This is a genomic window from Bradyrhizobium sp. 179, from assembly GCF_023073535.1.
Lineage (GTDB): Bacteria > Pseudomonadota > Alphaproteobacteria > Rhizobiales > Xanthobacteraceae > Bradyrhizobium.
Map to the genome: position 1 here is coordinate 55688 of NZ_JADPJR010000136.1, position 115343 is coordinate 171030.

The 115343-nt window shown below is 62.6% G+C and carries 96 protein-coding genes, 1 tRNA gene and 1 pseudogene (2 of these 98 running past the window's edge); 58 read left to right on the forward strand and 40 right to left on the reverse strand.

The features are described from left to right. A protein-coding gene (locus tag IVB12_RS31315; protein ID WP_247305074.1) for an adenylate/guanylate cyclase domain-containing protein crosses the window boundary here: on the forward strand, positions 1-205 show its 3' portion. The gene continues 593 nt to the left of window position 1, outside the view; 205 of the gene's 798 nt are visible here — the last part of the coding sequence; its start codon lies off the left edge, out of view; it ends in the stop codon at positions 203-205. A gap of 310 nt (positions 206-515) precedes the next feature. On the opposite strand, the gene IVB12_RS31320 is transcribed toward IVB12_RS31315, so the two are convergent. Further along, the gene (locus tag IVB12_RS31320; protein ID WP_247305078.1) at positions 516-1928 is read right to left on the reverse strand and encodes an OpgC domain-containing protein; all 1413 of its coding nucleotides are present in this window, start codon (positions 1926-1928) and stop codon (positions 516-518) included. A gap of 547 nt (positions 1929-2475) precedes the next feature. On the opposite strand from IVB12_RS31320, the gene IVB12_RS31325 reads away from it, so the two are divergent. Then, a complete protein-coding gene (locus IVB12_RS31325) occupies positions 2476-3138 on the forward strand; it encodes a response regulator transcription factor (RefSeq protein ID WP_247280805.1) in 663 nt (220 codons plus the stop codon). Here IVB12_RS31325 and IVB12_RS31330 read toward each other — a convergent pair. After that, on the reverse strand, positions 3133-5253 hold the full coding sequence (locus tag IVB12_RS31330; RefSeq protein ID WP_247305081.1) for an MASE1 domain-containing protein: 2121 nt from the start codon (positions 5251-5253) through the stop codon (positions 3133-3135). The genes IVB12_RS31325 and IVB12_RS31330 overlap by 6 nt on opposite strands. A gap of 1602 nt (positions 5254-6855) precedes the next feature. Further along, a complete protein-coding gene (locus IVB12_RS31335) occupies positions 6856-7146 on the reverse strand; it encodes a PDZ domain-containing protein (protein WP_247305084.1) in 291 nt (96 codons plus the stop codon). Positions 7147-7434: 288 nt separating this feature from the next. On the opposite strand from IVB12_RS31335, the gene IVB12_RS31340 reads away from it, so the two are divergent. After that, a complete protein-coding gene (locus IVB12_RS31340; protein WP_247305085.1) occupies positions 7435-8619 on the forward strand; it encodes an MFS transporter in 1185 nt (394 codons plus the stop codon). A 335-nt stretch (positions 8620-8954) separates the two neighbouring features. Next, positions 8955-9311, forward strand: coding sequence for an Hsp20 family protein (locus IVB12_RS31345; protein WP_247305088.1), 357 nt, complete (start codon positions 8955-8957; stop codon positions 9309-9311). Positions 9312-9391: 80 nt separating this feature from the next. On the opposite strand, the gene IVB12_RS31350 is transcribed toward IVB12_RS31345, so the two are convergent. From IVB12_RS31350 to IVB12_RS31360, 3 genes and pseudogenes are all read right to left on the reverse strand, one after another. After that, complete coding sequence (locus IVB12_RS31350; RefSeq protein ID WP_247305093.1) at positions 9392-9760, reverse strand: hypothetical protein; 369 nt, start codon at positions 9758-9760, stop codon at positions 9392-9394. Positions 9761-10060: 300 nt separating this feature from the next. After that, on the reverse strand, positions 10061-12052 hold the full coding sequence (locus tag IVB12_RS31355) for a protein-L-isoaspartate(D-aspartate) O-methyltransferase (protein WP_247305637.1): 1992 nt from the start codon (positions 12050-12052) through the stop codon (positions 10061-10063). Between the two features lie 112 nt (positions 12053-12164). Continuing rightward, a pseudogene (locus tag IVB12_RS31360) lies at positions 12165-12376 on the reverse strand (hypothetical protein). A gap of 342 nt (positions 12377-12718) precedes the next feature. On the opposite strand from IVB12_RS31360, the gene IVB12_RS31365 reads away from it, so the two are divergent. Next, on the forward strand, positions 12719-13210 hold the full coding sequence (locus tag IVB12_RS31365) for a metallophosphoesterase family protein (protein WP_247305095.1): 492 nt from the start codon (positions 12719-12721) through the stop codon (positions 13208-13210). A gap of 1295 nt (positions 13211-14505) precedes the next feature. On the opposite strand, the gene IVB12_RS31370 is transcribed toward IVB12_RS31365, so the two are convergent. Together IVB12_RS31370 and IVB12_RS31375 are read right to left on the reverse strand one after the other, a co-directional pair. Next, positions 14506-15435, reverse strand: coding sequence for a response regulator (locus IVB12_RS31370; protein WP_247305097.1), 930 nt, complete (start codon positions 15433-15435; stop codon positions 14506-14508). After that, positions 15425-18796, reverse strand: a complete 3372-nt coding sequence (locus tag IVB12_RS31375) for an ATP-binding protein (protein ID WP_247305100.1) — start codon at positions 18794-18796, stop codon at positions 15425-15427. The genes IVB12_RS31370 and IVB12_RS31375 overlap by 11 nt, the downstream gene beginning before the upstream one ends. Positions 18797-18964: 168 nt before the next feature. Between IVB12_RS31375 and urtA the strand changes: the two genes are divergently transcribed. From urtA to IVB12_RS31480, 21 genes are all read left to right on the forward strand, one after another. Beyond that, positions 18965-20224, forward strand: a complete 1260-nt coding sequence (urtA, locus tag IVB12_RS31380) for an urea ABC transporter substrate-binding protein (protein WP_247305102.1) — start codon at positions 18965-18967, stop codon at positions 20222-20224. Positions 20225-20351: 127 nt separating this feature from the next. Continuing rightward, on the forward strand, positions 20352-21278 hold the full coding sequence (gene urtB / locus IVB12_RS31385; protein WP_247305107.1) for an urea ABC transporter permease subunit UrtB: 927 nt from the start codon (positions 20352-20354) through the stop codon (positions 21276-21278). A 16-nt stretch (positions 21279-21294) separates the two neighbouring features. After that, entirely contained in the window at positions 21295-22437 is a 1143-nt protein-coding gene (gene urtC, locus IVB12_RS31390; RefSeq protein ID WP_247305109.1) for an urea ABC transporter permease subunit UrtC, read from the forward strand. A 10-nt stretch (positions 22438-22447) separates the two neighbouring features. After that, positions 22448-23203, forward strand: coding sequence for an urea ABC transporter ATP-binding protein UrtD (gene urtD, locus IVB12_RS31395; RefSeq protein WP_247305112.1), 756 nt, complete (start codon positions 22448-22450; stop codon positions 23201-23203). A gap of 11 nt (positions 23204-23214) precedes the next feature. Then, positions 23215-23904 carry an urea ABC transporter ATP-binding subunit UrtE gene (gene urtE, locus IVB12_RS31400; RefSeq protein WP_247305114.1) on the forward strand — a complete coding sequence of 230 codons (690 nt, stop codon included), beginning with the start codon at positions 23215-23217 and terminating at the stop codon, positions 23902-23904. A gap of 27 nt (positions 23905-23931) precedes the next feature. Then, positions 23932-25161, forward strand: a complete 1230-nt coding sequence (gene fmdA / locus IVB12_RS31405) for a formamidase (protein ID WP_247305117.1) — start codon at positions 23932-23934, stop codon at positions 25159-25161. Between the two features lie 90 nt (positions 25162-25251). Continuing rightward, entirely contained in the window at positions 25252-25599 is a 348-nt protein-coding gene (locus IVB12_RS31410) for an FmdB family zinc ribbon protein (RefSeq protein WP_247305121.1), read from the forward strand. Between the two features lie 58 nt (positions 25600-25657). Beyond that, positions 25658-26698 (forward strand): aliphatic amidase, encoded by a 1041-nt coding sequence (locus tag IVB12_RS31415; RefSeq protein ID WP_247305125.1) that lies wholly within the window; start codon positions 25658-25660, stop codon positions 26696-26698. 597 nt (positions 26699-27295) lie between these two features. Continuing rightward, positions 27296-28180: an AraC family transcriptional regulator gene (locus tag IVB12_RS31420; protein WP_247305128.1), complete on the forward strand. Its 885-nt coding sequence runs from the start codon at positions 27296-27298 to the stop codon at positions 28178-28180. A gap of 209 nt (positions 28181-28389) precedes the next feature. After that, positions 28390-29460, forward strand: a complete 1071-nt coding sequence (locus IVB12_RS31425) for a sugar ABC transporter substrate-binding protein (RefSeq protein WP_247305131.1) — start codon at positions 28390-28392, stop codon at positions 29458-29460. Positions 29461-29520: 60 nt separating this feature from the next. Then, a complete protein-coding gene (locus IVB12_RS31430) occupies positions 29521-30345 on the forward strand; it encodes an ATP-binding cassette domain-containing protein (protein ID WP_247305134.1) in 825 nt (274 codons plus the stop codon). Further along, positions 30342-31598, forward strand: coding sequence for a sugar ABC transporter permease (locus IVB12_RS31435; RefSeq protein ID WP_247305138.1), 1257 nt, complete (start codon positions 30342-30344; stop codon positions 31596-31598). Before IVB12_RS31430 ends, IVB12_RS31435 begins: the two co-directional genes overlap by 4 nt. 25 nt (positions 31599-31623) lie before the next feature. Continuing rightward, positions 31624-32352, forward strand: coding sequence for an SDR family oxidoreductase (locus IVB12_RS31440; protein WP_247305141.1), 729 nt, complete (start codon positions 31624-31626; stop codon positions 32350-32352). A 20-nt stretch (positions 32353-32372) separates the two neighbouring features. After that, positions 32373-33998, forward strand: coding sequence for an FGGY-family carbohydrate kinase (locus IVB12_RS31445; RefSeq protein ID WP_247305144.1), 1626 nt, complete (start codon positions 32373-32375; stop codon positions 33996-33998). A 163-nt stretch (positions 33999-34161) separates the two neighbouring features. Further along, entirely contained in the window at positions 34162-35493 is a 1332-nt protein-coding gene (locus tag IVB12_RS31450; RefSeq protein WP_247305147.1) for an extracellular solute-binding protein, read from the forward strand. Positions 35494-35678: 185 nt separating this feature from the next. Then, positions 35679-36527 (forward strand): ABC transporter permease subunit, encoded by an 849-nt coding sequence (locus IVB12_RS31455; protein WP_247305639.1) that lies wholly within the window; start codon positions 35679-35681, stop codon positions 36525-36527. 4 nt (positions 36528-36531) lie between these two features. Beyond that, on the forward strand, positions 36532-37452 hold the full coding sequence (locus tag IVB12_RS31460) for an ABC transporter permease subunit (RefSeq protein WP_247305150.1): 921 nt from the start codon (positions 36532-36534) through the stop codon (positions 37450-37452). 9 nt (positions 37453-37461) lie between these two features. Continuing rightward, positions 37462-38223, forward strand: coding sequence for a glycerophosphodiester phosphodiesterase family protein (locus IVB12_RS31465; protein WP_247305153.1), 762 nt, complete (start codon positions 37462-37464; stop codon positions 38221-38223). Next, the gene (locus IVB12_RS31470) at positions 38220-39749 is read left to right on the forward strand and encodes an alkaline phosphatase D family protein (RefSeq protein WP_247305156.1); all 1530 of its coding nucleotides are present in this window, start codon (positions 38220-38222) and stop codon (positions 39747-39749) included. Before IVB12_RS31465 ends, IVB12_RS31470 begins: the two co-directional genes overlap by 4 nt. Positions 39750-39846: 97 nt before the next feature. After that, the gene (locus IVB12_RS31475) at positions 39847-40794 is read left to right on the forward strand and encodes a sugar-binding transcriptional regulator (RefSeq protein ID WP_247305158.1); all 948 of its coding nucleotides are present in this window, start codon (positions 39847-39849) and stop codon (positions 40792-40794) included. A 116-nt stretch (positions 40795-40910) separates the two neighbouring features. After that, positions 40911-41966 carry an alcohol dehydrogenase catalytic domain-containing protein gene (locus tag IVB12_RS31480; RefSeq protein WP_247305161.1) on the forward strand — a complete coding sequence of 352 codons (1056 nt, stop codon included), beginning with the start codon at positions 40911-40913 and terminating at the stop codon, positions 41964-41966. 231 nt (positions 41967-42197) lie between these two features. Here IVB12_RS31480 and IVB12_RS38520 read toward each other — a convergent pair whose 3' ends face one another. The 7 genes from IVB12_RS38520 to IVB12_RS31515 all read right to left on the reverse strand — a co-directional run bounded on the left by IVB12_RS38520 (position 42198) and on the right by IVB12_RS31515 (position 48089). After that, positions 42198-43193: a HupE/UreJ family protein gene (locus IVB12_RS38520; protein WP_247305163.1), complete on the reverse strand. Its 996-nt coding sequence runs from the start codon at positions 43191-43193 to the stop codon at positions 42198-42200. 56 nt (positions 43194-43249) lie between these two features. Beyond that, positions 43250-43771, reverse strand: a complete 522-nt coding sequence (locus tag IVB12_RS31490) for a DUF4340 domain-containing protein (RefSeq protein ID WP_247305165.1) — start codon at positions 43769-43771, stop codon at positions 43250-43252. Next, positions 43768-45252 carry a Gldg family protein gene (locus IVB12_RS31495; RefSeq protein WP_247305167.1) on the reverse strand — a complete coding sequence of 495 codons (1485 nt, stop codon included), beginning with the start codon at positions 45250-45252 and terminating at the stop codon, positions 43768-43770. Before IVB12_RS31495 ends, IVB12_RS31490 begins: the two co-directional genes overlap by 4 nt. Continuing rightward, a complete protein-coding gene (locus IVB12_RS31500; protein ID WP_247305169.1) occupies positions 45249-45950 on the reverse strand; it encodes an ABC transporter permease subunit in 702 nt (233 codons plus the stop codon). Before IVB12_RS31500 ends, IVB12_RS31495 begins: the two co-directional genes overlap by 4 nt. Further along, positions 45947-46690, reverse strand: a complete 744-nt coding sequence (locus IVB12_RS31505; protein WP_247305170.1) for an ABC transporter ATP-binding protein — start codon at positions 46688-46690, stop codon at positions 45947-45949. Before IVB12_RS31505 ends, IVB12_RS31500 begins: the two co-directional genes overlap by 4 nt. Before the next feature lie 65 nt (positions 46691-46755). Continuing rightward, a complete protein-coding gene (locus IVB12_RS31510; protein ID WP_247305172.1) occupies positions 46756-47619 on the reverse strand; it encodes an N-acyl homoserine lactonase family protein in 864 nt (287 codons plus the stop codon). 284 nt (positions 47620-47903) lie between these two features. Then, positions 47904-48089, reverse strand: coding sequence for a hypothetical protein (locus tag IVB12_RS31515; RefSeq protein WP_247305174.1), 186 nt, complete (start codon positions 48087-48089; stop codon positions 47904-47906). Between the two features lie 253 nt (positions 48090-48342). Here IVB12_RS31515 and IVB12_RS31520 point away from each other — a divergent pair, with 253 nt between their 5' ends. The 3 genes from IVB12_RS31520 to IVB12_RS31530 all read left to right on the forward strand — a co-directional run bounded on the left by IVB12_RS31520 (position 48343) and on the right by IVB12_RS31530 (position 52217). Beyond that, positions 48343-49848, forward strand: coding sequence for a serine hydrolase (locus tag IVB12_RS31520; RefSeq protein ID WP_247305176.1), 1506 nt, complete (start codon positions 48343-48345; stop codon positions 49846-49848). 787 nt (positions 49849-50635) lie between these two features. Beyond that, a complete protein-coding gene (locus IVB12_RS31525; protein ID WP_247305178.1) occupies positions 50636-51220 on the forward strand; it encodes a hypothetical protein in 585 nt (194 codons plus the stop codon). A 214-nt stretch (positions 51221-51434) separates the two neighbouring features. Then, complete coding sequence (locus tag IVB12_RS31530; RefSeq protein ID WP_247305180.1) at positions 51435-52217, forward strand: response regulator transcription factor; 783 nt, start codon at positions 51435-51437, stop codon at positions 52215-52217. Here the strand turns inward: IVB12_RS31530 and IVB12_RS31535 are convergent. From IVB12_RS31535 to IVB12_RS31550, 4 genes are all read right to left on the reverse strand, one after another. After that, entirely contained in the window at positions 52214-53632 is a 1419-nt protein-coding gene (locus IVB12_RS31535) for an HlyD family type I secretion periplasmic adaptor subunit (RefSeq protein WP_247305183.1), read from the reverse strand. The genes IVB12_RS31530 and IVB12_RS31535 overlap by 4 nt on opposite strands. 50 nt (positions 53633-53682) lie before the next feature. Then, positions 53683-55419, reverse strand: a complete 1737-nt coding sequence (locus tag IVB12_RS31540; RefSeq protein WP_247305186.1) for an ATP-binding cassette domain-containing protein — start codon at positions 55417-55419, stop codon at positions 53683-53685. Positions 55420-55560: 141 nt separating this feature from the next. Further along, positions 55561-56019 carry a hypothetical protein gene (locus IVB12_RS31545; protein ID WP_247305189.1) on the reverse strand — a complete coding sequence of 153 codons (459 nt, stop codon included), beginning with the start codon at positions 56017-56019 and terminating at the stop codon, positions 55561-55563. A 266-nt stretch (positions 56020-56285) separates the two neighbouring features. Further along, positions 56286-57728, reverse strand: a complete 1443-nt coding sequence (locus tag IVB12_RS31550) for a hypothetical protein (protein ID WP_247305192.1) — start codon at positions 57726-57728, stop codon at positions 56286-56288. A gap of 601 nt (positions 57729-58329) precedes the next feature. Between IVB12_RS31550 and IVB12_RS31555 the strand changes: the two genes are divergently transcribed. Further along, the gene (locus IVB12_RS31555) at positions 58330-58881 is read left to right on the forward strand and encodes a hypothetical protein (protein WP_247305195.1); all 552 of its coding nucleotides are present in this window, start codon (positions 58330-58332) and stop codon (positions 58879-58881) included. A gap of 120 nt (positions 58882-59001) precedes the next feature. On the opposite strand, the gene IVB12_RS31560 is transcribed toward IVB12_RS31555, so the two are convergent. Both IVB12_RS31560 and IVB12_RS31565 read right to left on the reverse strand, forming a co-directional pair. Continuing rightward, positions 59002-59077: transfer RNA gene (locus IVB12_RS31560), tRNA-Ile, on the reverse strand. A 351-nt stretch (positions 59078-59428) separates the two neighbouring features. Further along, the gene (locus tag IVB12_RS31565; RefSeq protein WP_247305198.1) at positions 59429-60403 is read right to left on the reverse strand and encodes a tripartite tricarboxylate transporter substrate binding protein; all 975 of its coding nucleotides are present in this window, start codon (positions 60401-60403) and stop codon (positions 59429-59431) included. A 106-nt stretch (positions 60404-60509) separates the two neighbouring features. Between IVB12_RS31565 and IVB12_RS31570 the strand changes: the two genes are divergently transcribed. Beyond that, entirely contained in the window at positions 60510-61475 is a 966-nt protein-coding gene (locus tag IVB12_RS31570; protein ID WP_247305200.1) for a TAXI family TRAP transporter solute-binding subunit, read from the forward strand. Between the two features lie 69 nt (positions 61476-61544). Here IVB12_RS31570 and IVB12_RS31575 read toward each other — a convergent pair whose 3' ends face one another. Beyond that, positions 61545-62774: an ABC transporter substrate-binding protein gene (locus IVB12_RS31575; RefSeq protein ID WP_247305203.1), complete on the reverse strand. Its 1230-nt coding sequence runs from the start codon at positions 62772-62774 to the stop codon at positions 61545-61547. A gap of 370 nt (positions 62775-63144) precedes the next feature. On the opposite strand from IVB12_RS31575, the gene IVB12_RS31580 reads away from it, so the two are divergent. The 3 genes from IVB12_RS31580 to IVB12_RS31590 are packed head-to-tail and all read left to right on the forward strand — an operon-like array spanning position 63145 to position 67102. Continuing rightward, complete coding sequence (locus tag IVB12_RS31580; RefSeq protein WP_247305207.1) at positions 63145-63978, forward strand: substrate-binding domain-containing protein; 834 nt, start codon at positions 63145-63147, stop codon at positions 63976-63978. A 54-nt stretch (positions 63979-64032) separates the two neighbouring features. Further along, positions 64033-65139, forward strand: coding sequence for a molybdopterin-binding protein (locus tag IVB12_RS31585; protein ID WP_247305210.1), 1107 nt, complete (start codon positions 64033-64035; stop codon positions 65137-65139). A gap of 13 nt (positions 65140-65152) precedes the next feature. After that, entirely contained in the window at positions 65153-67102 is a 1950-nt protein-coding gene (locus IVB12_RS31590; RefSeq protein WP_247305213.1) for a molybdopterin biosynthesis protein, read from the forward strand. A gap of 32 nt (positions 67103-67134) precedes the next feature. On the opposite strand, the gene mobA is transcribed toward IVB12_RS31590, so the two are convergent. Continuing rightward, positions 67135-67827: a molybdenum cofactor guanylyltransferase MobA gene (mobA, locus tag IVB12_RS31595; RefSeq protein ID WP_247305217.1), complete on the reverse strand. Its 693-nt coding sequence runs from the start codon at positions 67825-67827 to the stop codon at positions 67135-67137. After that, positions 67772-68662: a formate dehydrogenase accessory sulfurtransferase FdhD gene (gene fdhD, locus IVB12_RS31600; protein ID WP_247305641.1), complete on the reverse strand. Its 891-nt coding sequence runs from the start codon at positions 68660-68662 to the stop codon at positions 67772-67774. The genes mobA and fdhD overlap by 56 nt, the downstream gene beginning before the upstream one ends. Positions 68663-68764: 102 nt before the next feature. Between fdhD and mobB the strand changes: the two genes are divergently transcribed. The 7 genes from mobB to ybaK all read left to right on the forward strand — a co-directional run bounded on the left by mobB (position 68765) and on the right by ybaK (position 78056). Next, the gene (gene mobB, locus IVB12_RS31605) at positions 68765-69292 is read left to right on the forward strand and encodes a molybdopterin-guanine dinucleotide biosynthesis protein B (protein ID WP_247305222.1); all 528 of its coding nucleotides are present in this window, start codon (positions 68765-68767) and stop codon (positions 69290-69292) included. 9 nt (positions 69293-69301) lie between these two features. Next, positions 69302-70558 carry a gephyrin-like molybdotransferase Glp gene (gene glp, locus IVB12_RS31610; RefSeq protein WP_247305224.1) on the forward strand — a complete coding sequence of 419 codons (1257 nt, stop codon included), beginning with the start codon at positions 69302-69304 and terminating at the stop codon, positions 70556-70558. A 46-nt stretch (positions 70559-70604) separates the two neighbouring features. Beyond that, a complete protein-coding gene (locus tag IVB12_RS31615) occupies positions 70605-70868 on the forward strand; it encodes a sulfurtransferase TusA family protein (protein ID WP_247280786.1) in 264 nt (87 codons plus the stop codon). 314 nt (positions 70869-71182) lie between these two features. Next, the gene (locus tag IVB12_RS31620; protein WP_247305227.1) at positions 71183-72835 is read left to right on the forward strand and encodes an OFA family MFS transporter; all 1653 of its coding nucleotides are present in this window, start codon (positions 71183-71185) and stop codon (positions 72833-72835) included. 151 nt (positions 72836-72986) lie between these two features. Further along, the gene (locus tag IVB12_RS31625; RefSeq protein ID WP_247305234.1) at positions 72987-74690 is read left to right on the forward strand and encodes an NADH-ubiquinone oxidoreductase-F iron-sulfur binding region domain-containing protein; all 1704 of its coding nucleotides are present in this window, start codon (positions 72987-72989) and stop codon (positions 74688-74690) included. Then, positions 74687-77455 (forward strand): formate dehydrogenase subunit alpha, encoded by a 2769-nt coding sequence (gene fdhF / locus IVB12_RS31630; RefSeq protein ID WP_247305236.1) that lies wholly within the window; start codon positions 74687-74689, stop codon positions 77453-77455. The genes IVB12_RS31625 and fdhF overlap by 4 nt, the downstream gene beginning before the upstream one ends. Positions 77456-77582: 127 nt before the next feature. Then, positions 77583-78056: a Cys-tRNA(Pro) deacylase gene (ybaK, locus tag IVB12_RS31635; RefSeq protein ID WP_247305239.1), complete on the forward strand. Its 474-nt coding sequence runs from the start codon at positions 77583-77585 to the stop codon at positions 78054-78056. Positions 78057-78068: 12 nt separating this feature from the next. Here ybaK and IVB12_RS31640 read toward each other — a convergent pair whose 3' ends face one another. Beyond that, positions 78069-78752, reverse strand: coding sequence for a GntR family transcriptional regulator (locus IVB12_RS31640; RefSeq protein WP_247305240.1), 684 nt, complete (start codon positions 78750-78752; stop codon positions 78069-78071). A gap of 157 nt (positions 78753-78909) precedes the next feature. Between IVB12_RS31640 and tcuA the strand changes: the two genes are divergently transcribed. Beyond that, complete coding sequence (gene tcuA / locus IVB12_RS31645; RefSeq protein ID WP_247305242.1) at positions 78910-80301, forward strand: FAD-dependent tricarballylate dehydrogenase TcuA; 1392 nt, start codon at positions 78910-78912, stop codon at positions 80299-80301. Then, entirely contained in the window at positions 80288-81394 is a 1107-nt protein-coding gene (gene tcuB / locus IVB12_RS31650; RefSeq protein ID WP_247305244.1) for a tricarballylate utilization 4Fe-4S protein TcuB, read from the forward strand. The genes tcuA and tcuB overlap by 14 nt, the downstream gene beginning before the upstream one ends. 21 nt (positions 81395-81415) lie before the next feature. Here the strand turns inward: tcuB and IVB12_RS31655 are convergent, their stop codons facing one another. Then, complete coding sequence (locus IVB12_RS31655; protein WP_247305246.1) at positions 81416-84820, reverse strand: acyl-[ACP]--phospholipid O-acyltransferase; 3405 nt, start codon at positions 84818-84820, stop codon at positions 81416-81418. A 357-nt stretch (positions 84821-85177) separates the two neighbouring features. Next, positions 85178-85444: a hypothetical protein gene (locus tag IVB12_RS31660; protein ID WP_247305248.1), complete on the reverse strand. Its 267-nt coding sequence runs from the start codon at positions 85442-85444 to the stop codon at positions 85178-85180. A 51-nt stretch (positions 85445-85495) separates the two neighbouring features. On the opposite strand from IVB12_RS31660, the gene IVB12_RS31665 reads away from it, so the two are divergent. Beyond that, on the forward strand, positions 85496-86116 hold the full coding sequence (locus IVB12_RS31665) for a TetR/AcrR family transcriptional regulator (protein WP_247305250.1): 621 nt from the start codon (positions 85496-85498) through the stop codon (positions 86114-86116). Positions 86117-86130: 14 nt separating this feature from the next. Here the strand turns inward: IVB12_RS31665 and IVB12_RS31670 are convergent, their stop codons facing one another. From IVB12_RS31670 to IVB12_RS31690, 5 genes are all read right to left on the reverse strand, one after another. Then, positions 86131-87438: a GGDEF domain-containing protein gene (locus IVB12_RS31670; protein ID WP_247305253.1), complete on the reverse strand. Its 1308-nt coding sequence runs from the start codon at positions 87436-87438 to the stop codon at positions 86131-86133. Positions 87439-87682: 244 nt separating this feature from the next. Next, positions 87683-88987, reverse strand: a complete 1305-nt coding sequence (gene pncB, locus IVB12_RS31675; protein ID WP_247305255.1) for a nicotinate phosphoribosyltransferase — start codon at positions 88985-88987, stop codon at positions 87683-87685. Positions 88988-89265: 278 nt separating this feature from the next. Then, the gene (locus tag IVB12_RS31680; RefSeq protein WP_247305257.1) at positions 89266-89871 is read right to left on the reverse strand and encodes an NYN domain-containing protein; all 606 of its coding nucleotides are present in this window, start codon (positions 89869-89871) and stop codon (positions 89266-89268) included. Between the two features lie 344 nt (positions 89872-90215). Continuing rightward, positions 90216-92366, reverse strand: a complete 2151-nt coding sequence (locus tag IVB12_RS31685; RefSeq protein ID WP_247305259.1) for an adenylate/guanylate cyclase domain-containing protein — start codon at positions 92364-92366, stop codon at positions 90216-90218. A 20-nt stretch (positions 92367-92386) separates the two neighbouring features. Next, complete coding sequence (locus IVB12_RS31690) at positions 92387-93055, reverse strand: hypothetical protein (RefSeq protein WP_247305260.1); 669 nt, start codon at positions 93053-93055, stop codon at positions 92387-92389. 332 nt (positions 93056-93387) lie between these two features. Here IVB12_RS31690 and IVB12_RS31695 point away from each other — a divergent pair, with 332 nt between their 5' ends. The 3 genes from IVB12_RS31695 (at position 93388) to IVB12_RS31705 (ending at position 94860) form a co-directional block, all read left to right on the forward strand. After that, positions 93388-93831, forward strand: a complete 444-nt coding sequence (locus tag IVB12_RS31695) for a hypothetical protein (protein ID WP_247305262.1) — start codon at positions 93388-93390, stop codon at positions 93829-93831. Positions 93832-93994: 163 nt separating this feature from the next. After that, a complete protein-coding gene (locus tag IVB12_RS31700; RefSeq protein ID WP_249817593.1) occupies positions 93995-94279 on the forward strand; it encodes a hypothetical protein in 285 nt (94 codons plus the stop codon). A gap of 134 nt (positions 94280-94413) precedes the next feature. Continuing rightward, entirely contained in the window at positions 94414-94860 is a 447-nt protein-coding gene (locus IVB12_RS31705; protein ID WP_247305265.1) for a CHRD domain-containing protein, read from the forward strand. 51 nt (positions 94861-94911) lie between these two features. Here the strand turns inward: IVB12_RS31705 and IVB12_RS31710 are convergent, their stop codons facing one another. The 3 genes from IVB12_RS31710 to IVB12_RS31720 form a co-directional block, all read right to left on the reverse strand. Further along, the gene (locus tag IVB12_RS31710) at positions 94912-95277 is read right to left on the reverse strand and encodes a VanZ family protein (RefSeq protein WP_247305267.1); all 366 of its coding nucleotides are present in this window, start codon (positions 95275-95277) and stop codon (positions 94912-94914) included. A gap of 72 nt (positions 95278-95349) precedes the next feature. Continuing rightward, positions 95350-96942, reverse strand: a complete 1593-nt coding sequence (locus IVB12_RS31715) for an EAL domain-containing protein (RefSeq protein WP_247305269.1) — start codon at positions 96940-96942, stop codon at positions 95350-95352. Between the two features lie 916 nt (positions 96943-97858). Then, a complete protein-coding gene (locus IVB12_RS31720; protein WP_247305272.1) occupies positions 97859-98032 on the reverse strand; it encodes a hypothetical protein in 174 nt (57 codons plus the stop codon). 1177 nt (positions 98033-99209) lie between these two features. On the opposite strand from IVB12_RS31720, the gene IVB12_RS31725 reads away from it, so the two are divergent. The 3 genes from IVB12_RS31725 (at position 99210) to IVB12_RS31735 (ending at position 100386) form a co-directional block, all read left to right on the forward strand. Then, positions 99210-99347, forward strand: a complete 138-nt coding sequence (locus IVB12_RS31725; RefSeq protein ID WP_247305274.1) for a hypothetical protein — start codon at positions 99210-99212, stop codon at positions 99345-99347. A 40-nt stretch (positions 99348-99387) separates the two neighbouring features. Next, positions 99388-99804, forward strand: a complete 417-nt coding sequence (locus IVB12_RS31730; RefSeq protein ID WP_247305279.1) for a hypothetical protein — start codon at positions 99388-99390, stop codon at positions 99802-99804. 303 nt (positions 99805-100107) lie between these two features. Then, complete coding sequence (locus IVB12_RS31735; protein ID WP_247305282.1) at positions 100108-100386, forward strand: hypothetical protein; 279 nt, start codon at positions 100108-100110, stop codon at positions 100384-100386. A gap of 10 nt (positions 100387-100396) precedes the next feature. Here the strand turns inward: IVB12_RS31735 and IVB12_RS31740 are convergent, their stop codons facing one another. Beyond that, entirely contained in the window at positions 100397-101485 is a 1089-nt protein-coding gene (locus IVB12_RS31740) for a hypothetical protein (RefSeq protein WP_247305285.1), read from the reverse strand. A 1640-nt stretch (positions 101486-103125) separates the two neighbouring features. Here IVB12_RS31740 and IVB12_RS31745 point away from each other — a divergent pair. Next, entirely contained in the window at positions 103126-103455 is a 330-nt protein-coding gene (locus IVB12_RS31745) for a hypothetical protein (RefSeq protein ID WP_247305288.1), read from the forward strand. A gap of 52 nt (positions 103456-103507) precedes the next feature. On the opposite strand, the gene IVB12_RS31750 is transcribed toward IVB12_RS31745, so the two are convergent. Both IVB12_RS31750 and IVB12_RS31755 read right to left on the reverse strand, forming a co-directional pair. Continuing rightward, on the reverse strand, positions 103508-104101 hold the full coding sequence (locus IVB12_RS31750; RefSeq protein WP_247305290.1) for a hypothetical protein: 594 nt from the start codon (positions 104099-104101) through the stop codon (positions 103508-103510). A 128-nt stretch (positions 104102-104229) separates the two neighbouring features. Continuing rightward, positions 104230-104967 carry a metallophosphoesterase family protein gene (locus IVB12_RS31755; protein ID WP_247305293.1) on the reverse strand — a complete coding sequence of 246 codons (738 nt, stop codon included), beginning with the start codon at positions 104965-104967 and terminating at the stop codon, positions 104230-104232. A 194-nt stretch (positions 104968-105161) separates the two neighbouring features. Between IVB12_RS31755 and IVB12_RS31760 the strand changes: the two genes are divergently transcribed. After that, complete coding sequence (locus tag IVB12_RS31760) at positions 105162-105788, forward strand: transglutaminase-like cysteine peptidase (protein WP_247305295.1); 627 nt, start codon at positions 105162-105164, stop codon at positions 105786-105788. An 11-nt stretch (positions 105789-105799) separates the two neighbouring features. Here the strand turns inward: IVB12_RS31760 and IVB12_RS31765 are convergent, their stop codons facing one another. Next, positions 105800-106981, reverse strand: a complete 1182-nt coding sequence (locus IVB12_RS31765; RefSeq protein WP_247305298.1) for a hypothetical protein — start codon at positions 106979-106981, stop codon at positions 105800-105802. A 231-nt stretch (positions 106982-107212) separates the two neighbouring features. Next, positions 107213-107491, reverse strand: coding sequence for a hypothetical protein (locus IVB12_RS31770; RefSeq protein ID WP_247305302.1), 279 nt, complete (start codon positions 107489-107491; stop codon positions 107213-107215). 689 nt (positions 107492-108180) lie between these two features. Here IVB12_RS31770 and IVB12_RS31775 point away from each other — a divergent pair. The 6 genes from IVB12_RS31775 to IVB12_RS31800 all read left to right on the forward strand — a co-directional run. Beyond that, positions 108181-109383, forward strand: coding sequence for a polysaccharide biosynthesis/export family protein (locus tag IVB12_RS31775; protein ID WP_247305304.1), 1203 nt, complete (start codon positions 108181-108183; stop codon positions 109381-109383). Between the two features lie 169 nt (positions 109384-109552). After that, positions 109553-110134, forward strand: a complete 582-nt coding sequence (locus IVB12_RS31780) for a hypothetical protein (protein ID WP_247305307.1) — start codon at positions 109553-109555, stop codon at positions 110132-110134. An 81-nt stretch (positions 110135-110215) separates the two neighbouring features. After that, a complete protein-coding gene (locus IVB12_RS31785) occupies positions 110216-111664 on the forward strand; it encodes an O-antigen ligase family protein (protein ID WP_247305310.1) in 1449 nt (482 codons plus the stop codon). A 141-nt stretch (positions 111665-111805) separates the two neighbouring features. Further along, complete coding sequence (locus IVB12_RS31790) at positions 111806-112432, forward strand: hypothetical protein (RefSeq protein WP_247305313.1); 627 nt, start codon at positions 111806-111808, stop codon at positions 112430-112432. 271 nt (positions 112433-112703) lie between these two features. Beyond that, entirely contained in the window at positions 112704-114959 is a 2256-nt protein-coding gene (locus IVB12_RS31795; protein ID WP_247305316.1) for a polysaccharide biosynthesis tyrosine autokinase, read from the forward strand. A gap of 109 nt (positions 114960-115068) precedes the next feature. After that, positions 115069-115343, forward strand: the 5' portion of a protein-coding gene (locus IVB12_RS31800; protein WP_247305319.1) for a hypothetical protein. 349 nt of this gene lie beyond the right edge of the window; 275 of the gene's 624 nt are visible here — the first part of the coding sequence; its start codon is at positions 115069-115071; the stop codon falls past the right edge of the window.

Consider the following 115343-nt stretch of genomic DNA (forward strand, 5'->3'; position numbering starts at 1 on the left):
CACCATCAGCGGCGGCGAGATGGTCGGCCTCGCCTTCCACATCGGCACCCGCGTCGCCGCCAAGGCGCGCGCCGGGGAGGTTTTGGTGTCGAGCGCGGTGAAGGAGCTGATGAAGACGCAATCTGCGATCAGCTTGAAGGATCACGGCGTGCACCGGCTGAAGGGTGTACCGGAAAGGTGGAGGCTGTGGCGGGTGGAGGGGTGAAGGGACGTCTCGGCGGGGAGGCAGTTCGGCACTGTCACTGTAATTGCCGCTCGAGCGATAGAAATCAGGTCAGACGGATACGGAAGAGCACTGACTTGGTGGGCACCGAAATGCGAAACGGGCGACCAAGCGTGCGCTTTTGGTGGAGTGGCTCGGCGAGCACCGACAAGCTCATAATTTGGGTGATAGGCGCGGCGGGACCCGCCCCGGCAACCAGACCGTTATGAGCGGCCGGACGTGGGAGCGCGCAAAGGCCGAGCGCCGCGAGCGGGCGCCCGGCTAACGACCGTCGGACATGAGGAATGATCGCTCAGACTGGAATCGTCGCGGTTGCATTCTTGGCTGCCATGGCTGCAGGTCTCGCCACCGCCGCGATGGCATCCGCATTGAGCCGTACCAATTCGCCTGCGAGACGCGGCCCGTGGTCGGATTGCCGCTTCGCGACCTGGCAATCGCTGAGGCGATTCCGCCCGCCGGCCCATCCGAACCCGCGCAGTCCTCGGCGAAACGCCTCCAGGGTGCGCCAGCCAACGGTGCCCCAGGCATCCTGAGGGGCGCGCACACTCATTGGCAGTGCAATGATCGGCAGCGACCTGGGTTTGATCTTGATCAAGTTCAGCAGCGTCGCCGCCACGATCATCGTTAGGACGCCGCCGACGCTGAGCGTGATCTGCATCGCAAGCCCCTCCGATATGTCGAGCAAAGCCAGGAGACTGACGAGCGTAAGCAGAACGCCGAGGCAGAAGATTGGCAACGAGTTCTTGCCACAAAGGATGGCGCCGCGCATCACCGCAGTCCTCAATGCTTGTCGATTGGGTGGCACGAGCCATACCGCTACAACCGCAAGCGCCAAGAAATGCAATAGACGCAGCGGATCGAGATTCGATTTGTCGACCGGATAAGCCAACTTCGTCAGCCCCTGCGGTATCAACGCTTCCAGCGGCTTGATTCTCCAGCTCAATGCGATGACGAGGCTGAAGACCAGATAGAGAATGGCAGGCGCAAGCGCCATGCGTGACGTTAGCCAGGGGCGCACTCTTTCGCCTTCGATTATCACCCAGGCGCCAAGCACCACCAGCAGCTGCCACGCCAGTGGATTGAAAGCCCAGTGGCCGTTCGGCCACGCCGGCAAGGACCAGCCGAACATATGCACCAGCGCATAAAGCGCCAGCGAGGCGCCAAGCGTCACGTTCGGCAGTCGGAGCAGCAACCACAACAACGGCGCGAACAAGAGGTGGAGAAGCACGAAGATCGGCAACACGTCGGTATTGACCGGGCGGTATTGCAGAATCGCCGCGTGCGCGAGCGTCGCGCCCGGCTGGTCCAGCAGAATGCGCGTATTGCTCTCGTCAGCAAGGCGTTCCACGCCAGCGATGTGGACTAGGATGGCGCAGGCGAGCGTGAGCAGCAGAAATGCGATATAAATGTCCCAGCTTCGCCGCAGCGTGCGGCGGATCACGCTGGTCCATCCCTCGCAGCTCCATACCTTGCCGTAGGCCAGTGCGCAGGTGACGCCCGAGACGAACATGAACACTTCCGCGGCATCGCTAAAGCCGTAGTTCCGCAGGGTCAGCCAGCTTCCAATGTTGTGGGGGACATGATCAAGAAAGATGCACCAGAGTGCGATGCCGCGGCAGGCGTCAATGCGCAGGTCGCGGCCGTTGGCTTTCAGTTCCGGCAGCGCGGCCGCCGATGGCTTCGGGGTGGCGGTTCGGTCATGCATCGGCTTGCCTCGTCCAGCGTGCGCGCACGCTTCAAGAGGAACGATCGACAGGAATCGAATCTGACAAAAAAGCGGCCTGCGGCGGGTTCGTGAAAGCGCAGCAGTCCCGCGTTGCTTCACACCGACCGGGCCACGACAGCAATTGAGACAATGGCCGCGCTGAGTAAAAAGCTGGTGGAGAAGCTGACTGTCGACATCATCGTTCAAGTGGCGCAGTGTGTAAACCGGTCGGAGGTCGGTACAGAGAGGTGCCTAGGTCCTATGACCAAGGTACCGGGCCGCGGCATCATTTGACGCCGGTCGGAATCGTGATGAGCAATTCATCGCTCGCGTGGACGAAGGCACCAGCGAACTTCGCGCTTCGCGGAGTCCGCTCTCCTTCGTTAGGATGTGTGCCGATTGCAACCATAGCACACAGCAGCCCTACGGCGCCTACTTTGAGTGCTGACGGCGAACCGCTGGACCAGAGATAGCAGATGGACGGTTTCGTAGCTGGGTGTATGATTTTTCATTGATCTCCGGGCGTCAGAAGACGGAGAGCATTTTTATGAAGGTACTTATTGTTGACGATCACACATTGATTCGCGAGGCGTTGCACGCTGTCCTGAAGGAATTGAAGCGAGAAGCCGTGATATTGGAAGCATCGAGCAGTCGAGAGGCCATGCACATCGTCGAAGAGCATCCCGATATCAGCCTCATTTTGCTCGATATCAATTTGCCTGACCGCGACGGCTTCTCTGTTCTCTGCGAACTGCGCCAGCGCTATGCGACGATTGCCATCGTCATTCTCTCGTCCTCCGATGATCAGGATACGGTCAGGCGCGCTTTCAAACTTGGCGCGCTGGGTTTCATCCCGAAGACCACGGAACGTGAAGTGATGCTCAACGCAATTGAGTTGGTGTTCTCCGGCGGAGTCTACATCCCCTCGAAGATTCTGGAGGAAACAGCGGGTCCGCGGTTCGCAGATAAACCCTTGGCTCGCGACTCGCTCAAGGGGCTCGGGTTGACCGACCGTCAGATCGACGTACTGGCGCTCCTGATGAAAGGAAAAAGCAACAAGGTCATTGCCAGGACGCTCAATATGGCGGTGCCGACGGTGAAGAATCACATCACGTTCGTTCTCAAGGCACTCGGCGTGGCGACGCGCACCGAGGCCGTCATAAAAGTCGGAAAAATGGGCTGGGAATGGCCGCCGAAATCCGAATCATGAAACTGCCCCGGTGCCTCTTTCACCATCATGATTCCTAAGGAGCTCATGCATGACAGCGCGGAGCCGCATAGGGTCGACGGGCTTGTGCAACAAAATGTATCCTCTGTCCCTAGCGTCCCGCAGAGGTTCAGCTGCGGTATCGCCGCTGATGAGAATGGCGGGAATTGACGAGCCAAACGCTGCATTGATTTGTTCAATAGCCCGGATTCCGGTCTTCCCGCTTGCGAGATGATAGTCCGAGATTATGAGATCGGGGCGTTGTTCGCGCTCGGCAAGCCGGACCAGTGCAGCTTCGTCGGATCCGGCGGCAAGAACCGAATATCCCCATTTGCTAAGCAATCCGCCCGTTCCCTCCTGCACGATCGGAGTATCGGCAATCACAAGAATTGCCTTGCCGTCGGCCGCCAAGGCGCCGGGGTAGGGTAAGTCGGCGGGCGCCGCGGACCTGACGCATTGATCGACTCTCGGAACCAGGATCGCAAATCGCGAACCTCGGCCCACCGTCGAAGCCAGCTCGATTTGATGGTTGAGAAGCAGGCGAAGCTTGTCGACAATCGCGAGGCCGAGGCCGAGTCCGCCGGACCGGTTCTGTTCTGAGCTAGGAACTTGAAAGAACTCGCCGAAGATATTCTGCTGTTGATCCTCGGGAATGCCGGGACCGGTGTCGCATACTTCGATACGCAACATCTCACCGCGCCGACGACATCCGACCAGGATCCCGCCCTGCAACGTATAGCGCACCGCATTTGATACAAGATTCAGCATAATGCGTTCGAGCAGCATCGCGTCGCTTCGCACCCAGGCGTCACTTGGCCTGACGCGTAGCCGCAGACCTTTCTTTTGCGTCGCCTGGTCAAACGCCGTCTCGATTTTTTGCAACAGGCGCCCGATCGGGAACTCGGTGATTTTGGGGGTAAGCATCCCGGCATCGAGCCTGGAAATGTCCAGGAGCGAACTGAACATTTCATCCATTTCCTTGCGGGTTGCGTCGACCCGTTCGATCGTTCTTGTCCTTTCCTCCGGCTTGAGCGGCGTGCGCAGCTGGGCGACGAACAAGCCCAACGCATGTAAAGGCTGCCGCAAATCATGGCTTGCCATGGCCAGAAAGCGCGATTTCGCTGCGTTGGCGAGCTCCAGTTCCTGCGTGCGCTCTGCGACCTTCTGCTCGAGTTCGACATGCGCGCGGCGCAGGTTTCCTTCCGCTTTCTTGCGGACTTCGACATCCGCGCTCAGCAGCAAGCTTGGAACGGTAATACTGATCAAGAACATCAACACCAGCAGGAATGACGCATTGCGATCTGGCGTCGCGAAGGGGCCGCCGCCCGTATGCGTTGCCCAAATCGTAATGCCCGCAAGCACGAGGGCAACCGTTGCGGTATCGCGTGGACCGCGACGCAGGGCCGCCCATAACATGGGCAGGATCGCTAGAAAACCGAGTGGATCTCGGCCGGGCGTCTGCTCGATCAGGGGGCTGAAAGCAATGAGGCCAACAGCCGCCGCTGTCGCGAGGACCCCGGCCGTTTCCAAAAAATCGTGCCGGTTGAAGGCATGATGTTGGTTTGATGCCCACAAAACGATAACGGGGGTAATGACCAGTGCGCCGGTCACGTCTCCCAGCCACCAGGTGATCCACGCGTCCGCGAAATTCTTCGGCGCGATGTACCCGAAGAGTGCCAGGCTGCTCAGTCCAATGCTGGCGCTGATCGGTGTCGCGATCACGACGCAGATCAGGGTAAACTTTGCAACAGAATCAGGCGTTGAAAACGTCTCACACCCGCCTGACCACCGCTTGATGAGATACGCGCCGGCAACCGCCTCGAGCGAGTTGCCTGTTGCAATCGCAAATGCGGTGGCAACGGAGCCGGCCGTCGTCGCATTGGCGATCATCGCCGCCGCAAAAATTGCGGGCCAAATTCGATATCCCCACAACAGCACCGCCGCCAGCGCGACACCTGTCGGCGGCCAAATTGGCGTTGCGCTGGGATGGATAGAGGCGAGGGCAAGGCCGCCCTTCGCCGAGACGAGATAGATCGCTCCGATCACGACCAGACCGCCGACATAGCTGAGGCCGCGGTATGCATCCATGTCGAAAGCTACTGATCGTTGATCGGACATGGTCGGCGTCCGGACTAGGCAATTGGATCGTTCACATGACTGACTGTTGATCTCTTGGCCGAAAATCAAAGATCGCCCGCTCGATACGGCAGATGCGCTCAGATCGAAATGATCACCGCACTCTGCTGGCGACCCAAGAGACGGCGCGTGCGATGGAGGAGCATCCGGCCGACTTGCGGTCAATCCGTGCGGATCGCCTCACTACTAATGGGAGACGAACAGCCGCCGTTGCGCCCGGAGAAGTTCGCGCCGTCTTTTGTTCGCCCGAGCTTTCGGGGGACGCATCGTACGACGAAGACAGGCTCTCCGAAAGGCCTGGATTTGGACCCGGACAAAGTCGCTGTGTGCGACCAGGGCCTATCTCTCGTTGGAGTCTCGGGGCCAAACCACTTGCACGATAGGTGCTGTGGCGGACGGGAAGCGCACGGAATAGAAGCATCACCATGACCGATGAGATGCTGAGTCCGTTTGCGTCGGCGATGGCGTTTGCGATGAGCGGCGCAATTCTCCGTGATCGAACGATCGCCAACTCGAACTCGTCTTTGAGGCGATCGTGTCCGCACCGTTGTAGTTCCTGGCGACCGGGGACTACACCATACGGCGGCGCTTACAGCGGTACGGAAGGGACAACGTTGTCGGCCGTTCGACGCAACAGACTTTCAACGTTGTTGCCCCGGTTCGTGCGATAGAGCCGCAGGTCTACACTCAAGAAGGAGAGCCCGCGCCGGATCCGGATCTGGAGCGGTAGTGGTCGCCGTTGTTCAAGCGGGGTGGGCGACTTCTATCGGCACCACGGGACCTGCTCGCAGACCTTCCGCAAGTATTACAATCGCTATCTGCAGAGCGGAGATGAAGCGGACCTGCTGCCGCGGCGGCTGCATCGGTGAAGCGAAATGGCGATCGCTCCAATGGAGCCAGCGGCGACGGCGTTGCGGGCGAGACCGATAGCATTGCTTGCCGCCGACGCTCCCGCAGCGAGCGATCGTCGAGGAGGCAGAGAGCGACCAAGAGCGAAGATCCAAATGTCGCGAGGAGGGCAAACTCTGGCGAAAGCTTTTGGACGGTGAGCGACAGTGTTGCGGAGAGTGCGGCGAGGCTGCACGCGCCTTGGAGGACAGTGCAGATGGTGATGCTAAGAACCGAGAGACCATGCCGTCGATGAATCGTGAAGGCAAGGATACTAAGTGCCATCGGAAAGGCTATGACAGTCCGGACCAGCTCGGACCGAGCCAACCTGATCGAGCAGCAATAGAGGCAACGAGCAGTCCTGCAAGCGCTGCTCGGAGCAGAACCGATTTGAGGCTCTCTTCACTTCGACCGCCAGAGGTTTCGATTTGGAATTCCCTAGCGATCCTGCGCCCGATGGCGTCCGCGTGGTTGGATAGCAGTTCGTCGATTGCAATTCGACAAACGGGGAGAATAGCTAATCGTTGTCATGGTGTTTAGGTCGCGGTAGTCGCTTTCGTGCCGCTGGAGCAGTCCGGCGGGTACGAGCACAAATGTTCTTTCCAACATCAGGCCGTGACGCGCGACCTGTCTCCGGACAGGCGTCCGCGCCGGCTCGCGGTCCCGCTTTCGGCGTCAGAGAATGCTAGTCCTGGTTCAGGAGACCGCGACAAAAAGAGACTGGCCGTCGCGCTTGACGTGCAGGAGCACCGGCCTGTTCTCCCGCCGCGCGTTCGTCCACGCCTCGGCCATATCGGAGGGTTGATGGACCTCGCGGTTGTTGACCGTGGTGACCACGTCCCCCGGCTGGATCCCGCTCTCGGCAGCCGGGCTACCAGGCTCCACCTCTTCGACCATCAAGCCAGCCCCCAGCCGCTGCCGTGCCGCTTCTGGGATCGGCGCCAGATTCAATCCGAGTCGTTTGCCTGTCTTATCCGATTGCTGCAAATCGCTCGTTCCGCTCCGTCGCTCGCCTTGAGGCTGACCGACTGCGACCGTGAGTTCCTGCGTGTTGCCGTTTCGGACAACGGTAGCGCCATCCGTGACCCCGGGGGGCTGGTCGGGAGCGAGATGCTGTTCGCGCCTTTGGATCGAGGAGGCCGATCCAGCGTTTTTGGACAGCGATGATCCGTTCGACCCCGAACTGCTGGTGGCAAGTGGGTGCGCGATTGGTTCGATGTGACCCAACCTGCGCCAGCGATACCAGTCGAGCCTTTAGAATTCAGGCGTAAAGGCGTGCGCGAAGCTAGGCCGCTTGCTTATGTCGTGTTGTATGTTGCGCTATACGCAGCATTCGGCGCGGCATCACCGTTCTGGCCAAAGTTCTTCGAAACAAAGACCGTGAGTGCCCAGCAGATTGGCGAACTGCTGGCTGCCGCGATGCTGGTGCGCCTCGTCTCCGGTCCAGTCGTTGCAGCCTTGGCCGACCTTCTCGGATCGTTGCGCCTTGTGCTCGCAGGCTGTGCGATCGTGGCCGGCGCAGCCTCCGCTGCCTTGCTCCGGGCGGATACTTTCGTGCTGTTGCTCCTTGCCGCGCTGGTTCAGGCGGCGGCTCTTGCTCCTACTACCGCAATTGCTGATGCGTTGTCGGTTAACGCCGCGCCGCAGCAGAGAGCGGGGAGGGCTTTTGAATACGGCTGGATACGAGGCGCTGGCTCGGCGTCGTTTGTGCTGGGCACATTGGCAGTTGGCCAGCTCATAACTTCTACGGATCTTGCGCCAGTCCTCTGGGTGAATGCGATCCTCCTGATCGCGGCCGCCGGCGCGACGGTATGGGTTCCCCCTCCGGCCACTCAAGCCGCATCGATGGGCGGGATCCGCTCTGCTGCGGACAAAGTGTTCGCGGTTCTCAAGATTGCGGGGTTTCGATCGGTGATCGCGGTTTCAGCCTTGGTCTACGGCAGCCACGCAATGCACGACGCCTTCGCGGTCATACGGTGGAGCGATTCTGGCTTGCCCGCGTCGACAATCAGCTTCCTATGGTCCGAAGCGGTCCTGGCAGAGGTATTCGTTTTTTTGTTCATTGGTCCGGTAATGCTTGACCGGCTTGGCGCGCGTGGCGCCGCTATCGTGGCGGCAGCTGCGGGCGTCGTGCGTTGGTCCGTTGCGGGCCTGACGACATCAGTTTTGCTGCTCTCACTGATACAGCCGTTGCACGGACTAACTTTTGCGCTGCTTCATCTCGCTTGTATGCGCCTCGTGCGGGCGGTAATCCCCATAAGCATCGCCGCGACAGCTCAGGCTCTGTATGCGTTCGGCTCCGGACTGGTGACCGCGCTGCTAACGCTCGTGTCGGGCGCCATATATGCGAGATACGCCGGAGCAGCCTTTCTTCCAATGGCAGGTCTTTGTGTCGTTGCCTTCCCATTCGCCTGGTTCGGGTTTGCGCGCCGGACGGTCCGGTCTGGAACCTTCGGCTGAGAACAGACCGAGCGCCCGATCGGCACTCCGAAGTCAGACCCTGCCGTGGAGAACGCTCGCGTTGCCGCTAAGCACGTGTCGTCCTCGTTCCAGGAGGAAAGAATCGTTGGGTTGTCTGGGTAACCAATGAGGCGTCGCGACCGAACGCCCGATGCCACCGACACGCCATTCGTCACAGGCACACGGGTCGCAGCCGGGTTCCGCCGCTGTGCCCGCCTCCAGTCATTGCTGCCGCCAGCAGCACACGCCATTACTTCGAAAATTCCGCAGACAAAGCGGTCGCCTCTCTTGAACTCGAAAACAGTACTTCTAATTGGTTGCTTGCCACCGATGTGGTGCCGGACGCGTTCTACGGTTCGGCAGATACCGCCGGAACATCCCGGCGTCGCTTTTATCCATGTTGCACGATCACTGCAGAGCAATCCAAGCTTACGGTGGAGGGCCGCAAGGCCGACAAAGGTGATCACAACTTCCTGTTCCAGGGCATCTCCATGCGGCCGTTCCGCCGCGTGTTCAACCTGGCCGACTACGTCCAGGTGAAGAATGCGAGCTTCGAGAACGGCATGCTGAAGATCGATCTGGTCCGGGAGGTGCCGGAATCGATGAAGCCGATCGCCGGCACGCTGGTGGCGCTGATAGCTGCTGTTCGGATCTGGTACGCGCATGGTGGCCATCCGCAGGCGACAGCGTGAGGCCCGGTCGAACTGGTGGAGGGGGGCCGGCGTACTTCTGGCCTCCCGCCATCCAACTGACCCATTAGCTGCGGCCAGCCTTACTTTTCATTCAGCGCAAGGAATGCATTCCAGGCGGCGGTTGCCAAAATCTGCGACGGACGGCGGCGGCAAGCCTTCTCGAGTTCAGCCGCCATCAAGCCAGTATCAACAATCGACTGCTTCTGGCCGCTTGCCGCGGCCACGTAATTTAGACCGCTCCAGAACCCTTCAACCCATTTCATCACGTCGTCCTTACTGACGCGTCCGGTGTGCATGACATCGCACCCTTCGGTCCCCAGGCCCGCGATGTTGACGCGGACGCGAGCACTTTCTGAGTGGCAGGGCAGGGCAAACAGAACAATCAGCGCGAGCATCGCGGCCGAGACGCGCCGCCAACAAAACCTAACCGAACAACCAAAGCCTGTCATCGATGATCTCTGGCAGGACAGCGCTCTACCGCGTCGCGCCCGGGTTGCAATCTTTCCAATGAACTCAGGTGGAGCTGAATCGATCCAAACGCGTCTCCGCCGCTACACGTCTTTGGAGGATCGTCGTCCGGCAGCAGTTGCGCCTGGTCGGCTCAGAGCCGCCGCTCCGAGCATGTAGGTTGCGGAAAACGCCACGAATGCACCGATCGTCGTGTCGATCGCTCTGCGCCCGTGGCGAACTCGCCAACGGTAACAGCACAAGATCTGGAGCTTCGATGGGTTGCTCCGCGCGACGTCGCTTCACAGGCCGAACGGATAGGTGTCGGGGACGCCGGCACGCCGATGTTCAGGTCCCAGCGACCGGACGGCATGAGTCTCATCGAACCACAAGAACGCATCAAACTGCTGAGGCAGGGAGGCTTCCGCGTAATGGCTTTGCAGTTCGGTGTCCGGACGATAGATAACCCCGATAAACCGTTCGAGGCGCGGGTCGAGCAAGCGACGGCGAAGGCTCTCATCGCGGCGGAACTCGAGCAGTCCGCGCGCCCCACCGGCCTCGTGAAACTGGCGCTCGTAGCTATCACCTCGAGAGGCTCGCACCTGCATCACTTCCATCTCGCCGTCCCAGTGCGATGCGGCAGCCACGGTACCGGTGTGGGTGCCAAGTCCGATCAGGCACGCTGCGGTCGCAAACTTCATTCGGCTAAGCTGACCGATGTTGAGCTCCTCGCGGACCGCGCCCATCTCAGTGAAGCGGGCATCGCCGATATGAGAGTTGTGCGCCCAGACCACGGCCTTTGATTGAGGACCCTGTGCGTCGAGGATATGCTCCAGGGTTTCAAACATGTGCGTATCGCGCAGGTTCCATGATTCCGCGCCTCCGTAATACATGATCCGGTAGTAGCGCTCGGCGGAGGCGACAAGACGCGCGTTCTGCGCGGCATCCAGGAAGCTGTCGGGGTCGGTCGCAGCGTAGTCGAGTTGCTTTCCGAGGATGTCCTGGCACTGTCGGACCACCTCCGCCTCGCATTTTTGATAGCCTTCGGTCAGGACGGCACGACCATAGGTCGATGGTTCGCGCTGCCAAGGGGTCAGGCATCCATAACGCTCGCGAGCAACCGCTGCTGCTGCAGGATCTACCCTGTCGAGATAGGCGAGGACGGCCGCGATGGAGCTGCGCATGTTGTAGATGTCGAGACCGAAGAATGCGGCCCGGTCGCCTGCAGGCTTGCTTTCGTTGTGTTCGCGCATCCATTCGACGAAAGCGGCCACATCGGTGTTGCGCCACATCCAGGTCGGGAAGCGCTCGAACGGACTTTCGCTCGAGCTGCGGGACGCCCGCAGACGAACGTATCGGTCGATCGCGGCGGCGTCAGGCCAATCTGCTTCGACTGCAACGGCCGTAAAGCCGTGCTTCTCGATCAGGCGGCGCGTGATCGCGGCTCGCGCCTGGTAGAATTCAGACGTGCCGTGGCTGGCTTCGCCCAGCAACACGATTCGAGAGGACGCAAAGCGGTCGAACGACGCGCCGAAAGCGGGATCGTCGAAAGCCGGCAAGGGTTCGACGGCGGCACGGATCATCTCCGGGAGCGAGCGGAATTGGGTATGTCCGGGGACGTGATTGCTGGCAGAGCGCGTGCCGTCCTCGGCCCATCCGTGTTCCCCAATCAGAGGCACGAAACGGACTGCTCCGAAAGTTTCTTCCTCGAATTCGACGTCGCTCCGGCGAGTGAGCCGCAGCAATGATTGTTCATGTTCGAAGTCGCCGATGGGGATGACGAGGCGCCCGCCGATCGCCAATTGCCGCTTGAGCGGCTCCGGTACCGTCGGTCCGCCGGCAGCGACCAGGATAGCGTCGAATGGCGCCTCCTCGGGCAGACCTCGTGTGCCGTCGGCCGTATGAACGCAGCAGTTGGTATATCCCAGGGCCGAAAGACGGTCGGCGGCGACTCTGGCCAGATCGGCATGCCGCTCGATGGTGTGAACAGTTCTGGCGAGGCGTGAGGCCACGGCCGCGGCATACCCTGAGCCGGTTCCAACTTCGAGCACCCTGTCGGTGGACTTCAGTTCGGCCGCCTCAGTCATTAGCGCGACAATGTAGGGCTGCGAGATAGTCTGGGCGTGCGCGATCGGCAGCGCGCCATCCTCATAGGCGAATTCCTCAAGTCCGGGTTCCACGAACCGCTCTCGCGGGACCTGCATCATCGCGTCCAGAACCCGCAGGTCGCGGATTCCACGACCCGCAAGCTGCACCCTGATCATGCGGTCGCGAAATTGTGTGAAATCCGCCATCGCAGCACCGTCTGTCGGACCAATGGTGATCTTGATAAATCCAATTAGGACCGAATGGCGCGGTTCCTCCAGAGAGCCGATCAAACCAAACCCGCCGACGAATTCGCCGTGCCTAGCCCGCCTCGGAGGGGCACTTCGGACAGGTGTCGCCAATCGAATCCAGAACATCGCGGACCTGATCGGAGAGACGCCGCGTATCTTGGCGGGCGATGTCGAAGGCTCGTGAGCGTGCGGGTCGGCGCGGTCCTGCATCCAGCCATGCTCCTCGCACTCTCGGATGGCGCCGGCCTCCTGCAGCACGGAGATCGCCCAGCCGCGCAGCATCCTGACGGCGGGCCGCCTTGACAGGAACGCATCCTTGCCGACCGTGCCCGTTCCGGCTGCTAACAAGGATTCCAAATTGCGCGCATCCGGCTTTTCCACCTGGTCCGACCGCCTGTGCACAACGGCTTCTAGGCGGCCGAGGCCGGATTTTCCTTCTCCCCAGTCGCGAGGCAGTAGACGTGCATGCGTCTTCAGCACGGGAACGAAGGCTGCGAGCACGCGTTCAGCGAGCAAACTCTGGACTTGCCATGGTACTGAAATAGCGTCCCAAGCTGGCGGGCCGTCACTGCTCGATCCTCGTCACCGATCAAAACGGTGAAGAGGTCGGAGGGGGGCGACTGGATGTTCCTCATTGAAGCCCGACCTCGCATGAAGATTGGGGTGATCTCGGACACACATGGGCTTTTAAGGCCCGAGGTGGAGCGCTGCTTGGCAGGCGTGTCTCACATCATCCATGCCGGCGATATCGGCACTCCGGATGTTGTGGAGCGCCTTCGCCAGATCGCGCCCGTCACTGCGATCAGAGGAAATGTCGATCGGGGCGACTGGGCCAAATGCTTTTCTGAAACCGAAACACTGCAGCTCGGCGGCCGACGCTTCTATGTCCTGCACGACCTCAAGGAGCTGAAGGTAAAGCCGGCCGAGCTTGGAATCGACGTTGTAGTTTCTGGTCATTCCCATAAGGTTCGGATCGAAACCGCCGATGGCGTGCTCTATTTGAATCCGGGAAGCGCCGGCAAGCGACGCTTCAAGCTTCCCATCACGCTGGCAACGCTCGATCTCGATCGCAGTCGTTCCCTCCGGCCGGTAATCCACGACCTCGACAGACTCTGACAGGACGCAGGCGCCTCCGAGCGCGTTGATGCAACCCAATACGTGTTTAGTTTCTGCCCATCGACCAGGTCGATCGGAGGCCGCTTCGGGTCGATTTGATCTTTCTCGGGATTGCCCTGCAGGGATCGTTCGTCTGCCGGTGCGTCCGGCCGAGGAGGGCACCAGCCGTGGCGCCTTCACATTCTGCAGCGCGAGATCGTGCCTAAGGCCTTCGAAGACCGCTTCGCGCGGCAGGCCTCAGCGCGCCATACTCTACCTCGGCGTCCACGGTCGGGCGACCCACGTGGCCTTCGGCTACTTGATCCGGATATCGACGGTTATGTTCGCCGGATTAGCGGATCCAGCCGTTCCCGTAACTCGCCCGCGACCAAGTCGCGCACTCCGGGTGAAGCGCAGCTCGCCAAGCGTGATCTTGACTGGCCGTCCGGCAGGCTCACCTTTGTGGCTTGCGGTGCATCTCAAATGAGTTACGATGCAACCTCTTTTAGAAATTTGTATTTGGACCTACCCATTGGCAACAAGCATTGAATCGATCGTTTCGGCTTATGTGCGTCTGAAGAACCGGCAGGCCTTGGAGAATATGAGAGACCTTCGGCACCAATTGCTCGAACAGCTGCAAGCCACATCAGGCGTTGACTCTGCTGACTCTCGAGATGCTCTACTTGAGGACCTCCGAGTCATCGAGGATGGACTGGAGCAGCTTCAGCTGGATCCGTAGAGCGGGCCCCTCAGAAAGCAAACCAACGCCGTAAATGTAGATAACTTTCAATCTCAACCGACGTCTCGTTGCCGTCTCCGTTCGCTGGCTCCAAGCTGTGGCGCTACGTGAGTCGGGGCATTCATGGAACGGGAGCGGTTGCGGCGCATGTCTGTGGAGGAGCTGTGGCAACTCCATACAGTGGTCAATGACATTCTCGCGTTGAAGCTCTTAGCGAAAAAGGCAGAGCTGGAACGACGGCTTGGGCTGCTTAACCGAGGCGAAAATACCCCATTAACTGGGTATGACCCGGAGGAGTGAGGTCGCCCAGAAGTGTTGCCGCCTACGTGCATGCCCACGCTGACCCATACAGCTCTTGCGTTCGACCACGCTCGAAGACAAACGCCTGTGGCGGGCGCAAGCCAATAGCCGGGGCGCTACTATTGGCGTCACGAATCTCACGCTTCAGCCCGAGCTGTCCGGCGGATGCACGCCCAAAAATTGAGCGGGACGCGGGCAACCCGCGCAATTGCTCCCAAGCGTTGTGCAGCAATTCCTGCAGCTATTGCTCGCAAAATTGCTGCACCGGCGCCTTTTCCTAGGACCTCCGATGTGTCGCATTCACGGCGATCGCAGCCGCTGCGGTTCGGTTCTCGACACCCAGCTTGGAATAGATTTGCTCGAGGTGCTTGTCGACGGTGCGCGGGCTGAGACCCAGAATCTGCGCGATATCGCGGTTAGTCTTACCCTTGGACAGCCACGATAGCACCTCGCCCTCGCGCATCGTCAGCCCGAACTCACTGGAAAATGCGGCCGGCGCGTCAGCGCGGGAATGCTTCTCCAGCCGCAGCAGGAATTCGTTCGGCCCGAGTTTGCCCATAAATTGCAGTCGCAGGTGCTCGTTGCCGGGAAGTGTCGCCACGGCCGCGGCCTTCAAACCGGCGTTGTTTTTTTGCGACTGCTCCAGCCATTGCGGCAGAGGATCGGGCAGCACGACATCGTTGTCGTCGCCAGTCGCAAGCGTGTCCGACAGCAGCTTTTGAGCTTGCGGCGTCGCCCACATCAATTTGCCGATATTGTTCACCGCCAGCAGATAGCGGCCGGAGACGTCGAGGGCGGTGCGGGCGCTCTGGGTCAGGCGCGCATTGGCAAGGTGGACGCGAATTCGCGCAAGCATCTCCTTGACCGCGATCGGCTTTGTCACGTAATCGACGCCGCCAGCCTCCAGGCCGCGGACGATGTGTTCGGTTTCCGCAAGGCCCGTCATGAAGATGATCGGCACGTTGGCAAGGCCGGCGTCGCGCTTCAGGCGTTTGCAGGTCTCGAAACCGTCCATTCCTGGCATGACGGCGTCGAGCAGCACGATGTCCGGCGTGATCTGGTCGACGATCCGGATTGCCGAAGCACCGTCGAGCGCGACCATGACGGTCATGTCGGCACCGTCGAGCGCGTCGGTGAGCAGCCGCAGCGTCTCCGGGGAATCGTCGACGACGAGGGCGACATCGCGCTTTTTGGATTCAATGATCATAGCCGTGCAGGGTCTTTAACGTCGCCATGTATTGATCGAGATCGAAGCGGTCGATCAGCGAGCGCATCTGCGTGACGAAATCGGCGTGCTCGGGATGATCGTTGCCGATTTCATCAAGCTTGACCTGGATGGCGCGGATGTAGCCCAATTGCCCAAGACCGATCAGTTCCTCGACATGCCTGACCGACGGGCGCGAGCCGGTGTCCGGCCGCCAGTTCGGAACGGTGACCTGATCGACCTCGTATTCCCAATCGATCTTGAGCAGCTGGCGAATGGTCTCCAATAGCTTGGGAATGTCGATCGGCTTCATCAGATAGCCATCGTGGAACGGTTGCGCCAGCGGCGCGCCGTGGGCTTCCAGCGCGCTCGCCGACACCATCAGGATGCGAGCCTGGTGATGGCCGGTCTTGCGCAACGTCTCCGCCACCGTCCATCCGTCCATGCCGGCCATCGAGATATCGAGGAGAAACAGATCGGGCCGGCAATGCTGCGCCAGCGCCAGGCAGGCTGGGCCGTCGGGCGCGCTGAGCAGGATGAAGCCGAGCGGCGTCAGCACTTCGCGCAGGAGATCGCGATGGACGGGCTCGTCGTCGGTGATAAGGATAGTCTTGCGCGCGCCGTGATAGCCGGAGACCGGCGCCTCCACTGGCGCGGTGCGCTGCGGATTGGTGACTTCCGACAGCAGCATCTTGACCTTGAACGTACTGCCGGTGCCCACCGTGCTCGTGACCTTGATGTCGCCGCCCATGACGCCGGCGAGCAGCCGGCTGATGGTCAGGCCGAGCCCCGTCCCGGTTTGCGGCTGTGAGACACCGAGTGCGCCGCGTTCGAAAGGCGCGAAGATCCTTTCGAGATCGCCGGCCTGGATGCCGGGACCGGTGTCGATCACCTCGAATTCGGCGACAGGGCTGCGGTAGTGAACCACGAACTGCACACTGCCGGCCTGCGTGAACTTGATCGCGTTGGACAGCAGATTGATCAGCACCTGCCGCAGCCGCTTCTCGTCGGCATAGACCACGATCGGCACATGCGCTGGCCGCCTGAACACGAAGTCGATGCCCTTGGCGGCCGCCTGCAGGCGGAACATGCCGACGAGCTGGTCCAGAAACTCGCTGAGCCGCACCTCGTCGCGCGAGAGATACAGCCGTCCCGCTTCGATCTTGGAGATATCCAGAATGCCGTCAATCAGGCCGGAGAGGTGGTCGGCGCTGCGGCGGACGACGCGGACCTGGTCGCGCGGCTTGGTGTTCAGCGTCGCATCCTGCTCCAGGAGCTGCGCATAGCCGCTGATCGCGTTCAGCGGCGAGCGCAGTTCGTGGCTGAGGCCGACGACATAGCGGCTCTTGGCGAGGTTGGCGGATTCCGCGACCTCCTTGGCGCGCTGGAGCTCGGCGTCGGTGCGCTTGTGCGCGTCGATCTCCTGGATCAGCAGCGTCGTCTGCCGCCGCGTCTCGGCCTCGGCCGCGCGACGACTTTGCTGCGCCAGCACGAACAGCCAGGCCACCACACCGATGATGATGCTGAGCGAGAAGAACACCTTCCAGAGCACGTTGGACACGAGCATGTTCTCGCCCTGCACGCTTGCCGAGGTCTGGAGATAGATCAGCCCCAACACCAGTGCGACGAGACCAGCGGAGACCACGAACACACCGATATAGTGGCCGAACTGCGAGTTGATCCGCTGATAGATCGGCTGCGGAAGGATCTTGCTCAGCGCCTCGGAGAACTGCACCTGCGCGCGCCCGTGCGGCTTGCAGAGATCATGGCAGCGAGCATCCAGGGAGCAGCACAGCGAGCAGATCGGGCCGGCATAAGCGGGACAGGAGGTCGTGTCCTCCGGCTCGAAGCTGTGCTCGCAGATGCAGCACTGGATCGCCTCGACATTGGCCCAACTCTTCTCCGGGTTGCGTGCGATGTAGAATTTTCCGCCGGTGAGCCAGGCGATAACGGGCGCGGTCACGAATGCAACCGTCAGCGCGACGAAGGCCGCCAGCGCCTTCATGGTCGAACCGAACAGGCCGTAGAATGCCGCGATCGAGACGATGATCGCCAGCGTCATCGCGCCGACGCCGACCGGATTGATGTCGTAGAGATGCGCGCGCTTGAACTCCATTTGCGGTGGACGCAGGCCGAGTGGCTTGTTGACCACGAGGTCGGATACCAACGCGCCTACCCAGGCAATCGCGACGTTGGAGTAGAGCGCGAGTGTCTGCTCCAGTGCCTTGTAGACACCGATTTCCATTAGCAGCAGCGCGACCATCACGTTGAACACCAGCCACACGACGCGCCCGGGATGGCTGTGCGTCAGACGCGAGAAGAAGTTCGACCAGGCGATCGAACCGGCATAGGCGTTGGTGACGTTAATCTTGAGCTGCGACAGGATCACGAAGATTCCGGTCAGCGCCAGCGCAAGGTCCGGCTCTGATAACACGTATCGAAATGCGACGAGATACATATGCGCGGGCTCAGCGGCCTCTTCGGGCGGCACACCGTGGCTCAGCGCAAAGAAGGCGAGGAACGAGCCGGCGAGAAGTTTCAGTGCGCCGAGCACGATCCAGCCCGGCCCTGCGCTCATCAGTGCAATCCACCACGACCTCCTGGAGGTCCGTCGATCGCGCGGCAGAAAGCGCAGGAAGTCGACCTGTTCGCCGATCTGCGCCACCAGCGAGAACACCACCGACGATGCCACGCCGAACAGCAACAGATCGAAATGTCCGTTGAGGTCGCCGTGCTCGCCCGAGAACTTGCGCCACTCCGTGAACGAATGGGGGTTGGCCCATGCGATCGCGGCAAAGGGCAGGATGTGCAGGATGACCCAGAGCGGCTGGGTCCAGAGCTGGAAGCGGCTGATCAGCGTGATGCCGTAGGTCACGAGCGGGATAATCGCTATCGCGCTGATGAGGTAGCCGATCGGGCGCGGAATCCCCAAGCACATCTCCAGCGCGGTTGCCAGGATCACCGCCTCGACGGCGAAGAAGATGAAGGTGAAGGAGGCGTAGATCAGTGAGGTAACGGTCGAGCCGATATAGCCGAAGCCGGCACCGCGGGTCAGAAGGTCAATGTCGATGCCGCATTTGGCTGCATAATAGGCAATCGGCACGCCGCAGGAGAAGATGATGGTGGAGACGACGAGGATCGCCGCGGCGGCGTTGGTGACACCGTAATTGAGGGTGATGGTGCCGCCGATTGCTTCGAGCACCAGAAAGGAGATTGCGCCGATCGCGGTGTTGGCGACGCGGGCGGCGGACCAGCGGCGCGCACTCTTGGCGGTGAAGCGCAGCGCGTAGTCTTCCAGCGTCTGGTTGGCGACCCATTGGTTGTACTGGCGCCTGACGCGGTCTATTCGCTGCCGCCCTGCCACTCGAACCCCACTTCTGAACCCGCCGGATCCCCTCGCAAATCCCGTACCAAAAGCCTACGTCGGTATTTTGCGGTGCAGTATACGCGATCTTGCGTATGCTTGCGATGCACAAATTCGAGCCATCCTCACCGGACAAATCGCGCGTTCTCGAACAAAAGTGGGGTGCTCATGTCAGACGAAGCAAACAAGGGCCTGTTGTCGCCGCTCCGGCGCAAACTATTAATGGGAATGGCGGCCGTGCCGGCCATCGCGATGCTGCCACGGGCGTCGTTTGCGCAGGCTCCCTCCACTTCGGCGGTCAACACCACGGGGCTCGCGGTCACCGATACCGAGGTAACGGTCGGCATCCTGCACTCGGCGACCGGCACGATGGCGATCTCCGAGACCGGCTCGATCGAAGCCGAAAAGCTCGCCATCGAGCAGATCAACGCCATGGGCGGCGTGCTCGGGCGCAAGATCAAGTTCATCCAGGAAGACGGCGCCAGCGACTGGCCGACCTTCGCCGAAAAGGCCAAGAAGCTGCTGGTCAACGACAAGGTCGCGGCCATCATGGGCTGCTGGACCTCCGCCTCGCGCAAGGCCGTGCTGCCGGTCATGGAGCAGTATAACGGCATGCTCTACTACCCGACCTTCTACGAAGGCCTCGAGCAATCCAAGAACGTCATCTACACCGGCCAGGAGGCGACCCAACAGATTTTGGCCGGCCTGAACTGGATCGCGAAGGAGAAGGGCGCGAAGTCGTTCTTCTTCATCGGCTCCGACTACATCTGGCCGCGCACCTCGAACAAGATCGCGCGCAAGCACGTCGAGAACGTGCTGAAGGGCAAGGTCGTTGGCGAGGAATATTATCCGCTCGGCAACACCCAGTTCAACTCGGTCATCAACAAGATCAAACTGACCAAGCCCGATGTGATCTTCACCGACGTCGTCGGCGGCTCCAATGTCGCCTTCTACAAGCAGCTCAAGGCGGCCGGTATCGACCTCTCCAAGCAGGCGTTGCTGACGATCTCGGTGACCGAAGACGAAATAGACGGCATCGGCGGCGAGAACATTGCGGGCGCCTATGCTTGCATGAAGTACTTCCAGTCGCTCGACAATCCGAACAACAAGGCTTTCGTGCCCGCGTTTCAGAAGGTATGGGGCGAGAAGACCGTGATCGGAGACGTCACCCAGGCTGCCTATCTCGGCCCGTGGCTGTGGAAGTTGACGGTGGAGAAGGCGGGCTCCTTCGACGTCGACAAGATCGCCGCGGCTTCGCCGGGCGTCGAGTTCAAGGGTGCCCCCGAAGGCTACGTACGCATCCACGAGAACCATCATCTCTGGTCGAAGACCCGGGTGGGACGCGCCAAGCTCGATGGTCAGTTCGAGCTGATCTACGAAACCGCCGATCTCGTCGAGCCGGATCCGTTCCCCAAGGGTTACCAGTAAACCGCAGCGCCAGTCGCGATTTTCCCAACCAAGCCGCTCCCTGGCGTGGATTGCAAGTCCACGCTCAAGACCCCCGCGTCGCGAACCTGCTCGCGACGCGGGACCCTTTCCCCGACGGAGGACATCGATGTTCGGCGACTACTCGCTTGGTGAGCTAGGCTCCATCTTCGTCATGCAGGGTTTTGCAGGACTGATCCTGTTCTCGGTCTACGTCCTGATGGCGCTCGGGCTTGCGATCATCTTCGGCCAGATGGGCGTCATCAACATGGCCCATGGCGAGTTCATGATCCTCGGGGCCTACGTCACCTGGATGACCTCGAATCTCTTCCAGGCCTATTTGCCAAGCCTATTCAGCGGCTACTTCTTCCTCGCGATGATCCTGGCCTTTGTCGCATCCGGCGCGCTGGGCATGCTGGTGGAATTGGTGCTGATACGGCATCTGTACAAGCGGCCGCTCGACACGCTGCTCGCCACTTGGGGCCTCAGCCTGATGCTGCAGCAGGCCTATCGCTCCGTGTTCGGCGCGCGTGAGGTCGGCGTCGAGTTGCCGCAATGGATGCTGGGCTCGTTGCACGTCACCGACAGCATCGAAGTGCCGATCAACGGCGTCTTCGTGATGTGCCTCACCGTGCTGATCACGCTTGGCGCCGCCTATGTCATGTACAAATCGCGCTGGGGCCGCCAGGTCCGCGCCGTCGTGCAGAACCGCATCATGGCCGGCGCGGTCGGAATCAACACCGAGAAGGTCGACCGCTACACCTTTGGGCTCGGCTGCGGCATTGCCGGAATTGCCGGCAGCGCTTTCACCATGATCGGCTCGACCGGGCCGACCTCCGGGCAGCTCTACATCGTCGATACGTTCTTGGTGGTCGTGTTCGGCGGCGCCGCCAGCCTGCTCGGCACCATCGCCTCCGCGTTCTCCATCTCGCAGACGCAATCGACGCTCGAATTTTTCATGTCGGGTTCGATGGCCAAGGTGCTTACGCTGCTCGCCGTCGTCGGCATCCTGATGCTGCGGCCGCAGGGTCTGTTCGCCCTCAAAGTCCGCAAATAACGGAAGCAGGCAAGTCATGATCATCAGCTCACGCTTCTTCAATCGATCCGAGCTCATCGGCTTCATCGCGCTGGCGGCCGTTCTGTTCGTGATCCTGCCGCTGACTTTGGACGTCTTTCGCCTCAACCTGGTCGCGAAATATCTGACCTACGCCTTTGTCGCGATCGGCCTGGTGCTGTGCTGGGGTTATGGCGGCATCCTGAGCCTGGGCCAGGGTGTTTTTTTCGGCCTCGGCGGCTACTGCATGGCAATGTTCCTCAAGCTCGAGGCGTCCAGCGTCGAGAACACGAAAATCCAGTCGACGCCCGGCATTCCGGATTTCATGGACTGGAATCAGATCACCTCGTTGCCGTTGTTCTGGCAGCCATTTCACAGTCTTACGCTCACCATGCTCGCCATCATTCTGGTCCCCGGTCTCTTTGCCCTGATCATCGGCACGGCGATGTTCAAGCGCCGCGTCGGCGGGACCTATTTCGCGATCATCACCCAGGCCGTCGCGGCCATCCTGACCATCCTGATCGTCGGGCAGCAGGGCTACACCGGCGGCATCAACGGCATGACCGACCTGCGAACCCTCAAGGGATGGGACATCCGGCCGGACCATTCCAAGGTCATCCTCTACTTCGTCGAGGTGGTGTTGCTGTTCGTCTGCATCGGCATCGCGCAGTTCATCCGCCTGACCAAGCTCGGCCGCATTCTGGTGGCGATGCGTGAGCAAGAAGACCGCGTCCGCTTCTCCGGCTACAGCGTTGCCAATTTCAAGATCTTCGCCTTCTGCATGGCCGCGATCTTCGCCGCGATCGGCGGTGCCATGTTCGCGCTCAATGTCGGTTTCATGTCGCCGTCCTTTGTCGGCATCGTGCCGTCGATCGAGATGGTGATCTACACCGCGGTCGGCGGGCGGATGTCGATCTTCGGTGCGGTGTGGGGCGCAATTCTGGTGAATTTCGCCAAGACCAGCCTGTCGGAATCCTTCCCGCAACTCTGGCTGTTCGGTCTCGGCGCGCTGTTCATCGCGGTCGTGCTCGCTTTCCCGAACGGCCTGTCCGGACTCTGGGCTGATTACGTGCAGCCGCGCATCGATCGGCTGTTTGCCTCGCGTAAGTCGAAGGCGGGCTGGAACGACAATTCGGTCGCCGACGGCGCGCCGGCAGAGTGAGGAGACCATCATGCTCGTTGGACGTCAGCCCAAGGATTTTCTGCTCGCAGTCTCAGGACTGACCGTCTCGTTCGACGGGTTCAAGGCAGTCAAAGACCTCTCCTTCTACGTCGAGGAAAACGAGATCCGTGTCATCATTGGTCCCAACGGCGCCGGCAAGACCACGGTGCTCGATCTGATCTGCGGCAAGACCAAGGCCACCGAAGGCTCGATCCAGTTTCGTGGCACAGAGCTGACCAAGCTGAAGGAGAACGAGATCGTCAAGGCAGGCGTCGGGCGCAAATTCCAGACGCCGTCGGTGTTCGAGGATCTCACCGTCTTCGAGAACCTCGAGATCTCGTTTCCGCGCGGCCGCACTGTGTTCGGCTCGCTGACCTTCCAGCGCGACCAGCCGGTGAAGGAGCGGGTCGAGCAAGTGGCGGAGATGATCTTCCTCAACGAGAAGCTCAACACTTATGCCTCCGAGCTCAGCCATGGCCAGAAGCAGTGGCTCGAGATCGGCATGCTGCTGATCCAGGAGCCGGATCTTTTGATGCTCGACGAGCCCGTGGCCGGCATGAGCGTCTCCGAGCGTGCCAAGACCGCCGAGCTGCTCAACCGCATCATCAAGAACCGCTCGGTGCTGGTGATCGAGCACGACATGAAGTTCGTCGAGGACATCGCGCACAAGGTCACCGTGCTGCACCAGGGCCAGATCCTCTCCGAGGGCACCATGGAGCGGGTAAAGAACGATCCCAAAGTCATCGAAGTGTACCTCGGCCACTAAGGAGCGCGTTGATGCTGGCAATTTCCGATCTTCACGTCGCCTACGGCCAGAGCGAGGTGTTGCATGGGCTCAACGTCAAGGTCGCGCCCAACGAGATCGTGGCGATCATGGGTCGCAACGGCATGGGCAAGACCACGCTGATGAAGTCGCTGATGGGCATCCTGCCGGCCAGAAGTGGCTCGGTGACGATGGACGGCGCCGAGCTCGGCAGCCTGCCGAGCTACGAGCGGGTCGCCAAGGGCCTCGCCTATGTGCCTCAAGGTCGCATGATTTTCTCGGCAATGACGGTGAAGGAGAACATCGAGACCGGACTCGCCGTCTCCGGCGGAACCGAGGTGCCGGGCGACATCTACGAATTATTCCCTGTGCTCCTGGAGATGAAGGGCCGCCGCGGGGGCAATCTCTCCGGCGGCCAGCAACAGCAGCTCGCGATCGCGCGTGCGCTCGCGACCAAGCCGAAGGTGTTGCTGCTGGACGAGCCGACCGAGGGCATCCAGCCATCCATCATCAAGGACATGGCGCGCACGCTGAAGCGGATCCGCGATGAGCGAGGCTTGTCGATCGTCGTGTCCGAGCAGGTTCTGAGCTTCGCGCTCGATATCGCCGACCGCGTGCTGGTGATCGAGAACGGCGAGATCGTCAGGGACGATCCGCGCGACTCCGTCGATGCCGCGCAAGTGTCGAAATATCTGTCCGTCTAACCAACCGTGTAAAAGGGGAGCATCCCGATGCCAGAGACACTGATCAAGGTCGATCTCACCAAGTCGGCTTACGAAAACGACATGGTGCACAACCGCTGGCACCCCGACATCCCGATCGTGGCCTGGGTCAATCCTGGCGACGATTTCATCATCGAGACCTATGACTGGACCGGCGGCTTCATCAAGAACAACGATTCCGCTGATGATGTGCGTGACATCGATTTGTCGATCGTGCACTTTCTGTCGGGGCCGATCGGCGTCAAGGGCGCCGAGCCCGGCGACCTCCTCGTCGTCGACCTACTCGATGTCGGTCCGCTCAAGGAAAGCCTGTGGGGCTTCAACGGCTTCTTCTCCAAGCAAAACGGCGGCGGCTTCCTCACGGATCATTTTCCGATAGCACAGAAGTCGATCTGGGACATCAAGGGTCTCTACACCTCGTCGCGTCACGTGCCCGGCGTCAATTTCGCGGGCCTGATCCATCCCGGCCTGATCGGCTGTCTGCCCGATCCGAAGATGCTGGACACCTGGAACAAGCGCGAGGCCGAGCTGATCTCGACCAATCCGACCCGCGTGCCTGGTTTGGCCAATCCGCCGTTTGCGCCGACCGCCCATGGCGGTCGCGCCAAGGGCGAGGTCAAAGACAAGATCGGCGCAGAGGGTGCGCGCACGGTGCCGCCGCGTGAGCATGGCGGCAATTGCGACATCAAGGATCTCTCCCGCGGCTCGAAGATCTATTTCCCGGTCTATGTGCCCGGCGCCGGTCTCTCGATGGGCGATCTGCACTTCAGCCAGGGTGACGGCGAGATCACCTTCTGCGGCGCGATTGAGATGGCCGGCTGGCTGCACCTGAAGGTCGAGGTGATCAAGGACGGCATGGCGAAATACGGCATCAAGAACCCGATCTTCAAGCCATCGCCGATCACGCCGAACTACAAGGACTATCTGATCTTCGAAGGTATCTCGGTCGATGAGGCCGGCAAGCAGCACTATCTCGACGTCCATATCGCCTATCGCCAGGCCTGCCTCAACGCCATCGAGTACCTGAAGAAGTTCGGCTATTCCGGTGCTCAGGCCTATTCGATCCTCGGCACTGCGCCGTGCCAGGGCCACATCTCCGGCGTGGTCGACGTCCCCAATGCCTGCGCCACGCTGTGGCTGCCGACGGAAATCTTCGACTTCGACGTCATGCCGTCGTCGGCGGGACCGATCAAGCACATCAAGGGCGATATTCAGATGCCGATATCGCCGGACAAGTAGCCTCTCTCCCTCTCCCCGTTCTTACGGCGAGAGGCTCAGGGTGAGGGGCCGTCTCCGCACATACGATCACCAAATGCGTCGAGGTCAAAGATGCCGATGTACGAATATCTCTGTGACGGCTGCGGACCCTTCAAGGATCTCCGACCGATGGCGGAATGCGACCATCCGCAGCCCTGTCCGCAATGTGAAGACATGGCGCAGCGCGTGATCCTCACCGCGCCGAACTTCTTCTGCATGCCGGCGGAGAAGCGAAAGGCCCATGCGGTCAACGAACGCAGCACGTATGCGCCGCAGACGGTGGCGCAATACAAGGCCTCGCACGGGCCCGGCTGCGGCTGTTGCTCGACGGGCAAGACGAAACCGGTGCGCCTGATGACCAGGAGCAAGAGCGGCGCGAAGGGTTTTCCTACCGCGCGTCCCTGGATGATCAGCCACTGACATCAACGCCGCCGCTTCAGCGGCGTCTCATTTTCAACCAGAGCAGAAGGCAATACCAATGCTTCACGGTGACATCTCCAGCAGCAACGACACGGTCGGCGTCGCAGTCGTCAATTACAAGATGCCGCGCCTGCACACCAAGGCGGAGGTGCTCGACAACGCGCGCAAGATTGCCGACATGGTGGTGGGCACGAAGGTGGGCCTGCCGGGCATGGATCTGGTGATCTTCCCGGAATACTCCACCCACGGCATCATGTATGACTCCAAGGAGATGTACGAGACCGCGTCGATCGTGCCGGGCGAGGAAACCGCGATCTTTGCCGAAGCCTGTCGCAAGGCGAAAGTGTGGGGCGTGTTCTCGCTCACCGGCGAGCGTCACGAGCAGCATCCTCGCAAGGCGCCCTACAACTCCTTGATTTTGATGAATGATAGGGGTGAGATTATGCAGAAATACCGCAAGATCATGCCGTGGGTGCCGATCGAAGGCTGGTATCCCGGCAATTGCACCTATGTCTCCGACGGCCCGAAAGGTCTCAAGGTCAGCCTGATCATCTGCGACGATGGCAACTATCCGGAAATCTGGCGTGACTGCGCCATGAAGGGCGCCGAACTGATCGTGCGCTGCCAGGGCTACATGTACCCGGCCAAGGAACAGCAGGTGCTGATCTCCAAGGCGATGGCCTGGGCCAACAATGTCTATGTTGCGGTCGCCAATGCCGCGGGCTTTGACGGCGTTTATTCCTATTTCGGCCACTCTGCGATCATCGGCTTCGATGGCCGCACGCTCGGCGAAACCGGCGAGGAGGAATATGGCATCCAATACGCGGCGCTGTCGAAGCATCTGATTCGTGATGCCCGCCGCAACAACCAATCGCAGAACCACCTCTACAAGCTCGTACATCGCGGCTATATCGGCATGATCAACTCCGGCGAAAGCGCAAAGGGTCTCGCGGCCTGTCCTTACGACTTCTATTCGAAATGGACCGCCGATCCCGAAGGCACGCGTGACATGGTCGAGGCGATGACCCGTGGGACCGCGGGCACCGCCGAATGCCCAATCAATGGGATCCCGAATGAGAGGTCGGCAACCAACTACTAGCGCACTAGGCGACAGCACTGGGGCAGAGCGTGGGCGAGCTGCAAGCGCGCGCACCTTCTTATTGCGCCAGGCTGCGTGGGTATTCGGACTCGCCGCACGAAAGGGTTATTGTAACCCCAAATTGGATCTGGTGCTCTTTGCGCTGGCTGGACCTAGCTCAAACTTGCCGATGATCGAGCGAGAGCTCAAGTGTTTCAGTGGTTAGGAGGCGGCGTGTGCACCGCGTGTGCACCGAGAGATCAAGAAAAATCTATGCTCAGGAAGCTTGAAACGGTCGCACTGGTCCAGTCACTTCTCTGCGGATCCAGCGCGTCGCATGATTTCAGCAGCAGCCTGTTCCTGCTGTGTTCAACCTCAGTCATCTTGAGCGCGTTGTCCAAGCACTACGTAGCAGCGGCTGCAGTCGATCCGCCCACGCCGCGGGGCTACGGAACTGCGTGCCGCACGTCAAAAAAGTATCAGTTCAGCATTGAAATGGTGGTGGCGTGCCTAGGTACGGGTCGCTACTCTCCGCGCGAGAGGAAGCGCTGAACAAGATTCAGCGATAAGGAACAGGGGCGGAAAACTGTAAACCGCACCGGCCTGAAGGGAGCGGATATGGAACCGGACCTGGAAGTCGTCCAGATACGGCGCGGCGAGTCGTTCAAGGCGTGGTCGCACGGCTATCCATTCCACACGGTCCGCTGGCATTTCCATCCCGAATACGAGCTCCATCAGGTTGTGACCACCAGCGGTCGCTATTTCGTTGGCGACTTTATCGGCGAGTTCGAGCCGGGCAATCTCGTGCTCACCGGCCCCAACCTGCCGCACAATTGGGTAAGCGATCTGCCGGCGGGGAGCACCATTCCTCTTCGCGGACGCATCCTTCAGTTCAGCGAACAATTCATCGGTGACATGATGAAGGTCATGCCCGAGCTGTCGGGCCTCGCCACGCTGCTGGAATTCGCCCGCCGTGGCGCGCTCTTCAGCCGCAGCATCAGCGACAAGATCGCCCCGCTCATGGAGGAGATCGTGGCGGCGAACGGCGTGCGCCGGATCGAGCTGTTCCTGATGATCTTGGGCACGCTCAGCCGCGCCCGAAATGCGCGTCCGCTTTCCAGCCCGAAATATCTGCCCGACCCGTCTGGATACATGTCCGCGGGCATGAACAAGGCACTCGCCTTCATCCGGCAGAACCTGACGCAGCCTTTCGGTGAATCTGAGCTCGCGGCTATCGCTGGCCAGTCGCAGAGCGCGTTTTCGCGCTCCTTCCGCCGGCACACCGGCATGTCACTGGTGCAATACGTCAAGCGTCTTCGCATCAATCTTGCCTGTCAGATACTGATGAGCGACGAGCACGCGTCCATCACCGACATCTGCTTCGAAGTCGGCTTCAACAATCTCTCCAATTTCAACCGACAGTTCTTGGCCGAGAAAGGAATGCCGCCTTCGCGCTTCAGGCGATTGTTGGCGCAGAACATCAACGCGGCACGTGCTGCATAGCCGGTAAAGGAGAAAAAGGGGAGGAGGTTCACTACGGCAAGAGCGACGCGGACACGCCGATGGCGGTCTGCGATTGGAGACGGTTGTCCAAATTTTTGGTGGCTTCAGTGCATCGGCACCCATCGCCGCCGGTCATGGAGCAGCGAAGGCGTGTCTTCGATGGATCAACGAGAGCAGTCTAACATTCAGTTCCGGAAAGGAAAGTACGAATGAAAAAGTTGTCGCCGAAATATTGCACGATCGCATTGGCCGTGTCGCTGCTGGGCACGACAGCCACGTTCTCGCAGGCCGCGGAGGTGAAGGACGCGACGGTGGCCTTCCTGATGCCCGACCAGGCCTCCACCCGCTACGAACAGCACGACTATCCGGGCTTCGCGGCCGAGATGAAGAAACTCTGCGCCAGTTGCAAGGTGATCTACCAGAACGCCAGTGCAGATGCCGCGCGGCAGCAGCAGCAGTTCAACTCGGCAATCTCGCAGGGCGCCAAGGTGATCGTGCTCGACCCCGTCGATTCGACGGCCGCAGCCTCCCTGGTCAAGATGGCACAATCGCAGGGCATCAAGGTCATCGCCTATGACCGGCCGGTCCCCGATGCCAAGGTCGATTTTTACGTGTCCTTCGACAATGAAGCCATCGGCAAGGCCATCTCCGAATCGCTGGTCAAGCATCTGAAAGCCGCCAACGTCACGGCGAAGGAGGGTGAAGGCGTGCTCGAAATCAACGGGTCGCCGACCGATGCCGCCGCGGGACTCATCAAGAAGGGCATCCATGAGGGTCTTGATAAGAGCGGCTATCCCATTCTCGCCGAATACGACACGCCGGACTGGGCGCCGCCCAAGGCGCAGCAATGGGCGAGCGGCCAGATCACCCGCTTTGGCAAGAAGATCCTCGGCGTGGTGGCCGCCAATGACGGCACGGGTGGTGGCGCAATTGCCGCTTTCAAGGCCGCCGGTGTCGATCCGGTGCCGCCGGTGACGGGCAACGACGCGACCATCGCCGCGCTTCAGCTCATCATCGCCGGCGATCAGTACAACACGATTTCCAAACCCAGCGAGATTGTGGCCGCTGCGGCTGCCCAATCGGCGGTGAAATTCCTGTCCGGCGAGACGCCCAAGGCGGAAACCACGCTGTTCAATGCGCCATCGAAGCTGTTCGTGCCGGCGGTCGTCACTCAAGAAAACCTGAAGGCGGAGATCATCGATAAGAAAATCCAGACGGCCGATCAGCTCTGCACGGGCCGATATGCCGCCGGCTGCAAGAAGCTCGGCATAACACCGTAGCTGCGTTTGTCCCGGCCGCTTCCGGCGGCCGGGACGAACGACGAGAGAAGAGACTTGGAAATGACCACGATCTCGAATGTCGACCACCCGCAGGGCGGACCGCGCAGGCCGGTTCTGAGTCTTCGCGGAATTTCCAAGCATTTCGGTGCCGTTTCCGCTCTCACTGATGTCGATCTCGACGTGCATGCCGGCGAGGTCGTCGCGCTCGTGGGCGATAACGGCGCTGGAAAGTCCACGCTGGTGAAGATCCTCGCCGGCGTGCATCAGCCCACCGCCGGAACGATCGCCTTCGACGGCGAAGATGTCGTCCTGGCCGATCCCGCCGCGGCGCTCCGCCTCGGCATAGCCACCGTTTTCCAGGACTTGGCGCTCTGCGAGAATCTCGACGTGGTCGCCAACATCTTCCTCGGCCGTGAGCTCAATCCAATGCGGCTCGATGAGGTCTCCATGGAGCTTCGCGCCTGGACCTTGCTCAACGAGCTGTCGGCGCGGATCCCGAGCGTGCGCGAGCCCGTTGCTTCGCTCTCCGGCGGACAGCGCCAAACTGTGGCGATCGCACGCTCGCTGCTGACGGAGCCGAAGCTCATCCTGCTTGATGAGCCGACCGCAGCACTTGGCGTCGCCCAGACCGCCGAGGTGCTCGACCTTGTCGAGCGCGTCCGCGCCCGCGGCCTCGGTGTCATCATGATCAGCCATAACATGGAGGACGTACGCGCCGTGGCCGACCGGATCCTGGTATTGCGTCTCGGCCGCAACAACGGTGAATTCGGACCGGACGCTTCCAATCAGGATCTCGTCACTGCGATTACCGGTGCGGATGAGAACTCCGTCTCGCGGCGCGCCGGCCGGCGTCGCGCCCATCAGCCGGCGGAGCAGCAGCGATGACCAGCGACACGCAACAGGTCTCGACGGCGCGCCCGCTCGACCGGAGCGACGAGCGACTCAAGCACGCGGATACGCTCGGGAGCATCGTCAGCGCTTTCGTGGACCGCGTGCGATCGGGCGACCTGGGTTCGCTGCCGGTGGTCGTCGGACTCATCGTCATCTGCACGGTCTTCGAGAGCCTCAACCCCGTTTTTCTGGAGCCGAACAATCTGGTCAATTTGCTGTTCGATTGCTCGACGGTGGGCGTCATCTCGCTGGGCATCGTCTGCATCCTGATGGTCGGCGAAATTGACCTTTCGGTTGGCTCGGTGAGCGGGTTCGCTTCGGCGCTTATTGGCGTGCTTTGGGTCGGTCAGGATTGGCCGGTCGCCGTGGCGATCGTCACGGCGTTGGTAATGGGCGCTGGCATCGGCGCGCTCTACGCATTTCTGTTCAATCGCCTCGGGATGCCGAGTTTCGTGTCGACGCTGGCAGGCCTGCTGGCCTGGCTCGGGCTCCAGCTGTATCTGCTCGGTTCTTCGGGCTCGATCAATCTTCCTTACGGATCGCCGCTGGTCGATTTCGGGCAGATGCTTGTCATGCCGCCGATCGTGTCCTACGCGCTGGCGGCGGTCGCGAGTCTCGTCATGTTCGTGACCGGTTATCGCACGGCAGTCCGCCGTCGGCAGGCAGGACTGTCGGCGAGTTCGCCTGGCCGCATGGTGCTGAAGGCGCTGCTGGTTACTGTCGTGCTCGAATTCATCGTCTACTATCTCAATCTCGGGCGCGGCGTGCCGTGGATGTTCGGTCTGTTCGTCGGCTTGTGCGTGGTCATGAACTACGCGTTGACGCGGACCAAATGGGGTCGCTCGATGTCTGCGGTCGGCGGCAATCGCGAGGCAGCCCGCCGGGCCGGCATCAACGTTCGCCGGGTCTATTTGACTGCCTTCATGCTGTGCTCCACGCTGGCAGCCGCTGGCGGCATTCTTGCCGCGGCGCGCCTGGCGTCGTCCAGCCAACAGGCCGGCACCGGAGACGTCAACCTCAATGCAATCGCAGCCGCTGTCATCGGCGGCACGAGCCTTTTTGGCGGCCGTGGCAGCGCCTATTCTGCGCTCCTCGGCATCATCGTCATCCAGTCCATCGCGAGCGGGCTCACACTGCTCGATCTCTCCTCGTCGCTCCGGTACATGATCACGGGCGGGGTACTTGCCGTAGCAGTCGTCGTCGATTCGCTGGCACGGCGCTCGCGCCTGTCCCATGGCCGGGCTTGAATAACTCTCACAAGAAGGACAAGCCGTGGCCCAGGAACTAGCAGGAAAGGTTGCCGCGATCACCGGCGCCGCATCGGGCATCGGTCTCGAATGCGCCAGAACATTGATCGGGGCTGGCGCGCGGGTGGTGCTGATCGATCGGGCGGAGGAGGCGCTGAGCAGCGCCTGCGCCGAGTTGGGCGACCAGGCGATCCCGTTGCGTATCGATCTGACCGATCCTCAGAGCATGAAGGCCATGATGCCGCAGGTGTTGGAGAAAGCGGACCGGCTGGACATCTTCCATGCCAACGCAGGCGCCTATGTTGGCGGCGAGGTGCTTGGCGGCGATCCCGACGCCTGGGACCGCATGCTCAATTTGAACATCAATGCGCTGTTCCGGTCGGTCCATGCGGTGCTGCCGCACATGGTCGAGCGCAGGAGCGGCGACATCATCGTCACCAGTTCGATCGCCGGTCTCGTCCCCGTCGTTTGGGAGCCGATCTACACGGCGTCCAAGCACGCGGTGCAGGCTTTCGTGCATACGCTGCGCCGCCAGGTCGCCAAACACGGCTTGCGCGTCGGCGCCGTTGCGCCCGGTCCAGTCGTGACCGCGCTGATCAAGGACTGGCCCAAGGCGAAGATCGAGGAGGAAATGGCGGCCGGGGGCTTGATGCAGCCGGTGGAAGTCGCGCAGGCGGTGCTTTTTATGCTGACCCGTCCGAGAAACGTCACCATCCGCGACCTCGTCATTCTGCCGCAGAGCAACGATCTGTAGCATTCTCCGACCGGCGATCCATGGCCAAGCAATCCGATAACCGCCATTTTCTCGGCATCGATGTCGGCACCGGCAGCGCAAGGGCCGGCGTGTTCGACCGCTTCGGTGCGCTCCTTGCGAGTGACAGCGCATCCATCGCACTTTGGCGGGAGGCCGGCGACATCGTCGAGCAGTCGAGCGAGGATATCTGGCGTGCCGTGTGCCGCAGCGTGCGTGGCGTGGTGGTACAGGCCGGCATCGCTCCGGACAGCATCGCGGGAATCGGCTTCGACGCGACCTGCTCCCTGGTGGTGCTGGGCGAGGGAGGCGCGCCGCTGCCCGTCGGCCCGTCCGGCGATCCTGAGCGCAACATCATTGTATGGATGGATCACCGCGCCGCCGATCAGGCGCGCCGGATCAATCAGACGGGCGAAAAAGTTCTCGACTATGTCGGCGGAACGATCTCACCGGAGATGGAGACGCCAAAACTGTTGTGGCTCGCGGAAAACATGCCTGACACATTCTCCCGTGCGTGGCAGTTCATGGACTTGACGGACTTTCTCACCTGGCGTGCGACAGGGAGCCTGTCTCGCTCCATCTGTACCGTGACCTGCAAGTGGACCTATCTGGGTCACGAAGCCCGCTGGGACGATCAATTCTTCCGCAAGGTCGGCCTCGGCGTGCTGGCGGACGAGCAGTTTCGCAGGATCGGCACCGAGATCGTGCCCGGCGGAACAAAACTGGCGGCGGGTCTGACGGCGGAGGCCGCGGCCCATCTCGGCCTCACCGCGGGTACGGCGGTCGCCGCTGGCCTCATCGATGCTCATGCCGGCGGTGTTGGTACGGTGGGCGCGCGCGGTACGGCGGGCACGGTGCTCACGCGCATGGCCTATGTGTTCGGAACGTCCGCCTGTACCATGACGACCACGCCGGATCCGTCTTTCGTGCCCGGCGTGTGGGGACCCTATTTCTCCGCCATGGTGCCCGGACTTTGGCTCAATGAAGGCGGGCAGTCGGCCGCCGGCGCTGCCATCGAGCATCTGTTGCAGATGCATCCGCATTCCTCGCAAGCGGCACAGGCTGCACGCCAGAAGCGGCAGACGCTTGCGGATTGGCTTGCCTCGGAAACCGAATCTCGCGGCGGTGCCGGAATGATTCCGCAGTTGGTCGGCGAGATTCATGTCGTCCCCGAATTCCTCGGCAATCGCGCGCCGTTCGCAGATCCTGATGCGCGTGCGCTGATTGCCGGGCTCGATATGCGCTCGGATCTGGAGAGCCTGCTGGCGCTTTATCTCGCCGGGCTGTGCGGTCTCGGCTGCGGGGCGAAGCAGATTGTTCGCGCTCAGCAAGAGAAGGGCATTGCGGTCGATACGATGGTGGTCAGCGGTGGTGCCGCAAAGAGTCCCCTCGTGCGGCAAGTCCTCGCCGATATGACGGGGCTGACGGTCGCCGCGTCGGCATCCCCGGAAGCCGTCCTGCTCGGCTCCGCGATGCTTGGATCGGTCGCCTCGGGCGACCATGCCGATCTCGGCGAGGCGATGCAGGCGATGTCGGTTCTGGGAGACATTTCTCGACCTCAGGCTGCTCTGGCGGACTGGGTCGATCGGCGCTTTTCCGCCTTCGAGGCCCTGCAGAAGGTCGGCCGGGCAATTCGAAGCGCTTCGTAGCCCCATTGCCAGCTGGACCGGACCTACCCAGGCGCGGTTTGCATCCGAGGTGGCTGCCTACGCAGGAGAGGGCGTTCGAGCCCTTTCATCATATCGACACATATGTCATGATAGAAATACAAATGTATAGGACCGCATTTTGGCGGGCTAGGGAGGGCTGCCCATGGGTAGGAAAGTCGCATTCATTGCGGCCTTGTTCGGCGCGTTGGCATTGGTTGGTCCGGCGCAGGCGCGGGTCGAGGTCCAGTGGTGGCATGCCATGAGTGGCGTCCTCGGCGACCGGCTCAATGAGCTGGTCGAGAAGTTCAACACCTCGCAGGACAAGTACACGGTCGTCGCGGTCGCCAAAGGGAACTATGACGAGGTGACCAACGGGGTGATCGCCGCCTATCGCGCCAAGCGGCCGCCGGAAATGGTGCAGATCGCCGAGCGCGGTTACATGACGATGCTGCTGTCAGGAGCCATTGTCCCCGTGCAGGATTTGGTGGAGCAGAAGGGTTACAAGATCGACTTCTCGGACTTCATCAAACCCGTGGCAAGCTTCTGGAGCTACAAGGGCCGGATGTCGGCGATGCCCTTCAACTCGTCGACGCCGATCTTCTGGTACAACAAGGATCACTTCCAGAAGGCCGGCTTCGACAAGCCAGCCGAGACCTGGCAGGAGTTGGAGAAGCAGCTCTACGCCATCAAGTCCAAGGGGATCAGCGAGTGCGGCACAGTGCTGCCCGGCGATTTCTACTGGAGCCTGCTCGAGAACTACAGCGCCATCAACAATCAGCCCTACGGTACGCTCGCGAACGGTTTCGACGGGCTCGGTACCGAGTTCGTCTACAACAAGACGAAGGTAGTCTCGCAAGTCGCGCGGCTCAAGAAATGGCTCGATGACGGTGTGATGCAGATCGCGGGCCAGGGCTTCAGTCCCGAACAATTGTTCACGTCGGGCCGGTGCTCGACCTTCGTCAATTCGACCGCATCACACGGCAACATCGAGCGCAACGCGACCATCAACTGGAGCGCCACCTTCCTACCGCACGAGAGCGACATCAATCCGCCTCTCAACAGCACCATCGGGGGCGGGGCCATCTGGGTCATGAAGGGCCACACACCGGAGCGATACGAGGCCGTCGCGGCCTTCCTGGATTTCGTCGCGCAGCCGGAAACCCAGGTCTGGTGGCACGGCGCAACTGGCTATGTTCCCGCCACCAACCGCGCCTATGCGCTCGCGCGCGAACGTGGCTATTACAAGGATCATCCGACCCGGGAGATCGCGGTGCTGCAGCTCTCGCGCGGCACACCGAACGAGAATTCGCGCGGCTTCCGCTTCGGCAACTTCGTGCAGACGATGCTGGCCCAGCGCCAGGAGGTCGAGGCGGTGTTCGCCGGTCAGAAGCAGCCGCAGCAGGCCATGGATGACGCCGTCAAGCGGGGTAACGAGATCCTGCGGCAATTCGAGAAACTCAACGCCGGGAAGACTCCGGAAACTGAGCGTCCATGACGTTGCGCCTGTCGATCCCGTGGCGCGAGGCACGCGCACCCGTGCTGCAGGGAAGGCACGGGGGCCGCGGGTCCAAGGCCGTGCCGGCGGCACTCGCCGGCACCCCACGACGGTCGAGCAGAACGCGGCAGCGTGAGGAGGCCGGACTGAAGCGCGCCAATTTCGGCGACGGTCCCGGCCTGCCGATGCTGCTGTTGCTGCCGCAATTGCTGATCCTGCTGTTCTTCTTCTTCATTCCGTCCCTGCGAGCGCTGATGCAATCCGTCCTGCTCAGCGATCCCTTCGGGACCAACGTCCAGTTCGTCTGGTTCGACAACTTCAAGACGCTGCTTGCGAGCAGCGATTACCGCCAGTCGATCACGGTGACGTTCTGGTTCACGGTGGCGCAGAACGTGCTCACCTTGACCAGCGCGCTGGTGCTGGCGTTTGCGACCGACAGGATCGTACGCGGCCGTTCGGCCTATCGCACGATCATCCTGCTACCCTATGCTATCGCGCCGGCGATCGCCGGCATCCTTTGGGCCTTCCTGTTCAATCCGGCGGTTGGCCCGCTCGCGCAGGTGCTGCACGGTTTCGGCATTGCATGGGACCCCAATCTCAATCCCACCGATGCGCTGATTCTGGTGACGCTCGCAGCATCCTGGAAGCACATCTGCTACGACTACATCTTTCTGGTCGTAGGATTGCTCGCGGTGCCGGTGTCGCTGATGGAGGCTGCCGCCGTGGACGGCGCGGGTCCGATCCGCCGCTTCGTCGCGATCGCGCTGCCGATGCTCGGGCCCACCATCTTCTTCCTCACGGTGATGAACTTCATCTATGGCTTCTTCGAAACCTTTGCCATCATCGATGCAGTGACCAAAGGCGGCCCGGCCGGTGCGACCAACATTCTGGTCTACAAGGTCTTTGTCGACGGCTTCGTCAATCTCGATCTCGGCTCTTCGGCCGCACAATCGGTTCTCTTGATGAGCTTTGCGCTGATCTGCACGCTGCTGCAATTCCGCTATTTCGACCGCAAGGTCAATTACGGGGTCTAGCCGGATGGTCGAACGCTCGCCGGTCCTCAACGTGATCTGCCACGCGATCCTGATCGCCGGCGCGCTGATGGTTTGCGTGCCGCTGTATTTCGCGTTCGTGGCCGGCTCGCTCACCGTGGCCGAGGTGCAGAAGGTGCCCTTGCCGTGGCTGCCGGGAGGTCAATTTTTCGACAATCTGCAACTGGCCTGGAGCAAGGGCAATTTCAGCCGCACTTTCGCCAATTCGGTTATCGTGGCGCTCGGCATCACGGCCGGCAAGATCGCGGTCTCACTGCTCTCGGCCTTCGCGATCACCTACTTCCGGTTCCGCTACCGAATGCTCGCATTCTGGCTCATCTTCACGTCCCTGATGCTGCCGATCGAGGTTCGCATCGTGCCGACCTTCGAAGCCGTGGCAAATGCGGCGCTGCCGCTGCAATGGCTTCTGGATGCGCTGCATGTCGCGGATCTCTGGGCCTGGATCAGCGGGCACGAGGTCGCGATCGCGCTCGAATGGAATATGGTCAACACCTATCCCGGACTGGTCCTCCCGCTGATCGCCTCAGCCACTGCCACATTCCTCTTTCGCCAATTCTTCCTGACGATCCCGGAGGAGCTATGCGAGGCTGCCAGGCTGGACGGCGCCTCGCCGCTACACTTCTTCTGGAGCATCCTGCTGCCGCTCTCCGTGCCGAACATGGTCGCGCTCGCCATCATCCTGTTCCTGTTCGGTTGGAATCAGTATCTCTGGCCGTTGCTGTTCACGACCGACAAGGACATGGCAACGGCGGTCATTGCGTTGAAGGGCCTGATCCCTCGCTCCGACAGCGAGCCGGCCTGGAACATCGCGATGAGTGGTGCGCTCCTCACGATGTTGCCGCCGGTGTTGGTCGTCCTGCTGCTGCAGCGCTGGTTCATCAAGGGTCTTGTCGACAGCAGCAAGTAGGAACTGATCATGGTTATCATTGCCGGTCATCGCGGGGCACGTGACCTTTGGCCCGAGAACAGCATTCTCGGATTCCGTAACCTCTATGGCCTTGGCGCCGACGCGGTAGAGTTCGACGTCCACCAGAGCTCAGACGGTGGCATCGTCGTGATCCACGACCCCTTACTCGACCGTACCGCGCATGGCACTGGCCCAGTCGGCGAGCGCAGCCTGAAGCACCTGACCTCGATCCAGCTCCGCGATGCTGGCGGCGAGTGCATTCCGACCCTCGGCGAGGTGCTCGACGTCTTCAGCGATACGGCGCTCGAGCTGCAAATTGAGATCAAGACTGATGCCCTGGGCAACGTCTACCAGGGACTCGAGGCGAAGCTGATCGAGGAGATCAGGCGACGCGGGCTGCAGCGGCGGGCGATCTTGACCTGCTTCGTCCCCGAGGTGATCGAAACCGTCCGCAAGCAGGCACCGGACGCGCAGGTGCTGGCTTCGCTCGATCGCCGCTCGGCCGAGATGATGGGCGGGATCAAGCCGGCGCTCGAGCGGTTCGCCAGAATTCGCGACTGCATCGTGGCCATCGAGAAGACACTGCTGATGCCAGCGATGCCGCTGGCGCTCGGCATCCTCGGTCCGGCGCGAATCGGTGCGTGGGTGACCAACACGCCCGAGGATATCAGCTACTGGCTGGGCCAACCGGTGCGGCAGATCACGACCGACCGGCCGGATCTCGCCGTTAGCATCCGTCGCAAGCTCGAAACGGCGCCGGCCCGCGCATGATTCCCCGCCGTCGCTTTCTCGTGGGGTCGCTGGCGAGCGCCGCGTTGGCTGCGCCCGCCGGGTTCGTGCGGGGAGCGCCGGTTTCGTTTGACGCGGATCCTTTCACGCTCGGTGTTGCCTCCGGATGCCCGCGGGAGGATCGCGTCACCCTGTGGACCCGTCTTGCGCCGCAGCCGCTCGAGGGCGGCGGCATGGGGCCCACGCCTGTGGACGTTGAATGGCAGGTTGCCGACGAGGAGGCCTTCTCGCGCATCGCCTCGCGCGGCATCGTGCGGACGACCGCAGAGCTGGCGCATTCCGTGCACGTCGAGGCGACGGGGCTGCGGCCGGACTGGGTTTACTGGTACCGCTTCCGCGTCGGGCCGGCGCTCAGCCCGGTCGGCCGCACCCGAACCGCGCCCGCGGGGTCGGAGCGGTCGTTCCGTTTTGCCTTCGCATCCTGCCAGCAATACGAGCAAGGCTATTTTGCCGCCTACCGCGACATGGCCGCACGCGATCTCGACCTCGTCGTGCATCTCGGCGATTACATCTATGAGAAATCCTGGGGATCGCGCCACGTCCGCCAGCACGGCGTCGGAATTCCGACCACGCTCGAGGAATTTCGCAACCGCTACGCGCTCTACAAGAGCGATCCCGACCTGCAAGCGGCGCACGCCGCCTTTCCCTGGCTCTCGGTCTGGGACGATCACGAGGTGATGGACGATTATGCCAATGATCGCTCCTACACGGTGCGCGATGCTGTTCAGTTTCTGAAGATCCGCGCGGCCGCCTATCAGGCCTATTACGAGCACATGCCGCTGCCGCCCTCGGCGCGTCCACGCGGCGCGGACGCCACGATCTACGAGCACTATCGCTTCGGCGACATGCTCGACGTGCTGTTGCTCGACGATCGGCAATATCGTTCGGCATCGGCGTGTGTCGGAAGCGGGCGGCCGACCTGGGTGACGGACTGTGCAGGCCGGACGGACGAAGCGCGGACGATGCTGGGGCGCGAACAGGAGCAATGGCTCGATGCGGGCCTGCGCGACTGCCGCGGCCGCTGGACTATCGTCGCGCAGCAGACCTTGATGGCGCCGGACAAGAGGGAAGGGGACGATGGCGCGCATTTCTGGATGGACGGCTGGGACGGTTATCCCAATGCACGCCGCCGTCTCCTTGATTCGCTCGTGACGCATCGCCGGCGCAATCCGGTCGTAATCGGCGGCGACCGTCATGCCTTCTTTGCCGCCGATCTGAAGCACGATTTCGCCCGCCCGGATGGCCCGACCATCGCGACCGAGTTCGTCGGCACGTCGATCACCTCTGACGGACCGAGCGAAGCCAGTGTGCGCAAGGCATTGGCGGAGAATCCGCATCTGGTCTATGCGCGCGGCGACAAGCGCGGCTATGCGACCGTCGAGCTCGACGCCCGGCATTGCACTGTGGGATTCGAGGCACTCGACGACGTCAAGAACGCCGCAAGCGCCGTGCGCCGGATGACGAGCTTTGTGGTCGAGGATGGCGTACCGGGCGCGAAGCCCGCATGACGGAATCCACATGCCGCAGATTTGACGACCACCGAAAGATCGCCTCAAATGCCGCCGACGTCTGACTGTGCCTTGGGGCCGCTGCGGGGGCTGCGCCGTGACTGATCAAACCATCCTGCGGGTCGCTTGGCTTTACTATATGGAGAACCTGACCCAGGCCGAGATCGGCGAGCGGCTGGGGCTGACCCGCGCCCGCGTCAACCGCATGCTGTCGGATGCCCGGCAGACCGGTATCGTCAACATCCGCCTCAACTCCGCCTTCGCGAGCTGCACGGAGCTAGAGCATCGCTTGCGCCGGGAATGCGGCCTCGAGGACGCCGTCGTCATCCCGAGCCCGGAGAATCCCGAGCAGGTCGGCAGCCTGATCGGGATGGCGGCGGGAGCGTATCTCTCGAAATTCCTCGAACAGAAGCGGCCGCGCATCATCGGTATCGGATGGGGCGCAACGTTGCGCGAGACGATCCGTTACGTCACGCCGGCGGACTATCCCGAACTCTCCATCGTCTCCATGATGGGCGGCCTGTCACGCGGACTTGAGCTCAACACGTTCGAGATTGCGGGCGAGCTCGCGCACCGGCTGCACGCCCAGTGCAGCTATCTGGCCGCTCCGATCTTCGTCAGCAGCCGGCGCTCGCGCGACACCTTCCTGGCTCAAGAGGTCTATCAGGAGGTGCTGAACAGCGTTGAACGGATCGATCTTGCGCTCCTGAGCATGGGAGACATGACGCCGCGCTCGCTGTTGATGCGGCATGGGCTGCCGCCGGACGTCCGCGCTGAGCATCTGCGCGCGGCAGGCGCCGTCGGCGACGTCCTGGCGCAATTTCTCGACAAGACCGGCAGGCCTATCGATCACGGCATCAACAGCCGCGCCATTGCGATGCCGCTCGAGAAGCTGGCGCGTGTGCCTACGTCGATGTTGATCGCCGGGGGGCCCAACAAGGCGCCGATCATCGCGTCGGTGCTGCGGGGCCGGATCGGCAAGGTGCTAGTGACCGACGAGAACACCGCCGTTGCCGCGCTGAAACTGATCGACAAGCAGAAATAGCCGTAAGTTCCCTCGCCGCTATTAATTCCGCGCCGTGCGCACCCCTGTCCACGCGCAGCGGACGTGCGCCGAAAGGCGCGCAAAAGCATTTGTCTCCCCGCTGTTACATATGTAACATGGGCGAGACAATTGCTCAGAAGGATGGCGTCGACATGCGCGCTGCGGTGCTCCAGGACATTCGTGATATCCGCGTCCTCGATATCCCCGAGCCGAGGCCGCTCGCGGAGGACGAGCTCATCGTCCGCGTCAAGGCAGTCGGGGTTTGCGGCAGCGACCTGCATTCCTATCTCGAGGGCGGAACAACCGGTCCGACCAGCGTAACGCCGTTCGTTCTGGGGCACGAATTCTCAGGCGTGCTCACGCCGGACTCGGCGCGCAAGGCGGGGTTCTCGGCCGACGCGCTGGTGGCGGTCGATCCCTCCATTCCCTGCGGCCATTGCGAGTGGTGCCACCGCGGCCACACCAATCTCTGCCCCAATGTGAAGTTCCTGGGCTACGCGCCCCACAACGGCGCCATGGCCGAATTCGTCTGCGTGCCAAAATCCGCCGTGCATTTGGTGCCTGACAGCATCGATCCGGCCGGCGCGGCGATCCTGGAGACGCTCGGTGTCGCGATCCATGCCATGGATCTGGCGCGTCCGCGGCTTCTGGAAACCTTGGCGGTGCTCGGCTGCGGGCCGGTGGGATTACTGCTCGTGCAGCTGGCGCGGCTCGCAGGCAGCGGGAAGATCATCGCGATTGACCCCGTCGAGCAGCGTACCGCGCTGGCCTGCGACCTCGGGGCGGACGTGGCTTGCGGCAGCTACGCCGAGGTCGCGGACGCCACGGAAGGCCGCGGCGTCGATCTGGTGATCGAGGCAACCGACTCATCGCACGGCTTCGAGCATGCCGCGCGCTCCGCACGTATCGGTGGCCGGGTCGTTCTCGTCGGCATCCCCGACAATAATCAGTACATCCTGAGCGGCGCCGAGTCGCGTCGGAAGGGCCTGTCGATCAAGTTTTCGCGCCGCATGCCGGAGGTCTATCCGCGGGCCATCGCGCTCGCGCAAGGCGGGCAGGTCAAGCTGGCGCCGCTGGCTACGCATCGCTTCTCGCTCGACCAGACGCCCGCCGCCTTCGAGCAGCAGGTCGCGCGGCGCGATGGGATTATCAAGGCGATCATTTGCCCGTAATTGAGCGGCATCTCGCCAAAATCCTGGGGCAACGGAGGCAGGCATAGAAGCCGGGCCGGTCGTGATGGCGAAATCGTCGAAGCTGGTCGTCACCCGAAAGGGGCGCGTGCTGATGGTGCGGCGCAGGAAGATGTCCGTTAAGGTTCAGCACCTCTCGCAATCGTATTCTGTTGCAAGACGGATAAGGGCTTCGCTCGTGCAATAATCCTCGCTGGCAAATGTCGCTCTGCTTCACCAATAAAAAATGCGCTCGGCTAACCAGTAAGTACCGACCGCAACGACTGCCAGCGACGCGATCCGGGGCGTAAGGGAAGCTCCGCGCCCGTGTCTCATTAGCGTCAGCAAGGGCATGATCATTGCGACGAAGAGCAACTGCCCAATCTCAATGCCGAGATTGAATCCCAGCAGTGCGCGTACAATGGCCCGTCCCTTAAGATCCAGTTCCCCCAGAGCCGACGCAAAGCCGAAGCCGTGGAGAAGGCCGAAACCGAAGACCCAGATCCATCGCCGTCGGGCTGGCTCGATGAAAAGAAGATTCTCCAAGGCCACCCAGACGATGGTCGCGGCGATCAGCGGCTCGACAATGCGGTCCGGGACGGTAACGATGCCGAAGGTCGCGAGCGACAGCGTGACGCTGTGGGCAACGGTGAATGCCGTCACGATGCGCACCACGGACCCTAGGCCCTTTGCGGTCGCAAGCAGCGCGACAAGAAACAGGAGATGATCATAGCCGGTGACGATATGCTCAACGCCGAGCTTGATGAAGTCGAACCAGCCGGTAGCGAGCGGGCGATCGAGATCAAGCGACACCTTCCGGGAGCCCTCCTGGAAAGCGACCTGCCGCTCACCGCTCGATGTCATGACATTGCCGAGGGTCTGATAATGCTCGCCGAGAAGCGCGCTCCAGTCCTCGGTGATGTCGAGACGGCCTTGCGAAGCGTTACAGGTGAAGTCGATCTCGATGGTGCCGCGGGCGTCGGTCGCGCCGGCGCCGCCGATGCGCACGACACCCATCCGGCAACGCGCGCCCGCAAGTTCGATGAAAAGGGTTTCGCGCGCGTAGCCAGCAATCCGCTCCGCGGCGACGCGATCGCCATTGGCGGCCGCCTTCAGGCCCTCGGCGGATCCGATCGGTATTTCCGGCAGCACGATCGACAGCGCGTAGCGCAGGCGATTATCGACGAGTTCAACACGCAGCAGCGCTGTCGTGATGGCGTGCGCAAGCACGACGCCCGGCCAGAGCAGGACGAGAGCTAGTCCGATCCACTTTGGGAGTCTCCCGGTCACTGCGCGCCTCCCACCTGTTCCCAGGCTTCCGCCACGAAGCCGGGGAGCAGCGCGACCTCACGCCGGCCATCGATCCTGGCATAATGCGAAAGTCCGAGCAGGCTGGTTGCGCCAAAGGAGATCGCGAAGGTTTTGCCTTCCGCTCCCCTGACCACCACGCGCAGTTTTGGCGGATCGAGCCCAAATTGCGCGGCGTCGACGCTGGCAACCTCGTCCTCGCTCAGCATCCGCTCCGGCCCGGAGTTGCGCAGAAGCGTCAACGCCGCCTCGAGCCGCGCGTTGAATCCCGGCGGCGCATTTCCTTGCGCAACGCGCCAGCCCTCGCCCTCCCGTGCAAAGCGCCATTGTCCGGCAGGGGCCGCGACATCGACCTCTCGCACTTCTGCAGTCGACATAACGAGGAGGCCGCTCGGCGTGAAAGGCGCAAGGCCCGGTCCGCCGCGGCCCCCGGTGAGGGCAAGAGCCGCGAGGAAGGCAATGGCGGCGAGCGCCGCGGCAGGCCAGGCGAAACGGCTCATCGCCGCCGCCACCACATGATGCCGCCAGCGAAAGCGATCAACCCCGGCATCAACAGCACCGTGACGATGAAGATGCCGCGGGTCTGCTCGCCCGTCAGCGTCACCGTTGGCAGGACCTCCACTGGCGGCTTCATGGTCGGCGCCTTCTCCTCGCGGCTCAGCCAACCGATGCTGGCAAGCACCACGTCGGAATTCCCGAGATAAGGGAAGAAGGAATTGGATGCGACGTCGGCATCCCCCACGACGATCAGGCGAAACGGCTTCGCTGCCTCGCTGAGACGCCCCTCCGACGCAAGCGCAATGATCCGCGCCGCCGGCGGATCTGCCTCCGGGGCCGGTCGATTGGCAAGGCGATCGCTGATGACATAGCTTTCCGCACTGCTGACCGCGAGCGGCACCACCCTCACATCTGGCGCCGACACCTGCTCGAGCGGCCGGGCGCCGGGATAGAAAGACAGCGAAAGACCACGCGTGACCGGATGGGCAGCGTAATGCGACACGGCGATCATCTGCTCGTCGGTGAAGTAGTGGTCTTTGGGATCGACGATCACGCCATTGCCTATCCTGATGCCTGCCCGCGCCAGCAACGTGGCGATGCTTTCATCCAGTACATAATCAGGCTCGACCAGCAGCATCGCCGAGCCCCCACGCTCCAGATAGCGGCGCAGCATCTCACTCTCGCCGGGGCTGTAGCGCGTGCGCGGATTGGCTTCGACGACGACGGCGCAATCGTCCGGGATTGGCTGGCCGGTGGCAAAGGAGACTTTACGCGCGGAGAGCCCAAGTTTTTCCAGCGCACGCCGGAGACGGCCGATGCCGTGCTGCTCCATCTGCACAACTGCAAGTCCCGAAGCGTCGTGACTATGGCTCTGCGCGCCCTCGAAATGGGTGTGGAATTCAAAATTGTCGATGTCGTACTCGCCATGCCCCACGGCGAAGCAGACGACGAGCTCGCGCCGGCGCATCAATCGTAGCAGGCCGATCGCGACCTCGCGGTCGTCGGTGGTCACCACCTCGACACGTCGGCCGCCGGCGCGCAGGACCGCGGAGTTATAGGTGCGCACGCCAAAGCTGCTGGCCAGTGCCGGATTCTGGTCGGCATCAATCAGCTGCACGCGGAAATTGGCATTCTGCCGTTCGAGTTGGGCGAGCATGGTGGCGAGCGCGCGGGCACCCGGATTTTGCTTCTGATAGAAATACGCGACGTCCACCGGCTCCTTGAGCGCGCTCACCATGTCGCGCGCTTCAGTCGAAGGTGTGAAAGCCTTCTCTCGCGTCAGGTCCAGATAGGCGTCATGGCGGAACAGCGCGACATTGGCGAAAATGACGACGGTCAATGCCACGACGACGACCAAGGCAGTGCTGATGGCGCGGTTGGCCGAGCCGATCTGCACCGGCAGCTTCAGCCCCGCCGCAGACAGCAGCGCCAGCGCAGCAATCACGCCGACGAACCAGCCGATGTTGAGGAGATCAGCGCTCATCGCTGCGCGAGCCCCCAAGCGGTGAGGAAAAGCGCAAGCATGCTCGCGCTGATATAGTAGCCGATGTCGGACAAGAACACGGAGCCCGAGACCATCGGCTTGAAATGGCCGATCAGCGACAGGTTGATGGCAACGCTGTCAAACGGCGGGACGAGCAGGTAGGACACGGAATCGGCGAACCAGAGCATCAAGAACGTCCCGATCGACAGCGCGGCCGCAACCACCTGGTTCTCCGTCAGGCTGGACATCAGAAGGCCGACCGCAACCAGCAGCGAAGCATGCAGCGCCAGCGCCAGATATCCCGCATAGATCGGGCCCCAGTCCGGCTCACCATAACGATCCAGGATCGCGGCATAGATGAGCGAGGCGGCAAACATGCTGAGCACCAGCGTCAGCGTCGCTGCATACTTGGCGAGCACGATCCACACTTCCCGCACCGGCGCGGTCAGCAAGAGTTCGAGGGTTTCGGAGCGCCGCTCCTCGGCGAAGGAGCGCATGGTCAGCACTGGGACCAAGAGGATGGAGAGCACGTACATCTGGTGGAAGATGTATTGCAGGTTGGCGACCTTGGTCGCAAACAAAGTAAGGCTGAACGTATAACCCAACACGAGGAGAAACACCGCGGCAACGGTATAGCCGATCGGAGACGTCAGCACCGCGTTGAGCTCCTTGGCAAACAGGACGCGCAGCGTTCTCATGTGAGCGACAGAAACCATTGTTCAAGATCGGGCGTATCGGCGACCGCGCGCACGCCAAGCAGGCGACCGCTCAGCAGCACCGCGACACGGTCAGCGGTTTTTTCCACTTCGCTGAGGATATGCGAGCTCATCAGCACAGTGTGACGGCCGGCCAATGAGCGGATCAGTTCCCGCATCTCGATGATCTGCCTGGGATCGAGGCCGTTGGTCGGTTCGTCAAGGACAAGGATATCCGGCTCATGGATCAGCGCCTGCGCCAGTGCCGTGCGCTGGCGGTAGCCGCGGGACACGGCGTGTGTGAGCTTGTGCATCACCTCAGACAGCGCGAGCCGCTCGACCACGCGGTCGATGGCAACACCAATCTCGGCCTCCGGCAGGCCGCGCAGCCGTGCCATGAAGGCAAGAAATTCGCCGACGCGCATATGGGGATAGAGCGGCGCCGCTTCCGGCACGTAGCCGATGCGCCGCCTCACCGCGAGGGACTCCCTTACGACGTCAAGGCCCCCCACGGTAAGTTGGCCGGCGGACGGCAGAAGATAGCCGGCAAGCAGCCGTATGAAGGTGGTCTTGCCGGAGCCATTGGGCCCCAACAGCCCGAATACCTCTCCGGCGCGGACGTCGAGCGTTAGTCGATCGAGAGCTGCGACCGGTCCGTAGCGCTTGCTAACTTCAATGGCCGAAATGGCAGGCGTACCGGCCGACACGCCCGGAAGCGACACGCTGCTAGGCGAGATGGTCATGCAACGTTCCCGACGATGCACCCTGCCGGTCGCGTCCTTGGAGATGTCCCCACCCGCTTCAAATCTCAGTCGTAGAACTCGGGCGCCTTCTTGGTGGCTTTAAAGATCTCGGGATCGTGACCGTAGAAGATTTGCGCGTTGTTGGCGTCGCGGATCTGGCGAACGCGCTGATAGCTGCGGTACGCATCGTTCGGAGACTGCGTGCCCGGGATCGGCGGAATCAGGTTCTTGTCTAGATTTTCCTTGAGATAGACAACATCGCTGGTCAGGATGACTGTGCCGGTCTTCGGAAGCTTGACCACAACGAACTGGCTTCCAGGCGTATGGCCGGGCGCGCGCATCACACGCACCGAACCATCGTCGAACAGGTCGAGGTCGCCGCTGAGGCGAATGATGTTCATCTTCTTGGTATCGGCAAAATCGCCGGGGATATAATAAACGGAGAAGCCGACGTCGGGCCACCAGGCGGCCTTTAGTTCGTCTTCCTGTGCCACGAGGGTGGCATTGGGAAACTGGCCGACATTGCCGCCGTGATCGAGATGGAGGTGGCCGACCACCACGTACTTGATGTCATCGGTCTTCAGGTCAATCTTGGCGAGCTGGGCGGGGATTGCGTCATCCTTGGTCATCTTGAGGCCGAAGCCCTTGGCCAGCGGACCCCACCAGCCCTCGGGATCGGTGATCGTCTTGTCGTTGTTGCCGGTGTCGATGATAACGTTGCCCTTAGGATGCTTCAGCACGTAGAAGCTCACCGGGGCCCAATCGATGTTGCCTTGGCCGCCCATCTGCAGCGCCGCTTTGGGGAACCCACCGAGTGACCCCGAGGTGAAGACATAGAGTTTGGGACCATCCTGCGCAACGACAGGCGCGGTAGTTGCCCCGATGCCAAGGGTGAGAGCGAGACCCAACGCAAGCTGCTTCAATGCCATAGCGTGTCCTCCTCATGTCTTCATTGTTTACGGGCCGTCTGCGCGGCCGCAGGGCTCGGCCAGCTTCGCGGCCGAATGCGCCAGAATAGGATCGAGACTTTCGTGATGGCAAGACGAAATGACGCTTTGGGCGACAAAATCGCTGACGCCCTGAAACGGAGCGCTCGGTTCTGGGAGGCTCGGTCGGCGGAGAGCGAGGCGCAAAACGTTGCGTCCTGCAGCCGACAGAGTCCGCTTCGCTTTCTTCTTACCCGAAGTGAGGAGAGCTGCCTGTTCAGGGGCCGTCATGAACGCCAAATATGCCCGTCGTGCTTTACCGCATGCAGCTCGACGATTTCCTCGGCGAAGAAGGCAAGTGCGACGAGTTCGAGGCCATCGCCGTCAACGAAGTCCTTGCGTGGCAGATCGAGCAGGCGCAGCCAGATCGGGCGTCCTGCTCGACCCGACGAACGGTATATCACGCTGGCCATGCTTCAGCGCGCCGCGGGCATGGTCGGGCCGTCCCTCCGGCTGGAATTGGCTTGAGACGACGCGGCCTGGTATCGAACGCGCAACTTGCGTGCTGCGCCTCCGCGCGCTTCGCCGCATCTCTCTAAATTGTGTCATGAAGTGGCTGCTGCCTGTGGTAGATATGCCGGTGCGCAACAACCCAGGCAGGGGTAGAGCATGCAAGTGGCTGATCGTTTCATCGGGCGTTCATCACGAAACAGGGCGATGCTCGGCATGCTTGTCCTGCTCATCTGCGTCCATTCCGGCGCCACGAGCGGACAGAGTAATGAGGCGGTGTGGCCGACAACACAATGGCAAACCTCGACGCCGGAAGAGCAGGGCATGGATTCGGCCGCACTCGCCAGGGTTGTTGCGTTCGGTACCACGCGCAGCTTCGACAGCCTGCTGGTGACCCGCCACGGCCGCGTCGTGCTCGATGCGTACTACGCGCCGTTCACTGCCGACATGCCGCACACGATTAATTCCGCCACCAAGGCGGTGGTCGCGACGCTGACGGCGATGGCTTACAAGGATGGCCTGCTAGATCGCCTCGACCACCCGATGCTGGATTTCTTTGCCGATCGGAAAGTCGCCGATGCCGACGAGCGCAAGAAGGCGGTCACGGTTCAGCATCTGCTCAACATGACGTCCGGCCTCGAGTGGGACGAAGGGTTTGAAGGCGGCCGCGAACAATCGATGCGGGACATGGGCGCGAGTCCCGATTGGGTAAACTTCATCCTCGACCGTCCGATGGCGCATGCGCCGGGCGAGAGCTTCTATTACAACAGCGGCGGCTCGCATCTGCTGTCCGCAATCATCAGCAAGCTCACCGGAAAGAACACCGCCGATTATGCCAACGAGCGGCTGTTCGGCCCGCTCGGCATCGCGCCGCCATTCTGGCGCCGGGATCCGCAACGGCTTCCGATTGGCGGCTTTGGCCTCGCGATGCGGCCTCGCGACATGGCGAAGCTCGGCTATCTCTATCTGCGTAACGGCGAATGGGATGGCAAGCGGCTGCTGCCAGCGGACTTTCTCGAGGCCGTCGGCCATGCCACCATTAACATGAACGCGCGGTCCGATCCCGCGCTGCGCTACGCCAACCAGTTCTGGGCGATTCCCGGCAAGCACGTCTATATGGCGGTCGGATATCACTGCCAGGTAATCATGGTGCTGCCCGAAAAAGACATCGTCGCCGTGATGACGGCGCGGGATTTTTGTCCTTTGGGCAGACTGGCCGACGATATCTCCGGCGCGGTCAAAGCCGATTCTGCGCTGCCGGCCAACCCGGCGGCAGCCGACCGACTGGCCGAGGTGATCGCGGAGGTCTCGACCGAGAAGGCGACCAAGGTCGGCGCTGCGCCGGCGATCGCTGCCGCGATCTCGGGGAAGACTTACAGATTCTCCGACAATGCGCTCGGCATCAAATCGCTGGTGCTCTTCCTGGCCGACGAGAACCCACGCTACATCGTGCAGATGGCGGCGGGCGATCCGGCGCGGCGCCAGCTCGACGGGCCGATCGGGCTCGACGGCCTGTACCGCAAGAGCGCGCCGAGCTTCCTCGGCATTCGCGCCGCCAAGGGCTCGTGGCAGAACGAACAGACCTTCATCTTCGATTTCCAGTATGTCGGACTCGGCGAAACCTCGATCTGGACGCTGACCTTCGACGTCGACAAGGCAATCCTGCGCGGCAAAGCGCGGTACGGGCGCGAGGCGACGGCGGAAGGGACGTCGGGCGGTTGAGTGATGCGCTCCGCGAGCACTCTTTAGCTGCGCGCTGTCCACGCCTCCTTCATCACAATGAAGGTGCGGGCCTGAGTTACGGTGCACTAACCAACATTGCCACGATGATGGACTCGTGCTCCTGGTTTGCCCCAAGTGTCAATTGTCTTCGCCTTGTCGGGCAAAGCATACTCGCCGCCGGCTGCCATGCTCTTTCGTGTTTTCGATATTTTTGTCGGACGCGCGCTGGCACCGGTCTCGCGGGCCGGCGAGCGAAGAGGGCGCGGCTCGCCATAGCTCGCGGGCCCGAACAGCCCGCCTCCGCCCTGCCGGCTTCGGCGTGGTTGCCTTCGGCACGATGTGGCTTGCCTAGCCGAAGCTGGCGTAGACAGCGAAGGCTGGTGGGCCCGGCAGGACTCGAACCTGCAACCAGATCGTTATGAGCGGCAGAATTTCGACTAGGGGCGTTGACCTTCCTGCGCTTTTGTTCGAGTCCGATGGCCTTCGTTCCGTTTCGTTCACGCCGTTTCTGGTGCGAAACTGGTGCGGTGCTTCGAAACTGGCCTGAGGGCCACACAAGCCGGCGATCGGCAGAAGGGTCCAGGAGCGGGCCAAATCGGCCATGATTGCTTTCACGATTGGCTCTTTGCGGTAGTTCGTCACGGATCTGATCCGCTCATCCAGGCACGTGCCGGACAACCGCGCGCGCTTAATGAGCGTTTAACGCTTTTGCGCAACAGATAGATCACCAGCGCGCAATTAGTCCTTAGTTACGAGTGCGAACCGACCTCCCGTGGAGGGGAATCGGATGGGACTGCTTTTTGTTGGAGTGCTGGCGGGAATCCTGATCGGCTTTGGCTGGTTCGCGCCTTCCCGAGGGTATTTCCTTGATTGCGCGTCACGCCCCTGTTTCAACGGGGGCGCAGTCGCCCGACCCGCGCTGCCAATGCAGATGGCTTTGGCGCCAGATCCTGCGGCCGTCAAATCGAATTCTGCTACTCCGGCAAGGTCCGGCAAGAGATCTTCCCCGAAGAAGCGTGGAGCGGCCGACCTTGCCAAGGTGGCGTCGCCTCGGACGAGGATCGGCGTCTCGGCATCCGAACACTCCGCGGAAACTTCAGATCCTGTCCTGGACAAGGCGAAGGTCACGATCTCGGCGAAGATGGAGGATCCAGAATCGGCCGAATTCACCGATATGAAGCGCACGATGCGAAAGAACACGCTCGGACGCCCTGTGGATACGATTTGCGGGCGTGTGAAAGGAAGAAGCGCGTCAGGCGGCGAGACCGCGGAGAGGCCGTTTCTTTACCTCGTGAAGGAGGATGAAGCATATGTCGTCGACGGCAAGTCAGGGTCGGCGGCGTCAACGGCGTATCGAAATATCTGCAATTAGGGGAGGCGTCGACTGCGCGACCGTGCGGTACGCACCCAAGTGATTTGAGCGGAAAGAATTTCCACCTAGCCGCAAAGTGATCCCGCAGTGGATACGGCACTAACGGCGGCACTGCGCCTCGTGATGATGCATTCAGAATGAATGCAGCAGCAGCAGGGGAAGACGCAATACGGAATGGGAATATCGCGGAAGTTCTTTTCATCTTGAGGAAATCATGCACGACATAACGAACACCTCAAAACGGCTCAATGAATCGCTTCACTTGCCGGTTCTGGTAATCATCGAGCCGCTCCTATTGCCTCGCACATGCATGCTGAACGTCCTCAGGCGGGAGCTGGACCACCTTGAGATCCTTGACATGGCAACGGTCCAAAGCCTGGACTCTACGTCAGCCCGCGATGTTCGTCTGGTGGTGCTGAGTATCGCGGATAGGCCCATCGGCGATCCTTCGGTTGAGGACGATCTCGCCTTCGTTGCGGAGTGTTGTCCCAACGCCGCCGTTGCAGTCCTGTCAAACCATGATGACGAGCCGACCGTGCAGGCTGCGATGCAGCGGGGCGTGCGCGGCTTTCTTTCCACCTCGCTATCGATCGAGATCGCCATGGCTGGCCTGCGGCTTGTCCTTGTTGGTGGCGTCTACCGGCCGTTGCCCGTGGCCGGGACGAACAGGATAGCGGATCTGGAGCCGTCGGATACGCGCGGGCTTGCGCCCGCATATCTGATGAACGAGGGAGTCGGAGTGGCTATCGACAGGAGCGTGACCGATCTCACGCCTCGTGAGCAACAGGTTCTGGCGGAATTGGAGCTCGGCCTGCCCAACAAGCTGATCGCCGCCAAACTGAACCTCGCGGAAAGCACAGTCAAAATGCACATCCAGCATATCATGAGGAAATGTGCTGCGCACAATCGCACGGAAGCTGTCCTCCGCTGGCGCGGCCGGTTGCCCGCGCAGAGTCGCGATCACGATCCAGGCGCAGCTCCAATGCTGGAAAATTAGTCCTCTCTGAATGCACCACGGAAGCTGTCGAGCAGGGGCCTGAGCGCGTAGAGAGCCACAGTACCGCGCCTTGTCGTGATGAACACTTGAACCGGCATACCGGGGACGATCTGGATGTCGTTTGCCGCGATCTGCGCGTCGTCGATCCGGATTTTGGTCGCGTAGTATGGCTGGTCGGTACGCTTGTCGAGGAGCCGGTCCGCGGATACGTGCACGACGGTTCCCTTCAGGCGAGGCACGCGACGCTGATTGTACGGTACGAGGTGAACCTCGGCATTGAGGCCGGGATGAACCACGTCGATGTCCTCGGGCCTCAGGCGCGCGGTCACGATGAGGCGATCTTGCCGGGGTACCAGGTCCATGAGCGGAGCACCAGCTCCGATGACGCCGCCTGCCGTATGAATCCGCAGATCGGTTATCACGCCGTCCTCGGGCGCCTTGATCTCCGTTCGCGATAGCTGATCCTTGGCCGCAAGCAATCGCTCGCGGAGCTGGAATATCTGGTTCTGCGCTTCACGAAGCGACTGTGCGATCTCGTTCTGCCTCTCGCTCTCGAGCTTGAACAATGTGGCCTGCTGTTCGCTGATGACCTGCGCGGCGCGAGAAATCTGCGCGGCGATCTCGCCGCGGCGGCCCTCAACGTCGGCCAGCTCCCGCTGCAGGTTCAGAAGCCGCGGTCGCCGTTCGAGTCCCTTGTTGACGAGGGTCGCGACCATATCCAGTTCCTCCCGGACGATGTCGACCCGCTGCCCGGTGGCGCTCTCCTGAGCCTTGAGACCTTCGATCTCCTTCTCGACTTGACGCCTTCGTTCGCGAATGACCGTAAGCTGCGACTCGTGAACCTGCAGGCGCGCCTGAAAAATGAACTGCTGCGCCGATACCGCAGCGGCGGCCACCCCGTTCTGCTTGCTGTCCTGTTCCAGCGCGTCCGGAATTGCGATCCTCTCAAATCTCTGCTGCTCGGCTTGAAGCCGTGCGGCACGAGCAACTGCATCCCACAATTGGCCTTGAAGGCTTTGCATCTCCGAGGCGGCCCGGGTGTTGTCCAGCGCGATCAGCATTTGGCCGCTTCGCACGATATCGCCATCCGAAACAAGGATCCTCCTGACGATACCGCCTTCCAGATGCTGAATCGTCTTGCGGCTCGATTCCGATTCCACGACTCCAGATGCGATCGCGGCGCTCTCGAGCGGCGCGAGGCTCGCCCATGTACCAAGTCCCAGCATGAAGCAGAGCACCAGCAGATTGCCCGCGACTGTGAGACCGCGAAGCCTTCCGCGCGGAGAGATCGGCGTGGGCGTCGAGCACCATGGAAATTCCAGCGGCTCGAAATCGTCGATTGCGGTCACCACGACGCCAAATCGCCGGGCGGGCGCGGGGCGCGCCGGAGCTCGCATGAGCTGCTCCCAGATCATGGGAAGTCTCGAGACCGCGGGAAACTTCCGGATGATGAGAGAATTCCAGATCATGGCGCAATCTGCGAAGTGACTTGGGGGCGGCTCAGGTGCCGTTCAAAGATGTCCTCGCTGTCGCCGAATGCGGCGATCGCACCGTCTTCCATGATGGCAATTTTGTCCGTGGCTGCGAGGAGACCCATCCTGTGAGTGACGACGACAAGGATGACGCCTGCGAGCTTCATGCGCTCGATGGCATCCAGGAGCATTCGCTCGCCCCCGTAGTCGAGGCTGGCGTTGGGTTCGTCGAGAACGATGAGGCGTGGACTGCCGAAAAAGGCGCGGGCAAGTCCGAGGCGCTGCCGATATCCGCGTGAGAAGTTTGTTTCGCTGTGAACCATCGTGTCGTAACCCTGCGGCAGGCGCATGATCGCCCCATGAACTCCGACGAGCTTGGCCGCTTCGACGACCTCCCGCCGGTCGGCATCTTCAAGGCGTGCGATGATGTCGTTGATCGTGTCGCCGAGCAGGTTGATATCTTGGGGGAGATATCCGAGGCGGTCGCCGTTTCGGCCCTCGCGAAGCAGCGGGATGACGGTATTGTCGAGGAGGACACGGCCATCCGTTGGCATCGATAGCCCGGCGATCACCTGGCCGAGCAAGGATTTGCCTGACCCGGACGGGCCGATAATGCCAAGGCATTGTCCGGGCATGAGGCTGAACGAGACGCCGCTCAGCAGAAAATGGTCGGTCCCCGCAGGCCGCACGCTAACATTGTCGACGACGAGGCCGCTTCGCGCCTGCGGCGGAGAAACCTCCGCGCTCTGCTGCAGCGCGACGGGGAATGCGGCGAGAAGTGCGCCGAGCCGCTGACAGGCGCTCAGGGCCGTTACGAGTGATTTCCAGCCAGCGAGCGCACTTTCGACCGGCGCGAGCGTCCGGCTGAACATCAGCGTGGAAGCAAATATGATTGCCGGGCTCTTCCCGTGATCGAGGACGAGCCACGCGGCAGCCCCCATGATCAAGACCTGCGACAGCGCGCGAACCGGCTTGGTGGCCAGCATGACGATCTCGCCTCGCCGGAGTGCAACATCGTGCTCCCTGCGCGCGTGCTGCGCGTCACGGTGAATCATGCGCGCTGCGCTGTCGAACATTCCCATGGCGCGGATCATGTGGATGTTGCCCGCGGCCGTCTGGAGGCGGCCGCAGCTTCTGGACAGTGCGGCGCCGGATCTTTGCAGAACGTCTTCCGTGACCAGCTCTCCGGCAACCGTGAGCGCGAACAGGAAGGCGACGCAGCAGGCGCCCACCATGCCAAGCAGGGGATGGATCAGAAAGAGGACAAGGAGGAACAAGGGCGCCCAGAGCGCGTCGAACAGCAGCGTGCATGCGCCGGACTCGACGAACTGGCGCAGCACGGTGAGATCCCGATATGCGCCCGACGCTTGCGTCGAGTCCCTGCGAAACGCCGATTCGAGGCCGGCCGAAAGCACGCAAGGACGAAGGCGATCGTCGAGCCAGGCGCCAAGGCGTCCCAGGACGGCGCGCCGCAACGCATCGAACACGCCGCCCACGACCACTGTGATCGCGACAATGAGCGTGAGCAGAAGCAACGTGTCGCCGCTCCGGCTCGACAACACCCGATCGTAGATCTGAAGAAGATAGATGGAGGGCGCAAACAGAAGCAGGTTGTAGCTGCAGCTATAGGCGAATACGAGACCAAGCGGTCCCGCGCAGGACCGGAGGGCCGCGTGCAGTGGCGTCCGGATCTGCGGCAGGATAGGCCACTGAAGGGGCGGCATCAGCATGATCGTCACCGCCTGAAATCGAGGTCCGGCGCACTTGACCGATGGCTAACGTCATCTGCCAACGGTATCGGCGGGGTATTGGCTCGAGCGTCAGGACCGGTGGCGGGGGCCACCGGTCCTGCCAGTCGGACGAGCCGATGGTCAGAACGTATCGAGATGGAAGCTCACCTCTCCGCCCACCGCGGCGTTGCCGTCTCCGCCATTGCCGCCGATGCCGGCCACGACCTCCTGGTGCTGATCCACCCAGACCTTGTTGATCTGGGTCGCATCCGTATTGGCGTATACCTTGGAGGTATCGTGACCGCTGTAGGATTTCTGGCTTCCGTTCGACTCGGCGTCTGCGCCATGGACCTTCGAAAACCACGAGGCCTTCGCGTTGGCGCCGCCGGCATCCCAATCTGCCGTCTGCTTGACGTGATCGCCGGTGCTCACGTGCACGTCGGCACCTTCCGCCTTGTTGGTTGGATCGAAGTTGAGCGTCGGCTTGCTGATGATGGCTCCCTTGAAGGTGCCGTCGCCTCCATTTCCGACACTTTGACCACCGGTGCTGATCGATTTGAATTCGATCGAGTCCGAGATGCTGATCGCTTTGGGCAACATTTGAGCCTCCCTCTTTCTGCTGGCTTTCGCGCATCATCCGTCCCGATCGGGCGGACGCGCGCGGCAAAGTCTGATCCGCCCAGGCGCGATGGCGATAGATGTCAAATCGGACACCATCCGGTTTGGTCGACCTACGTACGAAAGTACGACATTCGTCGCGCAACATCGGAACTCGAAACATCCGGGAGAGCCCGCAGGGCGAGCTTGCATGCGCAGAGTGTCGAAGCGGCTCGCGATCGGGCTTGTGCGAGCGGCGCGGTGTTTCGCTATCCCAGCAGGTGAAGATCCGACAGAAGGTGGGCGGAAAGATCGCCACCCAGCGCGAGATTGCCGTGGCCGCCGTCCCCGCCAAGTCCGGCGATCTGGATCGCACTCTGGTCGACGTGCACGTTGTTGACCTGATCGGCTATCGCCGTCGAATGGGGACCCGCGATTGCGATGTTGATGGGCGCATAGATCGCGACGCTGACATCGATCAGGCTGCCGGCAAAATAGCCCTTGCCGCCATTGCCTGCGCCGTTCGAACCGGTCGCGATCGTGTCGGACCCGCCCCACAAGCCGTGGGAGAGAAGGCTTGCATGGCCGCCCGCCGCGGCGTTGCCGTTGCCCCCGTACCCGCCAATGCCGGCGATCTGAATGATGGATTGATCCACGTAGGCGTCATTTGTCTGAACCGCGTAAACGTTGGAACCATAGCCCGCGACTGCGATGTTGATCGGGTCGTACAGTACGAAGGAAGTATGGACGAGCCCGCCGTAGAACGCGCCATCGCCGCCATTGCCAGCCTGGCTTCCGCCCGTTTGAACGTCGAAGACGCCCCCTCCGTTGCTTGATCCCCAACTGGGGTCGAGCGTGATGGCGCTGCCGCCGGCGGCCACGTTTGCATTTCCGCCGCTTCCGCCGACGCCCGCGACCTGAGTGGCCGATTGATCGATGTCGACCGTGTTCGATTGACTTGCAAGCGCCGTGCCGCCCGAACCCGCCACGGCAATGTTGATCGGGTGATAGATCACCACGGGAGCGTCCACGATCGCACCCGAGAAATAGCCGCTGCCGCCGTTTCCGGCGCTGTTGTCGCCGCTCGCGATCACGCCGGCGCTCAAGGACGTACTGACGCTCCCTCCCGATACAATGTTGTCATTGCCGCCATGGCCGCCGACGCCGGCCACCTGAAGAGCGGATTGATCGACATTCAAATTGTTGGGCTGGTTGGCCAGGGCGACCGAGCCGTACCCCATACTCACCGAGATGTTGATCGGTTCATAAATCAGCAGGGACGCGTGAATGATCCCTCCATAAAAGTAGCCATCGCCGCCGTTCCCCGCCGTGTTCGCCCCATTCTCGACCGAAGCAATGCCCGTCCCTGGATGTGATGCGTCGGCTGCAGGCTTCGTGGACGAAACGTCCAGGCCCGCCGCAGCGTGGTTGCCGGCGTGGCCGCCCGTGTCGACCCCCGACGTGGGATGTTTGGATTGAACCTGGTCGGACTCGTGATGCCGGATGTTGGCGCTCGCGTGGTGGGCTCCAGGACCAGCAAATTGACCCGCAAAAGGGCCTGGACCATGGACCAGAGCGCCACCGCCGACCACGTCAGCTACGAACGAAGCACTCGGCCCAGGGCCCGGTCCGCGCTCGCCATCGTAGCCATCGTGGTGATGCGAGGCGTGATGCAGCCGGATTCCATCCGACATCCGCGAAAAATCCATCATAGCCTCCCTCATCGCGATCGCTCCGCGCGATCGGACGGGTTCTGCGCTCCGGACACAATGTCATCCCGGGAAGGTCGAATGCCCAGTCGTCAGTTCGGATATGGCGCTTCGTCGGGCACCCCGTAACAACGGCTACATCCGTTCGGGTGGGCTACAGCCTTTGCAAGCTTGCGCGGGCCGATGCTTGAAAGTGCGACCTTGAGGGGATGGCGAAAATGGACGATCGGGCTGGTGGAGAGGTCGTCGTAGGGTCTGTGGCCAAAACGAATCCACCGCAATGCCCGATTTAAGTCGCATCGCGACCTAGGTCACGGCCAAAGCTCGTGTTCGGGCAGGGGCGCAACACCGGGGTTTCCATGTCCGGTCATTTGCGATTTTGTTTCGCCGCTTTTGTACTTGTTGCAGGTCTCCCGACGTCATCAGCGTCTTCGAACCCATTTTCCGGATTCTTCAATGCCGGTCCCGCGACAGCCTCTGCGCCCACTTCCGCGGAAGTCGCGGAAGTGAAGTGCTTGTCGCGGCCCGGCAGGTCGACCGCCGACGGCCAGCGCTGGAAGGCCGGCGCAGATGCTGGTTCCAGGTCGCCGAAGGGACAGAGCCGGTGAAGATCCCGGTTCGGTATCGCGCCGCCAGTTATCGTGTCGCCATGGCCGAAGAGAACAAGACCGCAGCGCGCAAGCGGAAGGCGATGGTAGATGCGCGCGCGGAGTTGCAGCGCTCCGCAGCGGTGGATACGTCTCGGCCGAGCCCGTCCGCGCCCGTGCAGGTGGTTGATGCCGGTCCCATCCTTGCTACCGGGATTGCGACCCACGTGTCGCCGGCCCCCCTCTCCAAACGCGCCGACCGGCTCACGCCGGACGAAATCGCGTCGCGCCAAGTCGACGTGGATGCACGTTTGGCGGCCGCGCCGGCCGCCAGTGACGTGGTTGCCGCCTCGATGCCTTCGGCGACGCCGCTCGCCTTTTCAACCGCCGAGGCGGGTGATGGCGGGCAGGGATGGACCTGGCTTGGCATGCTGCTGATGGCCTTGGGCCTCGTCTCCGTCTTGAGCGCGAGCCGAACCACTCGCTGGGCCGTGCCGCTGCCCCACCTTTCTTTCGCTTGCCAGAGGCTGATGCTGGTCAAGACGCGACTTTGCGGGGAGGCTCGCTAGATCGAACGTTAAGCGGGAGTTTGATAACCATTGAAGCGAGCAATGAGGGGCAGCGCGCGGCGTTTCTGTTGCAGCAAGGGAAAACGAAAGCCTGCCAAGTCGTGATGATCATCGATTTACTGGTGGGCCCGGCAGGACTCGAACCTGCAACCAGACCGTTATGAGCGGCCGGCTCTAACCATTGAGCTACAGGCCCCGCCGCGAGGCGGCCATTTTTGCAAGCGGCCGGCAACGGTGCGCGGTTCGTTTACAGGGCCTGGGGCGGGGGTGCAATGCTGGCTGCCCAACGGAACGCCGGCGCCGCGTGGCAAGCGCGGCCTTTCGGTGGATTGCTGGATTCGGAATAATCGCATTTTGCCATTGTTTTGCCCGACGAGTCAAACGGCTCTGCGGTCATGTGCCGGCGGCTGGCTTTCCGCTTCCGTAACCCGCTGAAATTGCTCACGTCTTCTACTGTGCATGGGGTTGTTTTCGCACTTTTGTTGTGAGGGGGCCCGCCGGTCCCCCGAACGTCTTGCCGGCGAGGAACAGCGCCCGCCGTGGGGCCCTAATCCACCGACACGCCGGCGAACTCCACCACCTTCCGCCACTTCTCGGTCTCGTCCGCGACCAGCTTGCCGAACTCGGCCGGCGTCATCGGCTTGGGGATGCCGCCGGTCTCCGCCAGCCGTGCCACCAGCTTCGGGTCGTTCAGCGCTTCGCCCACTGCTTTGTTGAGGATCTCGATCACCTCGGTCGGGGTGCCCTTCGGCGCGGAGATGCCGTAGAAGCCGACCGCTTCGAAGCCCGGCACGGTCTCGGCAATCGCGGGCACGTCGGGAACGCTCGGCCAGCGCTGCGGCGAGGTCACCCCTAACGCGCGGACATTGCCGCCTTTGGCCTGCTCCAGCGCGGAGGGCAGGTTGTCGAAGATCAGCTGCACCTTGTTGGAGATGATGTCGGGGAAGGCGATCGCCGAGCCGCGATAGGGCACGTGCACCATGTCGCATTTGGTCATCACCTTGAACAGCTCGGCCGACATGTGCACCGAGGTGCCGTTGCCGGAGGAGGCAAAGGAGACCTTGCCGGGATTGGCCTTGCAATAGTCGATGAACTCCTGAACCGTCTTCGCCGGAAACGCGTTGGAGACGACCAGCATGTTGGTGAGCTGCATGATGCTGGCGACCGGCACGGTGTCGCGCAGGAAGTCGAACGGCAGCTTCTTGTAGAGCGAGGTCGAGATCGCATTGTTGGGGGCGACGAACAGCAGCGTGTAGCCGTCCGGCGGCGAATTGATCGCGGCGGCGGCCGCGATGTTGCCGCCGGAGCCGGTCCGGTTCTCGACGATGAATTGCTGGCCGAGGCGGTCCGACAGCCACTGCGCCATGATCCGCGCCACGATGTCGACCGGGCCGCCGGCGGAAAAGCCGATCAGCCAGTGCACGGGACGGTCGGGATACGCAGCGCAGGCGCGCGGCGTGGCGCCGAAAAGCGTAGCAAGAACCACGAGCCCGAAAACACCATTACGCAAAATTCGCAACATGACGCCTCCCATTGCTTTATTGTCTTTGGGCGACATGCTTTCACAAAATCCGGCTGCTGCCTACATCGTCGCAAGTCGGTGTTGACGCAGGTCCGCGGGAGCGACCATGAGATTCGCAACGTTCATCCTCATCAGTGCGGCGCTGCTCCTTGGCCCCGCTGCTGCCCAGACCGGAGGCACGGCCATTTCGACCACGACGATCAGCTTGGGCACCGCGACGCCCGGCGGCGGCTTTCCACTCTATGGCAACGCCTTCGCAGAGGTGATGAACGCAGCCGACCCGCAAATTTCCGTCGTCCCGCGCAACACCAAGGGCAGCAGCGAGAACATTCCGCTTTTGGAGAAGGGCGAGCTTGATCTTGCGCTGGTCGCAGGCGAGCCGGCCTATGAGGCCTTCGCCGGCATTGGCCGTGCGAAGGTAGCGCTGAAGATTCTCACCGCGATCTATTCCAACCCTGGCATGTTCGTGGTGCGGGCGGACAGTCCCTACAAGACGATTCACGATCTCGTCGGACAGCCCGTGGCCTTCGGCGCCAAAGGCTCGGGCCTCCCGATCCTGGCGCGCTATGTGCTTGACGGACTCGGCCTGAAGCAGGACGAGGATTTCAAGGCGATCTATCTCGACCGCGCCGGCGATGGCCCCGCGATGGTCGAAGACGGCCGCGTCGCCGCGCTGTGGGGCGCCGGCATCGGCTGGCCCGGCTTTGCCGCGGTGGCATCGAGCGCATCAGGCGCGCGCTTCATTGCGCCTGAGCTGGACGAGATCGCGCGCATCCGCGCCAAGCATGCGTTCCTCAAGCCGCTCATCGTGCCGGCCAATAGCTATCCGAAGCAAACGGAGCCGATCGCCTCGCTCGGCTCGTGGAGTTTTGTGCTGACGCGCGAGGATCTGCCTGACGATGTCGCCTATCGCCTCGCCAAGACGCTGCACGGCGTCGAGGCGACGTTCTGCAAGAGGCTCGCGCAGGCCTGCGAGACGACGGCCGCGAACACGGTCGCGGCAGCGCCGAAGCCGGAGCTGATCCATCCGGGCGTGATGACGTATTTTCGCGAGATCGGCGTGGTGAAATAGCGAATGGCGAGTGGTGAGTAGCGAATGGAGTTGGTCCATTCGCTACTCCCTATTCGCCACTCGCCAATCTCACTTCTTCAGGAGCGGGCACGCCGGGTCCGGCGGCCCGAACGCCTTGTCGCCGGAAATGGTCGTGAGGATCTTGTAATAGTCCCACGGATATTTGCTCTCCTCCGGCGTCTTTACCTGCACCAGCCAGAGGTCGTGCACCATCAGATTGTCCTCGCGCAAGCGGCCGTTGCGGGCGAAGAAATCTTCGATCGGCTTCTCGCGCATTTTGGCGGCGACCTTGAGCGGATCGTCTGTGCCGGTTTCCTTGATGGCGTTGAGATAGTGCATCACGCTGGAATAGACCCCGGCCTGCCACATCGACGGCATCTTGTTCATCTTGGCGAAATACCGCTTCGACCATTCGCGGGTCTTGTCGTCCATGTCCCAATAGAACGACGTCGTCAGGAGCAGGCCCTGCGCAGCCTGCAGGCCGAGGCCGTGGATGTCGGTGATCAGCGCCAGCAGCGCCGCCATCTGCTGGCCGCCCTTGAACACGCCGAACTCCGAGCCGGTCTTGATCTCGTTCATGTTGTTGGGGGGACCGGCGGCAATGCCGATGATCTTGGCCTTGGAGGCCTGCGCCTGCAGCACGAAGGAGGAGAGGTCGGGCGTCGCCAGCGGGGGCCGGACCGAGCCCAGCACCTTGCCGCCATTGGCGGTGACGACGGCGGAAGCGTCGCGCTCCAGCGAATGGCCGAAGGCGTAGTCGTCGGTAATGAAGAACCAGCTGTCGCCGCCGCGCTTGACCACCGCATCCGCGGTGCCGACCGCGAGGGCGCGGGTGTCGAACACCCATTGGATCGCATAAGGAGAGCAGAACTTGCCGTGGAAATCCGCGGTGCCGGTTGAGTGGGTGATGAACAGCCGCTTCTTCTCGTTGGCGACGTTCTGCACCGCGAGCCCGACCGCGGAGACCGGCACGTCGACGATCAGATCGACCTGGTCGACGTCGTACCAGCGCCGCGCGATCGTGCCGCCGATGTCGGCCTTGAGCTGGTGGTCGCCGATCACGACGCTGATCGGCTTGCCAAGCACCGTGCCGCCGAAATCGTCGATCGCCATCTGCGCCGCCGTCACCGAGCCCTGGCCGGTCGGTGCCGAGGCCGGCCCGTTCATGTCGGTGAGCACGCCGATCTTGACGAGGTCGTCGGACACCTGCGCCATTGCGGCATCCGGCAGCAGCGCCGCCGCCGAGAACGTCGCGACGAAGGCGGCCGCGACCGGCAGTCCAAACCTGATTGGATTCATGGTTCTCCTCCCTTGATCCGGCTCGTTGGCCGGTGTTGCCCGGGTATGCCCGGCTGAATTGGTTTCTTTTGCAACTATTTGGGGGCGGGCGTCAATGTCAGGCGGCGAAGCGGATCCGACCGGCCGGCGGGGGTCGTAGCCGGTCGGCTCCTCGGCACACTGGCGCCGCCGCCTCTCGCCGAGTGGCCGGAGCAGGGCCGGCATGCAAATAGCTGCGCTGCCGCATTGCGAGGTCGAGCGCGCCGCCGCCGCGCGCGGGCGATGCCGCACTCGGCCTGGCCGGCGCGGAGCGCAAGCAGCCCCGATGCGTCACGAGTGCGGCGCAATCGGTCATCATCATGATCCCGTCAAAGCCAATGGGAACACGATCATGGCCGTCCGCCGCCTGTCCGTTGCATTCACGCTTCTCTGCGGCCTTGCCGCGGGCGTTGCGGCGTCATCCGCTGAGGAGCGCGGCATCGTCCTCGCATCGACCACGGCGACGCAGGAGTCCGGCCTGCTCGATTATCTGCTGCCGATCTTCCGTGCGAAGACCGGCATCGACGTGACGGTGATCGTGCGGCGCGCCGATGAAGTGCTCGACGGGGCGCGAAGGGGCGAGGTCGACGTCGTGCTGATGCATGCGCGACCGCAGGAGGAGAAATTCGTCGCCGACGGTTTTGGCGTGAAGCGCCTCGACGTGATGTACAGCGATTATGTGCTGATCGGGCCGAAGAGCGATCCCGCGGGCGTCAAAGGCAAAGACATCGCGACCGCGCTGAAGGCGATCGAGGCCAAGGGGACGCCGTTCGTGACGCGCGGTGACCGCTCGGGCACCCATGCCGCGGAGCTCGCGCTCTGGATCGTCGCCGGCATCGACATCGCCAGCGCCAAGGGCGCCTGGTATCGCGAGGCCGGACCGGGCATGAAGGCGGCGCTCGAGGCCGCGCGCGCCGCGAACGCCTATGTGCTGTCGGACCGCGGCAGCTGGATCTCGTTCAGGGATCGCGGCGATCTCGATATCGTCGTCGAAGGCGACAGGCGATTGCTCAATCAGTACGGCGTGATGCTGGTGAACCCCAACAAGTTTCCGAACGTGAAGAAGGATCTCGCGCAGACCTTCATCGACTGGCTGACCTCGCCGGAGGGGCAGACCGCGATCGCCGGCTACAAGATCGACGGGCAGCAGCTGTTCTTCCCCAATTCGGACAGGTCGGGCGGGTAATGTCCGTAGCGCTGGCGGTTGCCAAACCGGGCGATGCATGGTCCATCATGGCGCATGATTCAGCGCCTGCCGTCCTCGCTCACGCCGCTCGACACTGCGCTCGCCGCGTTGCTGCGAGGCGTCGATCCTGTCGCGCCGATGGAGTTGCCGCTGGCGGAAGCGAGCGGCTGCGTCGCGGTGGGCGCTCCGCTGCTTGCCGCCTATCCCCCGCGCGACATTGCCGCCGCAGACGGTTGGGCGCTCTCCGCCAATGATCTCGTCGGTGCGTCCGCGTATTCGCCGCTGCCACTGGCGATGGCTCCTGCATGGGTCGATGCCGGTGAGGCGATGCCGGAGGGATGCGACTGCGTGCTCGACGCCGGGGCGGTCGAGCTGTCAGGTCCGCTCGCGCAGGTGCTGGCCGAGGCCGTGCCGGGGCAGGGCGTCAGGCGAGCGGGAAGCGACGTCGCCGCGCGCACGCCCGCCGGCGCCGAGGGCTATCCGATCGGCGCGGCCGATCTGCTGATCGCGCGCGTCGCGCATCTGGAGAAGCTCGGCGTGCGGCGGCCGCGGCTGCGCATCGTCAACGTGCCGGGCGCAACGGCAACGGCGCAGATGATCGCCGGCATCGCGCGCGTGTCGGGGCTGGAGGTGAAGACGTGTGAGGCCGGCGCGCGTGATGAAGCATCGATTGCCGAGGCGCTCGACGCTTCCTCCTGCGATCTGCTGCTGACGGTCGGCGGCAGTGGCGTCGGCCATGGGGATGCAGCTGTCGCGGCGCTGGCCCAGCGTGGCGAGGTGCTTGCCCATGGCCTTGCGCTCCAGCCTGGACGCACCGCTGCGGTCGGCCGGCTCGAAAAGGTTCCGATTGTCGCCTTGCCGGGCTCGCCCGATCATGCGCTCGCGGCCTGGCTCGCGCTCGCGCTGCCGCTCATCGATCAGTTGTCGGCGCGCCGGCCACGCCGACAGCTCACCTTGCCGCTCGCACGCAAGATTGCATCCGGTGTCGGCATCGCAGAAATGGCCCTGCTGGTCGAGGAACATCATGCGTGGATGCTGCTTGCCGTGGGCGAATGGCCGCTCCAGGCGATCGTCCGCGCCGATGCATGGCTGCTCGTCCCCGCCAGCCACGAGGGATTTGCGGCGGGCACGCCGGTCGGTGCCTATCTGATGCGGGAATGATATGGGTTCCGGCATGCCGATGATTCCGCGATCGCAAGAGCGCAGCGCGCTCGAACAGGAGCAGTTCCTCAAGATCCTGTCGCGCGAAGAAGCGCTGGCAAGTTTCGAGGCGGCGCTGTTCCCGCGGTCGATTCCGAGTGCAGCGTGCAAGCTCGCCGATGCACTCGGTGCGGCGCTCGCCGAAGACGTCACGGCACCGATCGACGTTCCGCCGTTCGACCGCTCCAATGTCGACGGCTTTGCCGTCCGCTCCGCCGATGTCGTTGCGGCAGGGGAAGGTGCACCCGTTCGTCTCGCGCTCAATGATGAAGCCATCCACTGCGGCACCGCCCCGACGCTGCAAGTGGCGGCTGGGTCCGCAACGGCGATCGCCACCGGCGGTCCGCTGCCGCGCGGCGCCGACGCTGTCGTCATGGTCGAGCACACCCAGCCGGCAGGATCGGACGCGATCGAGGTCCGTCGCGCCACGTCGCCCGGGCAATTCGTCTCCTATGCCGGATCCGACATCGCGCGCGGCGAAGCGCTGCTGCGTGCGGGGACGATCATCGGTTCGCGCGAGATCGGCATGCTGGCCGCTTGCGGCATCGCCGAGGTGAATGTCGCGCGCAAGCCTCTTGTGGCCGTCATCTCCACCGGCGACGAATTGGTGCAGCCCGGAGAGCTGCTCGCGCCCGCCGAGATCTACGACACCAACGGTGCGATCGTCACTGCTGCGATCGACGAGAATGGCGGCGAGGCGGTCTTCCTCGGCGCCATTCCCGACGATGAAGCCAAGCTCGAAGCGGCCATGCGCCGCGCGCTGGCGGATGCCGACATGCTGGTGCTGTCGGGCGGCACGTCGAAAGGCGCGGGCGACCTGTCCCATCGCATCATCGGCCGGCTCGGCCAGCCCGGAATCATCGCGCATGGCGTGGCGCTCAAGCCCGGCAAGCCGCTGTGCCTTGCGGTGTGCGACGGCAAGCCAGTGGTGATCCTGCCGGGCTTTCCGACCTCGGCGATGTTCACCTTCCACGACATGATCGTGCCGGTGCTGCGCAGGATGGCGGGGCTGCCGCCGCGCTCCGATGCCAAGGTCAGCGCGACCGTGCCGGTCCGCATCGCCTCGGAGCTCGGCCGCACCGAATTCGTCATGGTCTCGCTGGTCGAGGGCCGCGGCGGCCTGATCGCCTATCCCTCCGGCAAGGGATCTGGTGCGATCACGTCATTCGCGCAGGCCGACGGCTTTTTGCGCATCGACGCGCTCGCCGACCAGATGCCGGCCGGGACTGAAGCCGAGGTAACCCTGTTCACGCCGCATGTGCGCGTGCCGGATCTCGTCATCGTCGGCAGCCATTGCACCGGCCTCGATCTCGTGACGGTACAGCTCGCGCATGCCGGCCTTGCCGTTCGCTCGATCGCCGTCGGCAGCCTCGGCGGGCTCGCGGCGGCGCGGCGCGGGGAATGCGATCTCGCGCCGATCCATCTGTTCGACGACAGAAGCGAGACCTACAACTCGCCCTATCTCGTCGAGGGGCTTGAGCTCGTTCCGGGCTGGCGGCGGATGCAGGGCATCGTCTTCCGCAAAGGCGACAAGCGTTTCGAAGACCTCAGTGCGAAGGAGGCGGTCGCGGCTGCGATCTCTGATCCCACCTGCATCATGGTCAACCGCAATCAGGGCGCCGGCACGCGCATCCTGATCGATCGGCTGCTCGGGGGCGCCCGCCCGGAGGGCTATTGGAACCAGCCCCGCTCGCACAATGCAGTGGCCGCCGCCGTCGCCCAGCACCGCGCCGACTGGGGCATGACCATTGCGCCGGTCGCCCATGCGGGCGGCCTCGATTTCATTCCGCTCGCGGAGGAGCATTATGATTTCGCGCTGGTGACGGCGCGCAAAGACCGGCCCGCAGTGCAGGCCTTTCTCGATGCGCTCGGCTCGCATGAGGCGCGGGCGGCGCTGGAGCGCGCGGGATTTCGGCCTGCGTGAACGGCCCCGCATGCGGCCACGTCGTAAGCGCGCTAGGACGTCTCATCCAGCGCCGCCAGCCGCTCGGCCTCGGCGATGTCCTCGACAGTATTGGCATTGAAGAACGGGTCGAGCGGCTCGGTCGGCCATCTCACCGTCGCCAGCAGATAGCGCGCGGTCCAGCGGTCGATCTTGCGGAGGTCCTCGATCACGAGCGCGTGGCGTAGCTCCTCACGCAGGTCCACGCGCCACAGACCGATCACAGGATGCGACTGATCGCCTGATGCCGCGACCGCGAGCTGCGCGTTCTCGCGCGCCCGCGCCTCATGCAGGCGGGTGACCAGATCGCGCGGCAGGAACGGGCAGTCGCCCGCGGCGCTGAGCACCCACTCGATGTTCGGCCGGTTCGCCGCGGTCCAGTCGAGCGCCGCGAGGATGCCGGTCAGGGGGCCGGGAAAGCCGGGCACGCCATCGGCGACCACCTGCAAGCCGAACGCGGCGAAGCGCGCGGGATCGCCGTTGGCATTGAGGATCATCCCGCTGCATTGGGGTGCAAGGCGCGCGATCACACGCTCCAGGATGGTGCGGCCGCCGATGCTGCGCATTGGCTTGTCACCCCCGCCCATGCGCCGGGCGAGACCGCCGGCGAGCAGCACGCCAACAGTCGGCGGAACACTCGCCGGCAGAATCCTAGTCGTCACCACCTTCACCCTTGCGCTTGTGCTTGGCCGATTCCTCCTCGACATAAGCGAGATTCTGGTCGTAGACGATGCGGTCCTCGCCCGCGAGTGCGATGAAGCGTTTTCCGCGCGTGCGCCCGACCAGCGTCAGCCCGACCTGTCTTGCGAGATCGACGCCCCAGGCGGTGAAGCCGGAGCGCGACACCAGGATCGGAATCCCCATCCGCACGGTCTTGATCACCATCTCCGAAGTGAGGCGTCCCGTGGTGTAGAGGATCTTGTCGGAGGCATCGACGCCGTGGCGGTACATCCAACCCGCGATCTTGTCGACCGCATTGTGGCGGCCGACGTCCTCGGTGTAGCAGAGCGGGGTGCCCTCCTTGCACAGCACGCAGCCATGGATCGCGCCGGCCTCTAGATAGAGCGAGGGCATGGTGTTGATGGTCTGGGTCATCTGGTACAGCCAGGAGGTGCGCAGCTCTGCCTTCGGCAGTGCGACGCTCTCGACCGCTTCCAGCAGGTCGCCGAAGGCTGTGCCCTGCGCGCAGCCCGAGGTCTGCGTGCGCTTCTTCAGCTTGGCCTCGAAATTGGTGTGGTGTGAGGTGCGCACCACGACCACCTGCAGGTCGTCGTCGTACTCGACCTCAGTGACCTCGTCATTGTATTTCAGCATGTTCTGGTTCAGCAGGTAGCCGAGTGCCAGATATTCCGGATAGTCGCCGATCGTCATCATGGTGACGATCTCCTGCGAATTCAGGTAGAGCGTCAGTGGCCGCTCCATCGGCACCTTGATCTCGACCTTGGCGCCGGTCTGGTCAGTCCCGGTCACGCTCTGGGTCAGGCGCGGGTCGTCCGTATCAGGGACGATCAGGGGCACCGGGGTCTTGTCGATCTTCATCATGGCCACGAGGTTAGCATGACATTCGGATCAAGCCGATATAAGCATGGCGGAAAGGCCGGAGGTTCCATCGGCTCGTGAGCCGTTGGCGGAGATCGGGCGGTTATGAAAGTCATCGGGCTTGCAGGCTGGAGCGGGGCGGGCAAGACCACGCTGTTGACGCGGCTGATCCCGCATTTCAACGCGGAGGGCCTGCGCGTTTCCGTGATCAAGCATGCGCATCACCAGTTCGATGTCGACGTGCCCGGCAAGGATTCCTGGCGCCATCGCGAGGCCGGCGCGGCCGAGGTGCTGGTTGCTTCGGCGAATCGTTGGGCTCTGATGCACGAGCTGCGCGGCGCCGCGGAGCCGCGACTGCCGGAGCTGTTGAGCAAGCTATCCGCGGTCGATCTCGTCGTGGTCGAGGGCTTCAAGCGGGAGCCACATCGCAAGATCGAGGTGCATCGCGGCGCCAATGGCAAGCCACTGCTGTTCCCAGACGATCCCGGCATTGCCGGGATTGTGGCCGACGTCGCGGTTGACACCCGCCTGCCGACTGTCCATCTCGACGATATTCCGGCCGCCGCGGCTTTGTTGCTGCGCGCGGCGATGCCGGTCGACGAAGCGGTGGCGAAAAGCGCCGCGATGCGCTGACGAGGCACCATGGCGCAACTATCGGACGATTGCTTTGCTTTCGGCGGCCCGATGATGTCGGTGGATGAGGCCGTTGGCCTGATCACCACGCGCGTCAATGCGATCGCCGATCTCGAAACGGTCGCGCTCGTCGACGCGGACGGACGCGTACTGGCGCGCGACATCGCAGCGCCTTTGCCGCTGCCGCCCTTCACCAATTCCGCCGTCGATGGTTACGCTGTGCGCAACGCCGATCTTCCGCAAAGCGCCGAGCAAGCATTGCCGCTCGACGGCCGTATCCAGGCCGGCGGTCTTGCACAGGCGCCGATCAAGCCCGGCCACACCGCGCGTATCTTCACGGGCGCGCCGATGCCACTGGGCGCCGAAACCGTCTTCATGCAGGAAGATGTCCGCGTCGATAAGTCCGGCAAGGTGGTGCTGCCGCCCGGGTTGAAGCCGGGTGCCAATGTCCGCCCTGCGGGCGAAGACATTCCCGAAGGGTACGTCGCGCTGCGCGCCGGGCAGCGCTTGCGGCCGCAGCATGTCGCCCTTGCGGCAGCGTTGGGCCTGACCAGCCTCGACGTCGTCAGGCGCATCCGCGTCGCAGTTTTCTCGACCGGTGACGAGCTGGCCTCGCCCGGCGAGCCGCGCGCGGCCTCGCAACTGTTCGATTCCAACCGCTTCATGCTGATGGCGATGCTGCGCCGGCTCGGCTGCGAGGTCAGCGATCTCGGCATCTTGCGGGACGAGCGTACCTCGCTTGCTCATGGCCTGAAGCAGGTCGCAGGCGATCATGACCTGATCCTCACCATTGGCGGCGTTTCGACCGGCGAGGAGGATCACGTCAAGGCGGCGGTCGAGAGCGTCGGCTCGCTGGTGCTGTGGCGGATGGCGATCAAGCCCGGCCGACCGGTGGCGATGGGCATCATCGACGGCACGCCGCTGATCGGATTGCCCGGCAATCCCGTTGCGAGCTTTGTCACCTTCGTGCATGTGGTGCGGCCGACGGTGCTGGCGCTGGCCGGTTCCCTGCCGGAGCCGCACTTGCCGATCCCTGTGCGTGCTGCGTTCACCTACAGGAAGAAAGAAGGCAGGCGCGAATATGTTCGCGCCTCCTTGCGGCGCGGAAGGGATGGCACGCTGGAGGTCATCAAGTTCCCGCGCGAGGGAGCCGGGCTATTGTCCTCACTGGTGGAGACCAGTGGCCTCGTTGAGCTTGGCGAAGACATCACGCAGGTCGAACCTGGACAGGACGTAGGCTTCTTGTTCTATGCCGATCTGCTCTAGCGGTCCTTGCGTTGACGCCATCGATCGGCCCCGCCATGGTGCGCCCATGACCAGAACGACGCTCGACCTCACCGGGTTAAAATGTCCGTTGCCCGCCCTGAAGACCCGAAAAGCCCTGAAGCCGTTGCAGCCCGGCGATCAGCTCGAGGTTCACTGCACCGATCCCTTGTCGGTGATTGACATTCCGAACCTGATCCGCGAGACCGGCGACACGGTGGAGATCACCGAGCGCAACGACGCGCGCATCGTGTTCTTGATAGAAAAATCAAATCGTTCGATAGAGAGCGCTAATGGTGCGTCGCGTTCTTGAGAACGTTACCGCGCTGATACCGACCATTTGTCTATCGACATCGTTCATGGCTGCTGCAATTGGCTTTCTCCGTTCAGGCGCGGAGGTTGAGTCTTGTCTGCGATACGCTGATCGACGGGCCGCGCTCACAATGCCTGTATGTCGTATAGGGCATAGCATCCCGCCCGAGGGGTTAGCATTTCGGATGCGCGTGACGATCCTGACGCGCGTCGAATCATTGAGCGGAGCAGCAGGGACATTTGGCTGCGTCGCTGGACTGGGGATCAGGATCTTAGGGCAGGCTGCTCAGAAGGGCGGCCTCAGGGGAGGAATGCATGGCTAGTGTTGAGAGCGCCGGGACCATTTCGGGCCGTGGCGCGGGGATTCTTGATCGCGAGCGGACCATCGCGACCGCCGGATTCAATCGCTGGCTGGTGCCGCCGGCGGCGCTGTGCATCCATCTCTGCATCGGCATGGCCTATGGCTTCTCAGTATTCTGGCTGCCGCTTTCCCGAGCCATCGGCATCACGGCGCCGAAAGCCTGTCCGGATATGTCGCTATGGCAAGAGCTCTTCACCACCACCTGCGACTGGAAGGTCGCGAGCCTGGGATGGATGTTCACCCTGTTCTTCGTCGTGCTCGGCGTTGCCGCCGCTGTTTGGGGCGGCTGGCTTGAGCGGGTCGGTCCGCGCAAGGCAGGCTTCGTTGCTGCGCTATGCTGGTGCGGTGGCCTGCTGCTTGGCGCGATCGGCATCTATACCCATCAGCTCTGGATCATGTGGCTGGGCTCCGGCGTGATCGGCGGCATAGGTCTTGGTCTCGGTTACATCTCGCCGGTGTCGACGCTGATCAAATGGTTTCCCGACCGCCGCGGCATGGCGACCGGCATGGCAATCATGGGCTTCGGTGGCGGCGCCATGATCGGCGCGCCATTTGCCAACCTCCTGATCAACTATTTCAAGACCTCGATCGATGTCGGTGTATGGCAGGCCTTCGTCGTCATGGCCGTCGTCTATTTCGTCTTCATGACCATCGGCGCTTTCGCTTATCGCGTGACGCCGGCTGGCTGGAAGCCTGAAGGGTGGACGCCGCCGAGCGAGAAGAAGACGATGATCTCCGAGCATCACGTCCATCTCAACAACGCGCACAAGACGCCGCAGTTCTGGCTGATCTGGTGGGTGCTGTGTCTGAACGTGTCGGCTGGCATCGGCGTGATCGGAATGGCTTCTCCGATGCTCCAGGAAATCTTTGCCGGCAAGCTGATCGGACATCCGGAGCTTACCTTCGGTCAGCTCTCGGTCGAGCAGAAGACGGTTATCGCTGGAATTGCGGCGGGCTTCGCCGGCCTGCTATCGCTGTTCAACATCGGCGGCCGCTTCTTCTGGGCAACGCTGTCGGACACGATCGGCCGCAAGAACACCTACTACACGTTCTTTATTCTCGGCATCGTTCTCTACGCGCTGGCGCCGACCTTTGCGGCCATGGGCTCGAAGCTGCTCTTCGTGCTCGGCTTCGGCATCATCCTGTCGATGTATGGCGGCGGATTCGCGACCGTGCCGGCCTATCTCGCCGACATGTTCGGCACCCAGTTCGTCGGCGCCATTCACGGCCGGCTCCTGACGGCATGGTCGACCGCAGGCATCATCGGCCCGGTCGTGGTGAACTACATTCGCGAGTTCCAACTCGCGGCGGGCGTTCCGCGCGACCAGCTCTACAACACCACTATGTACATTCTTTGTGCGATGCTGATCGCCGGCATCATCTGCAACTACCTGGTCAAGCCGGTCGATCCGAAATGGTACATGAGCGAGGCCGACGTCGCCAAGTTGCAGGCGGCGAATGCGGGCGCCGGCACCGTGCAGACTGGCTCGTTCGGAATCGGCACCGGCGGCCTCGATGTCAAGGCAGCACTGTTCTGGCTCTTCGTCTGCGTTCCGCTGGCGTGGGGTGTCTACAAGACGCTCGAGAGCGCGGTTAAGATCCTCTGATCGCGCAAACCTCCTCGTGGCGTACAGGGGCATGCGGCCTTATTGGCCGCATGCCCTTAAATGCTTATTTGAGCGCAAGAATTCTCTTGGCATCTGGTATGCCAGAGACTAGGATTGGATATATTCCAAAGAAGGGCTACGAGACGCAGCGATGAGCCACGACGTGCAACAGGTCCGCTCGTTCGAACATCCGGGCGGTGGCCGGAAGCGAGCCAACGCGACCCCCAAGGGACGACAGGTCGACCCCACCGCCGCGCACGAGATCGAGCAGCTGCTCGGCGACAGGCCGCGGCGGCGCGACCTGCTGATCGAATATCTGCACCTGATCCAAGACAAGTACCACCAGATTTCGGCCGCGCACCTCGCCGCGCTCGCCGACGAGATGAAGCTCGCCTTTGCCGAGGTGTTCGAGACCGCGACCTTTTACGCGCATTTCGACGTAGTGAAGGAAGGTGAGCCTGACATCGCCCCACTAACGATCCGCGTCTGCGATTCGCTGACCTGCGCGATGCTCGGCGGCGAGAAGCTGCTGCAAGATTTGCAGAGCGCATCGGGTCCCGGCATTCGCGTGGTACGCGCGCCCTGCGTCGGCCGTTGCGATACCGCGCCTGCCGCTGAGGTCGGCCACAACTTCGTCGACCACGCGACCGTCGCCAATGTCATGGCCGCCGCGAAGGCCGGCGACACTCACGCGCATCTGCCGAAATATGTCGATTACGACGCCTATATTGCCGGCGGCGGATACAAGCTGCTCAATCGCCTCCGCTCCGGCGAATTGCCGAAGGACGATCTGCTGAAGGCGCTCGACGACGCTTCGCTCCGCGGTCTCGGCGGCGCAGGCTTCCCGACCGGGCGCAAATGGCGCGCGGTGCTGGGCGAACCCGGCCCGCGCTTGATGGCGATCAACGGCGACGAGGGCGAGCCCGGCACGTTCAAGGACCGCTACTATCTCGAAACCGATCCGCATCGTTTCATCGAGGGCATGCTGATCGGCGCGCATGTGGTGCAAGCCTCCGACGTCTACATCTATCTGCGCGACGAATATCCGGCCTCACGCGAGATCCTGGAGTGCGAGATCGCCAAGCTCCCGCCGGGCGGTCCGACGCTGCATATGCGCCGCGGCGCCGGTGCCTATATCTGCGGCGAGGAATCCTCGCTGCTGGAGAGCATCGAGGGCAAGCGCGGCCTGCCCAGGCACAAGCCACCTTACCCCTTCCAGGTCGGCCTGTTCGGCCTGCCGACGCTAATCAACAACATCGAGACGCTGTGGTGGGTGCGCGACATCGTCGAGAAGGGCGCCGACTGGTGGAAGGGCAATGGCCGCCATGAGCGCCATGGCCTGCGCAGCTTCTCGGTCTCGGGCCGCGTCAAGAATCCCGGCATGAAGCTCGCGCCCGCGGGAATCACGGTGCGCGAGCTGATCGATCAATATTGCGGCGGCATGGCCGACGGCCATCAATTCTACGCGTACCTCCCGGGCGGCGCGTCCGGCGGCATCCTGCCGGCGTCGATGGACGACATCCCGCTCGATTTCGGCACGCTGGAGAAGTACGGCTGCTTCATCGGCTCCGCCGCGATCGTGATCCTGTCGCACAAGGACAGCGTGCGCGCAGCGGCGCTGAACCTGATGAAGTTCTTCGAGGACGAGAGCTGCGGTCAGTGCACGCCGTGCCGCGTCGGAACCCAGAAAGCGGCGCTGCTGATGCAGAAGCCGGTCTGGAACCGCGCCCTGCTGGAAGAATTGAGCCAGGCGATGCGCGACGCCTCGATCTGCGGGCTTGGACAGGCGGCATCGAATCCGCTGTCCTCGGTAATCAAATATTTCCCTGACGAGTTCAAGGAAGCGGCCGAATGACCAAGATTACGTTCGAGCTCGACGGCAAGCAGGTCGAGGCCAAACCCGGCGAGACGATCTGGCAGGTGGCCCAGCGCCAGGGCCGCGAGATCCCGCACCTCTGTTATTCGCCCGCGCCGGACTACCGTCCGGACGGCAATTGCCGTGCCTGCATGGTCGAGATCGAGGGCGAGCGCGTGCTCGCGGCGTCCTGCAAGCGCACGCCGTCGGTCGGCATGAAGGTGAAGACCGAAAGCGCGCGCGCCGTCGCTGCGCAAAAAATGGTGATGGAGCTGCTCGTCGCCGACCAGCCGGCGCGTGAGACCTCGCACGATCCGGATTCCAAGTTCTGGCATTGGGCCGAGACGACGGGTGTCACCGAGAGCCGCTTCCCCGCTGCCGAGCGCTGGGCGACCGACGCGAGCCATCCGGCGATGCGCGTCAATCTCGACGCCTGCATCCAGTGCGGCCTGTGCGTGCGTGCCTGCCGCGAAGTCCAGGTCAACGACGTCATCGGCATGGCGTACCGCAATGCCGGCGCCAAGATCGTGTTCGACTTCGACGATCCCATGGGGGAGTCGACCTGCGTCGCCTGCGGAGAATGCGTGCAGGCCTGCCCGACCGGCGCGTTGATGCCGGCCGTGATGCTCGACGACAAGCAAACGCGCGTCACCTATGCCGACAGGAAGGTGGATTCGCTCTGCCCGTTCTGCGGCGTCGGCTGCCAGGTGACCTACGAGGTCAAGGACGAGAAGGTGATCTACGCGGAGGGCCGCGACGGCCCCGCCAATCACAATCGTCTCTGCGTCAAGGGCCGCTTCGGCTTCGACTACATCCACCATCCGCACCGCCTGACCAAGCCGCTGGTGCGGCTGCCGAATGCGAAGAAGGATGCCAACGACCAGGTCGACCCGGCCAATCCCTTCACCCATTTCCGCGAAGCGAGCTGGGAAGAAGCGCTCGACATCGCGGCCAAGGGTCTGGTCAAGATCCGCGATGAGAAGGGCGTGAAGGCGCTGGCGGGCTTCGGCTCGGCCAAGGGTTCGAACGAAGAGGCCTATCTGTTCCAGAAGCTGGTGCGTACCGGCTTCGGTTCGAACAACGTCGATCACTGCACCCGTCTGTGTCATGCCTCGTCCGTGGCAGCGCTGTTCGAAGGCCTGAGCTCGGGCGCGGTGTCGGCGCCGTTCTCCGCCGCCATGGATGCCGAGGTCATCGTCGTGATCGGCGCAAATCCCACCGTGAACCATCCGGTCGCGGCGACCTTCATCAAGAACGCGGTCAAGCAGAACGGTGCAAAACTGTTCGTGATGGATCCGCGCCGGCAGTCGCTGTCGCGTCATGCGACCAAGCATTTGCAGTTCAAGCCGGGCTCCGACGTCGCCATGCTGAATGCGATGATCAACACGATCATCACCGAAGGCTTGACCGACGACCAATACATCGCCGGCTATACCGAAGGCTTTGAAGAGCTCAAGGAGAAGATCAAGGAGTTCACGCCGGAGAAGATGGAGCCGATCTGCGGCGTCCCGGCGCAGACCTTGCGCGAGGTCGCGCGGACCTATGCGCGCGCAAAATCGTCGATCATCTTCTGGGGCATGGGCATCAGCCAGCACGTCCATGGCACCGACAATGCGCGCTGCCTGATTGCGCTGGCGCTGATCACCGGCCAGGTCGCCCGTCCCGGGACCGGCCTGCATCCGCTGCGCGGCCAGAACAACGTGCAGGGCGCCTCCGATGCCGGCCTGATCCCGATGTTCCTGCCGGACTACCAGCCGGTCGGACGCGACGACATGCGCGGCGCTTTCGAGAAGCTGTGGCAACAGGATCTCGACCCCGTCCGCGGCCTGACCGTGGTCGAGATCATGAACGCCATCCATGCCGGCGAGATCAAGGGCATGTACATCGAGGGCGAGAACCCCGCGATGTCCGATCCCGACCTCCAGCACGCACGCCACGCGCTTGCCATGCTCGATCATCTCGTGGTGCAGGATCTCTTCGTTACCGAGACCGCGTTCCACGCCGACGTGATCCTGCCGGCCTCGGCCTTCGCCGAGAAGGACGGCTCCTTCACCAACACCGACCGCCGCGTGCAGCTCGCGCGCCAGGTGATCAAGCCGCCCGGCGATGCGCGGCAGGATCTCTGGATCATCCAGGAGATCGGCAAGCGCATGGGGCTGCCGTGGAATTATTCCGGCCCCGGCGACGTCTACACCGAAATGGCGGAGTTGATGCCGTCGCTGAAGAACATCACCTGGGAACGGCTGGTGCGCGAAGGCGCAGTCACCTATCCGGCCGACGCTCCCGACAAACCCGGCAACGAGATCATCTTCACCACGGGCTTCCCGACCGCGAGCGGCCGCGGCAAGATCGTGCCCGCCAAGGTCATTCCGCCGGACGAGCTGCCCGACGCCGAATATCCGATGGTACTGTCGACCGGCCGCGTGCTCGAGCACTGGCACACCGGCTCGATGACGCGTCGCGCGCAGGTGCTCGACCAGATCGAGCCCGAGGCGGTCGCGTTCATGTCGCCGAAGGACATGCGCAAGAAGAGGCTCGCGCCGGGCGACTTCATTCGCCTGGAGACCCGCCGCGGCGCCGTCGAGGTCAAAGTGCGCTCCGACCGCGACGTGCCGGAGAACATGGTGTTCATGCCGTTCTGCTACGCAGAGGCGGCGGCGAACCTGTTGACCAACCCGGCGCTCGATCCGTTCGGCAAGATCCCGGAATTCAAGTTCTGCGCGGCCAGGGCCGAACGCGTGGAAATGCGCGACGCTGCGGAGTAGGACGACACCGTAGGTGTGGCGCGTCCGTCATTGCGAGCGAAGCGAAGCAATCCAGGCTATCTCCGCGGTAGAATTCTGGATTGCTTAGTCGCTTCGCTCCTCGCGATGACGGTGGTACTTGTGACTCATGTCCAAAGTCACCCCAGCCACCCGCGCACTCACGGCCGCCGGAGTTGCCTTCACCCTCCACACTTACGACTACGATCCCGACGCCGCGAGCATCGGGCTCCAGGCCGCCTCCGCGCTCGGTGAAGACCCGGCGCGCGTGTTGAAGACGCTGATGGCGCTGGTGGACGGCAAGCCGGTCTGCGTCATCGTTCCCTCCGATCAGGAAGTTTCGATGAAGAAGCTCGCCGCGGCCGTCGGCGACAAGTCGGCGCAGATGATGAAGCCGCCAGAGGCCGAGCGCCTTACCGGCTTCAAGGTTGGTGGTATCAGTCCGTTCGGGCAGCGGAAGGCGGTGCGCACTGTGCTCGAGCAGAGCGCGCTCGCGCATGACCAGGTTTATCTCAACGGCGGCCAGCGCGGCTTGCAGGTGCGGCTCAGGCCGGCTGATGTGCGCGACGTTCTGAAGGCGATCGTCGCGGACGTGATTGCCTGAGGCGCCTCGCGCCTATTGCTTCTGCAGCAGCTTGAGCCGGCAGCGTAGGGCCTCGCGGATATGGGCGCGCGCGAGCTGCTCGGCCTTGTCGCCGTCGCGGGCAGCGATAGCGCCGATGATGGCTTGGTGCTCGCCGTGGCTTGTCTTGGGGCGGCCTGTCACGGTGAAGGTGGTCAGTCCGAGCAGGGCGATCCAATCCTGCAACTCGCGCGAAGCGCTGTCGAGGTAGCGGTTGCGCGCGGCGCGGCAGATCGCCTCGTGGAAGGCCCGGTTGAGCCGCGCCAGCTCGGCAGTGTGGCTCGCGGAGGTCTCGACAAAAGCCTGCTCGATATCCCTGAGCGCCTCGATCTCCGGGGGCGAGGCGTGCTCGGCGGCCAGGCGCGCAGCGGCGCCTTCCATGATCTCGCGCATGGCGTAGAGCTCGAGCACCTCGGAGATGTCGAGGTTGCGCACGATCAGCCCGCGGCCGCCGGCCGGCTCGACGAAGCCGCGTGCCGCGAGGCGTCCCAGGGCTTCGCGAACCGGGGTGCGGCTGACCTTGAGCCGCTGCGCAACCTCCTCCTCGCGCAGCCGGTCGCCGGCACGGTAGCTGCCGGCCTGCAGTGCTTCGCAGAGCGAGCGGAACACCGCTTCGCCCAGGGCGACGCCACCGCCGCGCGCGATCGTTCCGCCTGTTTTTGCCGGGCGTCTGGCCATGTCGTCCTCGCGGCGCGACGCATCCTGCCCAGGCAGAGATGCCGCTTGCGCCGCCTATGTATATCTTTGTATACAAAACTACGCAACAATGGTCATGCTTGGACATGGCCGCTGACGGCGGATTGTCTCTAGTCTCGCGTGCCATCGGGCAGACGGTATGGGCAGCAAATACGATGTGCTGGTGATCGGCGGCGGCAATGCCGCTCTGTGCGCAGCTATCGCCGCGCGCCGCAATGGGGCGTCGGTGCTGGTGCTCGAGGGGGCGCCGAAATTCTATCGCGGCGGCAACACCCGTCACACCCGCAACATGCGCTGCGCCCATGATGCCGCGACCGAAATCCTGACCGGCCCCTACACTGAGGAGGAGTTCTGGGAGGACCTGCTGCGCGTCACCGGCGGGCAGACCGACGAGGTGCTGGCCCGTCACATGATCCGGGAGTCCAAGGACATTCTGAACTGGATCGTCGAGCAGGGCGTGCGCTGGCAGCCCTCCCTCGGCGGCACGCTGAGCCTCGGCCGCACCAACTCGTTCTTCCTCGGCGGCGGGCGAGCGATGCTGAATGCGCTCTATCTCACCGCCGAGCAGCTCGGCGTCGAGGTCGAGTACGACGCCGAAGTCATCGACCTGGTGATCGAGGATGGCATGTTCCTCGCCGCCCGCCTCAAGCGGCCGATCAACGGCGAGACCGAGATCTGCGCGCCCTCGCTGGTGGCGGCGGCCGGCGGGTTCGAGGCCAACATCGAATGGCTGAAGCAATATTGGGGCGAGGCCGCCGACAATTTCCTGATCCGGGGCACGCCCTATAACCGCGGCTCGATCCTGAAGATGCTGCTCGATAAGGGTGTGCAGGAGGTCGGCGATCCCACACAGTGCCATGCGGTCGCGATCGACGCCCGTGCGCCGAAATTCGACGGCGGCATCATCACCCGCCATGACTCCGTCGTGTTCGGCATCGTCGTCAACAAGCATGCGCAACGCTTTTACGATGAAGGCGAGGACATCTGGCCGAAGCGCTACGCGATCTGGGGCCGGCTGGTCGCGGCGCAGCCCGACCAGATCGCCTACATCATCTTCGACTCGACCGTGGTCACCAGCTTCATGCCGACGCTGTTTCCGCCGATCGCCGGGCAGACGGTGACCGAGCTCGCCGGCAAGTTAGATCTCGATCCGGCCGCGCTGGAGAAGACGATCACCGAATTCAACGCCGCCGTGCAGCCCGGCACCTTCGATCACACCATCCTCGATGATTGCCGCACCGAAGGCATCACGCCGCAGAAAACCCATTGGGCGCGGAGGATCGAGACGCCGCCTTATCTGGCCTATCCGGTGCGGCCCGGCATCACCTTCACCTATCTCGGCACGCGCGTGAACAAGGAGGCGCGCATGCTGATGGCTGACGGCAGGCCGTCGGCTAACATGTTCGCGGCCGGCGAGATCATGGCCGGCAACGTGCTCGGCAAGGGTTATGCCGCGGGCATGGGCATGACCATCGGCAGCGTGTTCGGGCGGATCGCAGGACGGGAAGCGGCGAAACATGCACGGAACTAGGATTTTGGACGAAGCCGACCGTCTGATGACGGTCTGCAATTCCTGCCGCTATTGCGAGGGTCTGTGCGCGGTGTTTCCGGCCATGGAGATGCGGCGCGCCTTCTCCGACGGCGATCTCAACTATCTCGCCAATCTCTGCCATGGCTGCGGCGCCTGCTATGTCGACTGCCAATTTTCGCCGCCGCACGAATTCAACGTCAACGTTCCGAAGACGCTGGCAATTGCGCGCGCCGAGTCCTACGCAGCCTATGCCTGGCCGCAGGCGCTATCAGGCACATTTGCCCGCAACGGTCTGGTCATCAGCATCATCGCCGCGCTCAGCATGGCCGCCTTCATCCTCGGCTTCGCCATCTGGAACGACCGCAGCGTGCTGTTCGGCGTGCACAGCGGTCCTGGCGCCTTCTACAGGCTGATGCCGCACAACGCCATGGCCGCGCTGTTCAGCGCTGCCTTCCTTTATGCGATCCTCGCTCTCGTGTTGAGCGTGCGCGCCTTCTGGCGTGACATCGGTCCGCCGATTGCCGGCCGCGCCGACGGCGGTTCGATTTTTCAAGCAATCCGCGATGCCGGCGAGCTGCGCTACCTCCATGGCGGCGGCATCGGCTGCTACAACGAAGACGACAGGCCGACCGACCGGCGCAAGCTCTATCACCACCTGACCTTCTACGGCTTCCTGCTGTGCTTTGCCGCGACGTCGGTCGCCACGCTGTATCATTATGGGCTCGGCTGGGAGGCGCCTTATCCGTGGTGGGACCTGCCTGTCGTGCTCGGCACGCTCGGCGGCATCGGCCTGATCATTGGACCGATCGGGCTCTTCGCCGCCAAGATGCGCCGCGATCCAGCGTTGCTCGACGAGAGCCGCTACGGCATGGACGTGGGCTTCATCGCCATGCTGTTCCTGACTGGCATCACAGGAATGGCTCTTCTGCTCCTGCGCGAGACCTCTGCGATGGGGCCGCTGCTGGCGCTGCATCTCGGCGCGGTGTTCGCGCTGTTCATCACCATGCCCTATGGCAAGTTCGTGCACGGCATCTATCGCTTCGCGGCGCTGGTGCGTTACGCGCAGGAGCGGCGTAGCGAAGCCAGCGTTTGAGAGGCTTGTCCCGATCGGTCGTCACGCCACCTCGCGCTCCGGTGCCGACGCTTGCTCGCGGGCCATTGTTGTTGCCGTGACATAGTCGGTCTTGCCGGTGCCGAGCAGCGGCACCTTGTCGACCACCATGATCGCCGCGGGAACGGTCAGCTCGGACGCTCCGATCGCCTTGGCCTGGGCCTGCATCGCGCTGCGCTCGGCGTTCTTCTCCGTCGTCAGCAGCACGATGCGCTCGCCTTTGCGCTGGTCCGGGATCGAGACGGCGACCGATGCGGCCTGTGGCCACAGCGTCGTCGCGATGCTCTCGACCGCCGAGAGCGAGACCATTTCGCCCGCGATCTTGGCAAAGCGCTTGGCGCGGCCTTTGATGGTGATGAAGCCGGCCGCGTCGATCGACACGATGTCGCCGGTGTCGTGCCAGCCGTCTGCCAGCGGCTCGAGCACGCCGGGATTTTCAGCCCGCAAATATCCGAGCATCACGTTCGGTCCGCGCACCGAGAGGCGACCGCCGTCCTCGATGCCGGGGACCGGATCGAGCCGGCTTTCCATCAGCGGCGACAGGCGGCCGACGGTGCCCGGACGGTTGGCCATCGGCGTGTTCATCGCCAGCACCGGCGCAGTCTCGGTGACGCCATAGCCTTCGAGGATGCGGATGCCGTAGCGTTCCATGAACACCTGACGCGTCCGGTCCTTGACCGCTTCGGCGCCGGCGATCACGAGGCGCAGGGTGCGGAAGTCGTAGGCGTGCGCCGAGCGTGCATAGCCGGTGAGGAACGTGTCGGTGCCGAACAGGATGGTGGCGCCGGTCTGGTAGATCAGCTCGGGCACGATCCGGTAATGCAGCGGCGAGGGGTACATGTAGATCGGAATGCCCGCCAGCAACGGCATCATCATTCCACCAGTTAACCCGAACGAGTGGAACACCGGCAGCACGTTGAACACCTTGTCGTTGGCGTTGGCGTCGACCCGCGCCAGCGCCTGCGCCGCGTTGGCGAGGATGTTGCGATGGGACAGCACCACGCCCTTGGGCGTTCCTTCCGAGCCCGACGTGAACAGCACCACGGCCGGATCGTTGGCCTGGCGACTGACGCGCGGCGCGGTGCTTGCGAGCAGGCCCTTGATCTTGTCGGTCACGCCAATCGAGGCGCGGACATCCTCGAGATAGACGATTCGCGCCTCTGCGGAGATCGCCGCCATCAGCTTGTCGAGCTTGCCCTTATCGATGAAGGCTTTCGAGGTCAGCACGGTCTTGACCTGCGCCGCCTTCATGGCGGCGAGCACATTGACGGGGCCGGCGGAGAAGTTGAGCATGGCAGGCACCCGGCCGATGCTTTGCAGCGCCATGAAGACAACGGCGACGCCCGCCGAGTTCGGCAGCAGCACGCCGACATTCTCGCCGGCGGCGGTGCCTGCCTCGAGCTTGCGGCTCAAGACCTGCGCGCCAAGAATCAGCTTGCGATAGGTCAGCTTGGTGCCGAGCGCGTCTTCGACGATGACCTTGCCGGTGTCGCGGTCGCGATAGGCGTGTCCGAGCGCCTCGAACAGCGTCTGATCGAGCATAGCGTTCTTCACGAGAGCATCTATCATCACGTCCTGGAGCGCGCTGCGGGCGGCGTTGCGGCGCGCCTTGCCCTTCAGCGACGGGTCGACTGGAAGCTTGACCGGCGGCAGGATGGTGACCGTCACCCGCGGAAACCAGGAGCGCTTGATCTGGCTGCTATTGAGATAGCTAAGATGCGAGCGTTGCGCGCCCTCGATGCGGACGGGCACGACCACCGCGTCGGCCTTGTCGGCGATCATCGCGGTGCCGTCATAGACCTTCATCAGCGAGCCCGAGACGGTGATGCGTCCTTCCGGGAAGATCACGACCGGCTCACCGGCGGCGACGAGCTTGATCAGGTCGCGTGCAGCCAGTGGCTTGGTCGGATCCATGGTGTAGTGCTTGACCACGCGCAGGAACGGCTTGGCCCACCAGGCCTTCGAGATGCCGGTATCCACCGCGAAACTGGCGTCGATCGGCAGCACGGCGTGCAGCAGCGGACCGTCGATCAGGCTGACATGGTTGGGCGCGATCAGCATGCGCGTGCCTGATGGCGGCAGGTTTTCGAGCCCGCGAATTTCGGTGCGGAACAGCGCGCGGAACAGCAGTCCGCCGAAGTCGCGCACGCCTTCCTTGCCCCACTTGGTCAGCACGAACCACACCGCGCCGAAGCTCGCGACTCCGAGGCCGAAGAAGATCCAGCCGACATGGAAGCCGGCCGCCTGCAGCAGCGCGACGAACAGCGAGCCGACCACCATGAAGGCCGCCTGCAGCACGTTGCCGGCGGCGATGATGCGGGCGCGCTCGGACGGCGCCGACCAGGCCTGAACAGCCGCAAATGAGGGAACGACAAACAAGCCACCGCCGAATGCAAAGGCGACGAAGTCGATCATCATGCGCAAGCCCGCGAACGAGGTTGCGAAACCGGCCGCGGTGATGTCCTGACCCCTGGTGGTCACGCCGATGGCCCAGGCGAGATCGAGGCCAGAACATCCCATGATGATGGCGCCGATCGGCACGAGAGCGAGGTTCGGGCGAACGTGGCTGAGGCTGGCGGCGAACAGCGAGCCGACGGCGATGCCGATCGCGAAGATCGCAAGACACAGCGTCACCACGCCCTCGGTGCCGCCCACGACGTCCTTGACCAGCGCCGGCAGCAGCGACAGCACGATGGCGCCGACGAGCCAGAACCAGGAGACGATCACGGTGCCGTCCCACAGCCGATGGTCTGCGTGCAGGCTCCTAAGCAGGCTGAGCGTCGAGGTCCACGGATTGGCGGTGACGGGCAGATCGGGCGCAGACGGCGTGGTCGCCGGAATGCGGGAGGCGAAGGCCCAGGACAACAGGGCCAGCACGACCACGGCCGATGCGACCCAGCCCATATGCGCGGAGCCGGCCACGAACTGGCCGCCGGCGACGGTGCCGAGCAGGATCGCCATGAAGGTTGCGCCTTCGACCAGTGCGTTGCCGGTCGCGAGCTCGCCGAGCTCGAGCTGGTCCGGCAACATGGCATACTTCACCGGGCCGAACATGGCGGCGATGATGCCGAACAGCGCGAGCGCTGCGAACAGCAGTGGCACTGAGTGCAGGAAGAAGCCGGCGGCCGCAAAGCACGCGGCGAAGATCTCGGCGAATTTGAGCCGCCTTGCGACGACGGATTTGACGTATTTGTCGGCGAGCTGGCCACCGAGCCCGGACAGGATGAAATAGGGGAAGATGAAGACGGCGCCTGCGATCGTCACCAGGGCATCGCCGTGGCCGGTCGCGGCACTGTAAAGCAGGATGATGACGAGCGCGTTCTTGAGCACGTTGTCATTGAGCGCCGAGAAGAATTGCGCCCAGAACAGCGGCGCGAAGCGGCGTGACGACATCAATTCCCTGATCATGACTAGTCCTGTTTTAGAAAGGCCGCCTGAGATTTACGTTGTCGGTGAAGCGTCATGACCGGAAGGGTATGGGATGAACGATTGCAGGGTGACGACGGTTGCCGGCCTGCCTTGTCGCCTCGATCCTTCCGATCCTGTTGGTCTCCAAGTGGTCTCGTTAGGTTCGCAAATATCTGAGCGCGACCGCAGTTCGGGCGAGATGGCCGCGCTTGCCGAGTATCGCGCCGGTTCTGAGGAAAAGCTGAACCGCATCGCCGAAGTCCGCCAGATCGACCGTCAATGTCCGGAGATGGTGAGTCCTTCGTTGCAACCGGATCTTGCATTCGAGCCGATCGGAACGTGCCGGCTGTGCCTGTCTCAGGTGAGATGGGAAAGGTGGCGAAAGGGCGAGAGGCGGCCGAGCAGGCTGAACCGGCGGCCCTCGAGACGCGCACGGGCACGGTTGGCGCGCCACATCCGGAAGGTCGCGCGCCGCTCAGTAAGCACGCCGGCGATGTCGCAGGCATTTGCGACGCGATCGATCGGGGTCATGGCGAACCGCAGCAGGGCGCGGCCAAAGCCGGTCACGAGAGCTGCGGCGTCATTGACGAAGGTGGCGGCGATATCAACAGCGAGGGTTTGCATTTTGCAGGTCTCCGGGTTATTTGAACAATGTTCAAAATGAGTAGCTTGAAAATGAACAATGTTCAAGAAGAATCGCTGCGCGAGCAGAAAAAAAGTCGGCGCCGGCTCCAGATCGTGGAGATTGCCCGCAGCATCATTTCAGCTAAGGGGCTGAGATCATTGAAGGTTCGCGATGTCGCGGAGACCGCCGGTTGCTCGGTCGGCAGCGTCTATAACGAGTTCGGCGACTTCGATGGGGTGATCCTGACCGTCAATCGGGAGACGGTTCAGGCGCTCACGACGCGGCTCCGCGGAGTTCCTGCCGAGGATCCCGTTCGTCAGCTCTATGGCCTCGCCGCGACCTATCTCGACTTCTTTGCTGAGCACGCCAATTTGCTGCGCTCGTTGTTCGAGCATCGGATGGAGGACGATCGCCCTTATCCGGACGACATCCTTCAGATGGTCATGGACGCCTTCGCACTGATGCATCCACCCTTGGTGCGGCTATTGCCGGACGCGAATGACGTGGAGATCGCGCTCTTGTCGCGTACGTTGTTTTCGGCCGTGCATGGAATCATCTCGCTCGGCCTCGAGGAGCGGATGGTGGCCGTGCCGCCGCAGATGCTGCGTCAGCAGATCGAGCAGTTCCTCGACGCCCATCTCGCCGGCCTAGGAATCTTGCCGCGGCGGTGACGGCGCGGGCAGCGTCAAGCGCGCGCCGCTTCGCGCGGCCGGGCTGCCGCGGCGAGGACATCCGGCCTTACGCCGTCGACCTGAACCCGGTTGCGTCCCTTCTCTTTGGCACGGTAGCAGGCGGCATCCGCGCGCCGCATCGCATCCTCGAGCGTAGTGTTGCGGTCGGTGATGCAGGCGACGCCGATGCTGGCGGTCACCGCAAAGCAACGGTCGTCCCAGGCGAAATTGAACAGCTCGAACAATCGGCGCAGCCGTTCGGCGATATCGACGGCATTCGGGGGCGGGCACCGCGGCAGGATCAGGCCGAATTCGTCACCGCCGAGCCGGGCCACCAGATCACGCGCATGCCGGTCCTGTTGCAGGAGGCGCGAGACCTGGCAGAGCAGGCGGTCGCCGGCGAGGTGGCCGCAGGTATCGTTGACACTCTTGAACTGGTCGAGGTCGAGCAGAATCAGTCCCAGCGGACCCGCGGCGGCATTGTCCAACTCGCTCTGCAGGCTCGCCTCGAAGGCGCGGCGGTTGGACAGGCCGGTCAGCCAGTCGTGCGACGCCTGCCAGGCCAGGCGCTCTTTCTCGGCGTGCAAGGCCTCCTCGAACGCCTGTCGTTGCAGCACCAGCCGCCGCGTATGCCAGATCAGGAGCAGGATCAGCGTCGCGGCGGTGACGATGTTGATGCACGTCAGCGTCACCTTGATGGCACGAGAGCCTTCACCGAGGACAGTGGAGAACCGCTTGGCATGCAGCGTGAATTGGGTATTGAGCTCCGAGAGCCGCGACGACAGGAATTGCAGGCGACCGTCGTTGTGAATGGGGCCGTTCTCCAACTCGGACCGGATGACCTCGCCGAACACGCTGAGCTCCAGCAGCATGGGATCGGTGGCAGCCCACTCCCGGATCGCTTCCTGGAGGAAACTGACACGGTTGAAGTAGCGATACAGCCAGATCAGTCCCGGAACGTCATCGGGATGATTGCCGCCTTGCAGGAAGCCGATGCGGGCGACCTCGACGTCGACCGGGTCGCGTTCGAGCGCCCAGCGCGCGAATTGGTCGCCAATGGGAACGGCGAGCGCGGCCCGATATTGCGCGAACTGGCTGGCCTCGCCCGAATGCAGATAGCGATTGAGGAAGTAAACAGCGTTCTTCTGCGAGCGCGACCACAACGCTTCGCCGGCGACATAGGCGCGGACCGAGGACATCACCTCGAGGCTGAATCCTGCGATTGCCGCCTGGAGCACGACGACCATAACGAAAGGCGAGACGAGCTTGATGACGTGAAGGAGATTGTGTCCCTTCCTCGACGTCGCTGTTCTACGAAACACCCTGCGTTCCCCAAATCGATCAACGATCCCAGCGGAGCGTTGGCCTGCAACGCGAACTAGAGCAGAATGTTGCTTAACTCGACCTGAAAACGCGAGCGACTGCACCCAGGGTGAAGGTGCTGTGAAGTGGATGCGCGCAGATCGCGTCAAATACTGGTCAATCGGAACTGGCGCGGCATCGGCGAACCAAAGCCTCGTATTCATCGTGCGCGGTTTACCGGATCGAAAGAAACCTGGCCCGCTGCTAGACCAGCACCGGCTTGCGCACGCGTCCGGCATCGCCGAACACGCGCAGGTAACGCTCGATCTCCGAGGGCAGGCCGGTCGCTTTCTCCGGATTGTCGGAGAGCTTGACGGCCGGATGTCCGTCGACGGACGAAACCTTGCAGACCAGCGAGATCGGATCGAGATTGAACGAGCCGTCCGGCGTGCAGCCGACGAAGTCGTTGGTGAGGTTAGTGCCCCAGCCGAACGAGAGCCGCACACGGCCAGCGAAGTGGTGATAGGTCTCCTCGATCGAGCCGACATCCATCGCGTCGGAGAAGACGAGCAGCTTGTCCTTGGGATTGCGGCCCATCTTCTTCCACCAGGCGATGATCTCCTCGCCGGCCTGGATCGGCGGCGCGCTGTCGGGGCGGAAGCCGGTCCAGTCGGCGACCCATTCCGGCGCATCGCGCAGGAAAGCTTTCGTGCCGAAGGCGTCGGGCAGCGCGATCAGAAGGTTGCCGCCATAGGTCTGGCGCCACTGGTCGAGGATGCGATAGGGCGCCCAGCGCAATTCCTCGTCGTCCCTGGCGAGCGCGGCCGCGACCATCGGCAGCTCATGCGCGTTGGTGCCGATGGCTTCGAGATCGTTGTCCATCGCGAGTAGCACGTTGGAGGTGCCGATGAAGGACGAGCCGAGGCCTTCCTTCACCGCCTCTACACACCAGCGCTGCCAGAGAAAGCCGTGACGGCGGCGGGTGCCGAAGTCGGACAGGCGGAGGTTTTCCAGCTTGCGCAGCCGCTCCACCTTGGTCCACAGCTTGGCCTTGGCGCGGGCGTAGAGCACGTCGAGCTCGAAGCGGCCGCGGCCCTTCATCGCTGCGCGCGAGCGCAGCTCGTTGAGGATGGCGAGTGCCGGAATCTCCCACATCGTTGTGTGGGTCCAGGGCCCGTGGAAATGCAGCTCGTACTGGCCCTCGACCTTGCGCAGCTCGTATTCGGGCAGGCGGAATTCGGCCAGCCAGCGGATGAAGTCCGCCGAGAACATGTGGGTCTTGCCGTAGAAGGTGTTACCGGCAAGCCAGATCAGCTCCTTCTTGGTGAAGCGGATTGTGCGGGCATGGTCGAGCTGGGCGCGCAGCTCGCCCACGTCGATGATCTCGGCGAGACGCACATGGCGCGAGCGGTTGATGACCGAGAAGGTCACTTGCTGATTCGGGTAATCCTCCCGAATCATCTGTAACATCAACAGCTTGTAGAAATCGGTATCGAGCAGGCTGCGGATGATGGGATCCAGCCGCCAGCTGTGATTGTAGGTTCGGCTCGCAATGTCGGTCACTGTCATGGGGCGATTTTAGCGTGGCTCCCCTCGCGCAACCAGTGGGTTTGGCGGGAATCAGGTTTTCGTAAGGGGGGCCGGCTCAAGCGGCAGCCCTCGCCGCGACAGTCTCGCGCTGGCTCGCCATGAACATCGGCAGCTCGGCCAACCTTCGCGCGCGCGCGATGGCCGGCTTCGACATCTTCAGGAGAACTTTTCGGAGGTCCTGGTGACGCCGAGCACCAAGGGCGAACGCACGACGCTGGAAAGCAGGGTGCTCGACGGTGCCGGCGGCCGTCCCAGGATCATTCCACCCGGTCGCCCCGATCGATCGATCCGCGTGCGAGGAATTGCGGTGGCTGCCGAAGCTCGCGGGGCCGGTCGGCGGGATCGCGCCCCACTTTTGGTTTCAGGTCTGCCAAATCGAGGAATACGTCCGCCTGTCGGCGCAGGTCGTCGGCGATCATGGGCGGCTGAGTGGAGAGCGTGGAGACCACCGTCACGCGGACACCGCCGCGTTGCAGGGCTTGCACGAGCGAACGAAAGTCCCCATCGCCCGAGAACAACACGATCTGATCGACGTGTTCGGCGAGCTCCATCGCACTCACGGCGAGATCGACATCCATGCAGCCCTTCACCTTGCGGCGGCCGGTGGTGGCGTCGACGAACTCCTTGGCGAGCTTGGTGATGACGGTGTATCCGTTATAATCGAGCCAATCGATCAACGGGCGGATTGAGGAAAACTCCTGATCCTCGATGACGGTCGTGTAGTAGAAGGCGCGCAACAGTGCACCTCGGCTTCGAAACTCGCTGAGCAACCGCCTGAAATCGATGTCGAAGCCGAGCGCTTTGGAGGTGGCATAGAGATTGGAGCCATCGATAAAGAGTGCGATCTTCTCAAGGGAAGACATTGTGCACAAATCTCCAGTTTCGAAAAAAAGCTGGCGATGGCTTGCTGAAAAAAGCGGCGCAGACGACCGGACAGGGGTGGCCGTCTTGCGCGAAGGTCAGGGAGGTTTCATGCCACCAGCGCCAGGGCGCCGAATGCAGTCACGCTAGAGCGCGCGCATTCCGTGCTCAATTGTACTGAGGTAAACGGCCTCTATCCAAAGGATAGGACACCATATACGAAGGTAAGTGGCGTGCCGGCCAACAAAGGCCGAGGTCGTCAGACTTCCTCCCGATGCGCGCCTGCCGGAGCTGCCGGTTTAGGGTGGCACGCGTTTACCCTGCCCTGGAGGGGAGCGATCAACTGCTACTTCCCCTCGAGCATGTTGACCGGTGTCCAATCAGACGCGGGCGGATTCGCGATCAGCATTCTGGCGCGTTTGGCGAATAGCGCCGACGAGGGATCGATCTTCGCCGCGCTCTCGAACGCTTCGGCCGCCTTCACAAAATCCCTGGCCCGCCAGCAGGCCAAGCCTTCCGCATACGCTGCGGCCACCTTCGCCTGCTCGGCGCTCGCCGCGCCTCTCTCCGCCAGCGGCTCGAACACCCTGACCGCCTCGCCGCGTCCCAACACCCTGATCGCATCGAGCTCGCGCCAGGCGAAGGTGTCACCGGTCTGCGCCATCGTGGTTTCGGAGGCCATGATCGCGGTGCCGTAATATTTGTTGGCGCCCTCGAGCCGCGAGGCAACGTTCACCGTGTCGCTCATCACGGTGTAGTTGAAGCGGCGGCGCGAGCCGATGTTGCCGACCACGGCTTCGCCGCTGTTGAGGCCGATACGATGCGACAGGCCGTGGCCCGCAAAGGCGGCATTGTTGGCGTTGAGCTCTGCGAGCTTCTGGTGGCATTTCAGCGCGGCACGCACCGCATTGCGCGCATGTGCAACGTCGTCGGCCGGGGCGCCGAACATGGCGACGATGGAATCGCCGATATATTTGTCGACGTACCCGCGATGGGCCTCGATGATGTCGGTCATGGCGGACAGATATTCGTTCATCAGGGTCACAAGCTCGCCAGGTGTCATCGTCTCCGCGATCGAGGAGAAGCCGCTGAGGTCGGAGAAGAACATGGTGACGTTGCGCATCTCGCCGCCGAGCGCCGGCATCTTGCCGGATGTAACCATGGTGTCGATCACTTCAGGCGCGAGATAGAACGCAAAGCTCTTGCGCAGGAAGCGCTCGTCGCGATCGGCCAGCACGAAGCGGTAGCCGATCATCATCGCGAGCGCGGCAAGGCTTGCGAGCGCAGGCTCGGTCAGCGGCAGTGCCAGGGCGTGAACGAACGCACCGACGGCCACGGCGGAGTAAGCGGCGGTGAGGGCGAGCCAGGCGATCAGGGCGCCGCTCGGTGCAAGCACACAGGCGGCGCAAGCGATGACGAGCGCGAACAGGATCGTGAGAATGCTCCGCGCGGGAAAGCCGAGCTCGGTCACGGCGTCGCGTTCGATCAAGTTGCGAACGACGGTGGCGTGCACGAAGACGCCGGCGACATCGCTGCGGGGGCGTTGCGCGCCACGCTCCGGCGCGGGCAGGGCGCATCGCGCCGCCGGCGTGCCGTCATATCCGCCAGACAGGCGCAGCGAGGTGAGCTTACGGTCCTCGAAATTCAGGACCGTGCCGAGCAGCACGACCTTGCCGTCGAAGGCGCGGCGAAAGAAATCGCGATCGCCCTTCTCGACGCAGGCGCGCAGGTCGGCGAAGGAGAAGGTCGGGACGTCGCGTCCCAGCCCGCGAAAGTTGAGTGTGATTGTATTCGGCATCGCGCTCGGGATCGCATAGCCGGACAACTCGGTCGCGCCGGACGGCGCAATCTCAGGCTTTGCGCCAAGCGCACGCGCAGCCAGCTCGACCGCCATCGCGGGGACAGGCTTGCCCTCGATGGCAAAGCTCAATGGCATGCGCCGGATCACGTCGTCGGGATCAGTGTGTACGTTGAGCGCGCGGATGGTATTGCGCACGGCCACTTGCTGTGCGCGATAGGGCACTTCCGGGTGTTCGTTGTTCAGGATTTCGCCGAGCACCAGTTTGCCGCTGTCGGAGATTTGCCGCAGGGCGATCAGATAATCCCGATCGAAACCCCTCATGCGGGTGCCGAGCGGCGCGTCGCCGAAGGGAATCTCGGACTGCTCGATCGAGCTCGGAAAGATGACGTCGAAGCCAATGACCTTTGCGCCGCCCTCGGTGATGCTGCCGAGCACCCGTCCAATCTCACGCGTCCAGGTTTGCGTCGGCGATCCCTTGAAGGGCGGCGTGTCGTAGGTTTCCGCATCGATCGCGACTACAACGACCGGCGACATTGCAGGATCGCGGCGCTCACCCATCAGCTTGCCGCGCAGCGCGGTGAGGATGTCGAGCGACAGGCCTTGCAGCATCTGAAGCGGCGGAGACATGACGATCGCGCCCGCGAGGAGCGCAATCAGGATCGCCGCAACGATGTCCCGCCTGCCGATCCGCCGCATCGCGGCCTCGCTAGGTCCGTCTATTCGAGCCGCAGCAGGCGGCCGATAACCGGGGTAGGCGATGCCGTCGCGCCGGCGTCGACTTGGAAGGCGTAACGCTTGGCGCCGAGAATGGCGAGATAGCTGCCGCCCGGGGTCAGTGACTTTCCGGCCCTGGCAAAGTCATAGAATTTGCCGCGGATCATGACGTCGTTCTTGAGCGGCACGCTGATCGTGGGTTCCTTGCCGTCGGTGCGCTCGATCACGAGCGTGCTGCCGCTCTTGGCCTGGACCAGCGGCGCGACGCCATAGATCGTCGGCAGCTTGGACGGAGCCCCCTTGGCATCGGACCGCACGGTCCGGAAGGTGGTCGCGGCACTCTGGTTGGCCTCGCGTTCGGAGAGCTGCGCCGCCTTGGTATCGCAGGGCACCTTGGCGCGCTGAACGTCGCCGAGCTGTACGGTGCTCTGTTCAGTGCCGACCAGGACGACGCCTTCGCTGATTGTTTCGCGCAAGCAGGATTTCAGATAGCTGAGGGTAACGCTGGTCTTGGGCCCGAGCTTGATGATCTTGCCCGGCGCCACATAGTCCATGAACTCGACGCCGTCGACCTTGCCTTGCACATCCTCGACAATCGCGGCGGGTGTCTCCGCCAGGGCGGGGGCCGCAATACAGAACGCGCCGACAAGGGCGCCGATCAGGCTTTTCATGGGAATTCTCATCCAATTCGACGATGCTCTACCGGTCCCCGTCCCGGTCCGATGCGTAGCAGCGGGGCGCCCAGGCAAGTGTGACCAGAATCACTCTTTGATATTGGTGCACTTTATCAGGAAGAGGTTCAAATCGGCGACGGGGTATCAAGGCAGGGGCACGACGGCATAGAACTGTTTTGACGTCGCTGCCGGCTTCGCCTCGCGGCCGGCAGAATTTTGATGATTGACTTCGCAGCGTGTTAACCGTGGCGGAATGCGCGCCGCGCCAGCCATTGTCGCGCCCCACAGGTTCGTTGCAAATACGGGTGAAAATCACGACGGATGTTCCCATGCTGAAAGAAGGCAAATACGCGGCGTGGTTCAGAACCGCACAAGCGCAAGGCACCGGTATCGTGCATCTGGCCCAGGGCCGGATTTCGGGCAGTGACAGCTTCTTCACCTATGGCGGCTCCTATCAATTCGATGACGACCAGCGTTTCACGGCCGTTCTGACCACGCGCCGGCATGCCGACGGCCCGCCGACCGTGTTCGGGCGTGACGAGGTCGAAGTCTATCTCTCCGGCGTCTTCAGCGGCGCTATGGCAACCTGCTCCGGAACGGCGAAACAAGCGCCTGACGTGAAATTCGAGGCTACGCTGATCTACAGTCAGGAAGATGCCCCGGCTGCCGATGTCAGGAGCGCGGTCGTGAAGCTCAATGCCGACAAGCTGCCCAAGGGGCCCGACAGCCGTTCCCGGCCGCGGCATCCGTTCACGGCGGGCCCGCCTAGGTGAAAGCCAAATCGACCATCATCCGCGCAGCTCCACGGGTGCCCGCCGCGATCATTAGCATTGCATTGACACTATTGTTTCGAAATCACACCGCGGCCGCGCTGCAGCACCCCTGCCTTTAGACGCGAGAACTAGCCTCGCGGCCGATCAAGTGTGGTGGAAGAAGATGCCTCAAATCTGGATGACATACGACGAACTCGGTGCGCTTTGCGGCTGCGGCGCAATGGAGGCCAGGGAGCGTGCCATCCATTTGTCGCTCGATCGCCGCAAGAGTCGCGACGGGACGACGCGCGTCAAACTCGATCTGGCGCTGACGGCCAAGTTCTTTGCAGCCGTTCGTGAGGCGGATTTCGATCTGGATTGCGCCATTGAGGCGCTGCACAACACCCATCGGCAGATGGCCGAACTCCTGGCTCCCACCCAGCTCCACAACAGGCGTGGAGCGGCCTGAGCCTCCGCGTGTTCCGGCCTACGCCGAAGGCTAATTCCCGCGTTCGTCCCGAATCAGCATAAGCTCTGTGGCGGAATTTCCGGCTGTCGTCGGTGTTCACTGCCGATGGGTCGCGAAGTCCGCAGGAGGGATGCATGAGCAAAGCCGGGTGTCGGGCGTCGGTGGCACTGTTGGGAACGCTCGCGCTCATTGGAAGCGTCATTGCGACGAGCGGGACGGCAAACGCGGAAGTCGTGAAGCTGCAAGCCGAGCTCAAGGGAAGCAATGAAGTGCCTCCGAACAGCTCGACCGGATCGGGCAAGGCAGAAGCCAGCTACGACAGTGAAACGAAAGTTCTGACTTACACCGTCACCTATGCCGGGCTTACGGGACCGGCAATGGGCGCGCATTTCCATGGCCCCGGCGAAGCCGGCAAGAACGCCGGCATCGTCTTGCCGTTCAAGACAGTGCAAAGCCCAATCCAAGGCAGTGCCACGCTCACCGACGCGCAGGCGGCAGATCTACTGGCCGGAAAATGGTACGCAAACATCCATACGGCCGCGAACCCGGGCGGTGAATTGCGCGGCCAGATGATGAAGTAAGGACCGGTTGTGCGTCCGAACGGTGATCTTGCTGAAGCGATACCGGTTGCTTCAGGACGGCGGTCTGGGCAAGAACGCCAGGATCATTTGGGCGAGCATGACGCCGACGGTGCCTCCTGCCGCCTTCTGGAGCACGTCGAGAAAGCCCGGATCCCGATCGGGTATCAACGCTTGCATCAGCTCCAGCCCCATCGCGACCGCGATGACGAGCGAGCAAGCCAAACCGAGCCGTCCTGGCAGCAAGAAGGAAAGAAGGAAGCCGAGCAGCCCATAGGCACTGAAGCGCTCGATCACGACGACCCAGTACGCCTCGTGATGCCCCAGGAGCGCGGGTCTTCCTGCCAGCTTCGCCAGCGTGGCGTAGACGATGAGGGCAAGGCAGATGCTCGCGGCTGCAATGAGATGGTTTCTGCGCATGGCACCAGCATAGCCGGTCGGTTGCCGGTCTGGCTCGAAAGCAGAAAATATCGTTAAAAGCTCGCGCCGCCGTTACGCCACCAAAGCCGTATCATCTGACACCGCCGCGCCTGATTGCGCCGCGCGCCGGCACTCGACGAGCTCACTAAACTTGGCGAACGGAAGCGGAGGCGCCACCAGATAGCCCTGGCCCTCTTCCACGCCGGATGCGACCAGCGCGCGGAGCTGCTCCTCCGTCTCAATGCCTTCCGCGACCACGGTCATATGGAGGTCCCTCGCGAGCGCCACCAGCATTTCCACGATCGTCGTCGTCGACGCGTCCACGGTGATCGTGTCCACGAAGAACTTGTCGATCTTGATCGTGTCGGCGCCGAGGCCTTTCAATCGGGACAGTCCGCTATGGCCGACGCAGACGTCGTCGATGGCAACGCGGAAGCCATGGTCTCGCAGGTCGGCGACAACCGCCGCGGCGCGCGCAAGATCGTCGAGCTCGTCGCGCTCGGTGACTTCGACCACGATTTGGCGCGCGGAGACCCTGGCCGTCAGGACCGTGCGACGCAGCGTTTCGACGAAGCCGGCACTCAGCAGCTGCTTGGGCACGACATTCAGGGACAGCTTGAAGGTCTTGTCCGCCCTCAGCATTGGCTGCAGGTCGGACAGCGCCGATCTCAGGATCTGCCAAGTCATCGCCTGGATGCGTCCACTGGATTCGGCGAGCGGAATGAAGTTCATCGGCGGGACGACCGAGCCGTCTCGGCGCACCCAGCGCGCCAAAACCTCGCAGCCTGTGATCCGGCCCGCCCTGAGCTCGAAGATGGGTTGGTAGTATGGCTTGAATTCGCCAGCCGCCAATCCGCGATCGAGATCGGCGACCGGCCCTTCCATCCGGCGGCTGCGTGCCAGCAGGATGCCGAAGAGTGTGCCAAGGCCAAGGGCGACTGCGAGCGCCGGCCAATAAGCCTCGCTGTTCCAGCTCGAGAGCACCGCGTGCTCGAGCCGGATCGTGGCATCAAGCGGCAAGCGCGTGGAATGCCTCTCGAAGCTGATTGGTCTCACCAGCGGCCTGTCGGCATCGAGCAGGAATTCGCCGAGCTTCTCGCCATTGCTCAAGGTGAGGGTCACCTCGCTGTGCGCGCGCAGCTCGGCGGGCATGATGTCGAACAGGCTGGCATTGATGCCGACAATGGCGACAAGGGCGGAGCTGTCATTGATGTCCCTGAGCACGCCCAAGGCGTCGCCGCCGAACTGCTCCACGCGGAACAGCGACAGCGCCTTGTCGCGCGAGGGCAGCATGTCATGGCGACCCGCCCATCCCTTGTCGAACTCGAGCGTCTCGGAATAGGCCGAGCAGATCACCGAGCCATCCGGTTTGACGAGGCGGACGTCCTTGATCGCCGAGCGCTGGTAGACGTGGAGGCGGATGGCTTGCAACGCCGCGGGCTCGCAGCTGGCGAGATTGCGTTTTGGGAGTTCGTCTAGGCTGGCCGCAGCAAAATCGACGGCCAATTCGGAGCGCCGCAGAACGACCTCGGTCAACTCGTTCAGCTGATGCGCCTGCTGGTGGCGAATGACGGCGTCCGCGGCGAAATGGCCGGACAAGGCGAACGCCATCGTGCTCGCAAGCACGAGCGCCGCAAACGGAAGGTTCGGTCGCAGTCGTTTCATCAGGGTCAGGCGAAATGAGGCGAGGCTTGGAGAATTGATCCTAGCCAGCGCGGGCTAAGATAGAGTTTAACGGGCGGACCGGCGCGGGGCCTACCCGGGTGATGGTTGGCCGATGGTCTCGCGGCGCAAGCACTAGAAACGAGCATGGAAAGTTGAGCAGTATGATCAGGACGTTAAGCATCCTTCTCCTGGCGCTAATTGTCGGGAGCTCTGCGGCTTCGGCACAGGGAACCAAAGACCGGCCAGCGGGCACGCAGCCCACTTCGGCGACCCGCAGCGGCACTGGAACGAATTCCGGTTCGGACAGCATGGGTGGCGCGTTCAAAGGAACGGGGACGCCCAATTACGGGACCAGCTCCGGGATGGGCTCCCAGAAGAAGACCAACAACTAAGGCGTGATCCGGAAAAGTGCGAAGCGGTTTTCCGAAAAGATCATGCTCAAACGATAACCTAAGCGCGATGACGATTGGTCCTGATCTCATCGCGCTTTAGGTTGAACGAGCCGAACGGACCCCTGGGGCGAGATCTTCTATCGCCGATCACCGCCCGAGGGCGATGGCGCAGAGGAATCACGTCGGGATAGGGTGAACTGGGCCTGTGGATGGGGGACGTGGCCGAATGGCGGGGGGTCCGGAGCCGAAGCACCACGAAGGCGATATTGATCGCCAGCCAAATCAACATCGCGGAAATGGCCAAGTTGAGCACCGCCAGGCCTCGCTGTGAAGTCTGGCATCAACACCCAAGCGTTGGTTTGGTTCCGCCCGCCGGGATGAAGCTGTGGCCACGTCGAAGGCGTGTTGCGGCGCTGTCGAGGATGGGATCACCTGTTCGGCTCGCCCGCGACGTCGTTCGCGCGCACCGCAGCGCGGGGAGGTCGGCTGCGAGGCGCAAGGCGAGCGCTGCCGCGCTTCCGCGGCTAGGACTTCTTGCCCCCCTTCGACTTCAATGAAAGACCGAGGCGCAATGCCATGCGCTTGATCGCATCAGGCGAGCGCCCGAGAACTTTCGCGGCCTCTTCCAGCGAAGCCGACGACTTGGCCAGCTCCATGAGCCGGCGGTCTTCCTTGAACGACCAGGGCTTGCGCGCCATAACCGAAATGATCCTCTCGTCGACACAAGACAAAGCCGCCAAGCGACCCACGTTCGCTCGACGGCTTTGCTTGGGTGGGGCCGGGCTTGGGGGAGCCCGGTGCGAAGATGGATAAGCCAAATGCGAGACTTCGCAACAAACAACGCGGATTAAGCTAACTGCTCAACCTTACCGGGATGAAGTTGGTGCATGACGCTCCGTATAACCACGGAAGTTTCGTCAGTGTCTGCAATCGCCAGCAGCCGCGTGCGAAAAAATTGTCGGAAGCGACGTCATCACGCAGAGTACAGACACGCTCGACCACCGGTGCGCGTGGCTCAGGCTGCTTGCCGAGGTGAACAGGGTTAGCATCGCCGGCGGGATCCGCTCTTGAACAATGAGAGATTTCGTCATCCTCCCGGCCCTAGGTTTTCTCGCCGACGACCAAAATCCAAGCACCACGTTGCACAAACTTCATGTTCGTCTGACAAAAGTTTCAGCGCCGATGATCTTGAAGTCGTCACGACATCACGTTGAAATGGACCGGGAGGAGCGTTCCGAAAACTGGGAACATTCCAAATGCTTGCAGTTCTGGCTTTGATTTCGATTTTTGCAGCTGGCTTTTGCTGCGGCTATGGTGTGCGGGCGTGGCGCTCGCGCAAGCGATCAGCGCGATATCGTCTCTATGCGCCCTACACGCCGGCCTCGATGAGAGTCAGGCAAAGCGAGCGTCCGTCGTGATGGCAAAAACATGGCGCGACGTTTCGGTTGGAGTTGATGTTGTGGCAACGTCAAATAACCATGTGCAGTTAGGTTAACGCGGCGCGATCCTTGAGCGCTTCGGAAAGGCAACTTAAGGCGGATCAGTTTGTGGCGAGAGTTTAGTCATCTCGATTTTTGCGGCTCGCAGGGTAGGCGTAGATGGCGTATTTGATTGTGTTGCTGGGCGCGACTTGCGTCCTCATTTTGGTCGCGTTTGTTCGTAGCTTTGATCGCCGGCTGAAAGATCTTCCAGGGCCTTGGATCATGAATGAGGGCCATTCGAGATGATTGATCAAAGGCGCAATGCGCCCCGTAGGTATTTCGTCGACGCACAAGGGCGTCGTGTCCTGATCGGCCTTTCGCTGCAGGAAACTGCGGAGTTCGAAGCGCTGATCTTTCACCGAACGATACGTTGCAATTTGCGTCTGAGATTTACGTGAGCGAAGCAGCCGCCGCCGCGGCCGAACTTCGCTGGCTTGATCTCTATTCCAGGCACGAACGAGCCTGGCGGGCATGGATCGAACAAAGCCGGGCGGAGCGGGCGCAGGATTTAGGCTTTGTTAACTATGTCTGACCGATGGTAGCCGCCTGATCTCGAATGTGGGATGGCCCAAATGTTTCAGCTGTTCCTGAGAGCGCGCGCACACAATCTTCTCGGCTCCCGCCGCGAGGACAAGGGTTTTAAGGCGCGCTCTGTCGAGCGTGATGCCGAGACCGACCGCGTGCGGATCGGTGCCGTCCTGGCGGCGATTGAAACAGCATTGCAGGATGCGGAGCGGGAGCAGGCCGGCCTCAACCGGCGTGTTGATGATGCCCTCGCGCGTGCGTCCGTCACCTTCGGAAATGGCACCGATGAATATCTCGAGCGAGAGCCGCTCGACAATTATCATCAGGATCTCTTCGCGGCCGACATCTCGAATGGCCAGCGACGGCTCAAGGAATTGGCAAGCAGCATTGCTCACTTGAAGTTCGTCAAGGCCGCAATGCTCACGCGCTTTCCGGATTTCAAACCGCCGCAGCTCAACAGCTAAAGCGAGATGAGCTTTGGTTGGATCGGTGCGAGCCGAGGAGGGCACCTCTCCCGTAGGCAGAGGTGAACCAGATAATCGGCGTCGGCGCCCGTTTGAAACTGCTTCCGCGCGCTCCCTCCTCATCCTGAGAAGCCCGCCCAAAGCGGGCGTCTCGAAGGATGGCCGCAGGAAACACTCTCAAATGCATAGCCCTGCGCCGCGTGGCTACGGCCGCGTGACAATTCGGCACCGCTTTGCCGTTTGGTGCTGCGATCCTTTTTGCTATGGTCCCGGCAAGCATCCACGAATTGAAGGAGCGAAGAGGTGCCGGTCAAGAATTTGCGGACGTTGATTGGATTGGCAGGTGCTTTGACACTGGCCGCGCCGGCGACGGCTTCGGCCATCACTGCCGAGGTGGCGCGCGCATGCGATGCGGCGCTGGCCAAGGCCTTTCCGCCCAGACAAATCGGCAACCCCGCGGCGGGGAGCACCAAGGGAACGGCCAAGGAGAAGCGCGAATACTTCCAAAAATGCGTCGCCAACAACGGCAAGGTCGACGACATGCCGCCGGACGCGCCAAAGGACAACAAGCCGGCCAAATAACAACAGATGGCTACGGCTGCTGGCGTCGGGGCGGCGGACAGGGCGAGTAGAACGCGCCGTTCGTTGCATTGATACGTTCGACGCATTGATTGGGATCAGTGACCGTTCCGGCCACCGTGAAGTCGTAGCCCATGCCCTTGACCACCACGACGTAGCGGCCGGGGGCGAGCGTAAACCCGTCCTGCTCTGGTTGGAGCAACAGCATTCTCGACTGGTCTTCGACCGGGCCTACCTTGTAGGGGTAGGACATGCTACGAATGACCCAGGAATCGCCGGCGCTGATCATGGCGGCTTTCCCGGTGGCATCGACGCCCATCGCCCGGGAGACTTTCGCGACCACCCGAACTTCGGTCCCGCTTGGATCGACACCCCCGTCGGGCCTGAACACGATGAATTTGACATCGCCGTCCGTCAATGTGGTCGCGCTCGGCGTGTTGATGGCTGCCGAGATCGCGACGCGCCGGTCCGGAATCTTTCCGGGCACCGGCTTGAGCTCATGGAGCTGGCCCTCGCTCAAGGCGTAGACGCCGAAGGTCGTCGGCAAAGGCATCGACGGTTGTGCAGCTTGCGCCGGCTCCTTTGGGCTTTCCGGCCGGCGTTCACCGGTCTCGCCCACCGCGGGAGTCGGGATGGCGGTCGGCTGAGGCTCCGAGCTTTTCGGTGAGCGCACGGACGGCAGCGCCATCTGCGACAATTCGGTCACTTGTGTCCTCAGACGCAGCCAATAGGCGGCACCGGCACCAGCGCCGGCAATGAGCAGGAGGATGGCGGTCAATCGAACGAGAGATTTAAAGGCGCCGCTTCGTTTGAGTTGGTCCAGCGATCTTGGCAGTGCCGCAGGTCCGCGTGGCGTTTCCGCGGCCTTCGGAGCGGCCGGTGAAGCCAAAGCAGGCCGCGCCGGAATGGGCGGGGGAACAGGGGCATTGGCCGACGGACAATTCGCCACGACGGTGGCGGCAGTCTTTGCCGGTGAGGACGGCTCGCTTTGGTCAAAGGACCGTTCGACCTCCCGGATGGCGCGTTCGAGGACCTGTTGGAGCGCTCGTGCTTCCCGCGCATCGGCCTGGGTGAATTGTTCCAGCAGCTTGATGCGGGCCAATTCGTAAACGACATCCCGCATCTGCCGAGGGTCGTCGGAGATTTCGCGGATCCGCCCTGATAACAGGCGGACAAGTCCAGCCTTGATCTCGTGCGCGTTGGCTGCAGTGTCACCGGGCTCGGTCATTAAGGCCGATCAACTAACCCGGATACAGCTGTTTCGCTAGGCCTTTTCACCGCGGATTCTTCGGCTACGGTGGCTCGCTCCGATGGATCCGACCTGCAAAGGTCCGTCGCGACCATCTCGAATAGCTTGCTTTTGGGCAGAAACCTGTGACATGTCGCCCAGCTCCTCTTTCCGGTGTTTGATGATGCGCAGCATTTTGACCGCAATCAGTTTCTTAGCCCTTCTGGTTCAGCCCGCTTTGGCGCAAGGCGTGAAGGATCAGGCCAACACCACCAGTTCCAGCATCATCACAACGCCGACCAAAAAGGCGCAAACCAGCCCGGCCGCGTCCCGGCCTACCGCGGTCCGAAATGTGACGGGGAGCCTTCCTGCCGGAAGGGCGGCCCAAGGCGTCTGGAGGGATGGCAAGCTGATTGCCGTGCCTCGGTGAAGGCAACGCAAGCAACCGTGAAGGAACGGTGTTCGCCTCCCTGACGTTCCTGCTCGGGAGATGTCGCACATGAAACGCTTAGTCTTGATCATATTCGCGCTTGTCGTGCCGGCCGCCGCCTGGGCCCAGGGCGTCAACGATCCCTCGACGCCCAATCGCAATGTGATCATCGTCAACCCACCGCAGCCGTCGCCCTCCACGGCGACGCGAAATATTCCGAGCCGAATCGAGCCCCCCGTGACGAGCGGCTCTGCCCGGCCCTATTACGGGAACAGAACTCGGGGCAGCGAGTCGAGCAGGCGGTAATTGTGTTGGCGGCTCGGCTGGCGAGCCGAAAGCTCGCGCTGTGTTGTCCAGTTGGAGAGAGCCTTAGCTCTTTCCAAAAGGCCAAGAGGAAGCCTCACAGGCGCTCGGACCGGGTAAGAGGTTGTCCTCGTCGGCAGTCAGGGGCCGTTGGGAAGCGAGAAGCCGAATGCAGACAAAGGCGGCATTAAAGCCCAATCAGCGATACCGGCATTGACGGGCATAGCGACGCATTGGCCAGTTCCGGTCTCGTTCTCAGCTCTTGCACGTTCCGGTGAGCGCCCGCCGATCAAATGATAGATTCCTTCGATCTATGCGCGGCTGCGGAGCTGTTTGAGCAGAATGTCACCTCTTCAAGCAGTTCGCGCAGGCGTTGAGTGTTGCCAGTTCGAGTTTCTTGCCACTCGATGCGGTCTGAGGCAGTCCACAGAAGAGACTCTCGCTCGAAGCGATATCTCTCCGACCTGTCCGCTTCATACTAGTATGGATGAGTTGCGGGTATTCGATCTGGCCTGCCGCCCGGCGTCCCGAACCACGTGCTGAAATCCCTGCGAACTAAAGTGGAAAGTCTGCCCGCGAACTGGCTTTCTTGCTACCTGCGAAGGTACAGACTGAAGAGCTGAAGATAGCGAAATGGCCAATGGTCGTCCTTATCGTTCTGCCTGGAGTCATCAAATTGCGAACAGGTCGGCGTGATCACGAGGGAAAATGGTTTGGGGCGCCGTCTCGGGCGGTCATAATTGTTGCCGGTGCGCTCGGTCTTGGTTTCGCCAGCCCCTCGTTGTGTGTCGCCCAGAGCGAACCGGAGCTCTCGCTCAACGATTATCTTCCGCCAAGCGAGCCGGAAGTCACGCGCGATGAATGGCATCAGCGGATCGAGGACGCACGGCGCCGGGCAAAGGAGGTCTCGCGCGAGCGGCGGGAGCATCCTGAGCTCTACAAGCCGATTCCCGAAGATCCGGACCTTGTCGCGACCGAACGTCTCTTGCGCGACGAGAGCCTGCAACGCGGCGACATCGTCGCGACCAAGAAGGGCATGTTCGTCTACAGGGCCGATCCGACCAACCGCGCCGCGATCAGGATTTTGTGCCGGTCAACCCGAAATCGGTGAGCTGAGAACTCGCTGCAGCCCAAGAAGCGATGGCAACGAAGCTCATACAGGCTCAGTATCGCCGCATAATTTCGTTGAATTTGGGATCGGTCACTTTCGTGGTCTCCAGCAGCAGCGACTTGCCTTGCGGCGTTGCCTGCACATAGGCCGCGATCAGCAGTGGCTCGTAACGAGAGCGATTGGCCAGAGCCGACCGGATGTCGGATTGCGCCAGCAGCTTGATCTCTTCATCGGTCGCGGCCGCGCTCGACGTGACAATCTGGACGCGAGAGAGGGCAACGTCGATCGGCACCGACCCAGTCAAGTAGGACATTTTCACTGCAGGTGTTAGTGCCTCGCCAGCCTGTGCCTGCAGCGTGCCGAGCGTGAGCCATAGCGCAGGCCTGATCGGTGAGACTTTCAAGGCGGCTACGACCGCGCCTTGAGCTGCCTTGTTTTCGCTGGCCCGTCCGCCCGCTTCGGTTGACGGACGGTGAAGAACGTGAGCGGCGATCGCTGCCGCATAATTCGCCAGCAGATCGCCATCCCATGAAAAAGATGCCAGGCCGCCGGCGGCCGCCAGCTTGGCCTTGTCGGGCGAGATCTCGCCCGAGAACAAATCGCTGGCGCGAAAGTTCGGCCGTATCAGATCGCCGTAGAACGCCATGCCGGCGTGAAGCGCCAGCGCGGTTGCGGTGCAGATGCCGACGACGCGAAGCAGGATGATGCGGTTCATGATGGAATTGACGAGCCGGTGAGGGCGAGCGAACGACGGGACCGAGATCCAGCCAGAGCCTAAATTGCGAGCAGACTATCGCCTTGGATCGTTAGCAGCGTCAAGTTTCCGGTCGCGTAGGCGCCGGTGTCGATGTTGATGCGGTTAGGACGGATATCGGGCGCGCCGACCGGCGTATGACCGTGGACGATATATTTGCCGAAGCGGTCTTCGCAGTTCAGGAATTCCTCGCGGATCCAGAGCAGGTCCTCGTCCTTCTGACGATCGAGCGCGACGCCCGGCTTGACCCCGGCATGGACGAAAAAGAAGTCGCCGCAGGTGAAGGACGAGGGCAATTGCTGGAGGAAGGACAAGTGCTCCGGCGGGAGCGCGCGTTTCAGTCGCTCGATCAGCTCGACCTGTTGCTCCGCGGACGGATTCATGGTCGGCGTGATGCCGTAGGAAACCAGCGTCAAGAGGCCGCCATAGTGGCGCCACTCCTGCAAGCGGGCGGGATCCTTGAGCACCTCGAGCAGGAAGACTTCGTGATTGCCCTTCAGACAAACCGTCTCGTGAGATTTCGAGCGCGCGATCAACAGATCAAGAACGCGCTGTGAGTCCGGGCCACGGTCGACATAGTCGCCGAGAAAGACCTGAATGGCGCGTTGGGGGGCCGAGCGGGCAAGGTCGGCATCGATGACGGTTAACAGCGATTGAAGCAAATCGGCGCGGCCGTGCACATCGCCGATCGCATAGACGCGAATACCATCGGGAAGCCGAGGCTTGGTCTTCTTTCGAAAGCGTGAGGAAAGGTCCATCAGGTCGGTCGAATCGCATCCAGCGCCACGAGCGGAACGTCGTGACCGCTCTTAGCAGAACCAGTCACACATCGATATTCTTAATTGTTTGCAACCAACGCGCCCGCATTTTGATTAAAGGATCGCTTGGCCTTTGAGCCGTATTTCAAGAGGTCTCGCGTAGCGTCCTTTCCTACAAGAAGGGGGAGCGCGATATGCGCAAAGTTGTAAAGTTCCTGGCGGCCGTGGCCGCCGTCGTCGTTGCTGGCGGGGTGCAGCAGAGCGCGGAAGCCGCCTTCGTGGGCGCGCCGTTGGGGCTGCGAGGTGCCATCCAATACATCAAATTCGACCAGCCGACGCTGGCGCCGATGGCGTTCACCATCTTTTGCCTGAAGTACAAGGATGAGTGCAGGCCGCGGCCGCAGCAGATCGTATTCCGCGGCGGCCGTCTGAAGCTCACGCCGGAGCGGCTGGCGCAGATGCAAGAGGTCAACCAGCGGGTCAATACCGCCATCCGTCCCGAGGCCAATCTGGAAGGGCTGCGGGCCGAGAAATGGCTACTGCATCCGGCGAGCGGCGACTGCAACGATTACGCGGTGACAAAGCGCCACGATTTGATCGCCAAAGGCTTTCCGGCGCGCTCGGTGCTGCTCAGCGAGGTCGTGACCACCTGGGGCGAGCATCATCTCGTGGTCGTGGTGCGCACCTTCTCCGGCGATCTCGTGCTGGACAATCTCTCCGGCCACATCCTGCCGTGGTCGAAGAAGCCTTATCGTTGGGTCCGCATTCAATCGCCCAAGAACCCGAACTACTGGGCGTCACTCGGGGATCGCGCTGTCTGATGACCGGCGCTCTATCGTGATGAGGATTGGCTGACGCTCTGCGACAGCCCCAGTCCCACGATCACCGAAAGACACAGGATTGCTGCCGGGCGCAGCAGTCCCGGACCGGCGAAGCTCTGGACGAGTGCAAAGAGAACGCAGGCCGCGCTCGCCGCTGGGAAGAACGAGTCGCGCCCGCGCTGGAGCGCGCCGAAGAACAGGCGCACCAGAGCGATCAGGCTTACTGCCATGATGGCGGTCAAACCTATCCCTCCCGTAACCGCAAAGACGGCGATGGCCGCCGAGGGTGCGGTCAAAGTCGTGCCAGTCTCGCTCTGATAGATTCTGGCGACGGCCGAAAACGTCCCTGCGCCCGCGCCGAACCAGCGTGTGTCGGCCAACATCCTCTCGAGGGCGGCCTTCGTCTCGCCGCCTGCGGCTGGGACGAGCCGCATGAGGATAGGTCCAGAGCTCTTCTCGAAGAGGAAGCTCAATACGATGGTCGCGCCGATCAGAGCTGCTGCCGACAATGCGCCGGCGGCCAATGGCGAGAGATCGAGCCTGCGGATGATGAGGATCAGCAGCATCAGTACAACCCCAAAGGCCGCTGCGATCGCGCTGTTCGTTCCGGAAAACCCAAAGATCGCGGCTGCGCTGACCAGGGCCCCGACAAGGCCGCAAAGGCCGATCGCGACCGAGCGAAGGACCGAGTGCCGCGTTTCGGCCCGTTCAGCAGCAAGCTGCATGACGGCTAAATTGAGCATGAGACCGAGGCCGGCCAAAGTTGTCGTGAAGCCAGCGGGCGCGGCTGCCGCAACGCTCGGCGACAGCCGATGCAAGTCCAAGGTCAAGGCGGACACCGCGGTCACTCCGCTCAGCACGAAGAGAACCAGTTCGGCACGGCCGCGGTTGCGGACCACCGGGATGGTGACGCCGAGCAACGAGACCGCCGCGAGTGCCAGCAGCAGCGCGTTCACCGTCAAGCCGGTATCGGCCGTGATCGGCCCGAGCGACAGGCCGCCGAGGACATCGTGAGCGCTGGCCCAGATCGGATGCGCCCAGCTCAGCGGAAGAGGGACGAGTTGGGCGGCGATGTACAGCGGAATGGCAAGCAGGATCCACCGGCCCCAGGCGGTCGCGCGAACATAGTGCTCGTAGTCGGCCTTTCGCGTGCTTAAGGCGGCCGCCAGCAAGCTCAGCGCTGCGGCCATCATCCCGAGTTGCGCACCGATCCTGGCGCCGGCAATTTCGAGAGCGGAAGCTGAGACGATTGAAACGATGAGGGCAAAATAAGCGAAGGACAAACGGCGCGCTCGAAGGGAATCCTGAAACGGTCAGATCACCATACAAGCCGGCGGTGCGTTTTCAAACGGAGGTCTGCCGGGAGAACAGCTTGACCTTCGGCCTTTCGTGCCCCGCGAAGGTCCAGCGCAGTGTGAGTCGGCTTAATCAGCGGGCAGTGTTGACGGGCGGGCGAACACGCGGCCGGCCCGCGCCGCAGCAAGGCCAAAGCGCGCTCCTGATCCAAAGAGGTAGCCGCCCTGGAGGGCGATGACGGCGAACACCACGTCTTTCAGGCTCTCAACCACGGTGAGATCGACCATCAAGCCGACCGGAATGGCGGCGAGCACCATGACGAAGGTCAACGGCAGGACTACCAGGACGCGAAAGCGCTGGCCCAGCACGGCACCTACGAGAAAGCTGAAAATCAAAAACGCGGTCATCCGAAACACTCTCCGTGCTCCGGACCCTAGGTTTTCCCCCTAAAAAGACCCTTAAGTTGTATGGCTAAATTTGGTCTATTGGCTGCCGGGGCGGGAAGGGCCGGATCAAGGCCACCAGCACGTCGATCTTGCCCTTCGGCGCACATCAGACGATCAAGCCGGCGAAGTCCGGATCCGACTGGATCGTGTCCGCGGTCTTCATGATCGCAGCGAAGCTCTCGCCGTCCTTCGCTCCTTGTGTCCGGGTGAATTTCCAGACGGAAGCAGAGGCAGGGGCGGCCACCGCAACAACCGGTGCGCCGTGGCAGGAGAGCCCCACGCGGCCAGGACATGGCGCGGCAGTGCCCTATGGGCGATCGGCAGCGCCAAGGAGGGAACCCACCGGCAGCGGAATCAGAAGGAGGCCAGACCCGGGGATTCCTACTCTTAATGGCCCAGCCTTAGCAGACGGCCGCGAGGTCAAGCAGCCTTGCGCTCGACACATTGAGCCCTCGAGTTCGGCGGTTTGCTCGCCGACAGGGCACGCGAAATACAACAAATAGTCACAAAGGGTTAAACCAAGCCCCAAAAAGTGTCCCGCACGCAACACTAGTCGACCGATCGCACCGTTAACCACTCGGGAACCCTTGTCGCACCGCCCGCTCCGCCGTACCAATCGAAGCTAATTGGGGTCTCCAGGGGCGCGATTGATGTATTGCTTTGCCAAATCTTATTTATTGAAGCCGGCGTTTCTGGTGGCCGCTCTAGCGCTCGGGGCGTGTTCGACCAATCCCGGCTCCGGTCCGCTGACGGATGACGTCAACAACAAGATTCAGACTGAAAATGCGCCGGCCTACGAACTGGTGCCGCTCAATCCGGCTACCGTAAAGATCCTGCACACCCACGAGCCCAAGGGACTCGCCGGTGCGTTCACGGACAAGCGGCCGCCGGCCAGCATCGTGTTCGGGATCGGCGACATCGTCAGCGTTACCATCTTCGAAGCCGCCGCAGGCGGTCTGTTCATCCCGGCGGAAGCCGGCGTCCGTCCGGGTAACTTCGTAACGATTCCTGATCAATCCGTCGACAATGACGGGTTCATTACCGTGCCTTATGCCGGCCAGGTCAAGGCGGCCGGCCTTACGGCGGTGCAAATCCAGAGGGCTATCGTCGAGAAGATCTCCAATCGCGCGATCGAGCCGCAGGTTGTCGTTGCGATGTCGTCGCAGCGTACCCAGCTCATCAGCGTGCTGGGCGAAGTCAACACGCCCGTCCGTTTTCCGGCGAGCGCGGCGGGTGCGAAGGATCGCGTGCTTGACGCGATCACCCGCGCCGGCGGCATCAGGGGTCAGGGCTTCGAGACCTGGGTCATGCTGGAGCGCGGCGGACGCCGGGCGACCGTGCCGTTCGAGAATCTCGTGATGGCGCCTGAGAACAATATCTATGTTCGGCCCGACGACAGCATCTATGTCTATCGCGAGCAGCAGAAGTTCCTGGCGTTCGGTGCCAGCGGCCAGAGCGGGGAGTTCAACTTCGATGCCTGGCGCATCAACCTTGGCGAAGCCGTCGGCAAAGCGGGTGGCCTTCTCGACGCTCAGGCTGATCCGGCTGCGGTATATCTTTATCGCCGCGAGCCGCGTGAGGTCGCCGCCCAGCTCGGCATCGACGTGAGCAAGTACACGTCAGAGACGATCCCGGTCATCTTCGCGGTCAATTTCCGCGATCCGGGTGGCTTCTTCCTCGCCACCAAGGTCATGATGAAGAACCAGGACATCATTTACGTCTCGAACTCGCGCAACGTCGAAGTTGCCAAGTTCCTGAACTACCTGCGCGTGATCATGGCGACCGGCAATGATGCCGTGAATCTCTCGAACAATGCGCTGATCTTCCGCAACAACGTCAAACTGGCGCCGTAAGACGCCGACTTGATCGACCAAAGCGATGGCACCGGGGCCTTGTCCCGGTGCCATTTTCGTTTAGCAATCGAAGCGGTTCTGCTGCTGCTACGAGTTCGGGATTTGGATCAAGGCGCTACTGCGCACGGCGCGGCGGTGATCGGTCACCCTTAGCGTCGCAAGGGGCTTCATGCGCTTTCGAGCATTCTGGCGTCTTCTGGCTCTCGTTCCTGCTGCCGTCGGACCTGCTCCGCTCGGTAAGGCCCTTGCTGCTGCAGGGGAGCTGGGCGTTCGCCATCGCATCGACGTTGTGGTCTCCGCCGAACCTGATGCGCCGATCTTGTCGCGCCTTCGCGGGGAAAAGGGCGAGCTCTCGTTCACAGTCCGGCTGTCGGCGAACTCCAAAGAGAGCCGGTTCTTCGGAATGTTGCGCCCGTCCTTTGCGAGCATCATCGTCCCTAACGGAGCGGACAGGCCGTTGGTCCAGCAGACGAAGCTATGGGAGGAGGAGGTCTGCCATCAGCGGCGGGGCCTGCCCAAGGTCACCGTCACCCGGCTTGAGGGTCGGTTCGGCGAGGGGGAGGGGCGGATCGAGATCTCCGGCATCAACCGGCACATCGGTCTATTGGTCCCACCGGATGAATTAACTCCTGGAATAAAACTCGAGCCGGGGAGTGATAGCCTTGGGATATTCTACGCCTTCCGGGCGCAGACCCGGAACAGCCGCCTGAACGTGGATCTGAAGATCTATCCGATCGATTGCGTCCTCTGAACGCCAACGCGACAAGCCAAAGAAAAGCCCACCCAAACGACGATGCGCCTTCGGCTTCCCCATATCCGCTGGTCGTGGAGCGTGCCCGCCACGTTCATCCTGTTCTTCGTGGCTGCTAGCGCGCCGTTTCCCTTCGGCTCGACCAACGATCTGTCGATCGCATTCTGGTGCCTGTGTCTCGGCATCGCGGTGATCTTCGCGCCGACGCGTGAGCTGCGGGCGCCGCATCTGTGGCTGCTCGCCGGCATCACCGTGATCGTCGCGGCTTACGCCTTCGTGCTGCATGAGCAGCTGTCCGATCATCCCTTCCTCGCGCCTTTCCAGCCGATCTGGAAGCAGGCCGCGGATCTTCTGGGCGTGCCGATCGCCCCGTCCGCGTCCATCGTGAAGAACGAGGCGTTCTTCGCGCTCGGCGCCCCGCTCGCCAACATCCTCGCCATCGTGCTCGGCATCACCGTCGGCGCCGACCGCGAGCGCGCGCGAAGATTGCTGTGGGTGATCGCGATCTCGGGCGCGGCTTACGCGCTGTACGGCGTGCTCTCGTTTCTGATCGAGCCCACCCTGATCCTGTGGCGGGACAAGACGGCCTATCTCGGCAGCGTCACCGGCACCTTCATCAACCGCAACACGGCGGCGGCCTATTTCGGCTCCTGCGCGGTGATCTGGATGCTGCTGATCCTGGAAGGTGTCCGCCGCCGCTTGCCGGAGCGGCATATCGAATGGCGACGTCTGTCGCTCGATCTACGCACAATCCCTCCACGACAAATCTTGCCGCAGCTTGGCTGCCTGCTGATCTGTCTGATGGCGATGTTCATGACGGGATCGCGCGCCGGCGTCGGCCTGTCGCTGTTCGCGATGATCGTCTCGTTCACGCTGTTCCTGCGGAAAGACCTGCCGCCGCGCACCGGCATCTGGATCTCGCTCGGCTCGGGCCTCGCCGTCGCGCTCGGCCTCTTGCAACTGCTCGGCGGCCGCGTCTCGAGCCGATTCGACAGCCAGGGTCTGGTCGACGAGGGCCGCATCGAGGCCTGGAAATCGACGCTTCGAATCATCGCCGACAATCCCCTGTTCGGCACCGGCATGGGTACCTTCCAGTGGGCCTTCCCGCCCTATCGCAGTCCCAACATTTCGATTCGCGGCATCTGGGATGCCGCGCATTCGACGCCGCTCGAGCTTGCCTCCGAGGTGGGCATTCCGATGGCGCTCTTGGTCGCGGTCGGCTGGGCGATCATGCTGCTCGTTCTCGCCAAGGGCGTGTTCGGGCGACGGCGCGATGCCATCATCCCGCTGGCGGCGGCGGCCACCGCCACGCTGTCGCTGCTGCATTCGTGCCTCGACTTCACGCTCCAGGTGCCCGGCTACAGCATTCCATTCTTTGCGCTTTTCGGAGCTGGTCTTGCGCAATCCTTCCCGACCCGGCAGGGCCGCTCGGCCGCGGATGCCCTCGCTACCGGCGGGCGAGGCGAGGGCCGCCAGACAACCGTTGACACAACCGCGCGGCGAGTGCGCCAGCTTCATAAAAGTGTCTAGATTTGAAGCAGTTGCGCTGTTTACGAAGTCTTTAGAATAAGTGGACAGCCGTTTTCTCTTCGGATAGGTTCCGCGCTGCACAGCCATTTGCCCGGGGCCGAGGAAGCAGATTGGGGCAACTGATTTTTTGGAGGTCTATTTATGAGCGTTATCAAGATTGCGCTTCGCATGGCTGCCGCCGCGGCCCTCGCCGCGACGATCACCTCAGCCGCAAGCGCCGCCGTTTATCCGCCGCAGCGCCAGCTGCCGGCCCAGGTCATTACCGAGTTCAAGGCGTCGCCCAACAGCCTCTTGCAGCAATATCCGACCGGCGGCCCGCAGCTGATCTCGCGCGTGCGCGACCTCGGCGCCTCCGATCCGACCACGCTCCCCGGCCTGATCGCGCTTCTGAAGGATCCCGCGACGACCAAGGACCAGATGCGCGCGATCGTCGGCGGCCTCGCCCAGGTCGCCCGCATGGCGGCGCAGAGCGATGCGGCTTTCGCCACTGAGATCCAGACCGCGATTGCCGGCATCGGCAACCCCGACGTGATCGCCGCCTACCAGGCCGCGACCGGCGACGTCGCGATCGCCGCGACCGGCGGCGGCGGTGGTGGTGGTAGCTCCGGCGCGGGCGGGCCGATTGGCAATCCCGGCAACACCGGTGGTGCTAACAACGGTGCGCCGAGCTTCGGCGGATTCCACTATGCGAACACCGTCTCACCGAACTCCGCCGCAGGTACCGCCGGGATCACCAACGCCTCCAATAACGTCAGCCCGCGCCGCTGAGCGCAGACGAGCTTCAAGGAGCGGTCCGCCTGGATCGTTCCACGACGGAACGGCGCTTTGCAGCGCCGTTTTGCGTTTACGGCGTTAAGCTTCCACACAATTATAATGTGCGCACACCGTTGCGCTGCATCAATTGAGTTCAGCCGCATTTCGCTGCGTGTTATATTCGCCCTCAACTGCCGGTTCTTTTCGAGTGCTTTTGCTCGCGTGACTTTCTCATCCCAATGCCATCCTCCAGAACCAGTTGCTGGACGATTTCAGGAATTGCACAATGCTGCAGGTGAATAGGCCGTCGTCCGAGATCAACCGTGATTACGCCGAAGTTGAAAGCTCGCCGGCCCAGACGCTCACCTCCTATGTCGAGATCGTCCGCCGCCAGTTTCCGACCATGGTCGCGATCGTGTCGGCCTGCGTGATCCTGGCGCTGCTCTATCTTTTCACCGCCGCGCCGCAATTCACTTCGACAGCGCAAATGGTGATTGATACCCGCAAGGTGCAGCTATTTCAGCAGCAGTCAGTGCTTGGCGACATCGCAGTGGATTCGGCCACGGTGGAGACCCAGGTCGAGATCCTGAAATCCGAGAACATCAGCCTCGCAGTGATCCGCGACCTGCACCTGATCGACGATCCCGAATTCACCGGAAGTGGCGGCGGCGTGCTCGGTGCGGTGATCGACTTCGCGTCGAAGATCCTTTCTGACGGACATCCGGCGACGGAATTCGAATTGAACCGCAAGGCGCTTGAGACGTTCGAGAAGAACCGCACCATCAAGCGTCTCGGCCTCACCTACGTCATGGAGATTGGCTTCACCTCGAAGGACCCCGCGAAAGCCGCGAAGATCGCCAACGCGATCGCGGATACCTATATCGTCGACCAACTCGAGGCCAAGTATCAGGCCACCAAGCGCGCCAGCGTTTGGCTGCAAGATCGCATCAAGGAGTTGCGCACCCAGGCCTCCGCCGCGCAGAAGGCGGTGGTCGATTTCAAAACTGCCAACAACATTGTCGACACCGGCGGCCGCCTGATGAACGAGCAGCAGCTCGCCGAGGTGAACAGCCAACTGGTGATGGCGCATGCGTCGACCGCCGAAGCCAAGGCGCGGCTGGATCGCATGAACGACATCCTGAAGCAGGAGATTCCGGATGCCAACGTCACGGACGCGCTGAAGAACGACACCATCGTCAAGCTGCGCGGCCAATATGTCGACATGGCTTCGAAGGAATCGATCTGGGCGATGAAATACGGATCGGACCACCTAGCCGCCGTTAACCTGCGCCGGCAGATGGCGGAGATCAAGAAGAACATCCAGGACGAGCTGAAACGCATCCAGGAATCCTACAAGAGCGAGTACGACATTGCGGTGACGCGCGAAGATAGCATCAAGTCGAGCCTCAACAATGTTGTCTCGGAATCACAGCTCACCAACCAAGCGCAGGTGGCTCTCCGCGAGCTCGAGAGCAACGCGCAGAGCTACCAGGCGATGTACGACAATTTCCTGCAGCGCTACATGGAGAGCGTGCAGCAGCAGTCGTTTCCGATCACCGAGGCGCGCGTGATCAGCGCTGCCACGACGCCACTGAAGAAGAGCTATCCCAAGACGCTGCTCGTCCTTGCGGGCGCCATCTTCGGTGGTTTCCTGCTGAGCTTCGGCGCCGCGTTGGCGCGCGAGCTTTCGGACAAGGTGTTCAGGACCACCTCTCAGGTGGAAGAGTTGCTGGGTGCGAACTGCATCTCCATCCTACCGGCGCTGGGCGCCAACGGTGGGTCGGCGATGCTCGCAGGCAAGTTCGCGAACAAAACGGCGAACCCCGAGCCCGACTTACTGCGTTACGTCGTCGACAATCCTCTCTCACGCTTCGCTGAAGCAGTTCGTTCGTTGAAAGTGGCGGTAGACCTGAATTCTATTGTTCGGGAAAACCGCGTGCTGGCGGTCACTTCGACGCTCCCCAATGAAGGCAAAAGTACTCTTTCTACAAACCTCGCGCAGCTCATCGCGCATTCGGGCAGTAGGGTGATCTTGGTCGATACCGACTTGCGTAACCCGTCGTTGTCTCGGGCCCTCGTGCCCGATGCGAAGATTGGCCTTGTCGATGTGGTCGCGCAGAAGGTGCAGTTGGAGGAAGCGGCGATTCTTGATCCAGAGACCAAGCTCTCGATCCTGCCGGCCGGTACCACCTCCAAGCTGTTGCACACCAACGAGCTCCTTGCCTCCAAGGCGATGCACGCCCTCGTCACGCTGCTGCGGGCGAAGTATGATTATGTAGTGCTCGATATGCCGCCGATGGCACCGGTGGTCGACGTGCGCGTCACCTCGTCGTTTGTCGACTCCTATGTCTTTGTCGTGGAGTGGGGCAAGACTAAGATCGACGTAGTCAGGCACAACCTGCGCGGATCGCCGGAGATCCAGGACAAACTGCTAGGCGTGGTCCTGAACAAGGCCGATACCAAGGCCTTGGCACGTTACGAGTCCTACCATGGCCGCTACTACTACCAGAAATATTATGCCCGCTATGGGTACGTCGAATAGCGTGCGGCTCGCGATACTGCTGCTCGGGGCTGCTGGATTGTGGTGGTCCACGAGCGTTCTGCCGATCTTCCGTTCCGCTGCACCAGCCCGCGATCTCACGGAACGTATATTGGCCGATCAGCGCTTCAAGCCGGGCGCGCTCAGTAAAGCACTGCTGTGGATGGAGCGTGAACCGAGCCGGGCAGCGGCGCAGGCTTCATTCATCCGAGCAGAGGCTTTAGTTGGACTTGGCGTTGCAGAAGGAGCTGTAGGCCGCGAATCTCCGGAGGAGGCAGACCGCGAGTTGGCTGCTGCAGAAAAATGGGTGCGAGCGTCGCTTGAACTCAATCCCGCGGATTCCTTTCTGTGGCTCATGCTCTACTCGGTGCAAACCGCCCGGGAAGG

Excerpts from the sequence above, each read along its gene's own strand:
- IVB12_RS31320 (WP_247305078.1), bottom strand. The coding sequence starts at position 1,928 with ATGCATGACCGAACCGCCACCCCGAAGCCATCGGCGGCCGCGCTGCCG.
- IVB12_RS31325 (WP_247280805.1), top strand. The coding sequence starts at position 2,476 with ATGAAGGTACTTATTGTTGACGATCACACATTGATTCGCGAGGCGTTG.
- IVB12_RS31330 (WP_247305081.1), bottom strand. The coding sequence starts at position 5,253 with ATGTCCGATCAACGATCAGTAGCTTTCGACATGGATGCATACCGCGGC.
- IVB12_RS31350 (WP_247305093.1), bottom strand. The coding sequence starts at position 9,760 with ATGACAGGCTTTGGTTGTTCGGTTAGGTTTTGTTGGCGGCGCGTCTCG.
- IVB12_RS31355 (WP_247305637.1), bottom strand. The coding sequence starts at position 12,052 with ATGGCGGATTTCACACAATTTCGCGACCGCATGATCAGGGTGCAGCTT.
- IVB12_RS31365 (WP_247305095.1), top strand. The coding sequence starts at position 12,719 with ATGTTCCTCATTGAAGCCCGACCTCGCATGAAGATTGGGGTGATCTCG.
- IVB12_RS31370 (WP_247305097.1), bottom strand. The coding sequence starts at position 15,435 with ATGATCATTGAATCCAAAAAGCGCGATGTCGCCCTCGTCGTCGACGAT.
- urtA (WP_247305102.1), top strand. The coding sequence starts at position 18,965 with ATGTCAGACGAAGCAAACAAGGGCCTGTTGTCGCCGCTCCGGCGCAAA.
- urtB (WP_247305107.1), top strand. The coding sequence starts at position 20,352 with ATGTTCGGCGACTACTCGCTTGGTGAGCTAGGCTCCATCTTCGTCATG.
- urtC (WP_247305109.1), top strand. The coding sequence starts at position 21,295 with ATGATCATCAGCTCACGCTTCTTCAATCGATCCGAGCTCATCGGCTTC.
- urtD (WP_247305112.1), top strand. The coding sequence starts at position 22,448 with ATGCTCGTTGGACGTCAGCCCAAGGATTTTCTGCTCGCAGTCTCAGGA.
- urtE (WP_247305114.1), top strand. The coding sequence starts at position 23,215 with ATGCTGGCAATTTCCGATCTTCACGTCGCCTACGGCCAGAGCGAGGTG.
- fmdA (WP_247305117.1), top strand. The coding sequence starts at position 23,932 with ATGCCAGAGACACTGATCAAGGTCGATCTCACCAAGTCGGCTTACGAA.
- IVB12_RS31410 (WP_247305121.1), top strand. The coding sequence starts at position 25,252 with ATGCCGATGTACGAATATCTCTGTGACGGCTGCGGACCCTTCAAGGAT.
- IVB12_RS31415 (WP_247305125.1), top strand. The coding sequence starts at position 25,658 with ATGCTTCACGGTGACATCTCCAGCAGCAACGACACGGTCGGCGTCGCA.
- IVB12_RS31420 (WP_247305128.1), top strand. The coding sequence starts at position 27,296 with ATGGAACCGGACCTGGAAGTCGTCCAGATACGGCGCGGCGAGTCGTTC.
- IVB12_RS31425 (WP_247305131.1), top strand. The coding sequence starts at position 28,390 with ATGAAAAAGTTGTCGCCGAAATATTGCACGATCGCATTGGCCGTGTCG.
- IVB12_RS31430 (WP_247305134.1), top strand. The coding sequence starts at position 29,521 with ATGACCACGATCTCGAATGTCGACCACCCGCAGGGCGGACCGCGCAGG.
- IVB12_RS31435 (WP_247305138.1), top strand. The coding sequence starts at position 30,342 with ATGACCAGCGACACGCAACAGGTCTCGACGGCGCGCCCGCTCGACCGG.
- IVB12_RS31445 (WP_247305144.1), top strand. The coding sequence starts at position 32,373 with ATGGCCAAGCAATCCGATAACCGCCATTTTCTCGGCATCGATGTCGGC.
- IVB12_RS31450 (WP_247305147.1), top strand. The coding sequence starts at position 34,162 with ATGGGTAGGAAAGTCGCATTCATTGCGGCCTTGTTCGGCGCGTTGGCA.
- IVB12_RS31455 (WP_247305639.1), top strand. The coding sequence starts at position 35,679 with ATGCTGCTGTTGCTGCCGCAATTGCTGATCCTGCTGTTCTTCTTCTTC.
- IVB12_RS31460 (WP_247305150.1), top strand. The coding sequence starts at position 36,532 with ATGGTCGAACGCTCGCCGGTCCTCAACGTGATCTGCCACGCGATCCTG.
- IVB12_RS31465 (WP_247305153.1), top strand. The coding sequence starts at position 37,462 with ATGGTTATCATTGCCGGTCATCGCGGGGCACGTGACCTTTGGCCCGAG.
- IVB12_RS31470 (WP_247305156.1), top strand. The coding sequence starts at position 38,220 with ATGATTCCCCGCCGTCGCTTTCTCGTGGGGTCGCTGGCGAGCGCCGCG.
- IVB12_RS31480 (WP_247305161.1), top strand. The coding sequence starts at position 40,911 with ATGGGCGAGACAATTGCTCAGAAGGATGGCGTCGACATGCGCGCTGCG.
- IVB12_RS31490 (WP_247305165.1), bottom strand. The coding sequence starts at position 43,771 with ATGAGCCGTTTCGCCTGGCCTGCCGCGGCGCTCGCCGCCATTGCCTTC.
- IVB12_RS31495 (WP_247305167.1), bottom strand. The coding sequence starts at position 45,252 with ATGAGCGCTGATCTCCTCAACATCGGCTGGTTCGTCGGCGTGATTGCT.
- IVB12_RS31500 (WP_247305169.1), bottom strand. The coding sequence starts at position 45,950 with ATGAGAACGCTGCGCGTCCTGTTTGCCAAGGAGCTCAACGCGGTGCTG.
- IVB12_RS31505 (WP_247305170.1), bottom strand. The coding sequence starts at position 46,690 with ATGACCATCTCGCCTAGCAGCGTGTCGCTTCCGGGCGTGTCGGCCGGT.
- IVB12_RS31510 (WP_247305172.1), bottom strand. The coding sequence starts at position 47,619 with ATGGCATTGAAGCAGCTTGCGTTGGGTCTCGCTCTCACCCTTGGCATC.
- IVB12_RS31515 (WP_247305174.1), bottom strand. The coding sequence starts at position 48,089 with ATGGCCAGCGTGATATACCGTTCGTCGGGTCGAGCAGGACGCCCGATC.
- IVB12_RS31520 (WP_247305176.1), top strand. The coding sequence starts at position 48,343 with ATGCTTGTCCTGCTCATCTGCGTCCATTCCGGCGCCACGAGCGGACAG.
- IVB12_RS31525 (WP_247305178.1), top strand. The coding sequence starts at position 50,636 with ATGGGACTGCTTTTTGTTGGAGTGCTGGCGGGAATCCTGATCGGCTTT.
- IVB12_RS31530 (WP_247305180.1), top strand. The coding sequence starts at position 51,435 with ATGCACGACATAACGAACACCTCAAAACGGCTCAATGAATCGCTTCAC.
- IVB12_RS31535 (WP_247305183.1), bottom strand. The coding sequence starts at position 53,632 with ATGATCTGGGAGCAGCTCATGCGAGCTCCGGCGCGCCCCGCGCCCGCC.
- IVB12_RS31540 (WP_247305186.1), bottom strand. The coding sequence starts at position 55,419 with ATGCTGATGCCGCCCCTTCAGTGGCCTATCCTGCCGCAGATCCGGACG.
- IVB12_RS31545 (WP_247305189.1), bottom strand. The coding sequence starts at position 56,019 with ATGTTGCCCAAAGCGATCAGCATCTCGGACTCGATCGAATTCAAATCG.
- IVB12_RS31550 (WP_247305192.1), bottom strand. The coding sequence starts at position 57,728 with ATGATGGATTTTTCGCGGATGTCGGATGGAATCCGGCTGCATCACGCC.
- IVB12_RS31565 (WP_247305198.1), bottom strand. The coding sequence starts at position 60,403 with ATGTTGCGAATTTTGCGTAATGGTGTTTTCGGGCTCGTGGTTCTTGCT.
- IVB12_RS31570 (WP_247305200.1), top strand. The coding sequence starts at position 60,510 with ATGAGATTCGCAACGTTCATCCTCATCAGTGCGGCGCTGCTCCTTGGC.
- IVB12_RS31575 (WP_247305203.1), bottom strand. The coding sequence starts at position 62,774 with ATGAATCCAATCAGGTTTGGACTGCCGGTCGCGGCCGCCTTCGTCGCG.
- IVB12_RS31580 (WP_247305207.1), top strand. The coding sequence starts at position 63,145 with ATGGCCGTCCGCCGCCTGTCCGTTGCATTCACGCTTCTCTGCGGCCTT.
- IVB12_RS31585 (WP_247305210.1), top strand. The coding sequence starts at position 64,033 with ATGATTCAGCGCCTGCCGTCCTCGCTCACGCCGCTCGACACTGCGCTC.
- IVB12_RS31590 (WP_247305213.1), top strand. The coding sequence starts at position 65,153 with ATGCCGATGATTCCGCGATCGCAAGAGCGCAGCGCGCTCGAACAGGAG.
- mobA (WP_247305217.1), bottom strand. The coding sequence starts at position 67,827 with ATGTCGAGGAGGAATCGGCCAAGCACAAGCGCAAGGGTGAAGGTGGTG.
- fdhD (WP_247305641.1), bottom strand. The coding sequence starts at position 68,662 with ATGATGAAGATCGACAAGACCCCGGTGCCCCTGATCGTCCCTGATACG.
- mobB (WP_247305222.1), top strand. The coding sequence starts at position 68,765 with ATGAAAGTCATCGGGCTTGCAGGCTGGAGCGGGGCGGGCAAGACCACG.
- glp (WP_247305224.1), top strand. The coding sequence starts at position 69,302 with ATGGCGCAACTATCGGACGATTGCTTTGCTTTCGGCGGCCCGATGATG.
- IVB12_RS31615 (WP_247280786.1), top strand. The coding sequence starts at position 70,605 with ATGACCAGAACGACGCTCGACCTCACCGGGTTAAAATGTCCGTTGCCC.
- IVB12_RS31620 (WP_247305227.1), top strand. The coding sequence starts at position 71,183 with ATGGCTAGTGTTGAGAGCGCCGGGACCATTTCGGGCCGTGGCGCGGGG.
- IVB12_RS31625 (WP_247305234.1), top strand. The coding sequence starts at position 72,987 with ATGAGCCACGACGTGCAACAGGTCCGCTCGTTCGAACATCCGGGCGGT.
- fdhF (WP_247305236.1), top strand. The coding sequence starts at position 74,687 with ATGACCAAGATTACGTTCGAGCTCGACGGCAAGCAGGTCGAGGCCAAA.
- ybaK (WP_247305239.1), top strand. The coding sequence starts at position 77,583 with ATGTCCAAAGTCACCCCAGCCACCCGCGCACTCACGGCCGCCGGAGTT.
- IVB12_RS31640 (WP_247305240.1), bottom strand. The coding sequence starts at position 78,752 with ATGGCCAGACGCCCGGCAAAAACAGGCGGAACGATCGCGCGCGGCGGT.
- tcuA (WP_247305242.1), top strand. The coding sequence starts at position 78,910 with ATGGGCAGCAAATACGATGTGCTGGTGATCGGCGGCGGCAATGCCGCT.
- tcuB (WP_247305244.1), top strand. The coding sequence starts at position 80,288 with ATGCACGGAACTAGGATTTTGGACGAAGCCGACCGTCTGATGACGGTC.
- IVB12_RS31655 (WP_247305246.1), bottom strand. The coding sequence starts at position 84,820 with ATGATCAGGGAATTGATGTCGTCACGCCGCTTCGCGCCGCTGTTCTGG.
- IVB12_RS31660 (WP_247305248.1), bottom strand. The coding sequence starts at position 85,444 with ATGCAAACCCTCGCTGTTGATATCGCCGCCACCTTCGTCAATGACGCC.
- IVB12_RS31665 (WP_247305250.1), top strand. The coding sequence starts at position 85,496 with ATGAACAATGTTCAAGAAGAATCGCTGCGCGAGCAGAAAAAAAGTCGG.
- pncB (WP_247305255.1), bottom strand. The coding sequence starts at position 88,987 with ATGACAGTGACCGACATTGCGAGCCGAACCTACAATCACAGCTGGCGG.
- IVB12_RS31680 (WP_247305257.1), bottom strand. The coding sequence starts at position 89,871 with ATGTCTTCCCTTGAGAAGATCGCACTCTTTATCGATGGCTCCAATCTC.
- IVB12_RS31685 (WP_247305259.1), bottom strand. The coding sequence starts at position 92,366 with ATGCGGCGGATCGGCAGGCGGGACATCGTTGCGGCGATCCTGATTGCG.
- IVB12_RS31690 (WP_247305260.1), bottom strand. The coding sequence starts at position 93,055 with ATGAAAAGCCTGATCGGCGCCCTTGTCGGCGCGTTCTGTATTGCGGCC.
- IVB12_RS31695 (WP_247305262.1), top strand. The coding sequence starts at position 93,388 with ATGCTGAAAGAAGGCAAATACGCGGCGTGGTTCAGAACCGCACAAGCG.
- IVB12_RS31700 (WP_249817593.1), top strand. The coding sequence starts at position 93,995 with ATGCCTCAAATCTGGATGACATACGACGAACTCGGTGCGCTTTGCGGC.
- IVB12_RS31705 (WP_247305265.1), top strand. The coding sequence starts at position 94,414 with ATGAGCAAAGCCGGGTGTCGGGCGTCGGTGGCACTGTTGGGAACGCTC.
- IVB12_RS31710 (WP_247305267.1), bottom strand. The coding sequence starts at position 95,277 with ATGCGCAGAAACCATCTCATTGCAGCCGCGAGCATCTGCCTTGCCCTC.
- IVB12_RS31715 (WP_247305269.1), bottom strand. The coding sequence starts at position 96,942 with ATGAAACGACTGCGACCGAACCTTCCGTTTGCGGCGCTCGTGCTTGCG.
- IVB12_RS31720 (WP_247305272.1), bottom strand. The coding sequence starts at position 98,032 with ATGGCGCGCAAGCCCTGGTCGTTCAAGGAAGACCGCCGGCTCATGGAG.
- IVB12_RS31730 (WP_247305279.1), top strand. The coding sequence starts at position 99,388 with ATGTTTCAGCTGTTCCTGAGAGCGCGCGCACACAATCTTCTCGGCTCC.
- IVB12_RS31750 (WP_247305290.1), bottom strand. The coding sequence starts at position 104,101 with ATGGCGTTCTACGGCGATCTGATACGGCCGAACTTTCGCGCCAGCGAT.
- IVB12_RS31755 (WP_247305293.1), bottom strand. The coding sequence starts at position 104,967 with ATGGACCTTTCCTCACGCTTTCGAAAGAAGACCAAGCCTCGGCTTCCC.
- IVB12_RS31760 (WP_247305295.1), top strand. The coding sequence starts at position 105,162 with ATGCGCAAAGTTGTAAAGTTCCTGGCGGCCGTGGCCGCCGTCGTCGTT.
- IVB12_RS31765 (WP_247305298.1), bottom strand. The coding sequence starts at position 106,981 with ATGATGGCCGCAGCGCTGAGCTTGCTGGCGGCCGCCTTAAGCACGCGA.
- IVB12_RS31770 (WP_247305302.1), bottom strand. The coding sequence starts at position 107,491 with ATGACCGCGTTTTTGATTTTCAGCTTTCTCGTAGGTGCCGTGCTGGGC.
- IVB12_RS31775 (WP_247305304.1), top strand. The coding sequence starts at position 108,181 with ATGTATTGCTTTGCCAAATCTTATTTATTGAAGCCGGCGTTTCTGGTG.
- IVB12_RS31780 (WP_247305307.1), top strand. The coding sequence starts at position 109,553 with ATGCGCTTTCGAGCATTCTGGCGTCTTCTGGCTCTCGTTCCTGCTGCC.
- IVB12_RS31790 (WP_247305313.1), top strand. The coding sequence starts at position 111,806 with ATGAGCGTTATCAAGATTGCGCTTCGCATGGCTGCCGCCGCGGCCCTC.
- IVB12_RS31795 (WP_247305316.1), top strand. The coding sequence starts at position 112,704 with ATGCTGCAGGTGAATAGGCCGTCGTCCGAGATCAACCGTGATTACGCC.